General features: G+C 50.6%; 90 protein-coding genes (2 of these 90 only partly in view). 47 read left to right on the top strand and 43 right to left on the bottom strand.

From position 1 onward, the window contains the following. Both SD10_RS04065 and SD10_RS04060 read right to left on the bottom strand, forming a co-directional pair. On the bottom strand, positions 1-1,498 hold the 5' portion of the coding sequence (locus SD10_RS04065) for an SdrD B-like domain-containing protein (protein WP_046375806.1). 6,176 nt of this gene lie to the left of the window's left edge; only the first 1,498 of its 7,674 coding nucleotides appear in the window; it begins with the start codon at positions 1,496-1,498; its stop codon lies off the left edge, out of view. Between the two features lie 765 nt (positions 1,499-2,263). Then, entirely contained in the window at positions 2,264-3,019 is a 756-nt protein-coding gene (locus tag SD10_RS04060; protein WP_046375805.1) for an SDR family NAD(P)-dependent oxidoreductase, read from the bottom strand. A 210-nt stretch (positions 3,020-3,229) separates the two neighbouring features. On the opposite strand from SD10_RS04060, the gene SD10_RS04055 reads away from it, so the two are divergent. The 8 genes from SD10_RS04055 (at position 3,230) to SD10_RS04020 (ending at position 13,896) form a co-directional block, all read left to right on the top strand. Further along, positions 3,230-5,788: a DUF7133 domain-containing protein gene (locus SD10_RS04055; protein WP_046375804.1), complete on the top strand. Its 2,559-nt coding sequence runs from the start codon at positions 3,230-3,232 to the stop codon at positions 5,786-5,788. 26 nt (positions 5,789-5,814) lie between these two features. Then, positions 5,815-6,873, top strand: coding sequence for a sugar phosphate isomerase/epimerase family protein (locus SD10_RS04050; protein ID WP_046375803.1), 1,059 nt, complete (start codon positions 5,815-5,817; stop codon positions 6,871-6,873). Between the two features lie 178 nt (positions 6,874-7,051). Next, a complete protein-coding gene (locus tag SD10_RS04045; RefSeq protein ID WP_046375802.1) occupies positions 7,052-7,837 on the top strand; it encodes an SDR family NAD(P)-dependent oxidoreductase in 786 nt (261 codons plus the stop codon). 260 nt (positions 7,838-8,097) lie between these two features. Further along, positions 8,098-9,426: an MFS transporter gene (locus tag SD10_RS04040; RefSeq protein WP_046375801.1), complete on the top strand. Its 1,329-nt coding sequence runs from the start codon at positions 8,098-8,100 to the stop codon at positions 9,424-9,426. Positions 9,427-9,768: 342 nt separating this feature from the next. Continuing rightward, a complete protein-coding gene (locus tag SD10_RS04035) occupies positions 9,769-11,343 on the top strand; it encodes a sensor histidine kinase (protein WP_046375800.1) in 1,575 nt (524 codons plus the stop codon). Beyond that, a complete protein-coding gene (locus SD10_RS04030; protein WP_046375799.1) occupies positions 11,336-11,737 on the top strand; it encodes a response regulator in 402 nt (133 codons plus the stop codon). The genes SD10_RS04035 and SD10_RS04030 overlap by 8 nt, the downstream gene beginning before the upstream one ends. Before the next feature lie 92 nt (positions 11,738-11,829). Continuing rightward, positions 11,830-12,687, top strand: a complete 858-nt coding sequence (locus tag SD10_RS04025) for a chromate resistance protein ChrB domain-containing protein (protein ID WP_046375798.1) — start codon at positions 11,830-11,832, stop codon at positions 12,685-12,687. Between the two features lie 63 nt (positions 12,688-12,750). Then, positions 12,751-13,896, top strand: coding sequence for a chromate transporter (locus SD10_RS04020; protein WP_046375797.1), 1,146 nt, complete (start codon positions 12,751-12,753; stop codon positions 13,894-13,896). On the opposite strand, the gene SD10_RS04015 is transcribed toward SD10_RS04020, so the two are convergent. The 4 genes from SD10_RS04015 to SD10_RS30215 all read right to left on the bottom strand — a co-directional run bounded on the left by SD10_RS04015 (position 13,884) and on the right by SD10_RS30215 (position 14,809). Continuing rightward, positions 13,884-14,228 (bottom strand): cupin domain-containing protein, encoded by a 345-nt coding sequence (locus SD10_RS04015; RefSeq protein ID WP_046375796.1) that lies wholly within the window; start codon positions 14,226-14,228, stop codon positions 13,884-13,886. The genes SD10_RS04020 and SD10_RS04015 overlap by 13 nt on opposite strands. Continuing rightward, positions 14,215-14,388 (bottom strand): PIN domain-containing protein, encoded by a 174-nt coding sequence (locus tag SD10_RS30430; protein ID WP_394330468.1) that lies wholly within the window; start codon positions 14,386-14,388, stop codon positions 14,215-14,217. The genes SD10_RS04015 and SD10_RS30430 overlap by 14 nt, the downstream gene beginning before the upstream one ends. 41 nt (positions 14,389-14,429) lie before the next feature. Continuing rightward, positions 14,430-14,606 carry a PIN domain-containing protein gene (locus tag SD10_RS29325; protein ID WP_148562378.1) on the bottom strand — a complete coding sequence of 59 codons (177 nt, stop codon included), beginning with the start codon at positions 14,604-14,606 and terminating at the stop codon, positions 14,430-14,432. A gap of 80 nt (positions 14,607-14,686) precedes the next feature. Next, positions 14,687-14,809: a hypothetical protein gene (locus SD10_RS30215; RefSeq protein ID WP_262507383.1), complete on the bottom strand. Its 123-nt coding sequence runs from the start codon at positions 14,807-14,809 to the stop codon at positions 14,687-14,689. Positions 14,810-15,105: 296 nt separating this feature from the next. Here SD10_RS30215 and SD10_RS04000 point away from each other — a divergent pair, with 296 nt between their 5' ends. Beyond that, entirely contained in the window at positions 15,106-16,383 is a 1,278-nt protein-coding gene (locus tag SD10_RS04000; protein WP_046375795.1) for an MFS transporter, read from the top strand. A 506-nt stretch (positions 16,384-16,889) separates the two neighbouring features. Here the strand turns inward: SD10_RS04000 and SD10_RS03995 are convergent. Further along, positions 16,890-20,468: a ThuA domain-containing protein gene (locus tag SD10_RS03995; RefSeq protein WP_046375794.1), complete on the bottom strand. Its 3,579-nt coding sequence runs from the start codon at positions 20,466-20,468 to the stop codon at positions 16,890-16,892. A 229-nt stretch (positions 20,469-20,697) separates the two neighbouring features. Here SD10_RS03995 and SD10_RS03990 point away from each other — a divergent pair, with 229 nt between their 5' ends. Beyond that, a complete protein-coding gene (locus SD10_RS03990; RefSeq protein ID WP_046375793.1) occupies positions 20,698-22,125 on the top strand; it encodes a glycoside hydrolase family 125 protein in 1,428 nt (475 codons plus the stop codon). A gap of 218 nt (positions 22,126-22,343) precedes the next feature. Here the strand turns inward: SD10_RS03990 and SD10_RS03985 are convergent, their stop codons facing one another. Both SD10_RS03985 and treF read right to left on the bottom strand, forming a co-directional pair. After that, complete coding sequence (locus SD10_RS03985) at positions 22,344-22,961, bottom strand: Crp/Fnr family transcriptional regulator (RefSeq protein WP_046375792.1); 618 nt, start codon at positions 22,959-22,961, stop codon at positions 22,344-22,346. A gap of 136 nt (positions 22,962-23,097) precedes the next feature. Then, positions 23,098-24,705 carry an alpha,alpha-trehalase TreF gene (treF, locus tag SD10_RS03980; protein WP_046579014.1) on the bottom strand — a complete coding sequence of 536 codons (1,608 nt, stop codon included), beginning with the start codon at positions 24,703-24,705 and terminating at the stop codon, positions 23,098-23,100. A 225-nt stretch (positions 24,706-24,930) separates the two neighbouring features. On the opposite strand from treF, the gene SD10_RS03975 reads away from it, so the two are divergent. Continuing rightward, positions 24,931-25,458 carry a hypothetical protein gene (locus SD10_RS03975; RefSeq protein ID WP_046375791.1) on the top strand — a complete coding sequence of 176 codons (528 nt, stop codon included), beginning with the start codon at positions 24,931-24,933 and terminating at the stop codon, positions 25,456-25,458. 140 nt (positions 25,459-25,598) lie between these two features. Here the strand turns inward: SD10_RS03975 and SD10_RS03970 are convergent, their stop codons facing one another. Next, positions 25,599-25,997 (bottom strand): hypothetical protein, encoded by a 399-nt coding sequence (locus tag SD10_RS03970; RefSeq protein WP_046375790.1) that lies wholly within the window; start codon positions 25,995-25,997, stop codon positions 25,599-25,601. Between the two features lie 91 nt (positions 25,998-26,088). Beyond that, positions 26,089-27,024: a sugar phosphate isomerase/epimerase family protein gene (locus tag SD10_RS03965; RefSeq protein WP_046579013.1), complete on the bottom strand. Its 936-nt coding sequence runs from the start codon at positions 27,022-27,024 to the stop codon at positions 26,089-26,091. Positions 27,025-27,218: 194 nt separating this feature from the next. Between SD10_RS03965 and SD10_RS03960 the strand changes: the two genes are divergently transcribed. Beyond that, positions 27,219-28,688, top strand: a complete 1,470-nt coding sequence (locus SD10_RS03960; RefSeq protein ID WP_046375789.1) for a Gfo/Idh/MocA family protein — start codon at positions 27,219-27,221, stop codon at positions 28,686-28,688. A gap of 259 nt (positions 28,689-28,947) precedes the next feature. Here the strand turns inward: SD10_RS03960 and SD10_RS29850 are convergent, their stop codons facing one another. Beyond that, positions 28,948-29,154 (bottom strand): hypothetical protein, encoded by a 207-nt coding sequence (locus tag SD10_RS29850; RefSeq protein ID WP_179945487.1) that lies wholly within the window; start codon positions 29,152-29,154, stop codon positions 28,948-28,950. Between SD10_RS29850 and SD10_RS03955 the strand changes: the two genes are divergently transcribed. Beyond that, entirely contained in the window at positions 29,153-29,683 is a 531-nt protein-coding gene (locus SD10_RS03955) for a hypothetical protein (RefSeq protein WP_179945486.1), read from the top strand. The genes SD10_RS29850 and SD10_RS03955 overlap by 2 nt on opposite strands. Positions 29,684-29,700: 17 nt before the next feature. On the opposite strand, the gene SD10_RS03950 is transcribed toward SD10_RS03955, so the two are convergent. Next, positions 29,701-30,222 carry an RNA polymerase sigma factor gene (locus SD10_RS03950; protein WP_046375788.1) on the bottom strand — a complete coding sequence of 174 codons (522 nt, stop codon included), beginning with the start codon at positions 30,220-30,222 and terminating at the stop codon, positions 29,701-29,703. Between the two features lie 228 nt (positions 30,223-30,450). Between SD10_RS03950 and SD10_RS03945 the strand changes: the two genes are divergently transcribed. The 3 genes from SD10_RS03945 (at position 30,451) to SD10_RS03935 (ending at position 32,336) form a co-directional block, all read left to right on the top strand. Continuing rightward, positions 30,451-30,756, top strand: a complete 306-nt coding sequence (locus tag SD10_RS03945) for a (2Fe-2S) ferredoxin domain-containing protein (RefSeq protein WP_046375787.1) — start codon at positions 30,451-30,453, stop codon at positions 30,754-30,756. Between the two features lie 88 nt (positions 30,757-30,844). Next, positions 30,845-31,534: a YjjG family noncanonical pyrimidine nucleotidase gene (locus SD10_RS03940; protein WP_046375786.1), complete on the top strand. Its 690-nt coding sequence runs from the start codon at positions 30,845-30,847 to the stop codon at positions 31,532-31,534. A gap of 10 nt (positions 31,535-31,544) precedes the next feature. Beyond that, positions 31,545-32,336, top strand: coding sequence for a 3-hydroxyacyl-CoA dehydrogenase (locus tag SD10_RS03935; RefSeq protein ID WP_046375785.1), 792 nt, complete (start codon positions 31,545-31,547; stop codon positions 32,334-32,336). Between the two features lie 60 nt (positions 32,337-32,396). Here the strand turns inward: SD10_RS03935 and SD10_RS03930 are convergent, their stop codons facing one another. Then, positions 32,397-32,594: a hypothetical protein gene (locus tag SD10_RS03930; RefSeq protein ID WP_148562377.1), complete on the bottom strand. Its 198-nt coding sequence runs from the start codon at positions 32,592-32,594 to the stop codon at positions 32,397-32,399. Between the two features lie 176 nt (positions 32,595-32,770). On the opposite strand from SD10_RS03930, the gene SD10_RS03925 reads away from it, so the two are divergent. The 5 genes from SD10_RS03925 to SD10_RS03905 all read left to right on the top strand — a co-directional run bounded on the left by SD10_RS03925 (position 32,771) and on the right by SD10_RS03905 (position 42,558). Next, the gene (locus SD10_RS03925; RefSeq protein ID WP_046375783.1) at positions 32,771-36,016 is read left to right on the top strand and encodes a SusC/RagA family TonB-linked outer membrane protein; all 3,246 of its coding nucleotides are present in this window, start codon (positions 32,771-32,773) and stop codon (positions 36,014-36,016) included. 34 nt (positions 36,017-36,050) lie between these two features. Next, a complete protein-coding gene (locus SD10_RS03920; RefSeq protein ID WP_046375782.1) occupies positions 36,051-37,649 on the top strand; it encodes a SusD/RagB family nutrient-binding outer membrane lipoprotein in 1,599 nt (532 codons plus the stop codon). Between the two features lie 12 nt (positions 37,650-37,661). Further along, on the top strand, positions 37,662-38,288 hold the full coding sequence (locus tag SD10_RS03915) for a hypothetical protein (RefSeq protein ID WP_046375781.1): 627 nt from the start codon (positions 37,662-37,664) through the stop codon (positions 38,286-38,288). A 211-nt stretch (positions 38,289-38,499) separates the two neighbouring features. Further along, positions 38,500-41,331, top strand: a complete 2,832-nt coding sequence (locus SD10_RS03910; RefSeq protein ID WP_046375780.1) for a M14 family metallopeptidase — start codon at positions 38,500-38,502, stop codon at positions 41,329-41,331. Positions 41,332-42,276: 945 nt separating this feature from the next. After that, positions 42,277-42,558, top strand: coding sequence for a hypothetical protein (locus tag SD10_RS03905; RefSeq protein ID WP_046375779.1), 282 nt, complete (start codon positions 42,277-42,279; stop codon positions 42,556-42,558). 222 nt (positions 42,559-42,780) lie between these two features. Here the strand turns inward: SD10_RS03905 and SD10_RS03900 are convergent, their stop codons facing one another. The 15 genes from SD10_RS03900 to SD10_RS03830 form a co-directional block, all read right to left on the bottom strand. Further along, positions 42,781-44,190 (bottom strand): DUF418 domain-containing protein, encoded by a 1,410-nt coding sequence (locus SD10_RS03900; RefSeq protein ID WP_169750807.1) that lies wholly within the window; start codon positions 44,188-44,190, stop codon positions 42,781-42,783. Between the two features lie 27 nt (positions 44,191-44,217). Continuing rightward, the gene (locus SD10_RS03895; RefSeq protein ID WP_046375778.1) at positions 44,218-45,603 is read right to left on the bottom strand and encodes a DUF418 domain-containing protein; all 1,386 of its coding nucleotides are present in this window, start codon (positions 45,601-45,603) and stop codon (positions 44,218-44,220) included. A gap of 207 nt (positions 45,604-45,810) precedes the next feature. Then, on the bottom strand, positions 45,811-46,653 hold the full coding sequence (locus tag SD10_RS03890; protein WP_046375777.1) for a ThuA domain-containing protein: 843 nt from the start codon (positions 46,651-46,653) through the stop codon (positions 45,811-45,813). 42 nt (positions 46,654-46,695) lie between these two features. Beyond that, complete coding sequence (locus tag SD10_RS03885) at positions 46,696-48,528, bottom strand: ATP-binding protein (RefSeq protein ID WP_046375776.1); 1,833 nt, start codon at positions 48,526-48,528, stop codon at positions 46,696-46,698. 5 nt (positions 48,529-48,533) lie between these two features. After that, positions 48,534-49,658, bottom strand: a complete 1,125-nt coding sequence (locus tag SD10_RS03880; protein ID WP_046375775.1) for a sensor protein KdpD — start codon at positions 49,656-49,658, stop codon at positions 48,534-48,536. 35 nt (positions 49,659-49,693) lie between these two features. Then, complete coding sequence (locus tag SD10_RS03875; RefSeq protein ID WP_046375774.1) at positions 49,694-50,842, bottom strand: porin; 1,149 nt, start codon at positions 50,840-50,842, stop codon at positions 49,694-49,696. An 89-nt stretch (positions 50,843-50,931) separates the two neighbouring features. After that, positions 50,932-51,495, bottom strand: coding sequence for a K(+)-transporting ATPase subunit C (locus SD10_RS03870; RefSeq protein WP_046375773.1), 564 nt, complete (start codon positions 51,493-51,495; stop codon positions 50,932-50,934). A 16-nt stretch (positions 51,496-51,511) separates the two neighbouring features. Next, positions 51,512-53,596 carry a potassium-transporting ATPase subunit KdpB gene (gene kdpB, locus SD10_RS03865; RefSeq protein WP_046375772.1) on the bottom strand — a complete coding sequence of 695 codons (2,085 nt, stop codon included), beginning with the start codon at positions 53,594-53,596 and terminating at the stop codon, positions 51,512-51,514. Positions 53,597-53,667: 71 nt separating this feature from the next. After that, positions 53,668-55,374, bottom strand: coding sequence for a potassium-transporting ATPase subunit KdpA (kdpA, locus tag SD10_RS03860; protein WP_046375771.1), 1,707 nt, complete (start codon positions 55,372-55,374; stop codon positions 53,668-53,670). A 40-nt stretch (positions 55,375-55,414) separates the two neighbouring features. Further along, positions 55,415-55,495 carry a potassium-transporting ATPase subunit F gene (locus SD10_RS29025; RefSeq protein WP_082111508.1) on the bottom strand — a complete coding sequence of 27 codons (81 nt, stop codon included), beginning with the start codon at positions 55,493-55,495 and terminating at the stop codon, positions 55,415-55,417. A gap of 423 nt (positions 55,496-55,918) precedes the next feature. Further along, positions 55,919-57,886: a KUP/HAK/KT family potassium transporter gene (locus SD10_RS03855; RefSeq protein ID WP_046375770.1), complete on the bottom strand. Its 1,968-nt coding sequence runs from the start codon at positions 57,884-57,886 to the stop codon at positions 55,919-55,921. A gap of 201 nt (positions 57,887-58,087) precedes the next feature. After that, positions 58,088-59,521, bottom strand: a complete 1,434-nt coding sequence (locus SD10_RS03850) for a TolC family protein (RefSeq protein WP_046375769.1) — start codon at positions 59,519-59,521, stop codon at positions 58,088-58,090. After that, entirely contained in the window at positions 59,511-62,717 is a 3,207-nt protein-coding gene (locus SD10_RS03845) for an efflux RND transporter permease subunit (RefSeq protein WP_082111507.1), read from the bottom strand. The genes SD10_RS03850 and SD10_RS03845 overlap by 11 nt, the downstream gene beginning before the upstream one ends. Positions 62,718-62,742: 25 nt before the next feature. After that, positions 62,743-63,831, bottom strand: coding sequence for an efflux RND transporter periplasmic adaptor subunit (locus tag SD10_RS03840; protein WP_046375767.1), 1,089 nt, complete (start codon positions 63,829-63,831; stop codon positions 62,743-62,745). A 548-nt stretch (positions 63,832-64,379) separates the two neighbouring features. Further along, the gene (locus SD10_RS03830) at positions 64,380-65,741 is read right to left on the bottom strand and encodes a sigma-54-dependent transcriptional regulator (protein WP_046375765.1); all 1,362 of its coding nucleotides are present in this window, start codon (positions 65,739-65,741) and stop codon (positions 64,380-64,382) included. 259 nt (positions 65,742-66,000) lie between these two features. Between SD10_RS03830 and SD10_RS29020 the strand changes: the two genes are divergently transcribed. From SD10_RS29020 to SD10_RS03820, 3 genes are all read left to right on the top strand, one after another. Further along, a complete protein-coding gene (locus SD10_RS29020; RefSeq protein ID WP_148562536.1) occupies positions 66,001-66,342 on the top strand; it encodes a glycoside hydrolase family 97 C-terminal domain-containing protein in 342 nt (113 codons plus the stop codon). Between the two features lie 131 nt (positions 66,343-66,473). Further along, positions 66,474-66,929, top strand: a complete 456-nt coding sequence (locus tag SD10_RS03825) for a hypothetical protein (RefSeq protein ID WP_046375764.1) — start codon at positions 66,474-66,476, stop codon at positions 66,927-66,929. 276 nt (positions 66,930-67,205) lie between these two features. Further along, positions 67,206-67,751: a hypothetical protein gene (locus tag SD10_RS03820; RefSeq protein WP_046375763.1), complete on the top strand. Its 546-nt coding sequence runs from the start codon at positions 67,206-67,208 to the stop codon at positions 67,749-67,751. 328 nt (positions 67,752-68,079) lie between these two features. Here SD10_RS03820 and SD10_RS03815 read toward each other — a convergent pair whose 3' ends face one another. The 3 genes from SD10_RS03815 to SD10_RS03805 all read right to left on the bottom strand — a co-directional run bounded on the left by SD10_RS03815 (position 68,080) and on the right by SD10_RS03805 (position 72,281). Next, the gene (locus SD10_RS03815) at positions 68,080-69,255 is read right to left on the bottom strand and encodes a Gfo/Idh/MocA family protein (RefSeq protein ID WP_046375762.1); all 1,176 of its coding nucleotides are present in this window, start codon (positions 69,253-69,255) and stop codon (positions 68,080-68,082) included. Positions 69,256-69,324: 69 nt separating this feature from the next. After that, positions 69,325-70,749: a putative oxidoreductase C-terminal domain-containing protein gene (locus tag SD10_RS03810; protein WP_046375761.1), complete on the bottom strand. Its 1,425-nt coding sequence runs from the start codon at positions 70,747-70,749 to the stop codon at positions 69,325-69,327. A gap of 116 nt (positions 70,750-70,865) precedes the next feature. Next, positions 70,866-72,281 (bottom strand): Gfo/Idh/MocA family protein, encoded by a 1,416-nt coding sequence (locus SD10_RS03805; protein ID WP_046375760.1) that lies wholly within the window; start codon positions 72,279-72,281, stop codon positions 70,866-70,868. Positions 72,282-72,535: 254 nt separating this feature from the next. On the opposite strand from SD10_RS03805, the gene SD10_RS03800 reads away from it, so the two are divergent. The 6 genes from SD10_RS03800 (at position 72,536) to SD10_RS03775 (ending at position 81,687) form a co-directional block, all read left to right on the top strand. Continuing rightward, positions 72,536-73,888: an OmpA family protein gene (locus SD10_RS03800; protein ID WP_046375759.1), complete on the top strand. Its 1,353-nt coding sequence runs from the start codon at positions 72,536-72,538 to the stop codon at positions 73,886-73,888. Next, positions 73,888-74,268: an Rpn family recombination-promoting nuclease/putative transposase gene (locus SD10_RS03795; RefSeq protein ID WP_046375758.1), complete on the top strand. Its 381-nt coding sequence runs from the start codon at positions 73,888-73,890 to the stop codon at positions 74,266-74,268. Before SD10_RS03800 ends, SD10_RS03795 begins: the two co-directional genes overlap by 1 nt. Positions 74,269-74,424: 156 nt before the next feature. Continuing rightward, entirely contained in the window at positions 74,425-74,925 is a 501-nt protein-coding gene (locus tag SD10_RS03790) for an RpnC/YadD family protein (RefSeq protein WP_046375757.1), read from the top strand. A 181-nt stretch (positions 74,926-75,106) separates the two neighbouring features. Beyond that, on the top strand, positions 75,107-78,589 hold the full coding sequence (ileS, locus tag SD10_RS03785; protein ID WP_046375756.1) for an isoleucine--tRNA ligase: 3,483 nt from the start codon (positions 75,107-75,109) through the stop codon (positions 78,587-78,589). A gap of 269 nt (positions 78,590-78,858) precedes the next feature. After that, the gene (locus SD10_RS03780; RefSeq protein WP_227699136.1) at positions 78,859-79,257 is read left to right on the top strand and encodes a hypothetical protein; all 399 of its coding nucleotides are present in this window, start codon (positions 78,859-78,861) and stop codon (positions 79,255-79,257) included. Between the two features lie 105 nt (positions 79,258-79,362). Further along, positions 79,363-81,687 (top strand): metallophosphoesterase, encoded by a 2,325-nt coding sequence (locus SD10_RS03775; protein ID WP_046375754.1) that lies wholly within the window; start codon positions 79,363-79,365, stop codon positions 81,685-81,687. Positions 81,688-81,877: 190 nt separating this feature from the next. Here the strand turns inward: SD10_RS03775 and SD10_RS03770 are convergent, their stop codons facing one another. The 6 genes from SD10_RS03770 to SD10_RS03745 all read right to left on the bottom strand — a co-directional run bounded on the left by SD10_RS03770 (position 81,878) and on the right by SD10_RS03745 (position 91,119). Next, entirely contained in the window at positions 81,878-83,077 is a 1,200-nt protein-coding gene (locus SD10_RS03770) for an MFS transporter (RefSeq protein WP_046375753.1), read from the bottom strand. A 547-nt stretch (positions 83,078-83,624) separates the two neighbouring features. Further along, the gene (locus SD10_RS03765; protein WP_046375752.1) at positions 83,625-84,521 is read right to left on the bottom strand and encodes a 1,4-dihydroxy-2-naphthoate polyprenyltransferase; all 897 of its coding nucleotides are present in this window, start codon (positions 84,519-84,521) and stop codon (positions 83,625-83,627) included. Between the two features lie 87 nt (positions 84,522-84,608). Next, positions 84,609-85,229 (bottom strand): glutathione peroxidase, encoded by a 621-nt coding sequence (locus SD10_RS03760; RefSeq protein ID WP_046375751.1) that lies wholly within the window; start codon positions 85,227-85,229, stop codon positions 84,609-84,611. A gap of 66 nt (positions 85,230-85,295) precedes the next feature. Continuing rightward, positions 85,296-87,080: an arginine--tRNA ligase gene (gene argS / locus SD10_RS03755; protein ID WP_046375750.1), complete on the bottom strand. Its 1,785-nt coding sequence runs from the start codon at positions 87,078-87,080 to the stop codon at positions 85,296-85,298. 31 nt (positions 87,081-87,111) lie between these two features. Further along, positions 87,112-89,517: a penicillin acylase family protein gene (locus SD10_RS03750; protein ID WP_046375749.1), complete on the bottom strand. Its 2,406-nt coding sequence runs from the start codon at positions 89,515-89,517 to the stop codon at positions 87,112-87,114. Positions 89,518-89,580: 63 nt separating this feature from the next. After that, the gene (locus SD10_RS03745; protein WP_046375748.1) at positions 89,581-91,119 is read right to left on the bottom strand and encodes a serine hydrolase domain-containing protein; all 1,539 of its coding nucleotides are present in this window, start codon (positions 91,117-91,119) and stop codon (positions 89,581-89,583) included. Between the two features lie 140 nt (positions 91,120-91,259). On the opposite strand from SD10_RS03745, the gene SD10_RS03740 reads away from it, so the two are divergent. Continuing rightward, complete coding sequence (locus tag SD10_RS03740; RefSeq protein ID WP_046375747.1) at positions 91,260-91,811, top strand: hypothetical protein; 552 nt, start codon at positions 91,260-91,262, stop codon at positions 91,809-91,811. 69 nt (positions 91,812-91,880) lie between these two features. Here the strand turns inward: SD10_RS03740 and SD10_RS03735 are convergent, their stop codons facing one another. Further along, on the bottom strand, positions 91,881-92,468 hold the full coding sequence (locus SD10_RS03735; RefSeq protein WP_046375746.1) for a hypothetical protein: 588 nt from the start codon (positions 92,466-92,468) through the stop codon (positions 91,881-91,883). Positions 92,469-92,680: 212 nt separating this feature from the next. Here SD10_RS03735 and recQ point away from each other — a divergent pair, with 212 nt between their 5' ends. From recQ to SD10_RS03715, 4 genes are all read left to right on the top strand, one after another. Continuing rightward, a complete protein-coding gene (gene recQ / locus SD10_RS03730; RefSeq protein ID WP_046375745.1) occupies positions 92,681-94,804 on the top strand; it encodes a DNA helicase RecQ in 2,124 nt (707 codons plus the stop codon). 188 nt (positions 94,805-94,992) lie between these two features. Next, the gene (locus SD10_RS03725) at positions 94,993-96,045 is read left to right on the top strand and encodes a lytic transglycosylase domain-containing protein (RefSeq protein WP_046375744.1); all 1,053 of its coding nucleotides are present in this window, start codon (positions 94,993-94,995) and stop codon (positions 96,043-96,045) included. Between the two features lie 754 nt (positions 96,046-96,799). After that, positions 96,800-98,044 carry a lytic transglycosylase domain-containing protein gene (locus SD10_RS03720; RefSeq protein WP_227699135.1) on the top strand — a complete coding sequence of 415 codons (1,245 nt, stop codon included), beginning with the start codon at positions 96,800-96,802 and terminating at the stop codon, positions 98,042-98,044. A gap of 107 nt (positions 98,045-98,151) precedes the next feature. Next, on the top strand, positions 98,152-99,411 hold the full coding sequence (locus SD10_RS03715; protein ID WP_046375742.1) for a lytic transglycosylase domain-containing protein: 1,260 nt from the start codon (positions 98,152-98,154) through the stop codon (positions 99,409-99,411). Positions 99,412-99,463: 52 nt separating this feature from the next. On the opposite strand, the gene SD10_RS03710 is transcribed toward SD10_RS03715, so the two are convergent. The 3 genes from SD10_RS03710 to SD10_RS03700 all read right to left on the bottom strand — a co-directional run bounded on the left by SD10_RS03710 (position 99,464) and on the right by SD10_RS03700 (position 102,410). Continuing rightward, positions 99,464-100,780, bottom strand: coding sequence for a cryptochrome/photolyase family protein (locus SD10_RS03710; RefSeq protein ID WP_046375741.1), 1,317 nt, complete (start codon positions 100,778-100,780; stop codon positions 99,464-99,466). A gap of 143 nt (positions 100,781-100,923) precedes the next feature. Further along, entirely contained in the window at positions 100,924-101,271 is a 348-nt protein-coding gene (locus SD10_RS03705; RefSeq protein WP_046375740.1) for a hypothetical protein, read from the bottom strand. A 431-nt stretch (positions 101,272-101,702) separates the two neighbouring features. Continuing rightward, complete coding sequence (locus SD10_RS03700) at positions 101,703-102,410, bottom strand: GNAT family N-acetyltransferase (RefSeq protein ID WP_046375739.1); 708 nt, start codon at positions 102,408-102,410, stop codon at positions 101,703-101,705. 371 nt (positions 102,411-102,781) lie between these two features. On the opposite strand from SD10_RS03700, the gene SD10_RS03695 reads away from it, so the two are divergent. From SD10_RS03695 to SD10_RS03685, 3 genes are all read left to right on the top strand, one after another. Further along, positions 102,782-104,131, top strand: a complete 1,350-nt coding sequence (locus tag SD10_RS03695; RefSeq protein WP_227699134.1) for an MFS transporter — start codon at positions 102,782-102,784, stop codon at positions 104,129-104,131. A gap of 74 nt (positions 104,132-104,205) precedes the next feature. Further along, positions 104,206-105,003, top strand: coding sequence for an ion transporter (locus SD10_RS03690; RefSeq protein ID WP_046375738.1), 798 nt, complete (start codon positions 104,206-104,208; stop codon positions 105,001-105,003). A gap of 57 nt (positions 105,004-105,060) precedes the next feature. Further along, positions 105,061-107,022 carry a DNA polymerase III subunit gamma/tau gene (locus SD10_RS03685; RefSeq protein ID WP_046375737.1) on the top strand — a complete coding sequence of 654 codons (1,962 nt, stop codon included), beginning with the start codon at positions 105,061-105,063 and terminating at the stop codon, positions 107,020-107,022. Positions 107,023-107,071: 49 nt separating this feature from the next. On the opposite strand, the gene SD10_RS03680 is transcribed toward SD10_RS03685, so the two are convergent. Continuing rightward, positions 107,072-108,187, bottom strand: coding sequence for a tetratricopeptide repeat protein (locus tag SD10_RS03680; protein WP_052731060.1), 1,116 nt, complete (start codon positions 108,185-108,187; stop codon positions 107,072-107,074). Between the two features lie 100 nt (positions 108,188-108,287). On the opposite strand from SD10_RS03680, the gene SD10_RS03675 reads away from it, so the two are divergent. The 9 genes from SD10_RS03675 to SD10_RS03635 all read left to right on the top strand — a co-directional run. Continuing rightward, entirely contained in the window at positions 108,288-109,526 is a 1,239-nt protein-coding gene (locus tag SD10_RS03675) for a M16 family metallopeptidase (protein WP_046375736.1), read from the top strand. A 12-nt stretch (positions 109,527-109,538) separates the two neighbouring features. Then, complete coding sequence (locus tag SD10_RS03670; RefSeq protein WP_046375735.1) at positions 109,539-109,892, top strand: nucleotidyltransferase domain-containing protein; 354 nt, start codon at positions 109,539-109,541, stop codon at positions 109,890-109,892. Further along, complete coding sequence (locus tag SD10_RS03665) at positions 109,889-110,290, top strand: HEPN domain-containing protein (RefSeq protein ID WP_046375734.1); 402 nt, start codon at positions 109,889-109,891, stop codon at positions 110,288-110,290. Before SD10_RS03670 ends, SD10_RS03665 begins: the two co-directional genes overlap by 4 nt. Beyond that, positions 110,287-110,763, top strand: coding sequence for a 2-C-methyl-D-erythritol 2,4-cyclodiphosphate synthase (gene ispF, locus SD10_RS03660; RefSeq protein WP_046375733.1), 477 nt, complete (start codon positions 110,287-110,289; stop codon positions 110,761-110,763). Before SD10_RS03665 ends, ispF begins: the two co-directional genes overlap by 4 nt. 110 nt (positions 110,764-110,873) lie before the next feature. Continuing rightward, on the top strand, positions 110,874-112,004 hold the full coding sequence (locus SD10_RS03655; RefSeq protein WP_082111506.1) for an amidohydrolase family protein: 1,131 nt from the start codon (positions 110,874-110,876) through the stop codon (positions 112,002-112,004). A 73-nt stretch (positions 112,005-112,077) separates the two neighbouring features. Beyond that, positions 112,078-113,178, top strand: coding sequence for a mandelate racemase/muconate lactonizing enzyme family protein (locus SD10_RS03650; RefSeq protein ID WP_046375731.1), 1,101 nt, complete (start codon positions 112,078-112,080; stop codon positions 113,176-113,178). After that, positions 113,175-113,732 carry a GNAT family N-acetyltransferase gene (locus SD10_RS03645; protein WP_046375730.1) on the top strand — a complete coding sequence of 186 codons (558 nt, stop codon included), beginning with the start codon at positions 113,175-113,177 and terminating at the stop codon, positions 113,730-113,732. Before SD10_RS03650 ends, SD10_RS03645 begins: the two co-directional genes overlap by 4 nt. A gap of 79 nt (positions 113,733-113,811) precedes the next feature. Then, positions 113,812-114,858: an aminopeptidase gene (locus SD10_RS03640; protein ID WP_046375729.1), complete on the top strand. Its 1,047-nt coding sequence runs from the start codon at positions 113,812-113,814 to the stop codon at positions 114,856-114,858. Positions 114,859-114,888: 30 nt separating this feature from the next. Beyond that, positions 114,889-115,343, top strand: partial view of a DUF3108 domain-containing protein gene (locus SD10_RS03635; RefSeq protein ID WP_046375728.1) — the 5' portion only. The gene runs 334 nt beyond the window's last position; 455 of the gene's 789 nt are visible here — the first part of the coding sequence; the start codon lies at positions 114,889-114,891; its stop codon lies beyond the right edge, outside the window.

Below are 115,343 nucleotides of genomic sequence, written 5' to 3'. Positions count from 1 at the left end.
CATCAACATCAAACTCAATCCCGGCTAGAATTGGTTGAGGATAGCTGGAATTAAGGCTTGTAGTACCATCGTTTCGGGCATAGCGATTGGGTAAGGTTGCCGTTGCCGGAATCGTAGGCTGGATATTGGTCCAGGGAAACCAGCGATCCGCACGACTTACCCCCGTCTGGTCATTATCAGAAGCGCCTTTTCGGTATGTGAGCGGAAAAGACAGTACCTGTGTGAAACTGGCCGTAACTGGATTGAAGGCGAAGACGATCGCTTTCATTCCGCTCGTATCGCGGGTAATCAATGGCGTTGTCCCACCCGTCGATCCGGTTCCCGAATTTACTGTGGTGGTTACAGCTTCGTTGGTCGTCACGCCCCCCACATAAATCTGTCCCCGGTAGTACTTCAGGGCGAACGGCCGGAAAACACTACCGGTCGTTTGGGTAACCGTAGGCAGACTGTAACTGATTGACGTTCCTGCGGTTGGATTGGTCGAAGTCGGATTGACAATCTGAATTTTATAGAGCCTTCTGTCTCCCAGATTCATAGCGAATAATTGCGTGCCATCGTCTGACATTTCCAGGTCACCCAAACCGGCTTTACCTACCTGATCGAAGGTCGTAACATCATAATTCTGAGTAGTTGTCGCTGCCGGAAGGCCTCGGCTGCTATTACTACCAACGACACTATTGCCAAATGGGGTAACGGCCGTTACAGCAGTGGGTAATGTCGTAAATAAACTACTGGTATAGGTCGTCCCTGAACCAGGTTTTGTTATATATATAGCACCAGCGCCATTCGTTCCAAGCCCTGAATGCCGCTTGACAAAGGCCGATGTAAACACTACTTTGGACTGCCGCTGGTAAGCTACGCCATATACCGTGCCGATTTCGCTATTGAGCGCGATGGCCGATTCGGCAGGCGTATTGCCCGTACTGCTGTAGGGTAAGGTAACCAGAACACCCTGTCCACCGGAGGTGCCCCCACCCTCAGAATCACCATTTACATAACAGGGCACCAGGAAGTTAGGAGCAGCCTGGCAATAATCGCTGGGGTAGTTAATGCCCAGGTTGATATTCGTTGCCGGCGAGCTGGCAACAAACTGAACCGATGTTCCGCTGGCCGTTCCGCGTAAGCCATCGAAATAACCCGTTGGTAAATTGACAAATTCGACCCGATAGGGGCCAGCACCGCTTACGTTGGCGGTATAAGTGCCCGCGTTGGCTGTAGCCGTGCTGGACGTGGCCGATCCGACCAAAGCACCGGCACTGTTGTATACGTTGATGACCACACCCCCAACGCCAATCTCACCCAGGGCAGTAGCGGTGTAACTGCGGACGCCGTCTTCATTAAAGTCCCTGTAAACGGTACCCGATATTTGCGCCAGCGACGTTGTTGCCAGCGCCATGAACAAAACCAGTGGAATAACTAGTTGGTACAGCCGGGATGCCTTCTCCCCAATGACATGATTAACCAGTTCATGTTTTTTTACGTAAATGTCTTTTTCCATACGAGTAGTGGCCGAGCAGGTACCAATAGTTTTACTAGTTGTTCAAACGCCCAAAAATCCAGAGAGGGAAAATTCTCGCTGAAGATTGATAACGACTACTCTCCCAGACAAATGGGATGCCATTCTGATGAAGAATGTACTTACGGAAAAGACAGTGCTTGGTATATCGAATTAATTGGCGAATCGTTTCCTGAAGGTTCAAGCGATTAGAAAAACCCTGCCCCGACTAAGCCCGAAGAAGACTACACAAAAATATATATTATTGATTATCAATCATTTAATTACTAAAACAATATAATAGTTACTTTCTAAATGATAACTTAAGAGCATTCATTTGTACACTATATATACACTTAAATCACACAAATTATAAAACAATATTTTTTCAATTATTCTTTACGTTTCTTCTCAGCAACTGTATTGTACTATACGTTTTCCTATTTTCGTACGCTTACTTACCTAAAATTTATCCCCACGAATAGTGTGCCAAATTGATGTTTTACCCTATTTATATCGAATCAATAAATTCATGTAAAGAAATCTAATACACATAATACACTCATTTGTTAACATCTTAATTATAACCTTTCATATACTCGATATGAAGTAATAGAGCGTTTATACAACAAAATCAACACAACGTATCTTTGTTCTCTATAAACAAACGAACAACAGTGGTTAGGGCAGTTGGTACCACCGTAAGCGCAAACACTCACCCCAGAGCAGGTTCAGAACTGCTGGAGTGGGTGTTTGCGCTTACGGTGATCAATAGGTAGCCCGCCCACCCGACAAATCGAAAATAAAACCCGTATTGAAGCTCGCTTCTTCTGATAAAACCCAGGCGGCAAGGGCCGCCACTTCCTCCACGGTCCCTAGTCGCTTCATGGGTATTTTGGCCGTCATATAGGCCAGTTGTTCGGGGGCAGTATGCTCGTTCAAGGCCGTTTTGATCACCGCCGGAGCGATCCCATTTACGGTAATGCCCGTCTCGGCATATTCTTTTCCCACCCCTTTTACCAGCCCAATCACGCCCGCTTTCATGGATGAATAGCCCGCCATAAACGGGTTCCCTTCCTTACCGGCAATCGACGCCATATGAAGTATTCGCCCATAATTGGCTTTTTCCATAGCCTGGATGGCATACTTCGTCATCAGAAAAGCCCCCCGTAAATTGATCGCGTAGATGCGGTCGTATTCATCAACTGAATAGTCCGTAATTTTTGTGCTGGTTGGCCCGACGATTCCCGCCGAGTTAACCATAATATCCAGCCGCTGGTGGGTTTGCACTACCTGTTCGACGGCGTTTTTTACCGATGCTTCGTCCGAAATATCGACAACGTATCCGGTCACCTTATGCCCTTGGCTACCAAACTCAGCCACCGTGTGGTCGAGCAGTGCGCTGTTAATATCGAACAACGCAACCGTGGCTCCTTCCGAAGCAATGCGCCGGGCAATTCCTTTTCCAATGCCATCGGCACCACCGGTAATAATCGCGACCTGATCTGTGAATCGTGTTGACATGAATGAATGTGTTTCGTCAGTGTATCAATGTAGTTTTTAAACGATGAATAGGGCCTTATATACTGTTTTGTGTGTTCGTTTGACGGTTTGACGGGCCAGTTGTGAAATTTGCAGAAATAGTTGTAGTATTTGTCAAGCTTATTAAGCTTTTCATGCATAGTGATCGTTTGCGAAGAAGTACACTGAACGTTTGCAAGCCGCTTGTATGCCATGACTAAGCCCGTTTATTCCGTATGCTTACTGGGTGCTGCCCTTTTTTGCCTGGTAAGCTTCAAAGGTAAATTTGGTAGTTTGCTGGACGAAGGTCCTTCTCCTGCCCGAACGCCCACCGAAGAATTAGCGACCTTTCAGCTTGAGCCCGGCCTGAAGTTGCAGCTCGTTGCCGCAGAACCCATGGTGCAGGATCCTGTCGTCATTACCTTCGATGAAGATGGCCGACTGTGGGTTGTGGAGATGCGTGGGTTCATGCCAACCATCGACGGCGAAGGCGAAAATAAGCCCGTCGGCCGGATCTCCGTGCTGGAGGATACAAACGGCGATGGCCAGATGGACGTCAGCAAGGTCTACCTCGACAGCCTGGTGATGCCCCGCGCCCTGGCGCTGGTTCCCGGCGGGGCGCTGGTGGCCGAAAATGGTTCGTTGTGGATGACCAAAGACCTGAATGGCGACGGTAAAGCCGACTCGAAAACCCTCATCGACAAAGATTATGCGGGTAGCGGCCTTCCCGAGCATTCGGGCAATGGACTCTGGCGTAGCATGGACAACTGGCTCTACAACGCCAAGTCGCGTTTTCGCTACAAAGAAGTGAACGGAGCGTGGCAACGTGACAGTACGGAAGCTCGTGGCCAATGGGGCATCAGCCACGACGACCAGGGGCGGTTGTATTACAATTACAACTGGTCACAGTTACACGCCGATCTGGTGCCGCCCAATTACCTCTCCCGCAACAAACACCACACCCCCACGACAGGCATCGACTATGGCCTGACCATCGACCGGCGGGTTTACCCCATCCGGCCTAATCCGGCTGTCAACCGGGGGTACATACCCGGCACTTTGGATAAAGAAGGGCATTTGCTGGAATTTACGGCGGCCTGCTCGCCCCTCGTTTATCGGGGCATGGCCTTACCCAAACCTTTTTATGGCAATGTGTTCGTGTGCGAACCGGCCGGAAACTTGATCAAGCGAAATATATCCGAGAATAAAGAACTGCTCATTGCCGCCCACGACCCCCACCCCGGCAAGGAGTTTCTGGCATCGACCGACGAACGGTTCAGGCCCGTTCATCTGACAACAGGGCCTGACGGGGCGCTCTATGTGGCCGATATGTACAGAGGTCTTATCCAGCATAGCGCCTATGTAACGCCCTATTTGAAAGAACAGACGATTGCCCGCGGTTTGGTAAAACCCGTCAACTACGGTCGCATCTGGCGGATCGTTCCCGAGAACTGGCAGGCCTCGAAGCCGAAAAAACTGTCTACAGCCTCGTCAGCGGAGCTGGTTGCCGAACTCTCCAATCCCGACGGCTGGCACCGGGATATGGCCCAGCGACTGTTGATCGAGCGTAAGGATAAAAGTACCCGGCAGGCCCTGACGGATTTAGCGCAGAAAGGCACCGATCAGCTAGGTCGTTTCCACGCCTTATGGACGCTGGATGGCCTACAAATGAGCAGCCCGACGGTTCTCTTTGGCCTCCTGACGGACAACAACACCCTCGTCAGAACGACGGCTCTTCGGCTACTCGAACCCTTCGCCAAAACAGACAGAACAGTGCGCGCCAAACTGGGTGAGCAACTGGTGAAGGACTGGGAGAAAGCCCCGATTGAACAAGTGCTCCAAATGGCGTTTACGGCGGCCGTACTTGACCAGAATGCCGCACAGCCCTTGCTGGCGGGCATCGTAAACCGATATGGTGAATCGGCCCTGATTCGGGATGCCGCCCTCAGCAGCCTTCAGGACCGGGAGTTTGCTTTTTTGCAAAGCCTGACGAAATCACCCACCTGGCAAACGACTCAGCCTTCGAAAGAAATTTTTCTGGAAATGTTGACTACGTCCGTCATTCGCAAGCGGAATTCAGCCGAACTAACCGCTCTGCTGGCCATGCTGAACACGCCAAACGCAACCTTGACCTGGCAGGAAAAAGCGATCCTGACGGGCTTATCGATTCAGGGCAGTAACAGCAAGCTAAAACCGATCAGGCTGGCAGCAGCGCCCAAAATTATGACCCAGTCGGCGGGCAAGATCGACCCTACCCGGCTGGCTACCCTGGGCGCCATGTTCGAATGGCCGGGCCACGTTGCCAGCCGAGCCAACCTGCCCAAAAAGAGCCTGCTGAACGACGATGAGCAAAAATTGTTCGCAGCAGGACGTCAGCATTACCTCAGCACCTGCTCCGGCTGTCATGGTACAGACGGTGCCGGTTTAAAGCGATTTGCCCCGCCCCTCATCGGTTCTGACTGGGTTTTGGGCGACGAAAAACGCCTGTCGCTTATCATCCTGCACGGCATGGAAGGCCCGGTAGAAGTGGCCAAAAAAGTATATGATGCCCCGGACATTCTGCCGGTTATGCCGGCTCACTCGACCATGGACGATGGTTCGATTACGGCCATTCTGATGTACATCCGAAATGAGTGGGGCAACAACGCAGGTCCCATCGGGAAGCGCGTGGTGGGCATGACACGGGTTACCTCGCAGGGGCGGGTTGTTCCCTGGACCGCTAAAGAATTGAACAATTATATCTCTGAAGGCAAGGCTACCAGCGGAAAATAACCGGACAACCTAAGCCCCTTATAGGCATGAAAAGACGAGATTTTATCCAAAAAGCGTCACTCGGCGCGGCTGCCCTGTCGCTTCCGCAATTACCGACGTTTGCGAAAGACACGCGCATGGGCATTGTGGTGCATTCGTACTGGAGCCGCTGGAATTCAAAAACAGACAGCAAGAAGTATCCAGCGTTTACCAATGCCATTCAGTTGCTGGATCATTGCCACCAACTGGGAGCCGGGGGCGTGCAGGTGATCGTAAACGGCTGGTCAACGGATTTTGCCAAAAAGGTGCGTGATGAGCGCGAGAAATATGGCCTCTACCTGGAAGGCTCCATTGGCCTGCCCAAAAAAGCAGAGGACGTGTCTAAGTTTGAGCAGGACGTTGTCAATGCACGGGAAGCCGGAGCGCATGTGTTACGAACGGTTTGCTCAACCGGACGACGCTACGAAACCTACCACTCACCCGAAGCCTTCGAGGAGTTAAAGAAAACGGCATTGGCTTCTCTGCAGTTAGCCGAGCCCGTTCTGCGGAAGCATAAGGTCAAACTGGGCGTTGAAAACCACAAAGACTGGCGAGCGCCAGACCTAGTCAATCTATTGAAGCAGGTCAACAGCGAATGGATCGGCGTTACGCTCGATTTCGGTAATAGTATGGCCCTCCTTGAAGATCCGATGGAAGTTGTCCAGACGTTGTCGCCCTATGTCTTCAGCACGCACGTCAAAGACATGGCGGTTGAGGAATATCCCGATGGGTTTTTATTGTCGGAGGTGCCCATGGGGAAAGGTATTCTGAACCTGAAAAAGATGGTTGACCTCTGCAAACAGCATAACCCAGAAGGTACATTCAGTCTGGAAATGATCACGCGTGACCCGCTGGAAATTCCCTGTCTGACCAATACCTACTGGGAAACCATGGGCAGCGTACCGGGCTCTGACCTGGCGCGCATGCTCCGCACGGTCAGGCAGCACAAATACCCCGGCGGCCTTCCCCGCATGGGCAAACTGGATGCTGATGGCAAACTGGCCCTCGAAGAGGAAAATATTGTCGCCTGCATTCATTACAGCAAACAGTCTTTGGGGCTTACGTAAGGTTATCGGCCTAACTTCGCTGGCTCCGTGGTCCGTGAGGACACGGACCACCTGTGCGGCCGGTTACACTGGTCGTGTTGTCAGTTTCTTAAAACTGACAACACGACCACGGAGGTAGACTCGTTTATCTACGAATCCATTGAAACAACGTATCAATACAACCTACGAATACATAAAAATGAGTAAAGAACTTCTTCCGGGTATTAAGCAATTTGACCTCACTGGAAAGTCAGCCATCATTACGGGTGGCTCAAAGGGACTGGGTTTAGCGATGGCCGCCGGACTGGCTTCCGCAGGAGCCAGCGTCATGCTGGTAAACCGCAACGCCGAAGAAGGCGCAGCCGCTGCCCAGGAATTGAGTACGGACTATGGCGTTAAAGCCATTTCGTTTGCGGCCGACATTACCAAAGCTGACCAAACTGAAGCGATGGTCAACGCAGCGCTGGATGCATTCGGGAAAGTTGATTGTCTGATCAATAGCGCGGGCATCAACATTCGGGGGCCCATCGACGAACTGACGCTCGAGGATTTCAGCAAGGTCATGGATGTCAACGTCACCGGCACCTGGCTTTGCTGCCGGGCCGTTACGCCAGCCATGAAAAAAGCAGGCCGGGGCAGTATCATCAATCTGGCCAGTACACTTGGTCTGGTTGGCTTGTCGAACCGGACGCCCTATACATCCAGCAAAGGCGCAGTGGTGCAAATGACCCGTGCGCTGGCCCTGGAGCTGGCTCCATTCAACATTACGGTCAATGCCATTTGTCCCGGTCCGTTTCTGACCGAAATGAATCTACCTATTGCCGATACCGAAGAGGGCCTAAAATTTGTGGTGGGTGCTACGGCGCTGGGCCGATGGGGCCTGTTGCGCGAAATTCAGGGGGCCGCGATCTTCCTGGCCAGCGATGCCGCCACGTTTATGGTCGGCTCGATGCTCACCGTAGACGGCGGCTGGACAGCGAGGTAATTTGCGGTTTAGTTTGTGGTTTACAGTAAGTCCGTTCGAGACAACCACTTTACCCTAAACCACACACGTCTCCGTGGGCCGTGTCCTCACGGCCCACTTATCCGGATGGTTACGCTGTTACTGTCCGCACCGGCGGACCGCCCCGACAGAGCTATGAGGACACAGCCCTAGTAGTAGTCAAGTGGTTGTCTGGGCTGGGCTTACCAAAAACCACAAACCGAATACCGTAAACCCAAAACCACAAACCGAACACCCTCAACATGGAGCAAGCAATTGGCAGACGTAAAAAGACGCAGGTGCGCTACGGGATGTTAGCCCTTGTCTTTGTCAATGTGGTCATCAACTACCTGGATCGTAGTAATATTTCCGTAGCGGGCGCGGCCCTGAGCAAAGACATGAACCTGTCGTCGGAGGAGCTGGGGTTCATTTTTTCCGCTTTTGGCTGGACGTATGCGCTCCTTCAGATTCCGGGCGGATTAATTGCTGACCGGTTTGGTCCGCGCATCCTGTATGCCTTCTGTTTGATTACCTGGTCCATTGCCACCCTTTGTCAGGGATTTGTGAAAGGATTTGCCAGCCTGTTTTCGCTACGGCTGGCCACGGGTGCCTTCGAAGCACCCTCTTACCCCATTAATAACCGGATCGTAACGAGCTGGTTTCCCGAGCACGAACGAGCCTCGTCCATTGCCCTCTATGTATCGGGGCAATTCATTGGCCTTGCCTTTCTGACACCGGTGCTGGTCAATGTGCAGCATCTGGCCGGCTGGCAGGGGCTGTTCATTGGCACCGGAATCGTTGGGCTGCTCTGGGGTGTGATCTGGTATGTTTTTTACCGCGATCCGCTCGACCACCCAACCGTGAGTGAAGAAGAACTGACATACATAGAAGAAGGCGGTGGCCTGTTCAGAGGGCGGAAGCCAGGCACGAATCAGGCGGCTGTCTGGAAATGGGTTAATGTAAAACAGGTCTTCTCCACCCGAACGCTATGGGGCGTTTACATCGGGCAGTTTGCCGTCAATGCCACCCTTTGGTTTTTCCTTACCTGGTTTCCAACCTACCTGGTAAAATACCGGGGGCTGGACTTCATCAAATCGGGCTATCTGGCTTCGGTGCCTTTTTTAGCAGCCTGCGCGGGTCTGCTCCTGTCGGGCTTTGTTTCCGACCGGTTGGTGAAGCAGGGAAAATCGGTGACCATGGCTCGCAAAGCGCCCATCATTATTGGGCTGCTATTGTCTATCAGCATCATAGGTGCCAATTATACCGACGATACAGCGTTGATTATTTTCTTTATGGCGCTGGCGTTCTTTGGATCGGGCATGGCGCTGATCTCCTGGGTATTCGTGTCTATTCTATCCCCCAAAAACCTGATTGGCCTGACCGGGGGCGTTTTTAATTTCATGGGGAATCTGGCTTCCATTGTCGTACCCATTGTGATTGGCTTTCTGGCCAAAGACGGCGACTTCAAACCGGCCCTTGTGTTCATTGGCACCTTAGGTCTGATTGGCGCGTGTTCCTATATATTTCTGGTTGGCAAAATAGAACGGGCCATTACGCAGGATGCACCGGAAGGTATCGTTGTTGGGGAGTAAGCTGGCATCCGTATTAAACTAGTGTAAAAAAAAGATTATACATTCCTGTAAATCAGTAACTTGTCATAGTCCGGCTTCACCTAGCCTTGAAGCCGGACTTTTCTTAGCGGTGAAGTCATCTGCTTCACCCTGCCTTCTTTGAGTGCCCTAGCCAACACACTGAACGGGCATAGTTGTACAAGTTTCCCTGTTAAACGAAGGATCGGTACCTTACCATCACTGATTAATCACAGCAATAAACTTTGTCGCACTTACCTAGTTGTAAGCGCAGCAAAGATTTAACTCTTTTAAACCAGGGTATTACCGGCTTGTAACCGCTTTCCAGCATTTTAAAGTCGAAATATGGCTAATGAAATTAACGATCAGGATGAATCATCCCCTCGACTCGATCCAAGTCGTTACTGGAAAGATGCCGAGAAGGCATTACGTTCCTCTCAGGAACACTTCAGGATGTTCCTTACGACTATTTCCGATGCCGTCTATCGCATGAATGCCGATTGGAGCCAGATGCTCACGCTGGAAGGGCAGGAATTCCTGGCTACTACCGAAAAACCCAGCCAATACTGGTTTAAAAAGTACATTCCTCTGCAAGACCAACCCCAGGTTCAGGCCGCCATCGAGCAAGCCATTGAAACCAAGAGCATCTTTGAACTGGAACACCGGATCATTCTTGCTGATGGAACGATTGGCTGGACCTTATCACGGGCCATCCCGTTGCTCAATACCCAGTCTAAAATTGTCGAATGGGTTGGCGTTGCCAGCGACATCACACAACGAAAACAAGCCGAAGAATCCCTTAATCGGCTGCAAAAGCGTACGATCATTGCGGTTGAAGCGGCCGAGATGGCAACCTGGGAGTGGCACCTGGCGGCTAACCAAGTCTATTGGAATGAACAACATTTCAAATTGCTGGGTATGCCTCTACAGCCCGAACCGATGCAACCGGCAGACTTCCTGTCGCACATACATCCAGATGACCGCCAACGGGTAACCGATCAACTGACGCAGGCTATTGAGCAGCAGGGAATTTATGATACTGATTTTCGAATCATACGAGACGATGGCACTCTACGCTGGATGAGTGGCTATGGTCGCATTACCGAAGAAGTCGACGGACGGCCAAGCCGGATGAGCGGTGTCATGTTTGACATTACGGATCGAAAACAGGCGGAGGAAGAACTAAAAGAAGGCGCCCAACGAAAAGACGAGTTTATGGCCTTGCTGGCGCATGAACTACGCAACCCACTGGCCACCCTGTCTAACACGGTACAGATTCTGCAATTAACGAAGGGGACCAATGAAATGCTGCCGCTTGAATCGGCCCTAACGCTGATGAGCCGGGAAGTGAGCCATCTGGTTCGCCTGGTCGATGACTTGCTGGATGTGAGCCGGATTAACCAGGGCAAAACCCAATTGCGCCTAGCGAGTCTTGACCTAACGAGTCTGGTCAGGCAGGCTATCGAAGCAGCCCGGCCATTGGTGGAGACAGGGCAGCGCCAGTTCATGGCCAGCCTGCCCGGCGAGCCTCTTTATATGCAGGGCGACGACATTCGACTCACCCAAATGATTCGAGACTTACTAAGCAATGCGGCCAAATTCACCCATAACAACGGCCACGTTTGGTTGACTCTGGAACAAGTCGGCGGAGAAGCGTGCTTACGGATACGTGATGATGGCATCGGCATTGCCGCTGATCAATTAGATCGAATCTTTACCATGTTTGTACAGGTCGATACATCCTCTATCCGTTCGCAGGGGGGGCTGGGCCTGGGGCTTACGCTCGTCAAACAGTTTGCGGAACTGCACGGCGGGCGGGTTGAAGTCGCTAGTGCCGGGGTCGGTGCAGGTAGTGAATTTAGTATATATCTGCCGTTGAAACATCCCAACCACACAGTAACCCATAACGAATATGGTTAACGCAAAACCAGACAGTTGCCAAATACTGGTCGTAGATGATAACCCGGATGCCGCCTTTACACTGGTTATGCTGCTCAAGCTGAAAGGCTATGATGCCTGTAGCTACCCCAATGGCCGGGAGGGTATCGAGGCTACCGAACGCCTGCGGCCCGATGTGGTGCTGCTTGATCTGGCAATGCCCGAAATAGACGGTTATGAAACCTGCCGGACGATTCGAATGCAGCCATCCGAAAAGGAGATCGTGGTGATTGCATTAAGTGGCTACAATCAACCTGAAGACATACGACTGAGCTGGGAATCGGGCTTCGATGCCCATTTGGTGAAACCCGTGGACCTGGACATACTAACGCAACGGATAACGCCCCATCTGGCGCTGAAAAGAGTCAATGGATAAGGGTTGACTTTCGCATTTCCAATTTCCCGGCGCTCGTGGCCCACAATAAGCAGCTATGCCGATTACCGCTTATCTTTGTTCACTCTCTGCCCATGAACTGGATTACGCGCGAACGCCCCAAGATTGACCGGCTGGCCTGCCCGTGGCTGATCAAACGATTCATTGATCGGGATGCGGTCATTTATTTTGTCCCGGAGGGCCAGGTTCTTAGTCAGGCCCAGCCCCTGAACGCCATTCCGTTCGATGTGCCAGGTGTCGAATACACGCATTACGAAGACCGGTGCACGTTCGACTACTTCCTTCAAAAACATTCGCTCACCGATCCGGCTTTGCAGGCAATGGCTCCGATCATTCGCGGAGCCGATACCGATGATCATGCGCTGGCCGCCCAATCGGCGGGCTTGTGGGCCATTTCGGCAGGGTTGGCGTTCAACATCGCCAATGACCAGCAACTCCTGGATCAGGGCCTGATCATTTATGATGCCTTGTACAGTTGGGCCAAACACCTGCAGGCAGTTAAACACACCCAAAGTCCCACCGAGCGGTTGTTGCTTCAGGTGCTGCATTCCTACCTCCAACCAACGGGTAAACGAAAGCCGCCAACCTGGGTGCATGAGCTCAAAGAGCTGATTCAGGATCAGATCGACACGAACCTAACGCTTAGTTTAACGGAACTATCCGAAAGTCTGGACGTTAATCCGGCCTATGTTTCGCGCACCTTCGCCCGGTATTTCGACGACCTCTCGTTTGGCGAATACATCCGGAAGCTACGGATTGAGAAAGCCCTCCAGTTGCTGGAAACAACGGCTTACAGCCTCTCTGAAATCGCCTACCTGACCGGCTTTTCCGACCAAAGCCACTTTACCCGAATCTTCAAAAAGTTAATCGGGCAAAATCCGTCCGACTACCGCAAAAGCCGATTAAAAAGTAAAGCAGATACAAAAAGTTAAATCCATTCTATTTCCTTCTGACGGGACAGCTTATTCTTGTGCCTAAGTACAAGATCCCGACACATGAAATTACCTGCTTCTTATTCACTGGGTGAGCTGGTGCGTTATTTTCTTCGCCTGGGAACCCTGGGTTTTGGTGGTCCACCGGCGTTGGTGAGTGCCATGCACCGCGATCTGGTTGTGGATCGGCAGTGGATCACCGAGGCCGACTACCGGGAAGGAATGGCCTTGGCGCAACTGGCCCCCGGCCCGTTGGCCGCCCAACTGGCGATCTACCTGGGTTATGTTCATTATGGTATTTGGGGCGCAACGCTGGTGGGTATAGCCTTTGTTATGCCTTCCTTTATCATGGTGGTGGCCCTGGGCTGGGTCTATGTTCGCCTGGGTGGACTCCCCTGGATGCAGGCCATTTTTTACGGCATTGGCGCTGCCGTTATCGGCATCATTGCCATCGGTACGTACAAACTCACGACGAAAACCGTTGGCACCGATCAACTGGGCTGGGTTTTGTTTGGCCTATCGGCGGTGGCTACTGCCGTTATGGAATCGGAACTGCTGTGGCTGGTCTTGGGCTCGGGAGTCATTTACTGGCTGGTCAAAACACCGCCCCACTTTATTCGAACGGGCATTGGGAGCAGTTTCGCCCCCTTTCTTCCGCCGTTGGAAGGCCTTGCCTCAGACTCGATTCTGTGGAAGCTAGCTCTCTTTTTCGCCAAAGCCGGGACTTTTGTCTTTGGGAGTGGACTGGCCATTGTGCCGTTTCTCTATGGGGGCGTGGTGAAAGAATATGGCTGGTTAACAGAACAGCAATTTTTAGATGCCGTGGCGGTCGCCATGATAACGCCCGGTCCCGTGGTGATCACCGTGGCTTTTATTGGTTATCTGGTAGCCGGTTTTCCGGGTGCCTGCGTAGCGGCCTTAGCCACCTTTCTGCCCTGCTATTTATTGACCGTCCTACCGGCGCCTTATTTCAAGCGCTGGGGCAAGCATCCGGGCGTTAAATCGTTTGTGAATGGCATCACCATAGCCGCCGTTGGCGCAATTGCCGGGGCTGTTGTCGTGCTGGCGCGTCGACAACTGGTAGACCTTCCGGCTATTCTGATGGCGCTGGCTACTATGGGGCTGCTTTACCGCTTCAAGAAACTTCCTGAATTAAGCATCATTGGCGGAGCGGCCGTATTGGGTTTGCTCCTTCGCTATGTAGCCTGATAAAAAATGGCCAGCCAGACGGTTTCTTCGTCTTCTTTTGTCCACTCCACCCGGTGCTTGAGGTGGGCAGGCAGGTTGATGTGCATACCAGCAGATAGCTCAATCGGCTGGTCGACACCGTCGATTCGGAGCCGGGCTGCTCCCTTGGCGAGTAGCACCCACTCGTGTTGGTCCTGATCATACCAGAACCCATCGGGGGAGATGTGCCCTTTCGAGACGATACGTTCTACCCTAAAGCCTTTGCCCGTTATAACTTCGTCAACCAATTCTTCGGGTAGCGAACTTGGGATAGAAGCGAATAAATTATGGACAATGCCGTTAGGAAAACTCATGCGGATTTATACAGTCAAGCCCGTCTATATGCCGAAAATCTTTGGTGTTACGAGTCAATATCGTAAACCCATATACCAGCGCTGTAGCGGCAATGATAGCATTGCCAAGCTTTAGCTTTTTATCTCTTTTTCGTAAGTCAATCGTCTTATCAGCAACCACATCATTTACATAAAAGATGGTAGCCAACGCTAAAAAATCGTTTAGTTTTGCATTTCTACAGGGTCTTCGTCAAAACCCAGAACCTCGATTTTAACAACGATAGACGTATTGAATTCATCGTTAATGAGGCTATCCATAGCGATAGCAGCCGATAGCGGAATTTTATCACCTACGTAATCAATAACAGCATTGGCATCTAGGATATACTGTTTTCCCATTCTGTTCGTGCTTGTTCTGTGTAACGAAGCAGTTGATCAGCCGTTTCTTTAGAAATAGCTCCACTAAAATCAGATGGCTTCTACTTCGGATTTTCCAGCAACTTTAAATCCTGATGTTTTGCCGTGATGTTGTTCCACTCCTCAATCGGAATCACGATGGCCGTATGCCTACCCTGAGCATCTGAAATATACTGTATGTTCATGACATGCATTACCTTAGAGTGATAGTACACAAGATTGCTTTTCGGCAATACGGGCTGAGGTACTTCTGTAAAAATAAGCAATACACCCTTATAAAACCAATTTAACGGGGCGAAGTGTTCACTACAATTAACAGCGGACAATCTATCTATAAATAGGCTCGAAAGAATAGTTTAGACGTTATTCATTTACAATTCTCCACCATTTCCAGCCGGTTTTTGTTGCCCATTTGGGCTATTCAGCGATTATCGGTTCATGCTCTTGCGTATATCTGCGAGAAAAGACGCTTTAGGTGTTAATGGAAAAGACATTAGCCCCTACTCGCTGGTACCGCCTGATACCAATCGCCTTTATTACGTATAGCCTGGCCTATCTTGACCGGGCGAATTTTGGGTTTGGAGCCGCCAGCGGCATGGCAACGGACCTGAAGATTACCCCGTCCATGTCTTCCCTGCTGGGGTCGCTATTCTTCCTGGGTTATTTCTTTTTTCAGGTGCCCGGCGCTATCTATGCCGAGAACAGAAGTGCCAAGAAACTCATTTTCTGGTCGTTGATTCTGTGGGGTGGTCTGGCCATGGCAACGGGGATCATCAGCAATGTTAACCTATTGATTGTCATTCGCTTTATGCTTGGCGTTGTCGAGAGCGCCGTAATGCCATCAATGCTTCTCTTTTTGAGCAGGTGGTTTACCAAAGCCGAGCGGTCGCGGGCCAATACATTTTTGATTCTGGGCAACCCTGCCACTATTCTGTGGATGTCGGTGCTGTCTGGTTATTTGATTAAATCGGTTGGCTGGCGGTGGATGTTTATCCTGGAAGGACTTCCCGCCATTATCTGGGCGTTCTTCTGGTGGCGGCTCGTCGCCGACAAACCCAGCGATGCCAACTGGCTCACCGAATCAGAAAAACAGGATCTGGAAGCCGAATTGCAGAAGGAACAGCAGGGTATCAAACCCGTTAAAAATTACGCAGCAGCCTTTAAATCCAGAATCGTCATTTTGTTGAGCCTGCAATACGCCTTGTGGAGCATTGGCGTTTATGGTTTTGTGATGTGGCTTCCGTCCATTATCAACGCAGCCCCGAACATGGACATTGTTAAAACCGGCTGGCTGTCTTCGGTTCCCTATGTACTAGCCATTATCGGGATGTTAAGTGCGTCCTACTTCTCGGATAAAACCCTGAACCGAAAAATCTTTGTGTGGCCGTTTTTACTACTGGGCGCGGTTGCTTTCTACGGGTCGTATTTGATCGGTGCCACTAATTTCTGGCTATCGTTTGTGCTGCTGATCATTGCGGGCGGTGCTATGTATGCGCCCTATGGCCCCTTCTTCGCTATCATTCCCGACCTGCTACCCAAGAACGTAGCGGGTGGCGCAATGGCCCTCATCAACAGTTGCGGAGCGCTGGGCTCCTTCGCGGGTGCTTATCTGGTTGGCTATCTGAATGGCTCAACGGGCGGCTTCGGAGCCTCTTACATTTTTATGGCTGGATCGCTTCTGCTATCCGCCATCATCACCCTGATTGCCGTCAAAACGCCCGACAAGCAACCGAGTCCCGAAACGCTTGTTGTTCAGTAAGGTCGTTTTGCCAATCCTTTTTTAGTAGAACTGTGGTGTCAGCGGGGCCACTTCAAGGTAAGTGCCCACGGTCCGTGTCCTCACGGACCGCCGGACCGGATGGTCTGGCTGACACTGTGCCCTTGGTCCGTGAGGACACGGACCAAGGGCACAGTGTCAGTTTCTTAAAACTGACAAGAGCGGTTTCTTAAAACCGCACACGGCTTACTAATCAACGAGGTTTCTCAAAACCTTGCCGTGGCAGTTTTAAGAAACTGCCACCACAGTAAACGCCAAGTCCTGACCTTACATAGTTAGTAAGGTCAGGACTTGGCGTTTACTGTGGTGGCATCAGCCGGGTCGCCGATCGGCCACGGCTGTGGTGCGATTCTTAAAAACGGCGCGGGCAGTTCCACTGACTTCCCCTCAAGGAAGGTCTCCACGGTCCGTGTCCTCACGGACCGCTCTCTTCTATACCGTTGCAACTAGCCGGATGTGTGGTCCGTGTCCCCAGGGACCACGGGCTCTTACTGATTGAACTGAATACTGTTTAATTGAATAATGCTGTCATTAGGCTTATCACGTTTCACCACAATTATATACACATCGTGTTTGCCGGTGAAGGGCTTGTCGAGCGTACCCGTTACCTGGTTAGTCTTTTTCCAGTCGCCGGTTGCTTTGTAGGGTGCGCGACTCACTACCGGACCAGCGTAAGAATCCAGCCGCACCTCGATCTCGCCGTCTTTGTTGAGCGACGAATAGTCATAGGTTAACGACTTGATGGTAGTCATGTCAATGCCTTTCAGCAAGACATACGCCTTATGGCCACCCGCACTCAGGCGACTACCGAAGCGGGGGAAACCTACGTATGCATCGGCGTTTAACGTCTTCACCTTCGCACTGCGTAAGGTAACGACCTCCGTACTGGTGAGCGGCCCAACGGCTTTACTGCCATTGTCGGTGTAACTTGCCAGCAGGCTATACTGCCCACGGGCATCTTCGGGCTTGTGCTCATTTAAGGCGAGGCTCCCTTGCGCGGGTACGGCTTTCTGTTTGCGCGCATCCGTCAGCGAGAAAATGTACTTGACCATTTCCTGCGCATCCTGGGCCGGAATCTGCGGGTGAGCACTCATCAGATGGTCTTTGCTCCAGTTGCCTCCACCGCCTTCAATGATCTTCCGGGCCAGTCGTTCCACACTGCCGGATTCTCCTTTATACCGCCCGGCAACGGCCAGAAACGTTGGCCCAACAGACGGCTTGTCGATGGTATGGCAAGCCTTACAATCGCTGCTGGCGATCAGCGTTTTCCCCAGCGATCCACCACCCACCTGCGCTACTTCCTGGTGTCCCTGTTGTGGGGCAGCCATTGGCGCACCATTCGGCTGAGCACTGTATTCGTAATAAACCTTGATGCGCTTGGGATCAATTTTCTTGTCCTCTTTGTCGGTCACCTTCACCGTGTAAGTAAACGGCTTATTTTCCCAGTAGAATGATTTATTGTCGGGGGTGACAATGGCCAGCTCTGGCTTGGCATTCCCAACTTTCACAGTAACAGTATCCATACCCACTTGGCCCATCCGGTCCGTTACTTTCAGGATAGCGTTGTACACACCAGGCTGCGTGTAGGTATAGGTGGCCATTGGCTTGGTAGACCCAACCGTTTTGCCATCGAACAACCACTGGTAAGTGACCTGATCATCATCGTCCAGATCCGTGCCGCGTCCACTGAATTTAACCCGCAATGGGGCCTGTCCAACGGCTTCGTCCAGCTCGGGAGCACGGGGGTCAGAGGTGAGATACGAGCGGGCATCACGCTGAGCCACGGCTACCGAATCGACCACACCTGCTCGGGCGATAGGGGCTCGGTTGCCGGTATTGTATTCAATTTTCACCAGGCGGGCGTCGTCGTTATCGGCCCCGTAGACGGAACCGTATTCCAGCATATACATAACCCCATCTTTGCTGAATGCCAGGTCGATGGGCCGCCGGAAATCGCCACTGCCGGCCATGAACGGCTCATTCCGAATATAGTTATCGTCTTTATCGACGCGCACCGCCATCACCCAGTTACGCATCCAGTCGAAAATGAACAGCGCACCGTCGTAGTATTCCGGAAATTTGTTCTTCGATGGCGAGCTCTTGTCGTAGGTATAGAATGACCCAGCCATGGCGCTTCGGCCACCCAGGCCAAGCTCGGGGAAGTCTTTGGAAGCTGCATACGGATACCAGATCATGGCCGAATTAGTCGGCGGCAGATTTTTCAGGCCCGTGTTATTGACCGAGGTATTCATTGGTGCCTTGGGGTCAAATTTCGGTCCCGCCACGTTGGTGGCAAAATCGAGGTCGGGATACGGTTGGCTGTTTCCGATAAAGTAAGGCCAGCCAAAGTTGCCCGGCTTTTTGGCCTGATTGAACTCGTCATAGCCCCGTGGCCCGATGGTGCTGTCCTTGCCGGCATCCGGGCCAATTTCGCCCCAGTACAAGACCGACGATTTCGGATTCACCGCGATTCGGTACGGATTGCGCAAACCCATTGTGTAAATTTCGGGGCGGGTTTGCGCGCGGTCCGACGGTTCGGTGCCTTTCGGGAAAAGATTCCCGTCGGGAATGGTGTAGGTACCATCGGCCTGCGGACGAATACGCAGAATTTTGCCCCGCAAATCGTTGGTGTTGGCCGCCGAACGCTGGGCATCGAGGGTGAGGTGATCGGGTCGTTCGTCAATCGGAGAGTAACCGTTGGATGGGAACGGATTGGTGTTATCCCCCGTCGAAAGAAACAGATTACCTTCTTTATCCCATGCCAGCGAACCGCCGTGGTGCGCACTGGCCTCAAATTCACCGGGTACGTTCAGCACGACTTTTTCAGAAGCCAGATCGAGCGTGTTGTCGTCCTTGACCACAAAGCGCGACAGATGATACGTGGGGTCTTTGTCGGTATCCGGAGAATAATACACGTACAAAAAATGGTTGGTTGCAAAGTTGGGATCGACCGTTATGCCCTGCACGCCAAACCCTTGCTTGGTCGTTACCGGAAACTTGTGCATAACTTTGTACTTGTTCGTGCTGGCATTGTAGACCGTCAGATTCCCGCTCCGTTCGGTGAAGAAAACCCGTCCATCATCAGCTACGGCGAGTTCCATCGGTTCGTTCAGGTCATTGACCAGAACCGTCTTCACAAACCGGTTCTCTTCGGGCATCGTCACAGCGTAGGCTTTGCTATAATCGAGGGGTTTGTTGCTCCCCATGACCCAGGTAAGCGCCCCCAGCAAATGCTGAACAAACAGCGGCTCGCTGAAGCTGGCATCTTCATGACCGCCACCCGTGTAATACGCCCGCCCGCCATCGAACTCGTGGTACCAGGCAATCGGGTGGTTGCTTCCGTTGATGCCACCATCGTAGGTATTTTCGTCCAGATTGGCGACCACCGTCAGGTCGGTATACAAGGACCGGTAATTGTACCATTCGTCCGTGCGCTCCCAGTGATCGGGCAGATGGGCCGTGGAAGAATGTTTTTTATCGATCACGTCAACAGTCGCCTTCCGTACATTGGATTGGCTCGGGTGGCTGGCAAAATACCCGCCTACCAGTTTATTGTACCAGGGCCAGTCATATTCGGTATCGGCCGCGGCATGAATACCCATGTAGCCACCCCCCGCCTGAATATACCGCTCGAAAGCAGCCTGCTGCTTCTGGTTCAGAATGTTGCCGGTTGTACTCAGAAACACAACGGCCTGGTAATGCCGCAGGCTATCATCGTTAAAGTAATCCGCATTTTTTGTCGTATCCACCCTGAACGTGTGCTCGCGGCCAAGTTTTTGCAGAGCCGCAATGCCAAAGGGAATAGAAGTATGTTTCCAGCCCTTGGTTTTCGAGAAAACAAGAATACGCTTTGGTTCCGACTGGAGGGTCCCGGACCCGATCTGCGTAGGACTGGCGTTCGTTGCTTCACCCGCCGATGCTGATCGGGAAACGGCTGTGGGCGTTGTTGTCACGACGGTCGTTTGGGTACTGGCTTTTTGTGTATTCAGGCAGGCATACAGCCCGACAGAGGCTCCGGCTGCGCCCAGTAAACGGAGTGTGTACGTAATAGAGGTTGACCAAATCATAAGGAAAAGATTGAGCGTTAGGTAATACTATAAGATTTGATCATACATAAACTACCTACGTTTTTTTTGCATTCTGGCGTCTCTAAAATGAGAAATTTACGGACGAATAATCGGGAAGCGCTGATTTAACCGTATTATGTACACTATTAAGCCATGAAGGCCTGTAGAAAACCGATTTTTTAATTTTTCTTTATGTTCTTCGTGCCTTCATTTTACGAACCTATTTCCAATGAATCGTCGTCAGTTTATCCAACAGTCAGCCGGAGCAAGTGCAGGACTGCTGGCTGGTCAATCGTTATGGGCGGCCCCCGCAGCCGCCTTCCCCGTTGTTCGGACGGCAGCCGCAAAACGCAATTTTACCAGCTCGGCCGTTGAGCAGACCATCGAGCGAATGCACAAAACTATCAAAGACCCGGAGTTGGCCTGGCTCTTCGAAAATTGCTTTCCCAATACGCTCGATACCACTGTTCAGGTTGGTACCGCCAACGGCCAACCCGATACGTTTGTCATTACGGGTGACATCGACGCCATGTGGCTGCGCGACAGTACCGCACAGGTCTGGCCTTATTTGCCCCTCATCAAGCAGGATCAGCCCTTGCGGCAACTCATTGCGGGGGTTATTCGTCGACAAAGTTTGTGCATTCGTCGGGACCCCTATGCCAATGCATTCTACGCCGACGCCAACAAGGAAGGTGAATGGAAAAAGGATGTTACCGACATGAAGCCGGGCCTTCACGAACGGAAATGGGAACTCGATTCGCTTTGCTATCCTATACGGCTGGGCTATCATTACTGGAAAACCACGGGCGATACCAGCCCGTTTGACGCCGACTGGCTACAGGCCATGCAGCTGGTGCTGAAAACCTGCCGCGAGCAGCAACGCAAAGCTAGCCACGGTCCTTACCACTTTAGCCGGAACACGGCCTGGTCGACGGATACGGTGCCGGGCGATGGCTATGGCAATCCAACCCGGCCCATTGGCCTGATCAACAGCACGTTTCGCCCGTCCGACGACGCTACGGTTTTTCCATTTTACGTACCATCGAACTGGTTTGCGGTTGTATCGCTCCGGCAACTGGCAACCATGGTCGAGCAGATTCGCCCCACGCCTGCCCTCTCCACCGACTGCCGGGCATTGGCCGATGAAGTGGAACGGGCGCTGAAACAGTACGCCATCTACACCCATCCCAAATACGGCAAAATCTACGCACTCGAAGTAGACGGCTACGGGAACCATCTCCTTCAGGACGACGCCAATGTGCCCAATCTGCTGGCGCTCCCCTATCTGGGTGCGCTGTCGGCCAGCGACCCAGTGTACCGGAATACCCGTCGGTTTGTGCTCAGTCCAGACAACCCTTATTTTTTCAAAGGCAAAGCCGCCGAAGGCGTTGGCAGTCCGCACACGCTGGTGAACAACATCTGGACGATGAGTTTAACCATGCGCGCGCTTACCTCCACCGACGACCAGGAGATTTTGTCGCAGTTGCGTTTTCTAAAGACGACCCATGCCGGAACGGGCTTTATGCACGAATCATTTAATCAGGACGACCCCACCAAATTCACCAGAAAATGGTTTGCCTGGGCCAATACGCTTTTTGGTGAGCTTATCCTGAAAGTGGCCAACGAACGGCCGCATCTGTTAAGCAAGCCGGTATAAGTCATCAGATGGCTACCATTGACAAAGCGGGGACACATGGCTGCTTGATTAGCCGCGTTATCCGCTTCGTCGACGGTAGCCGTGTGGCTTCCTGGGTCGATTTAGTATTCACATTTCCAGTTAGCGGTAAATAAAATCTGAAGAATTACTTTCCTGCCTGGCATTCTATCCCCTATCCCCACGACAATAAATCGTCTGTAAAGCTCAGCTAAAGCACCTTAAGCTTTCTTAAGGCCTGTGACATCGGTAGCCATGTCTTTCCTGACTTTGCTTAAAAATTCGGGCGTAATGCCTAAATAGGAGGCAATCTGCGTATTAGGCAACCGTAGGGCTAGTGTAGGGTACTGCTCCAGAAAAGCCAGGTAGCGCTCCTGAGCCGTTGAGCTGATCGTTTGCAACACCCGATTTTGCAACTCAACGTACTTGTCTTCAATAATGACTTTAAAAATTCGGTCGAGCTTTGGAATGTTTTTGTAGAGAAAGTATAAATCCTGTTGTTCGATTTGCAGTACGGTAGACGGCTCAATGGCCTCAATAAATAATTGGCTCGGCTTACCGGAGTGAAAGCTACCGATGTCGGCAATCCACCGGTCTGCCGGGCGGTCATTTTCTGCCGCGAACTGAAGATTATGTTCGACTCCTTTTGCGTCTACTCCAAACAGGCGAAAACATCCTTTCACAACAAACGAGTAGTGTTTGCAGGGAAATCCTTCCTGCAAAATAGCTTGTCGGCGTCTGATCTGCCGTTGAGTCACCCTACCGTCAAATAACTGTTTTTCAACTTCTTTCAGAGGAATATAGCTCTCAAAATGATCAAGCAATGGTTGTAGAAACATTCGGCGACGGATGATTTATGTCAAATCTAAAAAGTTTACCAGATCGAAACTTGTGTTTCACCTATTCATCTAAGGAAATGCGTGTTCGGTGAGCGCAAGAAGCATGATTAGCTTTATTCAGGAAGCCGTTGCCACCTCAACGTTCGGTCAGTAACTTCAGCAGGACACCGTTTGTCCAGCCGAAACCGTCCTGATTCGGGTACTCGCCCCCTTTTGCCCCGGCCGTACTGATCACGTCGTATTTTTCGACCATTTTTCCGCTGGCCTTGTACACCCGCAGGTTCTCGTTTACCCAATTCGTTTTCACCTTATTGGCCAGCGGGAGCTGGTTGTAATTGCGCAGGCCCTGAATGGCTAACCACTGCAACGGAGCCCAGCCATTAGGCGCGTCCCATTGCTCACCCGTACGGACCAGCGTGGTTGTCAAGCCACCGGGTTTCAAGAACGACTGCTCCAGCTTTTGAGCCACGGCCACCGCCTGACCAGTTGTAGCAATCCGGACAAAAAGTGGATAAACAGCCGCCAGCGAATAAACCGAAGCTGGTTTTTTGGCAACAAAATCATAATCAAAGAAGAACGCCCGCTTCGCATCCCAGCAGTAGCGTAAAAGGGCTTCACGCCGTTGCTGGGCCAGTTTTAAATACCTTTTCGACTGAACCTGGTCCCCTTTCAAGCGGTAGCCGTCGGCCAGCGTCTGTTCAAGATTGACGAGCAGGGAATTTAAATCAACCGGAATAAAGTCCGTTGTATGAATGGTTTTTAAATTTTTCCTATCCCGAAACCACCGGCTGCTGAAATCCCAGCCTGATTCGGCTCCGGCGCGAATGTGCTGGTAAAGCAATTGAGGATCTTTGGCCCGGCGGGCCAGCAGCACGTCTTCCCGATACGATTCCGGGCGCGGGGTTTGCTTGTCATCATAATACCGATTCAGATAAACGTTTTCGGCCAGGCGCACTACCCGCCGGTGGGTCGGTTGCTGGGTCGTCAACCGGTCTTTGCCATCCATCCAGAAATCGTACTCTTGCTGTAGCTGAGGCAGGTAATTTAGCAGGATGCGACGCCCCTGCACTTCCGTCAGCAGATTGACCATGAGCGAGAAAAACGGCGGCTGCGACCGGCCCAGGAAATAGGTTCGATTGCCGTTGGGAATAAAGCCAAACGTTCGGATGAGGTAGGCAAAATTATCGACCATATTCCGAATCAGGAGCGTTTTTCCGGACGCTTTCAGGCCCTGCATCGTGAAGTAGCTATCCCAGTAATAAATTTCGCCGAAACGGCCGCCCGGTACAACATACGGATTGGGCAAGGGAATCAGTGATCCAGCCAGCACATCGGCCTTGGCATGAGCCGTGGCAGGGCGGGTAAGTACAGGCCATAAATCAACGATGTGCTGCTGAGCCGACTGACCCACCTTACTGGTGTACCCCGACGCGGGCTTGATGGGCAGCGTAAAGTGCTGCAGAACAAAGGCGTTCAGGTTGAAATCACTCCGTTTCTGGGCGGTTTCGTAGTTGGCTAAAATAGTAGCGGCTGGAAATTTGGGGGTACAATCCGCAAACGTTTTGGAATCCGGGAATACGGATTTTAACTGAACGGCTTCAAATAATTTTCCATATTGTTCGTCGGGGCCGGGTAGTGTTTTACTGGTCGGGCTCGCTTTCTGGAGGGACGTTTGGGCCCAGCCTGACGTTAGGCTAATTAAGAATAGGGCCAGAGTCAAACGCCTTGTTATGGATTGCTTCATGGTGTCATTTTTTAACCTGATAAACCAGAAGGCAGGGTATAAGTTAAGTATCGTGACAAATAACCAGAGGCAACAAATTTTCAAAACCCCTTGCTGCATAGGCAGGCCCATTGGCATGAGTCAGAGCTGTTTCAGCAAACAGGTGTAAGCAATTAGTGCAAAAGTCATTCGGTAGAAATACACCTAACCTGTATTTTTACAGCGTAACGTTACCCATTTGTTGCCATGAACCGTTTCTTTTGTTGCTTTCTCTTTTTAACAGCCCTCTACTCCCCGCTTTTCGGCCAGCAGGCCTATGATGTTGAACCGGGCAAGCCCGCCCAGCTCAACGGAATCGACTATGGTTTCGAGATTAGAAACGAACGCCGTATCGACATCAGTGGCGAGTCGTATATGCGTTATGAGTTGACCATATACGCGACCAACAAAAGCAACTGTACCAAAATAATGTTGCCAAAGCAGGCACTTTTGGGGCAGGATGACCAAAACGAACTGGCAAATTTCGATTGCCTGAATGCCACCGGAAAGCGGCTAACGTCTAAAAATGGGAAGGTGATGGCGCGTCCTTTTGTTGTGCCTTACCGGCAGCGCGTTAAAACCGCAGAAGGGAAAGAAGTGGTAACAACCACCAATATTCAGGCTGGCCATATGCTGCGAAATGGCGAAACGGTCAATAACTCATTTATTGTGATCGTTCCCAACAATGAGCGCCCCATTATGAAGGTTCGTATACTAGAAATACCTGATTTATAAGGGGGTAAATAGACCATACTTTTTGTCATGCAGACGAAGCCGGGCGCCCGGCTTCGTCTGCATGACAAAAATTTTAGAGAACCGAGTAGCTCAACTGAAAACCCGACATCAGGACTAAACGAATCGGGTTTCCGCCTGCCTTATCGGGTTGCCTGCCAGGTACCGGAGCCTTGCCCATCAGCTGACGTCCAGGTTCCTTTCAGGGCTGGGTTCGCGTATTTCCCGCTGAAGCTCACATCGTTACCATCGGCGGAGTAGCTTGCCTTGAGCTGCCCATTCTCCCAGCTAATGGTTTTTAAATCAATGGGATAACGATTGCCATCATCGGCCAGCATGATGACTTGCCCGGTCAGCTTTTTGTTACTGTCTTCATTGATGACCAGTTCAAACTTTCCAGACGACGCTCCGTCGAACGTGCCGGCCCATTTCCCCGCAACACTCGGTAACGGATCGCTGGTTGCCGTCGAACTTTGGGCACTTGCTGCCTGAAACGCTATAGCAACGAAAGCAATAGCGGCTAATAAAATCCTGATAGTCATGGTGTAAGGTGGTTTATCGGTTTAGGGCGTAATTTAAATAAAAGAGGCAACTTCATCCGGAATGTTGCACGAGCTTTCTACATCTGGTTCCTCAGGCCAGTGGAATCTGGCTTTCCGTTGCTTTCCGGATCACAAACTGGCGGGCTTCATCGTACTCTTCGGCGGTGCGTAAATGCTCCAGCATCAGCGGAACTTCCTGTGGCAGCGACGTAACATTGCGGAGATAAGCCGCATAATCCAGATTACCCCGACCCGGCATGGTTTCCATAAAATGGCCGTCTTTGGGCGCAATATCTTTGGCATGCGCCGACACAATCCAGCGGCCCAGCTTTCGAAAAACCTCGTCCATCAGGGCTGCATTGCTAAAAAATCGCGAGGGGCTGTTAATGATATTCGCCATGTCAACATGAGCGCCAAACGCAGGACGGTCAATGGCTTTGATAAACTTAAGGTACGAGTCGGGGCCGTCGGGTAAACTCCAGCCCATCATTTCGAGCGCAAACTTGGCCTGTTTGGGTTTTACGGCATCAATCACCTTTCGGCAATTTTCGACCGTGGCCTCAAAATAATCGGTACTGATGTCCCGCGCATCGGGGCCGTCCCAGTGAGTGGTACTGTAGGAACCACCGATATTGACACAAACCCGGGCGCCAACGGCTTCGGCCAGGGCCAGCCGATCCGTTACATAAGCCAGATTTTTACGACGCTTTTCGGCATCCTGATCCAGCATATTCACCCAGGCACCGACTTCGGCAATGATCACATTCTGGTCGGTAAATGCCTTGCGGATAGCCGAGAGTTTAGCGGTATCTTTCAGGTCAACCGCCGGAACATAGGCCGCGCTGTACTGTAGGCGTCGGTGTTCTCGGGCGAGTTCATTGGGGTCATCACTTTTTAGGAAAACAGGCCCACCCAACCGAAGTGGCTTCGGCGCAGCTTTGCCGAATGAAGTAACGGGCGTGACCAGCGTACTACCGGCCAAAACGGCTGATGACTGTAAAAAACGGCGACGGGAGAGGGAGTTCATAAGCATGCATAGACAAATCAGGCTCCTTTAAAAGACAAAAATCAGCCCACTTACTTATGCCTGATAAGCCATACCAGCGAAAGCCCTATACACCGAAAAAAACCAGTTTTGTCAATTTGCAGCAAATCCACGATGCCGGGTAAAACTCCCGTCCGGAGCGCTTTATTATCCATACCCGCAAACACGCATTTCTTATGCAAGCCAATAGACGAACCTTTATAAAAAGCTTGTCGGCCGCATCGGCAGTAATCGCCACGGAAGGTATTGCCAGGCCATTTGGTGCCCCCGCCTACATCCCGAATCTGATGAAGGTTAGCCCGAACGACAAAATTCGCTTTGCCACCATTGGCATGGGCGTTCAGGGTAATTTCGACACGCAGGCTGCCTTGCGCAATCCGGACGTAGAACTGGTGGGTGTTGCCGACCTGTACAACGGCCGGCTCGAACACGCCAAAACGGCTTACGGCAAAGACAAGGAACTGTTCACGACCCGCGACTACCGCGAAGTGCTGGCTCGGCCGGATGTCGACGCCGTACTCGTCGTAACGCCGGATCACTGGCACGATCACATTACCATTGCAGCTCTCAATGCCGGGAAGCACGTGTATTGCGAGAAGCCGATGGTGCAGCACCTGAACGAAGGGAAAGCCGTTATCAATGCCTGGAAAAAGTCGGGCAAAACGATGCAGGTAGGTAGTCAGCGCATCAGTAGCGCGGCTTTCCAGGAAGCCAAGCGACTGGTCGAAGCAGGTGATATTGGCCAGATCAACTACATCGAATCCAACAACGACCGCTTCAACGCCATTGGCGCGTGGCAATACTCTATTCCACCCGATGCCTCCCCCCAAACCCTCGACTGGGATCGGTTTTTGGGCGACGCGCCCAAGCGGCCATTTGATGAAAAACGGTTCTTTCGGTGGAGAAACTACAAAGATTACGGCACGGGCGTAGCAGGCGACCTATTTATTCACCTGATTACCGGCGTCCATTTCGTCACGAACACGATGGGGCCAACCCGCATCTACTCGTCGGGGAATCTGGCCTATTGGAAAGATGGCCGCGACGTTCCCGATATCATGGCCTGCATCATGGATTACCCCAAAACAGATCAGCATGAAGCCTTTCAGATGGTGCTCCGGGTTAATTTTGCCAATGCCGGAAAGATCAACGATGTAACCCGGATTATTGGCAACGAAGGGCAGATCGAGTTCTCGGAAAACAACCTGATCATGACCAAGAAGAAACTTCCCGTTGCACCCGGCTATGGCGGCTACGATAGCTTCTTTACGTTCACGGAGCCGGTTCAGCAGGAGTTTGTCAAGAAATATGATGCAACTTACCCACCCGAAACACGCAAGTCGGAACCGGTGAAGGAAGTGAAATTTGAAGCCCCCAAGAACGACGATGCCCACGCCAAGCACTTCGGCGATTTCTTCGATAATGTCCGCAAAGGGAGTCAGGGAACGGTGGAGGACCCCGTATTTGGTTTCCGGGCAGCCGCGCCGGTTTTGGCCTGCAACGAAAGCTACTTTGAGCAAAAGATAGTGCATTGGGACCCGGTTACCATGACGCAGCAAAACCCAACCGGCAAATCAGGAACCAGCACCGCACCGGCAAAGAAAAAGACGCTGGCTTCGACAAAAACCTCGTCCAAGAAGTCCTAGTACGGTAAGGCTAACTCCCCCTCGAAATTGCCTGATCAGGCAATTTCGAGGTTTTTAGTTGAAAACTGTATTTTTCATTCTCGCCGGGTTAAAACGGCAGCGGCCGACCGCCCGGCGAGAATGAAAAATACGTTATTACTGAGCTTAATCATTAAACCTGACTCGTGAGGTTTGAGAACCTGACTTGACTAAAAAATTGAGCTACAACAAGCAGCTTTTTTGTCATCCCGACAAAAAATAAGTTAAGTGCCCAGTTCCGTTAACATTCCATCAACTCCTCCGTAACGTACGTGAAAATCTCTTCCTCCCAATCAGCTTCCTCCCACCAAACCGTCTCGAAGAGGTTATTCTGGCGTGTAGCTTTGGTTGCTTTTTTACTTTGGGTCACGGTCGATGTACTTGTGCCGAGACAGCACAGCATTCGACAGTTTGACGCAAAAGAAGTTGCCCGGTTGGAAACAGCCATGTGGCGATCCTATTATGATAGAAATCCGGCGTTGTTATTCTGGCAGTTGGCGGGTGGGTTGCGGCAACAGTTTCATGCCCCTTTCTGGCGATCCTTTGGTCTGGCGTTCTTAGCCACTAAAGCTGCCTTTGTTTTCAAGAAGGGCCATTCCCGGGCAGATTACCAGCAAGCGATGCCTGCCCTGGTTACGTATTATGAAGCCATTCAGAAACTGACCGTAGAACGTTTCGATGTGCAGAAGGTAGCCGCTCTGGAGTTGGAGTGGTGGATTGTTCATCGCCAGCGGGATCGCTACTCCTACGCTGACTTATCTATTGCCTTGGAGAAAACATCAGCAGCCTTATACAATCAACCTGTTTCATCCTTCTCCGCCTATGCCACCCTCCGGGCAAATGCCATGCGCCTGTGCGATGAAACCGGCCATACGCCCGGCGGCACGACGGAGACTAGCTGGCAGCAAATTGAACAGGAATTGGATCTGGCATGGAGCACGTTGCACACCGTCGTTCGGCCGGCTAACGGCAGCTAACTGACCTATAGGCACGGCTACGACCGTAGTTGTTGCATGGCCAGACGCAATTGTTGGCGGGCCGTTTCAATCGGTATTCCAATGGTTTGAGCGGCCTCTTCGGGTGTGCATTTTTTAAAGAGTACAGAATCAAGCAGCTCTTTCAATTGAGTATGAGTTGAGGTTGTGGAGAAACTATTAACCGGAGCGATACTACTGGTCGAGGGCATAACCTTCCCAGTAGAGGTTAATTGAAATACATGGGACGGCACTTTATTGCGCGATTGCAGCGCTTCAGCTATAATTTTTCGGGTAATGGTTAATAACCAGGCGAATACCGGCTGCTTCCCGGGTTTAAATTTACTTAATTCCACATGAACCGTTTCGAATGTCTTTTCCAGCAATGCTACAGCTTCGTCTTCATTTGGAACGGTTTTGGTGATGACTCCGAACAGGGCGGGGGCGTACCGATCATACAGGCCATGAAAAGTAAATTTATTTATAGGATTCTGCCCGCTGGGCAAGTCGAGTTCCTGGGGCACCTCTGTTACACGACTCATAAATGGGTAGTACTAATTTTTCAGTAAGGTAATATAGGGGCCAATCATCTGCTTATCAGACAATAGGTGGGGCTAGGTACGTTTATACACACAACAACGCATTGTTCCTTTTTTGGTTAATTAATTTTTTATTCGGTGGGTAAACCCGTCGATCTACGAATCTGTCTGCGCAAAGAAATGGCCGTTGCCGGGCTTCTTGTTACCTTTGGATACTGATTCAAAAAACTTATGAAATACAAAAAGCACGTTTTTATTTGCAATAACCAGAAGGTTGCCCCCAAAAAGTCGTGTGGCGAAGCCCATGGGAATGAACTGGTCGATGCCTTCAAAGCGGCCCTTGCCGAACGCGGCCTGTTAAAAGAAATGCGCGCCCAGCGCACCGGTTGCCTCGACGCCTGTGCCTTCGGGCCAGCCCTGGTCGTTTATCCGGAAGGCACCTATTACGGCAATGTTCAACTGTCCGACGTCGCCGAAATCGTCGATAGCCATCTGGTGAATAACCAGCCCGTAGAACGACTTGTGCTCAATGTCTAGCACTTTCGGTGTATGGGTTACGGTAGTGGTTGCGGGCCAACGCATGGCTCCACCGATACCGTAACCCATACACCGTAAACCCATTACCATGTACAAACACCTCTTTTTCGACCTCGACCATACACTTTGGGACTTCGACCGAAATTCGTCTGAGTGTATTGCCGAGTTGTTTGAAACACATCGGCTGGCCGATCTGGGCATTGCCTCAGCCGCCGAATTCAGTCGACATTTCATCGCGATAAACAAGCAGCTCTGGGCCGATTACGACAAAAACCTGATCGAGCATGGCTACATTCGGAAGCACCGATTTCCGATGGTTTTTCGGGCGCTGGGCGTCGATGAGTCAGCGGTTCAGACCGACCTGAACGCCGAGTATCTGCGGATGTTGCCTTGCAAGCCCCATTTACTGGAATCGGCCAAAGAGGTGCTGGATTACCTGCAGGGACGCTACATCATGCACATCATCACAAACGGGTTTGCCGAAATTCAGGCGGTGAAGATGAATAGCTCCGACATTGCACATTATTTTACGCATGTCGTTACGAGCGAAAATGCCAACGCCAAAAAGCCCGATCCACTCGTTTTTCAGTATGCCCTGGAGATAAGCGGTACGACGGCGGCAAACAGTCTGATGATTGGAGACAATTACGAAGCCGACATTATGGGCGCGAAAGGCGTTGGTCTGGACACTGTTTTTTATAACCCCGAAAATCAATCTGTCAGTGACCCACCAACCTACGACATTCGCCACTTGAAAGAATTAATGGCCATTTTATAATTGACATGCTATGCAACTGACTAAGGCAACGGCCCTTGTTACCGGAGGAGCTTCGGGGCTTGGCGAGGCAACAACGCGCCTACTGGCAGCCAATGGAGCCAATGTAGTTATTCTGGACCTGAACGACACGCTGGGTAATGCGCTGGCCGACGAATTAGGCGCATCTGTCCGATTCCATAAGACCAATGTGACCGACGAAACCGATGTGCAGGCTGCTATTAACCTGGCCATCGAAACGTTCGGTAGTTTGCAGATCGCCATCAATTGCGCGGGTGTTGCCGAAGCCCGAAAAACACTCGGCAAGGTCGATGGTGTTTACGGCGCCCATTCCCTGTCCGTCTTCCAGAAAGTGATTTCCATCAACCTGATTGGCACATTCAACGTTATTCGGCTGGCGGCTTTGGCCATGGAGAAAAATGAGCCCAATCATAGCGAGGGGTTCGAAGGCGAACGGGGCGTTATTATCAATACGGCTTCGGTAGCGGCCTACGACGGACAAATCGGGCAAGCCGCTTACGCGGCTTCGAAAGGGGGTATTGTGGGCATGACGCTTCCTATCGCCCGCGATCTGGCCCGCTCCGGAATCCGCGTCATGACTATTGCACCGGGACTTTTCGAAACACCGTTACTCGCTAGTTTGCCGGAAGAGGCCCGGCTTTCCTTAGGTCAGCAGGTGCCCTTCCCTTCCCGGCTTGGTCGGCCAGGCGAGTATGCGCTGCTGGTGAAAAGCATTATCGAAAACCCCATGCTGAACGGCGAAGTAATTCGGTTGGATGGCGCCATCCGGATGGGACCGAAATAGAGTAATCTGACTTAGTATACACAAAAGCCGCCGGGAATGTCCCTGGCGGCTTTTGTGTGTTCAGTGATAAGCGCTTGTTGTATCATCGAAGTCAACCAGCCTCAGAGGATGCAGCGCTTTGCCTGTATACGACCGAACACATATCGGCCATTGCCCCATGATAGCCATGGTTGGTGTCTTCTTAAATGCCTTGCCGACATCCTGTTGCTCATTGGGCCTGAGCCGCTGCCGTTTTCGAACCGCTTCACTGACCATCACAAGCAAGAATCAATTCTTTATCATGCTATTTTTAGCAAGTAAAAAATATAATATGTAATTATAATAATTTAGTAAAATTTTATTCTGCATTATGACCTATAAATAAAACACAATAAATTATAATTGCCCTTTAATCTTTACAATCGCTTTTCTTATACTACTCTCTTTATACTTGTATGAAAGAACGTTTATTTGCTCTTCTCTTTTTACTTCCTCTTCTTTCCTTCGGCCAGCAGCGGGTTGTTCGGGGTAAGGTAAGCGATGCCGCCGGAAAGGAATCGCTACCCGGCACGACGGTAACGGTGAAAGGTGGTACGGTTGGAACAGTCACCGATGCCCAAGGAACGTATCAGCTACCCATTACTGACAAATCAACGACACTGGTTTTCTCTTCGGTTGGCTTCCAACTGAAGGAAGTCGTTGTCGGCAATCAGGAAATAATTAACGTGGCGCTGGAGGCCGATACCAAGCAACTCAGCGAAGTGGTCGTTACGGCAGCCGGCATCAAACGCGACAAGAATGCCCTTGGCTATTCCGTCAGCACGCTGGATGCCAACAAACTCGCCCAACGTTCTGAACCCGACCCGCTTCGGGCGCTCACCGGCAAAGTAGCCGGGGTAAACGTACAGGGATCGGGTGGGGCGGCCGGAGGAGCCACGAACATTACCATTCGGGGAAACTCGTCACTGGGCAATAACAACCAGCCGCTGTTCGTGGTCGATGGGGTTCCTTTTGATAACTCCAGTTTTGGTAGTACCGATGGTACCGTTGGGGGATCGACCATAACTAACCGGGCGTTTGACCTGGACCCGAACAATATTCTGACCATGACTGTCCTGAAAGGGGCCGCAGCAGCCGCTCTTTATGGCTCACGAGCCGCCAACGGGGCCATTATTGTGACCACCAAGGCCGGAAAAAGCCAGAGCAAGAAAGGGCTGGAAATCACATACAGCACCGGCTATTCCACAGAGACCGTTGCTGGACTGCCCGATTACCAGACCAAGTACGGTCAGGGAACGAATTTTGATTACCGGAGTGGTGTCTTCGGTTCCTGGGGACCACCCTACGCTGGGTACACGAGCCTGATTCCAACCCGGGCAACCATTCCGCATCCGCTCACGACCAATAACCGGTATCCATCGACGGTGTTTCCGGAGTTTTACCAGGCCGATGGCATTACGCCTATTCAGATACCCTATCAATCTTACGCTCAATCCAACGCTAAAAACTTCTTCCGCACGGGCAGCGTTTTCGAGAATGCCCTGTCGGTCTCGAATGCCAGTTCGAAAGGTAATTTTACGGTTGGCCTGTCCCGTACGGCAAACCAGGGCGTTGTGCGCGAGAACCAGATTACCCGCACAGGCGTGAACATCGGCGGAAATGCTCAGTTGGATAACAAATTCTACGTAAGTGGCGCGTTGAATTACGTCAATACAGATCAGGTTTCACCGCAGGTGACCGCAGCCAATGGCAGTGGTAGTTCCATCATGGACATTCTGATGTTTGTACCGACCAGTTATGACCTGACTGGTTTTCCCAACACAAATCCACTGAACGGCAACAACGTGTATGACCGGGTTGGTACCGACAATCCCTACTGGTCGGTGGTGAACAGCCCCACCATAAGCAAAGTAGATCGGTACTATGGGAACGTCGTTGTTGGTGTTGATCCGCTTCCCTGGCTGAATGTGCAGAACACGGTTGGGTTCAACGCCTATACCGACCGACGCATCGTCGTGAATGGAAAAGGGGGCGATTATTTCCCCAACGGCAACATCACCACCGATAATATTTACCGGCAGGAACTGGATAACACGCTGCTGCTAACGGCCACCAAACCCATTACGGAAAACATCGGCCTGAAAGTGATCCTAGGAAACAACGTTAACCAACGGCTCACCGAACGCCAGGTTGTGTTTGGCGACGGCATCATTTTCCGGGGCATCAACTCCCTGAATAACACCAGCGTTACCATACCCCGTGTGTTGCCCAACAACCGGAATAACTTTAAACAGCGGTACTTCGCCTTCTTCACCGACATTTCACTGGATTATAAAAACTTCGCGTTTTTGAACCTGGTTGCCCGCAACGATGTCTCGTCTACGCTACCGGCCAGCAACCGGAGTTACCTGTATGGGGGCGCCAGTGCGTCGCTAATTTTCACCGAAGCCCTCAAGCTATCGAAAGGGGTGCTGTCGTTCGGTAAAATCCGGGCGGGTTACACGCGGGTAGGCAACGAAGCTACGCCCTATCAGACCCAAACAGTTTACATCGCCAACCCCGTGCTAGGCGCGGGTTCCACTACAGGCGCCATCTCGTCGCCGTTTCTTGGCCAGAGCACCTTAACCGAGTCGGATCTGCTCGCCAACGCCAGCCTGAAACCAGAGTTTATCACCGAACTCGAATTAGGGACCGAGTTGCAGTTTTTCAACAACCGGATCGGCCTGGACATTACGTACTATAAAAAACTCAGTACGTCGCAGATTTTTACGGTCAATGCCGTCCCCTCGTCGGGTTATAGTCAAAAGGTGATCAACCTCGGGCGTTCCTCCAATGAAGGTATCGAAATTGGCCTGAATGCCTCGCCAGTGAAACTTAAAAACGGATTCAGCTGGGATATTTCGTCGGCCTTCACCCTGAACCGGAACATCGTTCTGGACATTGGTACACTGAAGGAACTGCCCTATGGTGGCTTCTCCGATTTAGGAAGCGTTCACATTGCCGGGCAGCCCTACGGTCAGATTCGCGGCTCGACCTATGCGAAAGATGAAGTTGGCAATATTCTGGTGAACCCGAACACGGGCAAACCCATTCTGAGCGGTAAAACCTCCGCCATTGGAAATCCTAACCCTGATTTTATTCTGGGCATCACCAATACCTTCAGCTACAAAGGCATTACGCTCAGCGCGTTATTCGATTGGAAGCAGGGGGGCGATATGTATTCCTTTACAGCCTACGAACTGCTGAGCCGGGGCGTGACTAAAGACACCGAAGAACGGGAAGCGATTCTGGTAGGCCCAGGCGTGTTGGGCGATGTAAATACACTGAAACCCCTGCTCGATGGCGAAGGCAAGAAAATCCCAAACAATATTGGCATTGGCGTTGCCGATTACTACTTCACGGGTGGTTTTGGACCGGGTGGTGCGGGAGAGACCAACATCTTCGATGCCACCGTTTTCCGGCTTCGGGAGGTTTCGTTGGGCTATCAGTTCCCAAAGAAATGGCTATCAAAAACACCGTTCGGATCGGCGTTCCTGTCCTTCAGTGGTCGTAACCTGTGGTATCTGGCTCCTAACTTCCCCAAGCACCTGAACTTCGATCCCGAGGTTAGTTCGCTGGGCGCGGGCAATTCGCAGGGTTTCGATTTTATCGGCATTCCAACGACGCGCCGACTGGGTGTCAATCTCCGGTTTAGCTTCTGATTAGTCCCTTATCATTTCCATTCGAACTCATCTTATGCGATTTATCATCCATATACGACGTCTTTCTTTGGTGGGCCTGCTGTTCATTGGCTGGTCATGCAAAGACTTTGTTGATATCAACGCCGACCCAAACAATCCCGTAACGCCAACTTTAGAATTGTTACTGCCCGCCACCCAGGTGTCGATGGCGGGTAGCCTGCGGGATGTGAATCAGGGCACCTCCATCCTGATGCAACAGTTGTACTCCAGCAACACGAGCCGCAATTTTCAGGACGGCACCGACTACCAGCAATCCTGGAATGCCCTGTATACGCAGGTCCTGAATGACATCGAAATCGTTATTCGGGAAGGCACCCGCCTGCAACGGTGGGATTATGTTGCTATTGCCAAACTGGAGAAAGCCTACATCTATAGCCTCATGGTGGATTTGTGGGGCGACATTCCGTACACGGATGCCACAAAAGGCAATGGCGTTTCTGACCCGGCCTTCGAGAGTGGCTCGGCCATTTACGATAAGTTGTTTCTGCTGATCGACGACGGTCTGGCCGATGCCGCCAAAGGCAACTTTGCGATCCAGCCAACCACCGCCGACATCATTTACAAGGGTGACAAAGCGGCCTGGATCCGCATGGGGAATACCCTGAAACTGAAATTATTCAATCAGATTCGGCTTGTTCAACCCGACAAAGCGAAGGCGGGTATCAGTGCCTTACTCAGCGCCAACGCGCCCCTGATTACGACTAATGCGCAGGATTTCTCGTTTCGCTTTGGCACCACCGAAACCCCGGCCAACCGCCATCCCTGGCACCGAACGGAATACCAGGCAGGCAAAAGCTACTACCTAAGTCAGGGATTCATTGAGCGGTTATTCAACACTGACGATCCCCGGATTCGGTACTACTTCTACCGGCAGACATCGAACTACACGGTTGGTTTCACGCCAACCGGAAATGGCTACTTTGGCCGTTACACGGGCGATGCCAGTGCGTCGCCCAACGATAACGCCCTGAAAGCCACAGTAGGCGTTTATCCGGCGGGTGGTTTGTACGACAACAGCCCAATCAATAATGTGCCTGCTACGAATGTCTTCATCACCAACACCGGGGCAACGTCGGCCCCCAAAGTGGTTACGAACTCAGACGGCACCGGGGCGGGTGTGTTTCCGTTTATAACCAACGCCATGGTGAAGTTCATGCTGGCCGAAGCAGCCCTCACCCTCGGCACGACCGGCGACCCTAAACAATTGTTTCAGGATGGCATTACGGCGCATCTGAACAGCGTCAATACGATCTCCACAACGTCGGGCAATTCGGCACCGCCCATGGCAGCGGCTACAATCAGTGCGTTTGTTGCCAACCGGGCGGCTCAATACGATGCCGCTGATGCAGCGGGGAAATTAAGCGCCGTGATGACCCAAAAATACATCGCCCTTTACGGCAATGGCATCGAAGCCTACACGGACTACCGCCGGACAGGCTTACCCGTATTACCTGCACCCATTGCCCCATTGAATACATTCCCGCTACGGCTTTCTTATTCCATTACGGAATTAGCAACGAACGCGACCATTTCGGACAAAGCCGATCAATTGCAGGCCGCTCAACAAACGACACCTGTTTTCTGGGATAAATAATCTGACGGAACCATGAAAAAGATATTTTTATACGCTTCTCTCCTGCTGCTGGTCGGACTCGATGCCTGCAAAACAGAGGATTATGTTTGGGAAAACTGGGCCTACACGGCCGTTCCGCTGGTTGCGGTCAATATCGACAAGTCGGCACTACCGACCATCGCGACAGCCAACACCTCGTTTTTTGATCTGGGCGCGGCCAACCTGGGCAGTCAGGTCTTTGAATATACGCTGAAATGGGAAGGCTTCGGGAAGGCCGAAGTAAGGTCAATCGATGTCTATCTGGGCTTTACCAAAGCAGCCGCCAGCGGTAATCCGGCCTACCCGATCGTTGTTTCGCAGCCGGGTGGTCTTTACCCCAGCGTGACCCAGTTTCCGCTTCCGAGCCGGGTTGGGGCAAGCGATAGATTATACGAAACGGTAACGCAGTTCCCTAAAACGTTTACCGTAACGGCAGCCCAACTAGCGGCCTTCACAGGCACCAACCTTAGCACCGTTGCGCAGAACGACTATTTCATCTTCAAATTTATCCTGAACCTGGCCGATGGCCGTCAGATTGCCGGTTTCCAGGAAAACGTATGCGATGAAGCCCGCGGTGAAGTCGGCGACTGCCGGGTTGGCGTGCGTTTTCGCAAGAAGTGATTTATTTACTTACCTCCGGGGCCCGTGCGGTCGGCGTTCCGATTCTCACGGACCACATTCGCATCAGCAAACCATCCGGTCAGGCGGTCCATGAAAATCGGAACGCCGACCGCACGGGCCACGGAGGGAGCGCTGACCGCATAAGCCACAAAAGTTTTACACATAACTCATTACCTTACAACTCCTTTTATTAACCTACTTTCCCTCAACAATGCGCTATTTTTCCAGTCTACTTTTCGGTACGCTGCTGCTTAGTCTCACATCGGCCTGGGCACAAACGATTCCGTCGCCCAAAGAGCATTTTGGCTTTACCATCGGCGATGATTATCAACTCGCTACCTACACGCAAACGGAGGCCTATTTCAAAAAAATAGCCGCAGCCTCCGACCGGGTAAAACTGGTCGATATTGGTCTGACCGAAGAAGGTCGCCACCAATACATGCTGATTGTCTCCTCCCCGGCAAACCTCAAAAAATTAGACCGCTATAAAGAGATTTCCCAGAAGCTGGCCCGCGCCGAAAACCTCACCGACGAGCAGGCCCACGCCCTGGCCGACGAAGGCAAGGCGATTGTCTGGATCGACGGAGGTTTACATGCCACCGAGACCGTCGGGACGCACCAGCTCATCGAAACGATTTATCAGTTGGTTAGCCGCAAAGACCCGGAAACCTTACGCATTCTGGATCAGGATGTCATTCTGCTGACCCATGCCAATCCTGATGGGCAGGAAATCGTAACCAATTGGTACATGCGGGAGGCTACACCCGAAAAACGTTCGCTGGATAATGTTCCCCGCCTGTACCAGAAATACGTCGGGCACGACAACAACCGCGATTTCTTCATGCTGAACATGAAGGAAACCCAGAACATTGCCCGCCAGTTGTTCGTCGAATGGATTCCGCAAATCATGTACAATCACCACCAGAGCGGCCCTGCGGGGTCGGTGTTGGCGGGCCCGCCGTATCGTGATCCGTTCAACTATGTGTTCGATCCCATGATGGTGACAGGCATCGACGCCCTGGGCGCTGCCATGATCAACCGGTTGAACAGCGAGAACAAACCCGGCTTCACGCGGTTGGGCGGCTCTGTCTTCTCGACCTGGTACAACGGTGGTTTGCGGACCACAACGCACTTCCACAACATGATTGGCCTGCTGACTGAAATCATTGGCGGACCAACGCCCGAAAGCATCCCGCTGGTTCCCAAGCGCCTGATTCCGAATGGCAATACGCCCTTCCCGGTTACGCCACAAAAATGGCATTTCAAGCAATCCATCGATTATTCCGTGTCGCTCAACTACGCGGTGCTGGATTATGCCGCTCGCCAGCACGACCAGTTACTGTACAACATCTACCGCATGGGCAAAAACTCCATCGAGCGGGGGAGTAAAGACTACTGGGCCCTGTCGCCGAAGCGAATCGATGCCATCGACGAAGCCTATAAAAACGACCCGAAGAAAGTGGTGCCGCCCACCAACGCAGCGCTGGCGCAGTATGGCTTTATTCCCAAAGGCGGGGGTATGCCGATCAAATACTATGACACCATCATGAAAGCGCCCGTTTTGCGCGATCCGCGTGGGTTTATCATTCCAGCCAATCAACCGGATTTCGCCACCGCCGTTAAGTTTGTCAACGCGCTGATCAGAACGGGTATTCAGGTTCAGAAAGCCACCGCCAACTTTAGCGTAGCGGGCAAAAAATACCCGGCAGGTTCGTATGTGGTGAAGGCCGATCAGGCTTTCCGGCCACACCTGATTGACATGTTCGAGCCACAGGATCACCCCAACGATTTTCAGTATCCGGGTGGCCCGCCGGTTCGTCCGTACGATGCCGCTGGCTGGACACTTGCCTACCTGATGAATGTCAAATTTGACCGTGTTCTGGATGGTTTCGATGGTCCCTTTCAGAAACTACCCTACGGCGAACTCCAGTCGCCGGAAGGTCATATTACGGGCAATGCGGGGGCGGGCTATCTGTTGAGCGCCAAATCGAACAATTCCTTTATCGCGGTAAACGACCTGCTCGCGTCGGGCGTTGAGGTCTATCGCCTGCCTAACGGCATTGGCGAGAAATCGGCGGTTGAAGCGGGTGCTTTCTTTGTTCCGGCATCGGCGAAAGCAAAATCACTGCTGGATAAATCGGCAAAAGACCTTGGCATCGACGTAACCGCCCTGTCGAAACGGCCGGGTACAACGCTATCGAAAGTAGCCCCCATGCGCATTGCCCTGTGGGACACCTATGGCGGCTCGATGCCGTCGGGCTGGATTCGCTGGATGATGGAGCAGTATCACTTCCCCATGAAGGTAGTCTATCCATCAGACATCGACGCGGGCGACCTGCGGAAAAAATTCGACGTTATCGTTTTTGTGACCCGCGCGATTCCACCCGTTGGCGGCAAAGATGAAGACATTTTCAGCCTGTTCGGCTCGGAGCCAAAGGTTGAAAATACGCCCGCTGAATACCGTCCATGGATGGGTAAAATCACAGCCGCGAAATCAGTTCCACAGTTGAAAACATTCCTGGAAACAGGCGGAACCGTAGTAACCATTGGGAGCAGTACCAACCTGGCCTACCACCTGGGCTTACCAGTCAAAAATGCGCTTACCGAGATGACCACCAGTGGCGTCGAAAAGCCGTTGCCTGGTGAGAAATATTACATTCCAGGTAGTGTGCTCCGCGTAAATCTGGACTCGACCCAGCACGCAACCTGGGGCATGTCGAACAAGACCGATGTGTATTTCGACGCCAGCCCGGTGTTCAAAATAGCCCCCGATGCGATTGCCAAAGGACTGGTAAAACCACTGGCCTGGTTCGACAGCGGCAAACCACTGCGCAGTGGCTGGGCCTGGGGACAATCGTATTTGCAGGATGGCGTGGCTGCTTTCGTCGCCCCGGTTGGCACAGGCAAACTCTACGCATTCGGCCCCGAGATCACGTTCCGGGCGCAATCGCATGGTACGTTCAAGCTTCTCTTCAATCAGTTATACAGCACCGGTTCGGCTAATCAGTCGGGTGTCGATGCCGTAGCAGGCAGCGGGCAATAAATGATAGCGAACAGCTCAACTGGCTGAACCGCTTAACACATTAGAGGGGGACTTTGCTCATAGTGAGCCGAAGTCTCCCTCTGACTTTTTAGGAGATTTTAGTTACTAACTGATAAACCTATATGCATAACCGTTGCACTTTCCCCAACTCGTTTTACAAGTAAGATAGACTCGAATAAGATCACTTAATGTACCGTTAAATACCCATATCTGGCGATTGACGTTTCTGAGCCGCCCGCGAAAATACATACGACTTAGTGCTCAATTGATTTTTATAATAAACCCTCATCTTTTAGTCGTTATTTATACATCTAATTAATTATCCGGGCACTTACATAAAAAAATCAGCTATATATTAAAAAAAAATTCTGCATTTATCGACAAAAAAACAGGAGCCTATAATTAAAAGTAGCCAATAAATAGTTTACTAATTTCACTTGTTCTTACCAGTACGTTTGCCTTCCCGTTTACTTATTTCTTCTATTAACTAGTCCCTTTTTTCAGCAATTTATTCAACCTAAATGCCTGAAAAAGTGAGTTATACAGGCTGAGACTTACGGATAAATACCGATAAATATTTTATTCAATAATTGTCCCTTATTTATTGACAAGCTTGCATTAATAAGCATCATTTGTCGAACCGTCTTAAAGGAAATGAACAGGCTATAAGAGTAAATTTATATACATTAAACGGAACAAGTAAATAATATTAGACTATACAGCTTATATTGCGAACAAATTGTTTGCACAATTCACTATTATATCCATTATTAAGGATCGTAACTACTTAATGAACATGAACCACCATCTTTTATTACCTATTTTTTCCAATTCACAAACACATTTATTTACTGTACATATAGAGTAAACCTGTACACTTTTTCATCGAGTCCCCGTTTGCCAAACGGAAAACAATCAATTTCTTCTTTATCCATTCTTGAAGTGATGAACGTACAGCAGTTAAACGAATTAACATTTTCTGAGCAGTTAGTACTAATCCCCATCAAAGGGCGCTTTATCGCTGAACGGCAGGGCAGCGACCGCCACGTTAAGCTTTATTATTGGGGCAACCATTTTATTGAGATTTATTACAGATGGCCGCTCAATCGCGGATTGGGTGCACACTGGGAGCCTTATCAGGTGAGCGCTTTTGTCGATAACGCGGGTTGTGCAGACCGGCTCACTCCTTATGTCGAACAACTGACGTTGTGCGATCTGCAAAAATAAAAATAAACAACAGCGCAGGTTTTACGGCAATACACCCCGTAAAACCTGCATGCAAAGAGACCATTACATGTTTCTTTTATCTGGCGTTGTGTGTAGTCGAGTAACGTTAGGTTGACCTTTGACAAAGCTGTGATCCATAATAACCTGATTGTCAGCATTACCAGCTTTGTCAAAGGTTTTTGCGGCATGCCACTTTTTACTCATAAAACGGGAGGGTACCCATTAAACAGTAGCTAATGTCCGGCGCATGGGCTGCATTTTCCAGTAGGTGAGCGAACGCCAGAGCCATTCAAACGGACCAAACAGAAAGTACTGCAACCAGATTGGCGACACGATCAGCTGAAAAATCCACACGCCGACAACTACGTAATACAGCTCATAATGAGCTAGTTTCCCGTAATACCCTAACCCATAGCCGTGAAAAAACAGTGTGCAGATAATCGACTGCATCAGGTAATTAGTGAAAGCCATTTGCCCTACAGCCGTAAGCGCCCGCATGAGCCAGGGCACTACCTGCGACCGGTAAACGAGCAATAGTAAACTGGCGTGCCCAAGGGCCAGCAAAACCCGCCGGATATCGTAAAGTTGAAACGGCAGCGTTCGGTAGTTATCGACCATCTGTCCGGTATGTTGTACCCAGTCGATCTGGGATACGACGGCGTAAAACCAACTGATGGGCAATCCCAGGCCATAGCCTACAAGCAGCGTAACCGCATAGGTCGAGGTAGGGAGCTTGTTGGAGAAAAACCCCCACTGAAGAAGCGCCATGCCGATAAACATCATTAGCAGCATATCCCAACTGCCATAATACGTGTAGAATGTTTCGGAATTACTGTTTTCAGGGAGTAAATGGGCGAAGACCGTACCGTAGTCGCTTCGCATTTCTTTACGTTCTTTTGCATCTTTTTTAGGATTCGGCGCGAAGTTCTTCTCAAACTTCTCCCAGGCAGCCTTTGCTTCTTTCTGTTTTTCCGTGGGCTTTTTATGCGCTTTTTCCAGGTTAACGGCTTCCAGATAACCCGCCCGATTCCCACGTAAATTACTGTACCACAACTCGGGGCGAATGCTGTTGATGCCCATGCACACCACGGCCAGCCCAATTAGCCAGACGGCTTTGGTCTGGCGGAAGGGATACAGCAGCATGCCACAAAGGCCGTAGAAGAACAGAATATCGCCCCGCCACAAGAGGACGTACGCATTGATGACGCCGAACAAAACCAGCCACAGCAGTCGTCGATAATAGTACTCGGCAACGGTCGGGCCGTTTTCCAGTTCTCGTTTATTTTGTGTAAACAGCACCATTCCAGCGCCGAAAAGCATGGAAAACAAACCGCGCATCGTCCCTTCAAAAGCCGTTCCTACAATGGCGAACGTGTAAAAATCAGGCCCCGTTGGATTGCGGAGGATCGCGTTGAAACCAGAACCCAGAAAACCAAAGCCGGGTATGTTCATCATTAAAATACCCAACAGTGCCATTCCCCTGATCAGGTCGATGGTTTGAATACGGTCCGCTTTGGCAACTGGCTGCGGGGCCAGTTCGTGAACAACACCCTGAGCATCGGACGGCCGGGTAGCGGCCAGCCCAGCTATGGCGGCATCAGCCGATATGGGTAAAATTGGATTCGTTTCCATGAACTAAGGAGTTTAGGTTGTACAAGACTAGGCAAGGATAGCGGCTGTAGCCGTGGGTTGGGGGTTCGATCGTAACCGCATCGCTTGCCACGCACCGTAGGTTAGCGAACGCCAGAGCCACTCCAGCGGCCCAAATCGGAAGTAGGTCAGCCAGACAGTACTAAAGACGGTCTGTATGAGCCAGACCTCGGCAACGACAAAATAGAGTTGATACAGTTTCAGATCGCCATAATAACCCAGGCCATACCCATAAAAGAACAGCGTGCACAACACCGATTGCATCAGGTAATTGGTAAAGGCCATCTGCCCAACCGAGCGGACGGCTTTCCAGAGCCAACTGGCGATGCCGAGCCGGTACAACAGCAACACCAAACTGGCCCAGCCGATGGCCGAAAAAGCTCGTTCGAACGGCATCAGAAAATCGGAAACCGGGAGGCTGTTGCGGCTAACATAGCGGGTAAAATCAACGACCGCCATCTCGTAAGTAGGCAATGAAAACCAGGCCATTACCTGCCCAATCAGCAAGCCACCCGTGGCCAGCAGCGCGTAATCTTTTGTGGAAAGCTGGTTCGAGAAGAAACCCCATTTGAACAGCGCCATTCCCAGCAACATCATCGACGTAATATCCCACAACCCGATCTGATAGAAAAAGGGAGCCTCCATCCGCTTGATTTTAGGCGCCTGATGGTTCCAGACGCTTGCATAGTCGGAGCGCATCGCCAGCACATCCGCTTTGTCTTTTTTCCGATCATACTGGCTCTCCTTCACCATACCTTCCCAGGCCGACTTATCGTCCTTTTGTTCGTCGGTGAGCTTTCCCTTTTTGTTCTTTTTTTCGAGGGCCGTAACCTGCTGAAATTTCGCATACGCCTGCTTCTGTTCCGTAAATTTCCAGTACACCTTACCACTGTAAATCAGGCCCGTAAAAACGGCACATAACAGCAAAGCGCGGGGCGACAACCGATTGAACGGAAACAGGAAAATACCTACAATGCCGTAGTGAAACAGAATGTCGTAATGCCACAGCAAGCCCCAGGCATTGATCAGTCCGAAAACGATGAGCCATAGCTGACGCCGGATCAACAACTCGGGGGCGGCCATGCCCGAACCTGTCCGGCTCTTGGCCAGAAACAAAAGAATGCCTGCGCCAAACAGCATGGAAAATAGCGCCCGCATCTTGTTTTCAAACAGCACATGCACCAGCGTCATCAGCCAGTAGTTGCCCCCGTGCGGATTTCGGACAAGTTGCTGAAGGCTGGCTTCGGTGAGGCCGAACCCCTGAATGTTCATGAGCAGAATGCCAAGAAGGGCAACACCCCGCAACACATCCAGCGATTGAATACGCTCCGTCTGCGCAACCGGGCGAACATCTGCAACGTACCCACCCGTTGCAGGAGAGACTAAAGTTTCCATTAAAATACTACGGTTTAGATAGACCTACCAGCACAATAGACAATTGACTGTCAATGCAATATGAATAAATAATCCATAGGCTGGCCACTGGCTTTACTAAACGGAAGCGAAACGTGAGGGCCCCATAATTGTCAGGTTAAGCTCGTGGTGCTGTCAGCACACAGGTGGGCCTTGAGGACACGGCCCACGGAGTTGAGCTAAACTTACTTACCGAATGGGAGTATCCCGGGAATCTGCGTAGGCTTTGCTGAAATCAATTTTCGTGACCTGTCCGGCTACGTACCGAATTCCCTGAAAAATATGTCGGATGAAGGTCGTATCGGTTTCATAATCGGTTTTAGCGTGGCCCAGGGTCGTGCACCAGGTATAGCCCCCATCGAAATTGTAGTACCAGGCTGAGGGGTAAAGTTTGGTATAGGAGCCCCCAAAGGCTTTTACTTTTTCGGGCTCGTCCTGATTGAGGGTCGTCAAGTCATTGGCCATAATGACCGTTGGGCCGGGCGACATGTCTTTGGTGAAATAGAATTCATCCTCCTTTTGCCACAATTTGGGTAGGCCCTGCATGGACGGATTTTTCGTATCGATCACCTCAATGGTAAATTTCTGAAATTTCGGATGCCAGGCGAAGGTGCCACCAATCATCCGTTTGAACCAGTCCCAGTTGCGCTCGGTGCCCATAACGGAGTGAATACCGACAAAGCCGCCCCCTGCTTCAATGTATCGCCGAAAAGCCAGCCGCTGGGCATCCGTATCGAACACATCGTTGTTGGTGCTTGGAAACAGCAGGAGTGTATATTGCTTTAGATTAGCTTCCGTGAAAACCGTGGGCTGGTCGGATACATCGACCGAGAAGCCATTCTGCCGGCCAAGATTTTGAATGCACTGAACGGCGTTTGGAATATTATCATGTACATACCCCTTCCCGTTTTTGGTGTACACCAGCACCTTAACTTTTTTCCAGTTAACCGCTGTGTTCTGACACCAGGCCATACGCATACTAAGCAACAGCAGTACGATACCAACAAGTCCTACGGTACTGATTCGATTCATCGTTTGTGTGTAGTTAATGAATCTATAAGTACCAAAGCCAGTTTATCTACGCGTGTTCGTCGGTTCGGCGTCGATGGGGAGCCGAAAAAAGAAAGCGGCACCGTCCGTTACGGACGTATCTAGCCCAATTTGCCCATTCATGCTCTGAATAAATTCGCTCGAAATAGCCAGCCCAAGCCCCGTGCCACTCGTCGACGCTTCGTTGACCTGCCCATTTACATTGGGCGCTTTGAAATAGCGGTCGAAAACCCGGTTCTGGTGCTCCGGTCGAATGCCCGAACCATAATCGCGCACCCGAAACTCAACAAACGTGTTGGCCTTGCGCGCCGATACCTCAATCACCCCGTCGGCAGGGCTGTGCCGAATGGCGTTTGACAGAAAATTGACCAACACCCAGGAGGCTTTATCGGGGTCGGCCAGCACAATGGGTAGCCCGGCGGGTGCGGTCACGGCCAGTGTAATATGTTTATTTTCGGAGGCTACCTTCAGCGCATTGGTGGCATAATTGACAATGTCGGCAGGCGCAACGGCCTGTATGTTCAACTGAATCTGACCCGATTCAACCTGCGCCATGTTAAGAAGTTCGCCAGTGAGGTTAAGCAGCCGGTTTATGTCGTCACCAACATTGGCAACGAGCGCCTTCTGTTCCTCATTCAAGGCACCTACCCGACTGTCCTCCAGCAATTTAAGACTCATCTTACTGCTCGACAGGGGCGTTTTCAGTTCGTGCGAGATGGTAGCGATGAAGTTAGTTTTTGCCAGGTCCAGCTCTTTGTAGGGCGTTATGTTTTCGAGTACCATCACATATCCCGCCAGTTGGGGCTGATCTTCGCCCGTAGGCGTCACTTCCACCGTATGCGTCCGTCGGTTAAAATAACTTTCTTTCCCCTCCCCTTCTGGAGCGGCCCCGTTTAAGCCGGAACCCTCCGGACCGGGATCATAGATTTTGAGGAAACCATTGCGTTCGGGCTCGGCTTTGTTCCCCGACATCACATCCTGAATCAACGTCCGCATCAGGTCATTCGACGCAGCCACGTCGGGGGCATATTGACCAATCAACTGCGCTTCCTCGACGCCCAGCAGGCGGCAGGCCACCGGGTTGGCAAACAGAATCCGCTTGGTTTCGTCCATCCCCACAATGCCTTCGCTCATGATCTGAATGAGCGTATCAATCCGGCGTTTTTCAAACAGTACCCTGGCCAGACTGGAGTGTTCGTATTCGTCCAGCTTCTGCGCCATTAAGTTGAACGAGCGGGCCAACTCACCAAATTCATCGTTGGATTCAATGTGCAGGCGCTCTTCAAAGTTGCGTTTGGCCACCTGCTTGATCCCGCGCGTTAGCTCCCGAACCGGATTGGCCACGTAACCGGGGAAATTAATGATAAACGAAAACAGGATCAGGAAGCACAACGTCCCAACGGCCAGCAACCACAACAGGGCGTCTTTGGCCGTTTGTTTGGCAATTTCATTTTTTCGGATGATGGCCTGCCGGTTCAGGTCATCGAGCCCAAATAAGTGCTGCCGAATGTGCGAAACGATAACCGGGTCCAACGTGCCGGTTCGTATCCGGTTAAACTCCCGGCGCAGGCCACTGGTCAATTCCAGTTCGCCAACTTCGGTAATGTTAGCCTCCTGCTTTTTTAGGTTTTGTTCAAACTCAGACAGTCCATCGGGGTCGCGTTCAACCGGGTCCGTAATCATCGCCAAGGCCTTCTGCATATTGCTGGCGTACTGGAGCGAAATATAATTATCCTTCAGTATGGCCTGCGAATCGTTGGAAAGCTCGTTCAGATAGTACGCGCCTAAGCCACCAAGCGCCACAATAATGGCGAACATAAAGGCCAGGGCAGCCGCTATTTTGCTTTTAATGCTCATGGCTACTACGAGAGTATGATTAGGTCGGTATCGGAGCCCGACAGTTTAGTGAGAAGCTGGTTAAAGGCGTTCGTTTGTAGAATAATCTGGAGCAGCGTCAGGTGTGGTTTACCAATGCAAACCGTTGTTACGTTTCGTTTCTCTACTTCAGCCATGATGCTATTGACGATGTTACTGCTTTTCACCTGGATAACCTCAGCCCCGAGTTCCGTGGCTACTTTTAGGTTGTTGATCAAATGGCGTTGCACATCGAGCTTGATGCGATCCGAACGTTCGTCCGGGGTTTGCACATACAGCACAAACCAGCGCGAGTTATAGTAAGCGGCCAGTCGCGCTGTTTTGCGAATCACCCGGCGGGCAATTTCATGATTGGAGCTGATGGCGGCCAGAAAACGATCGGGCTTGGCCTTCACACTCGACGGCAGCGACGTTTCTATTTTCCGTTCAACGGCCGTGGCCACCTCGCGCAGTGCCAGTTCGCGCAGTTGCAGAATCCGCTCGGGCTGAAAAAAGTTGTTAAGCGCCGTTTCAACCTTTGTTCGTTCGTATATTTTCCCGTCTTTAAGCCGCGTAATCAGCTCGTCGGCGGTCAGATCGATGTTCACTACTTCATCGGCCATTTGCAGCACCCGATCCGGCACCCGTTCGGTCACATCGATACCCGTAATGGTGCGCACCGATGCATGCAAACTCTCAATATGCTGAATATTGACGGCACTGACAACGTTGATACCAGCATCCAAAATCTCGACAACGTCCTGCCATCTTTTTTCATTCTTCGAGCCGGGGATGTTGGTGTGCGCCAATTCATCCACAATCACCAACTCGGGGTGCAGGTTGAGAACGGCCTGCACATCCATCTCCTCCAGTTCCCGCCCGCGATAAAACAAGGTGCGCCGGGGAATGATCGGAAGCCCATCGATCAGCGCGTGGGTTTCGGCCCGTTTGTGGGTTTCGACAAACCCGATCTTGACGTCGATGCCCGCGCGGAGCAGGGCATGCGCTTCCTGCAACATACGGTACGATTTGCCCACGCCCGCACTCATGCCAATATAAATCTTGAACTTCCCCCGCCGTGACTGGCGGAGGAGATTTAGAAAATGCGCTGCGTTCTGGTCGTTGGGGCTCATCGGGTTGGCACCGTTGTCGAATTGACGAAAATGGTTTAAAAACTAACCGCTAAACTCGTTGTCAAAGCTGTATTTGTTTTGCTCAGATTGGTTTTCGAGTCAAAGATAGCATCTTGACTATCATACACTTTCCCCTCCACTCTGAACAGGGCATTGGGCAGAATAGCATAATCGATGTTGAGCGAATACCCCCAGGTTTTGAATCCGTTGGGCGTTCCGGTAGCAATAATCACCCCATTCTTGTCATCGTAATACTCAACCCGTCCCGCCAGCTTAACCGCGTCGCTTACCGAATACCGGACAATGGCCACCGGCGAATACCAGACATAACTCCCGGACCCGACCCGCCGATCACCCGCACCGATGGGCTTCCGATCGGCGCCAAGGTCGAAACCAAGAATGGCGCTCACCCGCCGATTGGGATTGATGATGGCGTAGAAATTGTTAAAAAAGCGCGTCTGCTTCAACGAATCAGGCCGGTCGCTGCCCAGAAACGAACTCCAGTTCAGGACCAGATTGGCGTTGGGTTTATACTGGACCTGTGTGCTGAGCGACGGCCCCGAATAACCCGGCAGTTTGGCAATCCGCTGCCAGCCATTCAGTACGGATCCCAGCAAGGTCCATTTGCCATTCGGGGTATTGTAGGTCAGCTTGGCGCCCGACAGGTAGTACGGTGAATTCTCAGCCAGTATACTTCGGGTCAATGTCCAGCAATCTTTCGAGATGGCGCTTTCGAAGCCAATATGGGACGGAAAAATACCCGCATCCAGCCACAAGTCCTTTGTTTTACTCAACTTTACACCCGCATTAGCTTCATAAATATTCCTTACCAGCGGTTGCTCGGCGGCATAATTATACTGCGCATAGGTGCCCACCTGAATGGCGAGATTAGCCCGGACCCGGTCGCTGGTGTAGGCACCTTTAATAAACGCCAGGTTCACGTTCACTTCCCGATTCCGTTTGTGGTTGTATAAAAATCCGGGCCGCTCCTGACTGGTTTTGGGGGCCGTAAAATCGTGTGCGTAATAGGCTTCGACATAGCCGGAAACGGTTAGTCCGGCGTTGGCTGTCGTGGTGGCAGCCGTCGGCGCTGGAGCCGACGACGTAGTTGAATCCGTCGTTTGCGCTACAGCAATTGAGAAACTGGCTATTAAAACGGCTACTGTGGTAATAAACTTTTTCATACTTGTTGTTGAGGCCGACTAACCGTCCATCCACCCGGATGAGCGATTCGTCGGCCTTATCAGGAATGGATCGAATCAGGCGTTCAGCGTTACTTAAGTTGGTCCAGCGCAACGTTCAGGGCCAGTACATTCACGGTCGACGGACCGAACAAACCCATCAATGGGCCTTTCGTGTGTTCATCAACCAGTTGTGTTAGCCGTTCCGTGGAGATACCCCGAATTTTAGCTACCCGTGCCACCTGAATTTTGGCCGCTACAGGCGACAAGTCCGGATCGAGCCCTGAACCCGATGCAGTAACTAACTCAGCGGGAATATCCTCTTTCCGAACGCTGGGATTATGCACCAGAAAGGTGTCGATACGCGCCTGAACCGTTTTCAGGTAATCGGGGTTCGAAGGGCCTTTGTTGGACCCCGCCGAACCAGACGCATTGTAGTCTACGGCCGACGGACGACCATTGAAATAACGATCTTCGGTAAACTTTTGACCAACTAAGGCATAACCAACTATTTTTCCGTTGGCCGTTACGGTTTCCCCTTTCCCTTCTCCCGGTGCAAACCGGGCAACGCCCGCTACCACAAGCGGATAAACAATGGACAGAATGACCAGCAGAACGAGCGTCAGGCGAATGGCTGGAGCGATGTGATTTTTCATGATGTTAGTTTTTATATTAGACAAACAGGCCCACGACCAGGTCGATCAGTTTGATGCCAACGAATGGAGCGACGATGCCGCCGAGGCCGTAAATGAACAGGTTGCGCCGAAGCAGCGCCGATGCGCCAATGGGTTTGTACTCAACCCCGCGCAGGGCCAGCGGAATCAGCATTGGGATAATAATGGCGTTGAAAATAACCGCCGACAGAATGGCCGACTCCGAACTGTGCAGTTTCATGACATTGATCGCTTCCAGCGCCGGAATCGATACAACAAACAGCGCCGGCACGATGGCAAAATACTTGGCCACGTCGTTGGCAATCGAAAAGGTGGTCAGCGTACCCCGCGTAATGAGCAACTGCTTCCCAATTTCAACGACTTCGATCAGCTTGGTCGGGTCGTTATCCAAGTCCACCATGTTACCGGCTTCTTTGGCTGCCTGGGTGCCGGAGTTCATCGCCACACCCACATCGGCCTGGGCCAGCGCCGGGGCATCGTTGGTTCCGTCGCCCATCATCGCTACCAGTTTACCACCGGTTTGCTCATGGCGGATGTAATTCATTTTATCTTCCGGCTTGGCTTCCGCGATGTAATCATCGACGCCCGCCTTCTCCGCAATAAACTTGGCTGTCAGGGGGTTATCGCCCGTGACCATCACGGTTTTAACGCCCATTTTCCGTAACCGGTCGAACCGTTCCGAAATACCCGGCTTGATAACGTCCTGCAGTTCGACAACCCCCTGCACCTGCTCGTTCTCGATCACGACCAGGGGTGTTCCGCCATTACCGGCAATTTTTTTCGCCTGATTTTCGGTTTCGACCGGAAACGTATTGCCCGCCCGCGTGACGATGTTTCGAATCGAATCCGTAGCCCCTTTCCGAATCCGTAGCGGAGCGCCATTCGGACCGCTGGGCATGTCGATACCCGACGAACGTGTTTCGGCAGTAAACTTGATCAGCGTAGCGCCATCGGTCGACAGTAGCGAAGTCACGTCGGGCCCCCAGTTACCACTGCGGGCCAGTTCGACAATCGACTTGCCTTCCGGGGTTTCATCGGCCAGCGAACTAAGCGCCGAGGCCCGAATCATATCCGATTCGGGAATACCGGGCGCCGGATAGAAATTCGTTGCTTTCCGGTTACCAATGGTGATGGTGCCGGTTTTATCCAGCAGCAGGGTATCAATATCACCCGCCGTTTCGACAGCCCTACCCGATTTAGCAATCACGTTGGCCCGCAGGGCGCGATCCATACCCGCAATTCCGATAGCCGAAAGCAACCCGCCAATGGTCGTTGGAATCAGGCAGACGAAGAGCGAAATCAGTGCTGCAATGGTGATGGGCGTATTGGCATAATCGGCAAAGGGTTTCAGGGCCACGCAGACGATAATAAAGATCAGGGTAAACCCCGCCAGCAGAATCGTCAGGGCAATTTCGTTGGGCGTTTTCTGCCGGGTTGCCCCTTCAACCAGGGCAATCATTTTGTCCAGAAACGATTCGCCGGGCTGGGTGGTCACCTGCACTTTAATGCGGTCCGACAATACTTTGGTACCGCCCGTCACCGATGATTTGTCGCCACCGGCTTCCCGAATGACCGGGGCCGATTCGCCCGTAATGGCCGACTCATCGATGGTGGCGAGCCCTTCGATGATTTCCCCATCGGACGGGATAATGTCGCCCGTTTCGCAGAGAAACACGTCGCCTTTGACGAGTTGTGCCGACGAGATCATCTGTACTTCGTTGGTGTACAGGTTGCCCACTGACCGGATGACTTTGGCGGGTGTTTCCTGCCGCGTTTTCCGGAGCGATTCGGCCTGTGCTTTCCCCCGTGCTTCGGCAATGGCCTCGGCAAAGTTGGCAAACAGAATGGTGAGCAGCAGAATAAACGTAATCGACACATTGTAGGCCAGTGACCCCTGTGTGGTATCGCCCGTAATGGCGATGTAGGCCGTTACCAGCACCATCACGACGGTGCCGATTTCGACGGTGAACATAACCGGATTCTTGATCAGAATAGCCGGACTAAGTTTGACAAATGACTCCCGTACGGCCGTGCTGATCAGATCGCGCTGGAACAGTGAAGGAGATGAATTTTGCTTTGCCATTTTTGGTATTTATATAATTAGTTAGTGATGCATCAGGCATTTATCTTGCTGATATATCTAAACTGAAGTGCTTATTTCAGACTGAAATACTCCGCCAGTGGACCCAGTGCCAGCGCCGGGAAAAACGATAGGGCCGTGATAATGAGGATTACGGCGAAGGTCATCAAGCCGAAGGTACCCGTATCCGTTGGTAGCGTTCCCGACGATTCTGGTACGTATTTCTTCTGAGCGAGAAGCCCAGCAATGGCCACCGGTCCAATGATTGGAATAAACCGGCCCAGAATCAGCACGATACCCGTTGCGTAATTCCAGAAAAAGTTATTGTCGCCCAGCCCTTCAAAACCGGAGCCGTTGTTGGCGTTGGCCGATGTGAACTCGTACAGTATCTCGGTGAAACCATGGTTGGCGGGGTTGTTTAACCAGGCCGACGGTTTCACGTTCCAACTGGCGATGTCGGGATAATTGACCAGGAACCAGGCCGCCAGGGCCGTTCCGCCTTTCACCAGCAACGTACTCAGCAGCGCCACGATGGAGGCAATTTTGATTTCGCGAGCCTCTACTTTCCGACCGAAAAATTCCGGCGTCCGCCCAACCATTAGCCCCGAAATGAAGACGGCAATAATCAGGTAGTAATAGTAGTTCATGAAACCAACGCCACAGCCACCGTAGAAGGCATTGGTCATCATGCCGAGCAGTTCCATCGTACCCGAAAGGGCCATCGACGAATCGTGCATGGAGTTGACCGAACCGGTCGAAATGATGGTCGTTACGATACTCCAATAGGCCGAAGCCAGCGGACCGAAACGCACTTCTTTCCCTTCCATGGCACCCGTTGGCTGACTAACGCCCAAATGAGCGATGGCTGGATTTCCGTGCACTTCGGTGATCAGCGTCGGAATGAGTAAACAGAGCATACCGAGGGTCATTACGCTATAAACCACCCACGTGAACCGCCGACGATTGATCAGAAATCCGAGCGCAAACAGCATAGAAATGGGCAACAGAACCTGCGAAACCATTTCGAGTATGTTGGTGAAGTAGTTCGGGTTTTCGAGCGGATGGGCCGAGTTAACGCCAAAATAGCCACCACCGTTGGTACCCACGTGTTTGATGGCAATCAGACCAGCCGCCGGTCCGCGTGATACCGCAACGGTATCGCCCTGCATGGTAATGACGCTGTCTTTGCCATCGAAGCTGGCCGGTGTCCCATTGAAGGCCAGAAGAATGGCCACAACAAATGAAATCGGCAGCAGAACACGAGTAATCGACTTCACGAAAAATACGTAAAAGTTACCCACCGTGTCGACAACTTTCGGCAAAAACGACCGGACAATGAGCATCAGCGAGGCCATACCAGTGGCGGCTGACGTGAACATCAGGAAGTTGATGACCAGCAATTGGGTCAAATACGTTAGGCCCGACTCACCGGAATAGTGTTGCAGGTCGCAGTTTACCATGAAGCTGATGGCGGTGTTAAACGCCAGATCGGGCGTCATAGACGGGTTTCCGTCGGGATTAAGCGGCAGAACGCCCTGCAAAACCAGCAGCGTAAAGGCGAAAGCCAGCCATACGGCGTTGATCGTCAGCAGGGCAACCAGGTTTTCTTTCCAGCTCATTTCGCGGGCAGGATCAATTCCTCCCAATCTGTAGATGAACCGTTCAAGTGGTCCGTTGGCAGACTCTGGTTTAAAGACGTTGGCAATGTATTTGCCCAGGGGAATGGCCAGCAGTACGGTTAATCCGTACATGACCACGACACCCGTTAATTCAGTTGACATGTGAATGTGTGTTGCTCCTGCCTGTGGCGGGACGTTCAGGTTAAAATTTTTCCGGTTTAATCAGCACATACAGCATGTATGCGAAGACCAGCAGTGCGATGATAAATAAGCCTAGCAGCATGATAAGAGAGGGAAAGAGCAAATGAGCGACCGGTAGCGTGTGCGGGATTCACTCATCCGTTCGTTTGTCGTTAAATGTGTTCGAACCAGTCGATGGCTTTGTAAAAGAGCGCGAAGCAGACTAACGCTGATACGACGAGAAGCAGGACAGTACTCATTGTAATTGGGATATGATGTTAAACAGTCAATGGGGCTATGCCAAGAAATGGCCCAAAAAAATAGACCACTCAGCTCCTTCAAGCTAACTATTTATTTTTCAGATACTTATATCTACTAATACGTTAAACTAACTGCAATAAAAAAAGCCGGCCCTACCATTTTGGTAGGGTCGGCTTTTCATTTTGATAGGGTGTACTTCCTACGTCTTCCGTGTCTGGGTCCTCACAGACATGGGAAGCCTACTCACACACGCGTAGAAAATAGCTTACGCTTCGGATGAGTGGGTTTTCGATTTCACCCGTGTCAAGCGGAGGTTGGCGGGCCGCGTCAGCACCAGTGGCACGTCTTCAATAACCACATTACTAGTATCCAGGCCATAGGCCGCCTGGGGTGGCAAAGCGATCCGTTTCAGTAACAGATACCCCTTCATAATCAGTTTCGACATGATGGGCAAGTCGTTCTCATAGGACAGAAAAGATCGGAACAGAACAAACCGGAAATCGCCCGGTACGCGGTGGACATTCAATGACTGATAGCGGCTTTCGATGGTTACCTCCTTGTTTTTGACCATATCTTCCACCACCATCCGAAACAGCAGGTTTAGCCGGGGCTGCACCCGGAAACCCAGGTAAAAGGTGATGAAATAGACATCTTCATGCGCCAGCGTATCCACTTTGTAGCGCATCACATACGGCTCATCTTCGACGCACAAGTGAAGAAACCAGTAAATATCAGCCCGTTTAGGAGCCCGGTTCAGGATCGAATAAAGCGTTTCTGATTCTATTTTGTGGGTATCTTCAGCGGTTGTCAGATACACCAGGTGCGTGGCAAATTTAGGTATATCGTTATCATTACTTAACTGTTTGAGCAGCGGCAAATTGCCGGGTAAAGAGTCGTAGTGAATGAGCTGTGCCTTGATGGACTCGCCCCGATACCAGAAAACCATCATACCCATCAGAATGAGACCCATCGTTACCGAAATCCAGCCACCCTCTTCAAACTTCACCAGATTCGCTGCTAAAAATGTGCTTTCGACCGTCAGGAACAAGCCCGTAATAGCGATAACGAGCACCATGTTTACCCGTTTCACCCGCAGATAAGCACTCATCAATACCGTACTCATGAGCATGGTCAGGGTAACGGCCAGCCCAAAAGCTGCTTCCATATTGGCCGACTCGCGGAAGTGCAGAACCATCAGAATACACCCGGTCATCAACCCCCAGTTTACGAAGGGCACATAGGGTTGCCCACGAAAGTCGGAGGGATAAACGACGAGTTGGCGGGGCCATAAGTTCAGCCGCATGGCTTCGCCCACGAGCGTAAATGAACCACTAATGAGCGCCTGCGAAGCAATGATGGTCGCCAGTGTAGCCAGTATGATACTAAACACCACCAGAGGGGCCGGAACGATGGAATAAAAAGGACTGGTTTCGCCTAACCGCTGACCAAGGTGCTGCATCATCCAGGCCGACTGCCCGGCATAAGAGAGTAAAAGCATTAGTTTGACATAGCCCCAGCTAACCCGAATATTTCCCCGCCCACAATGGCCCATATCGGAGTAAAGTGCTTCGGCTCCGGTTGTGCAGAGAAAGACGCCCCCCAAGAGCCAGAATCCGCCCGGATACTCGGCCAACAGCCGAAATGCCCAGACTGGATTCAGCGCTTTCAACACCGGCAGATGGCCCCAGAGCGCCCAGAAGCCAATGGCTCCAATGAAGGTGAACCAAGCCAACATAATGGGTCCAAAGAGTTTTCCCAGCAGCTGTGTTCCAAATTGCTGACTGACAAAGAGCGCAACCAGAATGGCAATGACTATTGGGACCGTGTCGAGATGCGGGTAGAAGATGAGTAGGCCTTCAATAGCCGACGAGACCGAAATGGGTGGCGTAATCAACCCATCAGCCAGCAGGAATGAGCCGCCAATGACGGCCGGATACATCAGCCATCGGCCCGTAAACCGGCGGACAAGCGTATAGAGGGAGAAAATTCCCCCCTCGCCTTTGTTATCCGCCCGGAGCGTAATTACCACATATTTGATTGTTGTCTGCAAGGTCAGCGTCCAGATCACACAAGACAGCGTACCCACAACCAGCGTTTCGCTCAGTTCTTTGCCGCGCACAACAGCCGCTAGCGTATACAGGGGCGATGTACCAATATCGCCGAACACGATACCAATAGCGACCAATAACCCCTGGGCGGACACTTTATTCAGCGAGGAATGTGATGTAGACATGAATTGTCGATAATGTATGATCAGTTGCCATCAAAACTACACGGCACCCAGGTTGTTCCAGCTTATTTGACACATTATTTTCCTGTAACAAATAGATACATCAATAGCCGATTTATAAAAAAATCCCTGTAGCTGAGAAAACACAGCTACAGGGAGTCATAATCTAATTTAATGAAGGCAGGTGCGCTTACAAAGCACAGGTTATCTCCAGCCTCCACCAAGTGCCCGATACGTATTGATTACGGCATGCATCTGCTGCATTCGGGTTTCAATGAGTTCCATTCTAGCTTCCAGTACATCACGCTGGGTTAGCAATACTTCCATATAGTCGGCTCTGGCAGAGGTAAATAATCGAAGCGATATATTCGTTGACTGGGTCAGTGCCTGCACCTGGTTATTTTTCGCGTCGTACTTTTTGCCTAGGTTGTTAATATTCGATAGCTGATTTGCCACCTCAATGTAGGCGTTCAACACCGTTTTCTCGTAGTTATAAACGGTCTGAATCTGCTTGGCATTGGCGCTCTTATAGGTGGCCGTAATGGAATTCTTGTTGACGATGGGACCAACCAAATCACCCGCCAGCGATGCGATGATCGACTGAGGAGTCGACAAGATATACAATGGATTGTAGGCCATTACCCCAAAGAACGCTCTCAGGTTCAGCGAAGGGTAGAAGTTTGCTTTTGCCACCGTTACGTCGAGCTTGGCCGCTTGCAGGTTCCACTCAGCCTGTCTGATGTCGGGCCGATTGGCTAACAGTTGCGATGGGATACCGGCCTCAATCGTCGGCAAAACCATGTCGCTGAAACTCTGCGAATTCCGCTGGATATGCTGTGGGTAACGCCCCGCCAGAAAATTGATGTGGTTTTCTGTTTCGACGATCCTCTGCTGAATTTCGTACTGAAGACTCTGCGTTTTGAATACCTCAGCCTCGAACCGACGTACCGCCAGTTCGGTCACTTTGGCCGCTTCTTTTTCCTGCTTCGTGATATTCAGAGCATTGTTGAGAATGACAAGGTTGCGCTGAATGATATCCAGTTGGGTATCCAGGGCTAGCAGCTCGTAATATGAGTTGGAGATTTCAGCGACCAGGTTCGTTACCTGGAAATTTTTCCCTTCAACAGAACCCAGGTAGCTAGCAACGGCTGACTTTTTAGCGTTTCGCAGTTTGCGCCAGATATCCACTTCCCAACTGGCTGTTGCCCCAAAGTATAGATTCGGTAAAATCTCGGGTGTTTCTACCCCCGGCCGTATTTCAGTAGCGGCATCGGCTGCCCCCTGACTGGTGTAGCGGGGCACTTTATCGATTCCGGCCCCTCCACCCAGGCCAACAAATGGCCGGTAGGCCCCGCTCCGGGCGAATACTTCGTTGTTGGCAATCTGAATTTCCTGCAACGTAACGTTCAGGTCCTGGTTGTTATATAGGGCGGTATCAATCAGGGCCGCCAGGTAGGGGTCAACGAAGTAATCCCGCCACCGGCTCTTTCCCGTATTTGTTGTGTCCTGCGAGCTGTTGTAACTCGCAGGAACGGCTTTGTTTTCTGTTTTCTGAACCAGGCGTGGTACAGTACAGGCAGCATTGATCAGCGCAAAAGACGCTATCCCTAACCAACTGACTATTCGTTTATTTCTCATTGACTTCACTTTCTTCGTGTTGTGGAAATGCATCTACTGAATGAACCAGGTTTTCGGTTAATGAGCCCTCTTCCTCGTCTCTGATCATCTTCCGACCATCGGCCATATTCGCGAAAATGTAGTACAAGCCGGGGATAACAATGACTCCGAAGAAGGTTCCGAATAACATGCCACCCATGGCCGAAGCACCGATCGTACGGTTACCGATGGCACCGGCACCTTTAGCAACGATGAGGGGAATCAAACCCGCCACGAAGGCGAACGAAGTCATCAGAATCGGGCGGAAACGAACTTTGGCTCCTTCGATGGCCGCATTCAGAATGGTCTCACCCTGCTGTCGTTTCTGCACGGCAAACTCTACAATCAGTACAGCGTTTTTACCCAGCAGACCCACCAGCATGATCAGGCCGATCTGCGCGTAAATGTTGTTTTCCAGTCCCATCGCTTTCAGCAAAAAGAACGAACCGAATATCCCGACCGGCAACGAGGTCAATACCGCCAGCGGAATAATGAAGCTTTCGTATTGGGCAGCCAGTACCAAATACACGAACGATACCACGATCAGGAAGACGATCAGGGTCTCGTTACCCCGCATCGACTCATCGTATGACAGACCTTCGAAGGCGATATCATAGCCTTTCGGCAAGGTTTTGGCGGCCACTTCCCGGATGGCGGCAATGGCATCGGCTGTGGTGAAGCCTTTGGCGGGCTGCCCCTGAATAGCCGACGAGTTGTAGAGGTTGAACCGGGTAATCTCGTTCGGTCCCTGGCCTTTTTTCAGCTTCATGAAGGCCGAGTAAGGCACCATTTCACCCGCATCGTTTTTGACGAACAGTTTCAAAATATCCGATGGCAGTCTTCTGTAGGCAGGGTCAGACTGGACGTAGACCTTGAAGAACTGGTTGAACTTGATAAACCCTTGCTCGTAGGTACTACCGATCATGATGTTGAGGTTATCCATCGCTTTGCCAATGGATACGCCTTTCTGCATGGCCAGGTTGTTGTCGATCTCCAGTTCGTACTGTGGGTAGTTAGCAGCAAAGAAGGTAAACAAGCCCATCAGCTCTTTCCGCTTGCCCAGATCTTCCATGAATTTCTTGTTGACCAGGTCAAACTCCCGATAATCGGTGTCGGTGTTTTTATCCAGCAGACGCATGGAGAAACCGCCCGACGTACCGAAACCAGGGATGGCTGGCGGTTCGAAGAACTCGATGGTCGCCCCGAGGTTCCTGGATTTACCTTCCAGTTCTTCCATGATTTCTTTCACGTTCTTGTCCCGATCGCCCCAAGGCTTCAGGTTGATCAGACAGGTACCCGCGTTAGATCCCCGGCCTTCTGTCATGATCTCGTAACCAGCCAGCGACGATACCGACTCGATACCCGGCACCTCTTCGCAGATTTTCTGGAGCGACTGAGAAACCTGGTTGGTTTTTTCCAGTGTAGTACCCGGAGGGGTCTGGATGATGGCGTAAATCGTACTCTGGTCTTCGTTCGGGATAAAGCCCGCGGGCAGAATCTCATTCTCGTAGGCAATGCCTACGCAGAAAACGGCTAATACAAGGACCGTGACAACGCGTCGGTTAACGATCAGCCGCAACAGCCCCACGTAGCGGCCGGTCATCTTGTCGAAGCCGCGGTTGAAACTATCGATCATCCGGGTCAGGATGTTTTTCTTCCGCTCGTGTCCGTGGTGATTTTTCAGCAGCATGGCGCACAATACGGGAGTCAGCGTCAGAGCGATCAGGGCCGAAATCACAATGGAGCTGGCCATCGTAATCGAGAATTGCCGATAGAAGGTACCGACCGGTCCTGTCATGAAGGAGATCGGCAGGAATACCGATACCATCACCAGGGTAATGGCGATGATGGCGCCACTGATCTCACCCAGCACCTGCCTGACCGCGCCGAAGGGCGATAGATGCGGCTTTTCCTCCATCTTGGCGTGCACCGCTTCCACCACCACAATGGCATCATCGACCACAATACCGATGGCCAGTACCAGGGCGAAAAGGGTAATCAGGTTGATGGAGAGGCCAAACGCCTGAATCACGAAGAACGCGCCGATCAGCGACACGGGAACCGCCAGGATTGGAATGAGCGTCGACCGCCAGTCGCCCAGGAAGATGAATACCACGAGGGCCACCAGAATGAACGCGTCCCGCAATGTATCGATTACCTGCTCGATCGACGCATCCAGGAAGTTCGAAACGTCGTAGCTGATTTTGTAATCTACGCCCGGCGGGAAGGACTCTTTCATTACTTCGAGTTTCTTCTTCACCTGCTCGATCACGTCGCTGGCGTTACTGCCATAGTTCTGGCGCAACACGATAGCGGCCGACGGATGACCATCCAGATTGGAATAGATGTTTACGAATTCGCTACCTAGCTCAACCCGGCCAATGTCCCGCAGGTGAATACTTTCGCCCTGTGCGTTGGCCCGAATAATAATGCCTTCGTACTCTTTGGGATCGCTATACCGGCCCTTATACGTCAGTACGTATTCCAGCGACTGAGCAGCAATCCCGGAGCTTTGACCAAGTCGGCCCGGGCGTCCGATGATGCTCTGCTCACCCATCGCCTTCATCACTTCCTCTACGGAAATGTTGTAGGCCCGCATGCGGTCGGGGTTCAGCCAGACACGCATCGCGTAACGCCGGCTACCCAGGATCTGCGCTCGGGCTACCCCTTTGGTCCGCTGGATTTCGGGGATCATCTTCACCGTAGCGTAGTTGAAGAGAAACTTCTCGTCAATCCCTTTCTCTTTAGCGTAGAGGTTGACGTACATCAGCATACTGGGCTGGATGGGCGTGATGATAACCCCTTCCCGCTGAACCAGTTCAGGGAGCAGCGGCATAACCTGGTCAACCCTTGTTTTGACCCTGATAACGGCGTCGTTCGGGTCTGTTCCCGGTTCGAAAATAATCCGGAGGGTCGCTTCACCGGCGCTGGTGGCATCGGTGGCAATGTAACGCATGTCCTGAACCCCGTTGATGGCCTGTTCGAGCGTAATCAGCGTGGATTTAACCAGAACGTCGGCACTGGATCCAGGGTAATCGATGAATATGTTGACAGTGGTAGGTGCAATATCGGGGAACTGCGAAATCGGTAACTGCTTAATTGCCAGTACGCCAATAAAGACTATCATGATGGATATCACGATAGCTAATACCGGTCTACGGATGAATTGAGTGAACATATCTCCTGTTTTTTAGACGGTTTAATTATTCGGCGTACAAGCCCAAATTCGAGATAACCGCGGCAGGCTGCACGAATTTGTATTTTATCTTTTCGTTCTCCTTAACCTGGCGTAAGCCTTCCAGGAGAATCTTATCATCTTTATTCAGACCCGACCGAACGGCAAAAATGTGTGGCATCTCAGCCCCTATCGTGATCTCCCGCGACCGAACTTTATTATCCTTATCGATCACATACACATACTTCTTTTCCAGAACTTCGTAGGTGGCTTTCTGCGGAATGATCAGTGCATTTCGGAGGGGCAGCGTCATCTGAATATTACCAGTTTCGCCATGCCGTAACAGCCCGTTTGGATTGGGGAAGGTGGCCCGGAAAGCGATGTTACCCGTCTCGTTGTTGAAATCAGCTTCGATCGTCTGAACCACGCCGGAGTATTTATAAACCTGTTGATTGGCCATCAGTAAGTTTACGCTGTTCAGGTTTTCCTCCTGCGCGTGGGTTTTAAAGTTCAGGTACTCGGCTTCCGGCACGTTGAAGTACACCCACATTTTACTGTTGTCGGAGAGCGTAGTCAGCAAATCACCTTCGTTCACCAGGCTTCCCAGCCGCACCTGAAAGTGGTCCATAATGCCGTCGAAAGGCGCTCTGACTTCCGTAAAGCCCAGGTGTACTTTGGCCAGCGACACTTCGGCTTTGGCCTTGTCGAGTTTGGCTTTAGCCAGGGCTAATTCGTTTTTCGAAACGATGTTGCTGTCGGCCAGCGATTTGGTATTTGTGTATTCGACGCCGACAAAATTGGCTTCGGCTTCGGCTCTCTGTAGTTCAGCCTGGTATTGGATCGGCAGAATCTGAAACATGACTTGCCCCTTCCGGACCATCTGACCTTCATCCACGAAGATTTTCTGCAGATAGCCTTTTTCCAGCGCTCTTAATTCGATATGTTGAATGGAGCGGATCTGAGCCACGTACTGGTTGGTGATCGTTGTATCCGTCTGCAAAGGACTACTTACCGAGTAACTGACTTCCTCTTCTTTCTCCTCTTCCTTATGGGAGCAGCTTGTATAGAATAATAAGGTGCAAAAGCTCATCAGCATGAGCGAGGCAATTCGTTTCATAACAATCTTATTTTGACACGACACTAATTTGACAATTTATAAAGGAAGACATGGGAAATCGTAGTGAGAACGGTTGAAGCGGTCCGCTCCCCGCTCACACCCAGCGGTGCAATAAGAGAGAGCTTCATTCGGTAAATGACTCGCTGATTAGTCTTACTATACAGTATACACTTGTTAAACACCAGTGAAAAAGCCAGAAGCATCCCAAAGTCACAAAGCAAGATTGGGAGGATAGTCTGGTGTTGCATAGCGTTTGTCGGTGTTGCTTCGACACAAAACAAGCGCGGAGACATTAAAATGAAGTGAGAAGGAAATTAAAAATATTAGAAAAATTTTAAATCTCACGCAAAGAAATTTATCCAGCGAGAGTTCTATATTAGAAAAGTATAATTAAATATTTTAATGAGGCAACTCAGTTTAGCCTGCCATCTGTTTTGTACAACAGAGTGGATAAAATTAGCCCCGCTCTAGCCTTTAATAATTTTAATCTCGACGCCTGAACAAATAGCAAAACAAGCTGCTATTTTCAGAAAGATAAGGCCTCAAAACTACCCAAAATCCCCAAGGCCTGCCTCCTGAAGCTTTCGGTAAAGAGTAGTCAGACCAATACCCAACAACCGCGCGGTTTCGGTTTTATTGCCGTTTGTCTGACGCAGTACCCGCCGGATGTGCTGCTGTTCGACGGTTGCCAAATCCAGGGCGGCTGGGTCACTTGACAAGCTGGTTTCCTGCATCTCATAAGGCAGCAGATCGGGTGTCAGTTCAATGGGACCCTGACCGGGCGAATCGGCCAGGATAACCGCCCGCTCGATCACGTTTTTTAACTCCCGGATATTGCCCTTCCAGCCGTGGCTTTGTAATTTCTGCACAAACGTTGAGTGGAGTCGAACGTCACGTTTGCCAATTTTGGCCGCTTCCTGCCGGGCAAACTGACCCGCCAAATCCGCAACATCGTCGCGCCGTTCGCGCAGGGGCGGCAACTCGATCTGAAAAACGGAAAGCCGGTAATACAAATCCAGCCGGAAACGGCCGGCATTGGCTTCCACTTCCAGCCCCCGGTTGGTGGCCGCAATCACCCGAACATCGGTTTTGGTGGGTTTGGTATCCCCCACGCGCAGAAACTCGTGGGTTTCGAGTACGCGCAACAGTTTCGCTTGTAAATCGAGAGGCATTTCGCCGATCTCATCCAGAAAAATAGTGCCTTTATTTGCTTCCGCGAACAAGCCTTTCTGGTCGCGGTTGGCCCCGGTAAAGGCCCCGCTCCGATGGCCAAACAGTTCGCTTTCCAGAATATCTTTTCCCAACGCTCCGCAGTTGATCGCCACAAAAGGCCCAACACGACGAGGGCTCGCCTGGTGAATGGCCTGGGCAAATACCTCTTTGCCCGTACCGGTTTCGCCCGTCAGGAGCACAGTGGTATCGGTTACGGCTACTTTGCGCGCCAGCTCAATGGCTTGCTGGATGGGTCTCGATCGGCCAATAATCCGCTCAAAACCATAGCGTTGACTAACCTGCTGCTCAAGCTGTTTGATTCTGAATTGCAGGTTGGCTTTCTCCACCGCCCGGCTCACTAACGGGATAATCCGGTCATTGTCATCGCCCTTGGTAATGTAGTCGAAGGCCCCATTTTTGATCGCCTTTACCCCATCCGAAATGGTCCCATAAGCCGTCAGGACAATGACTTCGGTAGCTGGGTAGAGTTCTTTTATCTGAGTCGATAATTCGATCCCGTTTTTGTCGGGCAGCTTTACATCACTGATTACCAATTGAACTTCCTCGTGTTCGAGAACTTTCAGTCCGGCGCGGGCATTTTCAGCCTCCAGCACCGCATAGCCTTCGAGTTGTAGAATTCGGGCCAGGAGTTGACGCAGCCGGGCTTCGTCGTCAATGAGTAGAATGGTAGCAGCCAAGGGGTAGCAGGATTTTAGAGAGCTAACAGCAAAGCTTGTGGTAAAAATTCAGTGAGACGTACCTACGGGCCGCGTTCGGCTTCAGCCCGTAACTGAATGCCTATGAATACGGGCTGAAGCCGAACGCGGCCCGTAGGTACAATTAATCAATTTGACTTACATTTGAGTAAATGCCTGTGTTCATGGCTCTGTAAACAGCCTTATCCGCCTACCGATCTACTCCAACTCACTATGCCTTTTTTTACCAAACATCGCCTGACTGTTCTTCTCAGTTTTTTCTGGGTTAACGCCCTTACCCAGCAATCCGTTTCCAAAAGTAGGAGTCATCACCGATGAAAACAGCCGCGATCTGCTACTGGACCTGTCGTTTCTGAAGCCCGGCAAAACCTACGAAGCCACCCTCTACCGTGACGCCCCCACCGGCGACTGGGTCACCAACCCGGAAGCGTACGTCATCGAAAAGAAACCCGTTACGGCCAAGACGAAATTAATGCTTCATCTGGCCAAAGGGGCGGCTGCGCTGTGCAGATTATGGGGCGGTAAAATGAGTATATTTAGAAGTGGCTTAACCGATAAGACTAGGTTCATCATTTTAAGCTAAAAAAAATTTTTCAGCTTAAAATGAATACAGGAAGCATGGCAAAACTTTCGTATGTTTAGGGATAAAGATTTTTTCTTAGTCAGAGAACTTAACGTCAATGTAATTTCTAAAAGGAAATATTGACATCATATATGGATATTAATAAATATATTGATGAAATAATACTGCATTCGCACTTTTGGAATTGGGCTCCTGACTGGCAAGTTGTCAAAGAAGTATACGAAGCTTTTCCTAATTCATATTCTGTTTTATCACCTTTTGCGTACTCATATTTGGAAGAACTAATTAGATCAATAACAAGCGAGTATGGAATAGAAATCTTGAATAAGGATGGTACACCTCAAAGACGAAAAGTTGGTACCAAGCTAATAGAGTTGGCAATTGAAGAGAATAAGCATAAAAGCCAAGAGCTATTAACCCTTTTAGAAGAATTGAAACTATATTTTTTAACTTCTAAAATAACTGACAATGGCAATAATAGGAACAGTGTTGTGCATGGATATATGCACCCAAAATTTTGGAGTGATGAATCATTTGAAAAATTAATTTATGACATTGCAAGACTTTCAAAATTTGCAGGATTTTAAGACTTCTACAACTGTTATCTAGTATTTTACCATGAAGCTTCCGAACTGGAAACTTTGCTTAATTCATCCTGCTGACAAACGCAACTCTCACATAATTCCAAAGTTTATGTGCAAGGGGCTTTTTGAGTTTATAGAACCAAGACACGCAATTTTAATTAACAGAAAGGAAAAGGGAGAAAAATACAAGACATACCCAAAGAAAATTTCATTCTATGTACATCATGCGAGAAGAGGATAGAAATCTTAGAAACGCATTTTGCAAGATTTCTTGAGGAAATGCATGCCTACAAAGATTTACCGAAAAAATTTAATATTAAAAAAATTGAAACACAATATTATATTGAGTGCAATGATATCCATCCAATCTTGTTTAAATTATTTCTTTATGCTTTAGTTTGGCGTGCTTCCATTTCCTCCCTATCTGAGTATTTGTCTTTCAATTTAAATAAACCTGACGAAGAAAGAATAAGACAATTCTTAGACTTAAACTTGACTATTACTAAAACATCACTTTTTGAAGCATTAAATAATATTATCGATGTTCTTTTATACCACAGTTGTCTTATTAAACCGAAAGAAAAATCAACTTCTTCGAGAGGTATATTTTCTATCTTTTCGATGAGTGACACTGCTCATCTTTTGATGTTAATTGACTTTGTCATATTCTTTTACACTGACGAAAAATCAATAGGTTATGTGCTTGAAAGATTCAGCAACAAACAAAATGAGAAAGTAATTGTGACACTAGGTGAGACAGCCGCTTGGTTGGATTTAAACCGACTTTATCTTTCCAAGATGCTAAATGTAGGAAACGCTAGCTAATATTTCATTTGTAATAACATGACTGGCGAAATAAACTTCGGCTGAAAATCTTACACTAACTTTAGCTTCTGCTAATATTCCGCTATTGAACATTAGTCCTTGACTTCAGGGCTAGTTTTCAAATTAGCACATGTTTCAAACCGCCAATTCGCTACTGCTATCGCACAGCCCTAAGCCTTCACCCGCTATACTTGCAGATATTAACATTTAAAGACTTTCCCAGCTCTATATCTTCACCTATTTGGGAAAGCAATGCGTCAGACCAACCTTCCTAAGAAAAGGTTACGCGACCTGACGCTTTGGTTGAGATAAGATACTGACGAAATCGTTACTTCTTAAAGTTCACAACCTGCGCCTGTTTCTGAGCCTTTAGCGCCAGTTCCATCGCCAGGAAGCAATGCTCCTGCGGCATGGCGGTTTCGGTGCGGTTGATTACATCGTTCACCAGTTGCTCGCCGTAGGGCAGCGGCTCTTTGCTGCAGTCGATGTAACGGGTTTCCTTGTTGTCGGTGATGAACAGGTGGTTACCGCCGTCGCGTCCGCCGGGGTCTATGTTCTTGCGTAGTTCCATAAAACCCTCGGTGCCCAGAATGGTCAGGCGGCCGTCGCCCCAGCTTTTCAGACCGTCGGGCGTGAACCAGTCGACGCGGATGTAGCCCATACCGCCGTCGCCCCGGAGCATCACATCGCCGAAATCTTCAAACTTTGGGTATTGCGGAAAGTGGACATTGCCCACCTGCGCGGCTACAATATCCGCTTTCCTGGAGCCCGTGAAGAACAGAAACTGGTCGAACTGGTGCGAGGCAATGTCGCAGATGATGCCCCCAAACTGTTTTTTATCGAAGAACCAGTCCGGCCGGGATTTAGGCGTCATGCGGTGCGGCCCCAGCCCAATGGTCTGGATCACATTGCCGATGGCCCCGGCTTTTACCAGTTCGCCCGCCTTCACGGTCGCCCTGTTTTCGAGCCGTTCGCTGTACATGATCGAGTAAATCCGCTTTGTTTCTTTCTGCACTTTGCGCACCTCGGCGAGTTGTTCGAGGGTGGTTATGCCGGGTTTGTCGGTCATAAAATCCTTACCGGCTTTCATGACGCGGATACCCAGCGGAGCCCGTTCGGCCGGGATACCGGAGGTGAGCACCAGTTGAATAGACTTATCATCCAGAATTTCGGTATCTGATTTGACCTGCTTTGCCTGCGGGAATCGCTTGGCAAAAGGTGCGGCCAGTTCCGGCTCTTTGGCGTAGAACGAAACGAATTCGCCCCCACCCCGCAGCACAGCCTCTACCTGGCTGTTGATGTGCCCGTGGTTGATGCCAATGACGGCAAAGCGAATGCGGGAGGCTCCTACAGGCACAGCGTCGCTGCCTAAAGTCCCGCTGCGCAAAATGGCCGGAGCGCCAATAGTCTCAATAGGCAATGTGGGTAGCACAACCAGGCCTGCGGCTGTGGCGATGGTTTCTTTAATAAAATTACGCCGATTGGCAGCTTGTGGTGAGTTCATAATAAGTGAAAGAGTGAGTGAGCGAATGAGTGAATGAGTGAAAAGGCAGCGCGTTAGCCCCTCTTTCACTCATTCACTCTTTCGCTCTTTAGATTTCTTCGCCAGTTCCAGTGCCTGCGTGGTTGTGTAGTATTTAGCGATCATGTTGGGGACTTCCCAGGTGGGCATCTTGCCTGCTTTCAGGTAGTCGAAGTATTTCTGAGCCACCCGACCGAAATGGGCTTCGTGGCCTTCTTTGTATTTCTCAGGAATAACCACCTCCCATCCCGAGGCAATCTTCTTTACCTCAACGCCCGGAAATTCCTGCTGGATTTTGGGTAAAGCGGCTTTTAGGGCCGCGTCCATATCCTTGCTGTCAGCAATGGGCTCGATGTATAACGTTGGCTTATACTGCTGCTCGGCCCCCTGCCGGATGATCAGGTTCGCCTTGGTGCCGCGCATGATGGAGTAATGCGTATCGCCCGCGCCTTCCGGTGCTTTGTAGGCCCAGGTAACGGATACCTTGGCATGGACACCTCGAAGCTGGTAATTGATTTCGCCGTTGCTGTACACCCGCAGGATGCTGTCTTTCACGACGTCTTTTTTGAGGTAATCGGGAAAGGCGTTCTGTTTGGTAATGGCTTTGAACTGACTCAGACTCATGTCGGTAGTCCAGCGCCGGGCCGACGTCAGGCTGATGTCTTTCTGGTAGTCGATGACCTGCTCGGGAAAGCATTCCCACTGCACCAGATCGACCAGGTGCGTGGTTACGTCCACGATTCCTTCACCCTGCTGGGCCACATCCATAAACCAGGCCGGACGCGTCAGAATACTCCCCGATACGTTCTTATAGAAATGATGCACACTCTCTTTGGTGACAGCGGGCTTGTCGGGTGTACCTTTTTCGAGCGTACCGAAGACCTCGGGTTGTTGCGAAAAAGCCCGCTGCAGCATGGTCGAAATTTCGTACCGCTCGGTCATGATATCGTAGAGGAGCACCTTGTTTTTCTCGGCCGTAGTGAACGATTCCTTTAGCTTATCGAAGTTCGACGCACTAATGACCATCGGCTTATCGGCCAGCACATTGAAACCTGCGCCAACGGTTTTCTGGATATAGTCGGTTTTTAGCCGGTTATTCCCCGACATCACGACGACATTACCCGCTTTATCCGCGAGCATTTTATCCAGAAAGTCAGCGCCTTTATAGACCTCTTCCTTCCAGTGCGTCGGGTTCTCGGCGCGGGTGTTGTAGCCTTCAATTTTGTCGAGATGCAGTTGCAGGTCAGACGGTCCCGCACCGGCGGACCGGTCGCTACGGCTATCAGGTGCATAGACATGCACCGTCGAATCGACACCTTCGTACATAGTTTTCTGCACCAGGGCCGCATGGAAATGGCCGGGGTCGAGGGTTATCAGGCGAAAGTCGGCCATCGGTTTCTCACTTTTTTCGGACGACTGACAGGCAGCAACTAAAGCAGCCAGCAACAGGCCGCTAACGGTGGGGGTTAACTTCATTAAAGTTGGTTTGTAAGTTGTTTAAGGTTTACGGTATTCGGTTTACGGTTGGCTGGCGCGTTCATGTATGCACTAGCCAACCGTAAACCGAATACCGTAAACCAAGTACCGAAATTTTACTTCGCCGAGGCCATCAGTTTAATGGCATAAGGTGCCCGTTGGGTGCGGGACAGAAGTTTGTTGGCCTCGGGGTCGTTTTTGAATTGTTCTTTCTTGGGGTCCCAGTAAAGTTTCCGATTCAGTTTCATGGCCGCGTGGTGCAGCAGGCAGGCCGAACACGAACGGTGGCCTACTTCGGCTGGAGCAATTGGTTCTTTACGGCTGACGATGCTTTCTAACCAGTTGCCATGGTGCTCTTTGCTAACCGTCAGATGGGTTTCGTTAGGGCCAATCACCGACGTGATAATTTTCGGGTCGCTGGCGTCAAGCTTCTTGGCGGCATTCTGTTTGGCAATCGGGTCGCTGGCCGTCACGGCCGCATCGCCCCGCGATACGAAAATCCAGCCTTCCGTTCCCTCAAACTTAATTCCGTTGGGAATCTCATTGCTCACAATCATGTGGACGCCATTTTCGTATAGCGCTTCAGTCCTGAATATACCGTGAACGTCCCACAGCCCGTGCTTCGGGAAATCGGCTTTACCCCATATTTCGACCGGGCCGGTATATTCGGTATTCATGGCCCAGTGCGCCGAATCGACATGGTGAGCGCCCCAACCGGTAATCATGCCGGCTCCGAACTGCTCACATCGGAGCCAGCCCGGCCGGTCGAAGTCGGCCTGCGGATGCACCCGCTTTTCGGTATAATACACCTCAGGCGTGGTGCCCAGCCACATATCGTAGTTCAGGTTTTTCGGAACGGGCATTGGGGGTTCTTCGTCGCCCGACGGATCACCGGGAAGACCGACATACACCGTTTTTAGTTGGCCAATTCGGCCGTTGCGCACCAGTTCGGCGGCATACCGGAATTGCTCCGACGAACGCTGCTGGCTCCCGACCTGCACAATCTGGCCCGACTTTTTCACGGCATCGGCCATCATGCGCCCTTCGGCAATGGTAAGCGAAGCCGGTTTCTGCATGTATACATCCTTCTTTGCCCGCACGGCGTCGATCACAATGGGCGCGTGCCAGTGGTCGGGCGTACTGACCAGCACGGCGTCGATGTCTTTATTGAGCAGCAATTCCCGGTAGTCGGTGTATACCCGAACGCCGTCATAATCCTTTCCGGTTTTCTTGGCATAAACGCCATTGACCAGTTGTTTGGCGGCTTCGGCGCGTTTACTATCCAGGTCACAAACCGCCATGATCAGCGCGTTGTCGTACTGCCAGACACCCGGCATGTCGTGCCCGCGCGAAATGCGGCCCGTACCGATGGCCGCCACGTTAATCCGGTTACTTGGCGCGTTCTTTCCAAATACCGAGGCCGGTACGATGGTTGGAAATCCACTGATGATAGCCGATGAGGCCAGGGTTCCTTTGGCTGTCAGATCGAGAAACTTTCTTCGGGAGACGAGCGATTTTTTATCGGATGCCATAAGCAGCAGGGGTTCAGAACAGTATCATGTTATGTAGTAAGATTGAGTCGTGTATTTTTTACTATCCCGGCCTTGTTTCGCTGCCTGATTTCCGGAAGCAAAAGTTTTACGCCACTCTCTGTAACTATCTTCCTACTTTGCCCGTCTTATAGCCACAGCAAACAGAAGGGCCATCACAACCGTTGGCAACACATGCCCTCCTTACACAGCCCATTCTTTTTGATTAACTTGTAACTCTTTACTTACCAAAACTTATGCGGCAACGCTACCTTATCTTCCTCTTTCTGGCCGGGCTAAGCTCATCCTGTACATTCGGCACCTATCCATCAGGTTACCCGTCGGGTGGCGGGCAGCAATACCCATCTGGCGGCCAGCAGGCTCCAGACGATACGTATCCCAACGCTGGCAATCAACGAGGCACAGGCCGCCCTGCCGACCCCGGCGTAACGGTGAACAGCATTCGACTAACACAGGATTATACGATTCTAAACCTGACGTTTACCGATAAAAGCCAGCCTCGTTACAATCAAAACCGGCAGTTGATGAGCACAGAAACCATTGCCTTTGACCCGACCGGGTATTTAATTGCAGCTAACGGTGCACGACGATTTACGTTTGTAAAAGCAGAAGGTATCCCCACAAAAAGAGAACAGATCGACCCGGCTACCGGCAAAAAAATACTCATTGGTCGAAATACTTTTCCGGGTGATCAAGTCACGTTCTCCTTGTATTTCGAGCGATTAGACAAGGGATTAGAAAATTTCGATCTGTTCGAGTGCCAGAATGACCACCTTATTTGCTGGAACATTTACAATTTGCGCGTTGATAACCCGGCCGACGAAGTCGTCTATACACCGGCACCAGCGCCAACACCCGTTCCTAAAGTACCAAAGAAGTCGACAACCCTACCCCCCGCTCCCTCAGGCGAATCAGGGGGTGAGATGGAGACGCCAAAACCCAAGCCAGCACCGGCTCCTGTACCCACCCTGGTGGCGGTATCGGGTGTGGTAAGCGACGCAAAAACTAAGCGACCCGTAACGGCCACCATCGACTATCAACTTTCGGCTAGCAAGAAAGCAATTGACTCCGTTCAAAGCTTTGCCTCGACGGGTGCCTACCGCATGAGCCTTGTGAAGGGCCAGGTCTACACCTACATAGCCTCCGCCCGCGGGTATCAGTCGAGCAGTGGCGTTTTAGACCTTAGCAAAGTAGCGGGCGGTCAAAAACTTACGCGCGACATTACCCTGACGCCCCTGGCCGTCGGCGACAAGGTGACGCTGAAGAATATTTATTTCGAGATGTCGAAGTCAGACCTGTTGTCGGCGTCATTTGCGGAGTTGAACAAACTGGTGGCCATGATGCAGGACAACCCCAACATGAGCATCCGGCTCGAAGGCCATACCGACATCATCGGCGACCATGACAAGAACCTGCAACTCTCCCGCGACCGGGTCATTGCCTGCCAGCGCTATCTGGTGCAGCAGGGCATCGACATCGACCGAATTCAGACCATCGGCTACGGCGACACGCGCCCTATTTTAACTAAGGGCACCGACGAAGAACGGAAAGTGAACCGCCGGGTTGAGTTCGTGATCCTAACAATTTAATGGCTGCACAACCTGATAACCCGCACGACAGGTTTTTTAAAGAAACATTTTCGCAACCAGAAATCCTGATCGACTTTTTAAACACCTTCGCACCAGAATCGGTCCGCGACCGTATCGACTATACAACGTTAACCCGCGAAGTCGATACGTTTACCGATGAGCAACTGGCCGAACATTTTGCAGACCTTGTTTTCTCGGTGACGTATGGCGATCAGGCCGTTCGGCTGGTGCTTTTGCTGGAACATAAAAGTTATACTGAAGAGTACCCGCATTTCCAGATCAATCGGTATTTGCTTAATCTCTGGGAGAGTCAGCTTAAACAAAAACAACCGCTGACGCCCGGCCTTCCCGTTCTGGTGTATCATGGCAATCGGCGCTAGAAACAGCGGAGTGTACCCGACTACTTCGCCCTACTCCATGAAACGCTGGCACCTTATTTACCCGCATTCGACTATCTGCTGATCGACCTGTCGGCACTTTCCGACGAACGGCTGCCTGTCTTACGGTCAGATTATGCCCGGTTTACTGCCATTTTATTGCAAAACAGCCGCCGGAAACGGGAGCTGACTCGCCTGCTGGACACGTTTGCCGATGTGGTCCAGCGATTGGTCGAAACACCGTCCGGTCAGCGTTTTATCACCACCGGCTTTCTCTATTTATCGTATACCACCAACTTGACCAAAATTGAACTATTTGGTATTTTTAGCCGTATTTCGACAAAAACCAACTCTTCTACCATGACAGTCGCCGAAGAATTAATCCAGGAAGGACGCGAGCTGGAGCGTCGCCAGAACAAGACGGTAGCCGAAGAATTAATCCAGGAAGGACGTGAACTGGAGCGTCGACAGCACAAGACGATAGCTGAAGAATTAATACAGCAGGGACGCGAACTGGAGCGTCGCCAAAATGAGATCAAGTTTATTACCGCTATGCTGAAGTTGAACCACGATGCCGCTGCAATTGCCTCGGCGACCGAGCTGCCGCTGGATGAAGTAAAGGCTATTATAGACGAAATTAACCGCCCCAATACCCCATAAGGTTTGCACTGGTTTATCCATATCCCTAAAGCGAACCACGACGGTTCGCTTTTTTGTTGGCTATCAACAGCGCTTTGCTTCCGGGAGGTAGCCAGCCTATGCCATCTATTTCCCTATCTTTGCACTTATTTTTTAACCGCACAATTGGCTTTAGTTGTCAAATACAGACCAATTGGCGCGTATGATCCTCTCAGACGTGAAGTATCAGCAATATGAGTCCCTCGATTACGCGACGATCGCGGCCGAGGTTTTAACATACTGGAACCAGAATCAGGTTTTCGAACAGTCCATCGCTCTCCGCGAAGGAAAGCCCGTGTTTACCTTTTACGAAGGCCCGCCTTCAGCCAATGGAGCCCCCGGCATTCACCACGTAATGGCCCGGACGATAAAGGATATTTTCTGTCGCTACAAAACGCTGAAAGGGTTTCAGGTCGACCGGAAAGGCGGCTGGGATACGCACGGCCTGCCGATCGAGTTACAGGTCGAGAAAGAGCTGGGTATCAACAAAGATGCGATTGGAAAACCTGAGTCGGAAGGCGGCATCAGCGTTGAAGACTATAACCGGAAATGCCGCGAAACGGTCATGCGTTTCACCGATCAGTGGAACGACCTGACCCAGAAAATGGGGTATTGGGTCGACCTTGACAATCCGTACGTTACCTATAAAAACGAATACATTGAGTCGGTCTGGTACCTGCTCAAGCAATTATATGACCAGGAGGTGGATGGCAAAAAAATGCTCTACAAGGGCTACACCATCCAGCCCTATTCGCCAAAAGCCGGTACGGGCCTGAGTTCGCACGAACTAAACATGCCTGGTACTTACAAGGATGTTCGTGACACAACCATCGTAGCGCAGTTTAAGGTGAAGCCCAGCGGCAAATCGGGCTTTCTCTTCTTCGACTCGGCCGATGCCGACGTGTACATTCTGGCCTGGACCACTACGCCCTGGACTCTGCCGGCCAACTCGGCCCTGACCGTAGGCGCGAACATCGATTATGTGCTGGTAAAAACGTTCAATCCCTACACGCATCTGATGGTGCATGTGGTCATGGCTAAAAACCTGGTTGGGCGCTGGCTGAATGAGAAAGGACAGGTCGATGCCGTTGATCACCCCGCCTTTGACGCCTATTTGCCTACGGATAAAATTGCCCCGTGGACGATTGTTTCCGAGTTTAAAGGCGAGCATCTGGAAGGCGTTGAGTACGAACAGTTAATGCCCTATGTTCAGCCAGACGGGCCTGCGTTCCGCGTTATCCTGGGCGATTTCGTCACGACCGAAGACGGTACGGGTATCGTTCATACGTCGCCAACATTCGGGGCCGATGACTTTCGGGTAGCCCAGGCAGCGGGAATTCCGCCCATCATGGTGAAGGACGATACCGGAAAAGACGTGCCCATTGTGGATAAACACGGCCAGTTTGTAGCTGAAATCACAGATTACGCCGGTCGGTATGTCAAGGAAGAATATTACTCCGACGAAGAACGCGATGACCCGGATTTCAAGCCGACGGATGTGCTCATTGCCATCAAGCTGAAAGAGGAAAACAAAGCGTTTCGGGTCGAAAAATACGAACACCCTTACCCGCACTGCTGGCGGACCGATAAACCTATTTTGTACTATCCGCTGGATAGCTGGTTTATCCGGACAACAGCGAAGAAGGATCAGCTCGTCGAACTGAACAAAACCATCAACTGGCAACCCGAAAGTACAGGAACCGGGCGCTTTGGCAACTGGCTCGAAAACCTGGTCGACTGGAACCTTAGCCGAAGCCGGTTCTGGGGAACACCCTTGCCCATCTGGCGCAGCGAAAGCGGAGAAGAGGTTTGTATCGGGTCGGTAGCGGAACTTGTCGAAATGAGCGAAAAGGCGAATGAGCGAATGAGCGAGTGGGTTCGGGAAGGGAAGGCCGACTATCAGTCTTATATCGACAAAAACAAGGCGTTTTTAGAGGCCCATGCAGATGGCACCTATGATTTACACCGTCCTTATGCAGACGAAATTTATTTCGTCTCGGAAAGCGGGCAGGTGATGCAGCGCGAGTCTGACCTGATCGACGTTTGGTTCGATTCGGGGGCGATGCCGTATGCACAGTGGCACTATCCATTTGAAAACAAGGACGTATTTCAAAAGGCATTTCCGGCTGACTTTATCTCAGAAGGCGTCGACCAGACGCGCGGCTGGTTCTTTACGCTCCATGCCATTGCCGTCATGCTGTTTGATTCGGTCGCCTTCAAAAATGTCGTTTCGACGGGCCTTGTGCTGGACAAAAACGGCAACAAAATGTCGAAGCGGCTGGGCAATGCCGTCGATCCCTTCGAGACATTGGGTAAATACGGGGCCGATGCCACACGCTGGTACATGATCACCAATGCAGAACCCTGGGATAACCTGAAGTTCAACACCGATGGCATTGGCGAGGTACAACGGAAGTTGTTCGGCACCTTGTCGAATACCTACAACTTCTTTGCGCTGTATGCCAACCTGGATCAGTTTTCGTTTTCGGGCCGCACGGTTCCCGTGGCCGAACGCCCAGAACTCGACCGGTGGATTTTGTCCAAACTCCAGTCGTTGATTCTGGAAGTCGAGCAGCAGTTTGACAATTATAACCCAACCAAAGCAGGCCGGGCTGTTCAGGAATTTGTAAACGATCAGTTATCCAACTGGTATGTTCGGTTATCACGCCGACGCTTCTGGACCGGGGCCGCGCCCGACGGCGAGTTGACCACCGACAAACGGGCGGCTTACGAAACACTGCATGAATGCCTGACAACGGTCTCGCAATTGATATCGCCCAATGCGCCTTTCTACGCCGACTGGCTATATCGCAACTTAACCGAGACGGGTACATCCGTACATTTAACGGATTTTCCGCTGGGCGACCAAACCTTAATCGACACCGAACTGGAACGGTCAATGGAACTGGCTCAGCAGGTTTCTTCGCTGGTCCACTCCTTACGCAAAGGGCATAAACTGAAAGTTCGTCAGCCATTGAGCCGTGTACTGGTTCCGGTGCTGAATACCGATACACGCCGTCAGATTGAGCACGTAAGCCCGATCATCATGTCGGAGGTGAACGTTAAAGCCGTCGAGTTCGTAGACGATGCCAGTGGTATTCTGAAGAAGAAAGTCAAACCGAACTTCAAAGCTCTTGGCCCGAAATTCGGCAAACAGATGAAAGACGTGGCAGCCGCCATCACGGCCATGACCGAAAGCGACCTGAAGTCGCTGGAACAAAATGGCGAACAATCCTTCATAATTCAGAACGCACCACTCGTCATCTCTCTGGCTGATGTCGAAATTATAACCGAAGACATTCCCGGCTGGCTCGTTGCTAGTGAAAGCGGTATTACCGTAGCCCTGGATGTAACATTGACCGACGAATTACGCGGGGAAGGCATTGCCCGTGACTTTGTGAACCGGATTCAGAACCTCCGCAAAGACCGGGATTTCTCGGTAACGGACAAGATTCAGATTGTGCTGGAACGGACCGATGAGGTACTCGCTCAGGCTATCGAAACCAACAGCGATTATATTCAGCAGGAAGTACAGGCAATCTCGCTCAAGTTAGTCAACGACTTGAACGGGTCGGCTACCAAATCGTCCGTAGCTGAAATAGAGATGGACGAGTTTCAATTACGCCTTACAGTAGATCGAGCGTAACAACTGATCTTGGCACATAACACAAAAGTCACTCCAATCAGGGGTGACTTTTGTGTTATATATAGCTGACTAACAGCTTAATGCTCAGGAAAACCATTCGTTAACAAGAGCTACTTGTTAACATTTTTCCATTTTTGTTAATAGTATACAAAAATATACAGTACAACGGCATGAATCTTGTAGATAAACCTATAAGCGCTAGTTGTACACTACTGCTTCTTTGACATAAACCTGGTTCAACGTTTATTTTCCTTTAAACCTCTACAGCTTTGGTTGATTATCTACGCACTGCATTACACTCATTCGTCAATAATTATCAGGCCGTTATGTGGCGGTTGCGGGAGTGTTCACTTAACGATGAACAATTAGGTATGGCCGTTGGGCTGAGTGGCAATGCCATTCGAAACCGACGCTCCAAACCGGACCTCTGGAAGCTATCCGATGTTGAGCGTTTAGCGACCTACTTTGCTTTACCAGTCACGGCCTGCGTCCAGTTAAACCAGGTTCTCACGGAGTTACCAACGAGCCTGAAAAACCTGCCGCCCGATGAACGCAGACGCATCGAACGAAAGCTACTCTTTAAAATAGCTCAGTTAGAGTCGTATAATCAGAGCGATTGGCCAATTCGGTATCTGCTTCGTATGCATCAGTCGTTGGTTCGCAACTAAGATTACAGATAAGTGGTTTAGTACACCGATCGTCGAATAGTTAGTTACAAAATAGGAGGTTTTATGCTGGATACGTAGATTTACGGTGACGTTAATACCCACCGTATGAAAATTAGACTATTCTTAGCGTTAATCTTTTCCTACTTTGTTAACCAACCGGCGTTTGCTCAGTCACCAAAACTTGTTCGGGGTCCCTATCTACAGGTAGTTACGCCAACCTCGGTTATTGTCCGCTGGCGCACCGACCTGCCTACTATTGGCCGGGTCTGGTTTGGCACTTCGTCAGACCAACTGACGAAAGACATGCGCGAATCGCAACCAACGCTTGAACATACGCTGACGATCGCAGGGCTACAACCCGCCAGCCGGTATGCCTATGCCATTGGGTACGACGATACCCAACTCACAAATGGGTCTGATTACTACGTCAAAACAGCCGTGCCCGCCGGAGACACTCGCCCCCTTCGTTTCTGGGTACTTGGCGATTTTGGTAGCGGCACCGATAATCAACGCAACGTTTATCAGGCTTATCAGAAGGCAACCGCCAACCGTCCGGCTGACCTATGGCTGTGGCTGGGTGACAATGCCTATTCGTATGGACTGGAAGACGAATACCAACAAGTGGTTTTCCCTCTTTACGCCCCCAGCCTGCGCAATACACCGCTGTTTATAACACCCGGCAACCACGATTATGCCGACAGTGAAACCAATTTCAACATCGCTTACTATAAGCTGTTTTCGTTTCCCGAGAAAGGCGAATCGGGTGGGCTTCCGTCCAATTCAAAATCCTACTACTCAGCCGACTATGGCAATGTGCATTTGATTTCGCTTGACTCGCAGGGCAGGCAAGACGGCCAATACCGGCTGTATGACACCACCTCGGCCCAGGTACAGTGGCTGAAGCGCGATCTGGCGGCCAATAAACTGCCGTGGACAATCGTGATTTTTCATCACCCGCCCTATAGCAAAGGCGGCCACAACTCCGACACGGAGTTATCTATGAAGCTGATTCGGGAGAATTTAACCCCAATACTGGAGCGTTTTGGGGTAGATCTGGTTCTGAATGGGCACAGCCACGGCTACGAACGAACCTATCGGCTGAAAGGGCTGCGTGGCCTGGCCCACACATTCAACTCAGCCAGCCATATTGCCGAGAATACATCGGCCCGATATGATGGGTCGCCCAACTCCTGCCCCATTCTGACAAAAGGCCAGGGCACAATTTATGTTGTGAATGGATCTGGCGGGCAACTAGGCGGCCAATCGCCCGACTTTCCGCACCCGGCTACCGTTTACAATAACACCACACTGGGCGGCTCTATGCTGCTGGACGTAAACGACAACCGACTGGATGCCCAGTTTGTCATGTCCGACGGTTCTGTACTGGACAAGTTTACAATCATGAAAAACGTGAACAAAACAGCCTCACTTACGGCCGAGTTTGCCGATACGCTCCAATTCACAGCCTCCTGGATAGGGGACTACCGCTGGCCGGGCGGACAAACCAGCCGAACGATCCGCTACGCAGCCAGTCAGTCAGGGACAATTCCGGTTGTGGTTACAGATTCCCGGCAGTGTCTGACCGACCAGTTTACCGTTTCGGTGCAACAACCCCCTAAGCTGACCACTAAAGTAGCAGAATCGACAGCGGTTTGTGTTGGGAGCACGATTGCCGTTACGGCAACCCCCGAAAACACGACCAAGGCGGCTAGCTGGCAATACGATGTCCTTCTGTCCGATGCTTCCGGCAATTTCCAGCCCGAACGAATTGTTGGTTCAGGCCCCTTAACCACCCTGAAAGCCACCATTCCGAACACGCTACCACTCGGAACGGGTTACCGGTTGCAGGTACGGCCACGGGGTATTGCCTACGCACAACTGGTGGCCAGTGAAGGGTTTACGGTTAAGCCCTTGCCAACAGCCACGTTAACAGGGTCGACAACGGTATTGCAGGGACAGCCAATTTCGCTCACGCTAAATTTTACGGGCGATGGCCCCTGGCGCGGCCGTTTATCCGATGGCACTACCTTTTCGGGCAGCGCGAATCCAACGATCCTGACCATCCAGGCAACAAGATCGATGGTTTATTCACTAGCCAGCGTTGAGAACAGTTGTGGGGCAGGGCGTGTGTCGGGGCAGGCATCCATACTGGTCTTGCTGCCCACGGCTGAAGAAGAGTTCGCTGGAGGCCAAGTAAAGGTGTTCCCGAATCCGACCCACGAGGTCGTGTATGTGGAATTGACTACGACTCAGAAAAGAGAAGTCAGTCTGACGATGCACGATGCACAGGGTCGCTCAGTATATCAGAAGCAGTTTGGCCAGGTCAGCGCCGTTTCAGAAACCATTTCGATGCCGAATGCTCCTGGAACGTATTTACTTACCATTCAGGCTGGTAAAAATACGATAATGCGAAAAGTAGTAAGGGAATAAATGATGGTTCGCGTAGTGTAGATCAATCGATGATCGCCCTATGAGGCTGTAAAAGGCTTAAGAAGCGGCCTAATACAACTAAAATCGATAGCTTCCAGCCCGATACTAACAACTGATGAAGTCAAATCACTTCTTTCGTGATCTATCCAAATGAGTAAGTCAACGTAGAATCAATTCAGATTTTGAGTGCCTAGTTCGTTTTTCCATATACTTGATAACCTAGTGCCACTACTACCAATAGCAAAACGATGAAGCCTAAAGCTATAGATAGCGAAAAATGGTAGGCAATAAAACCTAGTAGAGCCGGACCCGCTAATAAACCAGTATAGCCGATGGTCGTAATAGCCGGTATACTCACCGTTGGTGAAATACCAGGCAATCGGCCAGCTGCGCTGAAAAATATGGGCACAATGTTGGCGGCTCCCAGGCCCAGCAGCACAAAGCCCACTAAAGTTCCAAATACCCAAGGACTCAAAACCGCGAAGGCTAAACCGACAGCCCCTAATAAACTGCCACCCACTACGACCGTTTTGCCATTCAATCGTGTCACGAGTTTGTCCCCGGCCAACCGCATAGTTGCCATAGCAACTGAAAAGGCCGCATAACCTGACCCTGCAAACTCAGGGTCAATTCCTTTGCTATCCCGTAAGAAAATAGCGCTCCAGTCAAGAATAGCCCCTTCGGCTAAAAAAACGGCCAAACACATCAACCCTAAAAATATAACACTGCTGTGCAACCAAGTGAACCGCTGCTTGCCTGCCGTTGGCTTCTTCTCTACAGTAGCAAACTGAGCCATAATCTGTTGCTCAACATCAACAGAGAATAGTTGTTTGTATTGAGTTAAGCTAATGATGACCATCAGCAGGGAAATACTGCCAATTGCATAGACAGGATTGAGCCCTAACTTAATCAGAAAGCCTAATCCTAACGAACCGAATAGGCCTCCCACGCTAAAAAGGCCATGCAAGGATGACATAATGGGTTTCCCATACAGATTTTGCACTTGTACGCCGTGGGCATTCATGGCTACATCAATGGCTCCGATGGCTGAACCGAACATAAAGAGCGTTATGGCCATAGCCGTTGTTGAGAGCAGGAGCAACAGCAGCGGTATGGTAAGGGCCATAACCAAGGCAGCACAAACCATGACTAGACGGCTCCCGAAACGGCTCACCAGCCACCCTGAGGTCGGCATCATGAGCATGGCCCCCGCGCCCAGAAGCAGCAATAACAAGCCTAAATGAGCATCATTCAAGGCTAATCGATCTTTAGCAAGAGGAACCATTGGTGCCCAACTGGCCATACCTAAGCCGCAAACGAAGAATATTAATTGAGTAGCCAAACGGGCCTTTAACACGTTTGCGGTTGATGTTGCTAGGTTTACATTCATAAAATAAGAAGGTTATTCTTATGAGGTGTAGATGAGCATTAAAATGATTCTGAGCCACACAGAATGTGTTGTATAATCTGGGGCTATATAATGCAAACCGGGGCCAGGATGAAAACTGGATGTCAGCACACTCAATACTTGGAATAGCTAAGCTCACCTTGATTATTTGACCGCCCGGCGGCTTGGTGCGTACGCTGCCCTAAAATGGATAAAATACGCATGTAGTGCTCAACCTACTCATCCGCCAGTAAAGTAAAGGGCCGTTTTCTCTACTATAACGCTAAATCACCGCATAAACGACCTATTTCCAGTTTGGTCCCATTTTGCCTTAAAGACCGATGTCTTTTCTTACTTCTAAAAAAACAGTGGGTTGCCTCGAAGGTAAAAAGCTAATGGTTAAATCATCATCGAGTTTCCTATCTAAGGATTGAGAACTAGGGTTCACTGCTCAACTTAACACGGTGAGTAAGCTGATAAATGAGGTCATTGCACTTATGTCCACCTGAAGTGAAAGCACAACGTTACCCTTTTAACTGGTACATTAAGTCTATAACACCTGTCCTAATCCAAACAAGATAACAAATAATAACGTGGTCAGGGCCAGTTGACCAAGCCGGGCGTTAAGCTCTGCCGGGCGTTTGTGCGTCGCAATGGCGCGACCATTCAGGATAAATAACGGGAAGGACAGTACATAGAGATAACCAACGGCGGTGGCATCGGTCAGGAACGAATACGCAACCGCGCAAACCATACCGGTGATGAGCAAGCCCCAATGGTAACGAATGGCCAATGGCAAACCCAGTCGCGCCGGAATGGAGCGTTTTCCGGTCATGGTATCGGTTTCAATATCCCGAATATTATTGACGTTCAGAACGCCCGTAGCAAACAGGCCAACGCTTGTGGCGGGCAAGAGCAATAATGGGTTGAAAGATAGCGTGTAGAGAAAATATGTTCCCAGGACACCGACCCACCCAAAGAAAATAAGCACCGCAATATCACCAAAGCCCGCGTACCCGTAAGGACGTTTGCCGTTTGTGTAGCCAATGGCAGCCGCGATGCTGAGTAATCCCAGCATAAAAAAGAACCAGAAGATTTTGGGTTCTACGTTATAAAAAGCCACTGCCAGCAATCCCACTCCACAAACCAGCGCCAGCACCGACATCAGAATAATCCCCCGCAACATGGCCTCTTTGGTAATATCGCCAGTAGCAACGGCTCGCCGGGGACCTACGCGCAGTTCGGTATCTTTGCCCGAAACGGCATCGCCATAATCATTGGCGAAGTTGGACAGAATCTGGAGGAAAATAGTTGTCAGGGTGGCCAGGACAGCAATTTGCCAGTTAAAATGGCGGTTGGCGAGAGCCAGGAAACTTCCGAGAATAATACTGGCTAAGGCCAGCGGTAGTGTACGTGGCCGTGCAGCCGCAATCCAGCTCTTTGTCATGAGTGAAAAGAGCGAAAGAGTGAAAGAGCGAAAGAGCAAAAAACCATACGTGGCTGTTCGCTCTTTCGCTCTTTCACTCTTTCGCCTTTAAATGCCTACTGCTTTTTTAAATTCTTCATCGCCAGGCTTTACTTTCGACGCGAAGAAGTGCGTCAGTTCGCCTTTCTCGTTGATGACATATTTGCAGAAATTCCAGGTTGGCACTTTGTCGTTCCAGCCATTCATCGACTTGTCGGTCAGCCATTTGTAGAGCGGAGCCTGGTCAGCGCCCAGTACAGACACTTTCTCGAACATCGGGAACGTTACACCGTAGTTCTTCTGGCAGAAGCTAGCGATCTCTTCGCTGCTACCAGGCTCCTGGCTACCAAAATTATTAGCGGGGAAACCGAGTACCACTATTTTGTCGCCATGCTCTTTGTAGAATTTCTCCCAATCGGCATACTGCGGAGTGAAACCACATTTCGACGCTACGTTCAGAATAACGACTTTCTTGCCTTTAAACCCGCTTAATGATACCGGTTTACCGTCCAGGGATTTAACCGTAAAATCGTACAAACTTTTGGTAGGAGCGCTGGCATTAGCAGGCGCAGCGACAGCTTCTTTTTTGTCGCTGAAAATTCCTTTAACGAGAGTAGATAAAGACATAAAACTAGTGAGGGTCGCAACGAGCACGACACCAATTAAAGTAAAAACAAGATTCTTTTTCATGGTTAGTATGACATTTAGTAGACTTTGGTGAAGGTAAATTAAAAGCACTGAAACATAAGCAACTAGCTACATTCTTTCGGGAACATCTATGCCCAATAAACCCATTGCCTTTCGAATAGTTTCACCAACCGTTTTCGACAAAATAAGGCGGCCATGAAGCTTCACAGCATCCGTCTCCTGAAGGATCGAAAGTTTATCGTAAAACTGGTTAAACGTCTTGGCCAGCTCATAAGCATACTGGGCAACATAAGAGGGCGCAAAGTCCGTTCCGGCCTCGCTAACCCGTTGCGGATACTGGCTGAGCAAAAATACAAGTTGCTGTTCAACATCGTCTAACTGCGTAGCCAAAACGGTTCCCTGGGCTACTATATTCCTCTCTCTAGCTTTCCGAAGAATAGATTGAATCCGAGCATAAACATATTGAATATACGGTCCCGTATTGCCATGCAAATCTACTGATTCGGCCGGGTTGAACTGCATTCGTTTCTGCGGGTCAACTTTCAGCAAATAGTACTTCAAAGCACCTAGGCCAAGCATCTGAAACAGCGCTTTTTTCTCGGCTTCATCAAATTCGTCGAGTTTGCCTTTGGCGGCTTCATCAGCGGCTGTCGATGCAGCATCCGTTGTTTCCTGAATCAAGTCATCGGCATCGACAACGGTCCCTTCCCGCGATTTCATTTTGCCCGTTGGCAAATCGACCATCCCGTAGGACAGGTGATAGAGTTCGCTGGCGTAGGGTCTCCCTAACCGGCGCAGAATAGCGAACAGCACATTAAAGTGATAATCCTGCTCATTGCCAACTACCCAAATCTGACGATCGCTACGAAAATCCTGAAACTTCAGATCGGTCGTACCCAAATCCTGAGTCATGTAGACCGATGTACCATCGGAACGCAGCACCAGTTTCTGGTCCAGGCCTTCTTCTGTTAGATCGATCCAAACAGAGTTGTCTTCTTTACGATAAAAAACACCCTTCTGGATTCCTTCTTCGACGATTTCTTTGCCAAGCAGGTAGGTGTTCGATTCATAATACGTCTTGTCAAAAGTAACGCCAATGGTTTTGTAGGTTGTATCGAAACCGGCGTAGACCCAGTCATTTAGCTTGCGCCAGAGGGCAACGGTTTCGGGGTCGCCCTGCTCCCAGAGCCGCAACATCTGCTGAACTTCCAGCATCAGTGGAGCGCGTTTTTCAGCTTCTTCCTTGGCAGTTCCCTGGCTCACCATCTCCTCGATTTGGGCTTTATATGCCTTATCGAACAGCACATAATATTTACCAATCAGGTGGTCACCTTTCATCCCCGCCGAATCGGGCGTCTCTCCGTTGCCGAACAGCCTGTAGGCCAGCATAGACTTACAGATGTGAACGCCCCGGTCGTTGACGATACAGGTCTTCACGACATCATAGCCGCTGGCAGCCAGAATCCGGCTAACCGAATCGCCCAGGAAGTTATTCCGTAAATGCCCGAGGTGGAGCGGTTTGTTGGTATTGGGCGACGAGAACTCAACCATCACCGATTGTCCTTTTTTCGGCAATGTGCCAAACGACGGGTTAGCGGCTATATCATTAAGCACGTTAAGCCAGGCAGCATCGGCAATACTAATGTTTAGAAAGCCCTGTACCACATTGAACGCACTCACGACAGCGCTGTTGGCGAGTAGCCAGTTGCCGATGACCTGTCCGATTTGAGCGGGTGCCTGCCGAAGAACTTTTGTGTAAGGAAACGTAACGAAAGTGTACTGCCCTTCAAACTCTTTTTTGGTCGGCGTAAGTTGAACAACACCGGCGGTACCGGGATAAAGTTCGGCGATTGACCGTAAAATATCGGCTTCTACTATTGACTGAATATCCATTACCCGCAAAAGTACGAAATGTAGCGCTACGTTAGGGCTTGAGTACCGTCGTGCCTTCAGCCACCGTCTGGATTTTTTTCTTCGAGAAGAAGACCGGGAAATAGCCGTTCTCAGCCCAGAGTGGGAATAGATCGCTATAGTGTGGGCTAGCCGGATCGCCCGATTGGCCGGGACTATTGATTCCCAGCGTTTTGTCCCAGTCTTCTGTATCGACCAGGATGCGAAACGACGCGCCATGCGTTTGATTCAGGGTATTGGCCGTAGCATTGACAGTTTCACCGTAGCCGCCCCGCGCCACCGGGCCCAGGTTGATCTTCTTGCGCATGGCCTCGTCAACCAGATTACTGAGTGGATGCGTCAGGGTGATATGTTTGTTCTTGCGCTGCCCATACACCCAATCGTCCATGTCGGAGCCGAGTCGGGTGGTGAGTTCAGCCACGGCCCGATCGAGGCAGGTCAACAGTAGACTATCGCGGGCGGCTGTTGGAATCAGCAAGGCATCCATGACGCGTTTGGTCGGCAAACTCTTCAAATAGGGTCGGGCATTGGCAGGCACTTTAGCGAGATAGACTGCCTGCTTCAACTGTTCCTCCCAGGTTACATAAATCGAAGCAGGAACTGAGTTGGGGGTGAGTTTATAATCCCACCGGCGGAGGTAGCTCAATGCCTGTTCGGTACGATCATTAGGCGAGGCCAGATTCTGGAGCAAGGGCACCAGCGTTCGGGCCGGAATAGCGAGGTAATCGGCCTGCAGGGCCATAAAATCGACCAAATTTTTGCGGCTTCCATCGTTCAGCACTTCCTCGATTCGGTGTGCCCGCGAGGGACTGGCCCAGGTCCAGCCAATAGCGCTTCGGTTGGGAAAGTTAACCGGTGTCAGGTTGTTGTTGGCCGTTACCACGTACCCTTCAGGCGGGTTAAGCTTGTTAGGCAATTTGTCGATTGGCAGAAAACCAGCCCACTCAAACCGACCATCGCCAGGCACCGGCAACAGACCCGTATAACTCTTACCCTGGCTAGACTTCCGAATGGGCGATAGGCCCACGGCCTGCCAGCCGATCGTTCCCGTTTTATCCGCCCAGATCATGTTTTCGCCCGGCACCCGGCTAAACAGACAGGCCTGCCTGAACTCGGCCCAGTTTCGCGCCTGATTCATCCGCAAACTAGCCAGGTAAGGTGCCGAACCGATCTCAAGCCCACCCGTCCGAATCGCGTAAGCTTTGTGGTGCTGGATGTCCTCAAACACAACAGGCCCATGCCGGGTGTATTTTAACGTGGCCTTCACCGATTGGCCGCCCTTCACCGGTATGGTTTCGGTTAGAATTCTCATGGCTTCCCATTGGCTCGTTGACCCTTTCCCCCGGTACCGATACTGATTCGGGTTAGCGGGGTTGGTCTCATAGACGTATAAATCCTCATTGTCGGTTTCAAAAATGGTTAGTCCCCAGGCCCCATACTCATTATGCCCGACCGAAACCCCCGGCAGCGTTGGCTCCCCCGCTCCAACCACATTCCAGTTGGGAGCATGTAGGTGAACCCAATAGCGCAGGGATGGCGTTGACTGAGCCCGGTGGGGGTCGTTGGCTAGCATCGGGTATCCACTGGCCGATTTAGCGCCCGATAGTACCCAGTTGTTGGAGCCATTGTATTTCTTTTCGGCCTCGAAACCGGCATCGCCCCCTAAAAAAGGCCCCGGCTTGGGCAAGCGGGCTTCATCTTCGTCGGCTTTGGTCGCCTGCCCTTCAAATTTTAACGGCAGACGAAATGCCTCGTATAATTCCAGAATAGGTTGAAAAAGCTCATCCCCGTTCACGTGCAGGGTAAGGTCCGGCTCGGTCGGCGTTGCGGCCGGATGAAACCATTGCAATTCGCGAAGCTTGTCAGGCCCGATCAATTTGACCAGCCTACCATAATTTAATTCTTCCCGAACATTATACATCAGGCCCTGATGGCGGCTAATAACAATCTCGGGTGTCCACAGGCCAGGTTTTGTTTTGAGTACCTGAAATTCGAACGGGAGCTTTTCGGGGGTTTTCAGGATTTGGGTAATGTATGCATTGATCCCGGCCACAAAGGCCCCAATAATTTGCGGCCCGCGCGGATGATAGTGCCGCAACTCTTTTGTAATGTCTCCTCTATACCGAAACAAACGGGTACCAATATCACGCTTAACTTCCTGTTGACCAAGCATTTCGGCCACCGTACCTGTAGCCTGCCGACGCCAAATCTCTAACTGAAATAGCCGGTCCTGAGCTGCAGAATAGCCCTGTGCGAAGAAGAGATCATGTTCGTTTTTAGCAAAAATGTGATTGACTCCCCACCGATCGCGGATGATCTCGACGGGTTGCTGAAGCCCGGTTGTCTGGATCGTTTGACCAGACTGGGCATGACAGCAAAAGGGCAGGAGGCTGATGATCAGAATAAGTAATTGGCGCATAGGCTGAGTTTATACCCTGAACATACTAACTTTTCTTCGTCTATTTATCCATTTTCCCGTTTATCAGTGCGGTTCAGAGTGTTCAAGCGTTAAGGTAGCCGACGCCAACCGACCACCACTCAGCTGCCTTGCCGATGTATAGGCTCGAAAAACAAAAGGAACGATATCGACGCCATTATCGGTAGGAAATAAACCTGTCTGGCTGTTCAGATTATTGACAAAAAGAGCAACAGTCAGGTTGTTGGGCAATTTCATCCAGATTGTCCGCAACCCAATGTACGGTACACTGCTGTCATAATACCACCAGCCATCATGGTAGGCGATATCACCAAAACTGGTAGCGGCCCGAAAGCACCCCAGATTATTGAGTAACAAGGTATCTTTATACGCTGTGGGCAGCACTGCCTGACTCGTTGAGGACAAAACCGTAGCGTATAGTTTACCGGCTTCGCGTGGCGTCAGATACCACCCATAAGCGCCCAGCGTAGCATAAAAATTTCCAGGGTTCCACCCTTTACGACCCGCTATGTACGGGTATGTATAGCAATAAGTTGGATCATTGACTGGATACGTCGGAACAGCGCCCTGGATGTCTGCTTTTGCGAGGACATTACTCTGAACATAAGCTAGATAGCGTTGCTGTGTCTGCTGGTCATCGACCGCGTCATCTCCGGTAAACACATACCCGGCCATGGCCGGTATCAGTACCCGCATCAGACCGATATTCGCATTCTGATAACAGTATTTTCCCCGGTTAGCGGCTTGTACACCATTCGCGATAAGCTGTTTCAGACCGGAATAGATATTTTCGCTGTAAGCGCCATTCAGGCAATTGTTTCCCAAACCGATGATGCCACTCCGGTGATTGAATAAATCATAAAAAGTTAGCTGATCGATAGTAGGCCCTTTAGTCCAGGATGGAGGCAGATAAGGGCTGATTTTATCGGTTGTTCGAATGCCTTTCTGAGCGGCCAATTGAGCAAAAGCCATGGCCGCTATCGTCTTGCTCATACTGGCAATATGCATTTTCGTATCGATGGTATATGGTTTCTGGCCTTCCGCATCAACCGACCTCGACTTAAGACCACCCGCCCCCGATGCCTTCAGTTCATCATGCTCATAAATGACGAAGCCATACCCAATATCGCGGTTCTGAAGAAGACTGGTCAGGGTCTGTGCAAACGCATCGGTCAATTTAACTTGCACCAGAAATGTAACAGCCGAACTGTATGCCGTGCCCGTTGCGGTGGTCAGGTAAGCACGGGCAAAATAGGTTGCGTTGTTTTCCAGGCCCGTCAGCGAATCGTTCAGGCTGAAAGGCAGCGAAGATATCGTTAAGGAGCGGGTTGTTTTGCTATCGGCAAGCGTTGGCAATGCATTTGTTTTCGACCAAACGAACCCTGCTGTAAGTGCCTGCCCCGTTGGTGCAGCCACCAGAGTAGCCGAAAGTAAAGCGGATGCATTGGCACGGGTAATGACGGTGGGCACTGACCCAAAACTTACGACATCGTCAGTGGGTGGGGTTGGCTCCTGATTATGTTTGCAACCATACAGCACGGCCAGTATAAAAAAGCACAGTTTACCGAGTGTAGACTTATTCATAACGTTGACCTATTGGTATTTCCGGTAAAGAACGTGCACTATTGATCTTGTATAATCCACTAATTTATTCACCGGAAGGCTTGGTTTGTCTGTTGTCCATATATGAACTTTAGCCAGCAAATTCTGATCCCGGCTCAACTATGTTCTTTTCCTTTGCGCGTAAAGTAACAAAGTCATTTCTGAACAAACTCCTGGTTATTTGTCAGCTAATTATGCTGACTGGCTGCATGAATGTATCGATACAGAGCAATGTAAAACCAGACGACAAACCCGAGTTCAAGAGGATTCTCGTTGTGTCGAACCTACAGCATATGGTACCAACCTACCTGGCCCGTTTTCAAACCGCCTTCCCATCTGGTTATCAGGTATGCACGGTATCCAATAGCTCCATTGACTTTGATAACCCGGAAGAAGCCATTGACAAAAAACGACAAGCCTGCCAGAGCGAGGTTAGTTTGAGCATCGACTTCAATCGTAATTACACCTCTGGTTACGGTAAATACATCACCTCGAATAATGAACTTCTGCTGGTTATGACTAATCTGGCAACCAACAAACCTTTTTGGAAAGCCATTGTTACGACGGGTGGCCTCAATGAAGTGCCTCCCCGGGAGATTGTTCAGCAACTCATCAAAGACGGAATTATTGTCGGTGCGGTACCGCTCGAGAAATCGTACCAGTCTGATTATTAACACAAAAAAGAACGGGATAGACACCGGCTCGGTAAGCAGCATCTACCCCGTTCGTCGGGCTTCGTTACCTTATCCTTTTACATTACTCAAATACGTCTTGTTACCGTTTTTATTGATGTAGTATTTACCACCACGTGGGCCCGTCATTACTTTCTCGCCATTGGGGCCTTTCTGAGATGGGTCAACCGGCGCTTTATAATCAGCAGGGGTCGCCTTTTCTTCTTTCATCTGCCCCGTCGAGCTTTTTGACTTGCTCATTTTGTCATCCTTCAGCCCGGCATTGTCGGCCATCTTATCGGCTTTTTTCTCTGTCTTTTCCGCTGCGGCTGCTGTCCCGTCGGCGGCCGCTTTTTTGGCTGCCTTAGCCGCTCTGGCAGCGGCCATGCGATCGTTCATGGCGGCTTGTTTAGCGGCATCGGTCGTTGCCCCAGCATCTGCTTTTGTCTCTTTGGCGGCTGCCTTCGTCTCCTTCTTGGCTTCTTTAGCAGCATCCTTGGCCGCTTTGGTTTCCGCTTTGGCGGCTGCTTTAGCCGATGCATCGGCCGCGTTCATTTCTTTTTTTGCTTTTTCCTTCGACCCTTTGGTATCCTGAGCAACACCATCTAAGGCGACGAACAGACTTAGCGACAGGCATAGAACTAACAGTTTCTTTTTCATTGTTATTCGATTGGGGTTTAAGTAAGAACAACCAATTTTCGCTCTTGAGACGGAAAGATGCGGATAAAATCACGAATCCGTCAACGAAAACGACTTAAATTTTTCTTAAATTTGGAATAAAGATAGTTGTCTGTTAATCAGCACCAATAGACCACTCACATAGACTATCTGCGCCTGATTAGGGCGATTAAAACCTGTTCTTCAACAAGTCAATGACGGTTTCAACACCCAATACGCAGCAACCTGCCGATTACCTCAAACGTTATTATGGCTATGACCGCTTCCGGCCCATGCAGGAGGCTATCATTCAATCCATTTTGAGTGGTCGGGATACGGTCGTACTCATGCCCACGGGAGGAGGCAAGTCCGTTTGCTTTCAGATTCCAGCCCTGATGCTACCCGGCCTGACAATCGTTGTGTCGCCCCTGATTGCGCTGATGAAAGACCAGGTGGGCGCGCTGCACATGAACGGTATCCAGGCCGCTTATTATAATAGTACCCAAACCAGCAAGGAGCAGCGTGAAATTGAAGACGATTGCATCAACGGCAAACTCAAACTCCTGTACGTCTCGCCGGAGAAGCTCCTGACCGAATCGTTTTTCCAATTTCTGGGCTTGACCAGACTATCCTTGTTTGCGATTGACGAAGCACACTGTATTTCCTCCTGGGGACATGATTTCCGCCCGGAATACACGCAGTTGCATGTGCTGAAGGAGCAATTTCCGAAGGTGCCCACCATTGCGCTGACCGCCACAGCCGATAAACTCACCCGGCAGGACATAGCGACCCGGCTTGGCATGAACGATCCGGCCATATTCGTGGATTCCTTTAACCGGACCAACCTGAGCCTACAGGTGCTCCCCGGTCAGAACCGCATTCAGCAGATCATTAGGCTGTTGCAACAGAAGCCCGACACCTCGGGCATTATTTACTGCTTAAGCCGTAAATCGACCGAGTCGCTGGCAGCTAAGTTGCAGGAAAAAGGATTCAATGCCGCTTTTTACCATGCGAAAATGGACCCAGCCGATCGCTCAAAAACGCAGGAAGCGTTCCTGCGCGACGATGTACGAATTATGTGTGCAACCATTGCCTTTGGTATGGGAATCGACAAGTCGAACGTGCGCTGGGTGATTCATTATAATATGCCCAAAAACATCGAGAGCTTTTACCAGGAAATCGGGCGGGCCGGACGCGATGGCGCTTCTGCCCAAACCGTTTTGTTCTACAGCTTTGCTGATGTGGCTACTTACAAAGAGATGCTGGCCGAGAATAGCCCGGCAAATCTGGGTCTACAACTGGCCAAACTGGAGCGCATGCAGCAATACGCCGACGCCCACACCTGCCGCCGTCAGATTCTGCTCTCCTACTTTTCGGAAGAACTCGCCGAACCCTGCGGCAATTGCGACGTCTGCCGCGACCCTCGCGTTACGTTCGATGGTACTATTCTGGCTCAGAAGGCCCTGTCGGCTATTATTCGGACGGGGGAGCGAGTTCCAATGAATTTGCTGATTGATATTTTGCGGGGTTCCCGGAGTCAGCAGGTACTGCAAGGCGGCTACGACCAGGTAAAAACGTATGGCGCGGGCCGCGATCTTCGTTTTGAAGACTGGCGAAACTACATCCATCAATTGATCAATATTGGCGTCATTGAAATCGCTTACGACCAACACTACGCCCTGCGCCGGGGTATGCTGGCTGATCAGGTGCTGTATGGCGGGCGAAAAGTGGACCTTGTTCGTCCAGACGATGCACCGAAGCCTGTTGTCGAGAAAGTTAAAACCAAAACAGAAACCCAGCGCGATACACTGTTCGAACGGTTGCGGGTGCTGCGGAAGGAACTCGCCGACGAACAGAACGTACCGCCTTACGTTATTTTTACCGATACGACGCTCGAAGACATGGCCCGCCAGCGGCCCGTTACGCCCGATGCGTTGCGCAACGTAAGTGGAGTTGGCGAACGGAAGCTCCAGTTGTTTGGCAAGCGTTTTCTGGATGAGATTGTCGGCTACGTACGTGGGCGGGTAGATGCGGGCGAAAAGCCAAAAGGATCAACGCAACTGATAACCCTCGACTTGTACAATAGCGGGTTGTCGATTGGCGAGATCGCGGCTCAGCGACAACTCACTACAGGCTCCGTTGCGGGTCATCTGGTGCAGCTATCAAAGTCTGGTTACGATATTGATTTAGTGGCTCTGATTGACCCCCTCGAACGGCGCGAAATCGAAAAAGCGATTGCCACGGTGGGCATGCCAGAAGGGGGGTTAAAGGCGGTTTTCGATCATTTGGGGGGTCGTTACGATTATGGCAAGTTGACCCTCGTGGCAGGCCTATTATAGAAATAAAATCCTGTTTTTGGGCGGGCCGTTGGATAATTCTTAGGCGATAATTTGGTATGTAGACCGCAATCAACTAGATTCGTACTCTATGATTGGATAAACCCGCTACTTCGGTACGGGTTTTCTTGTCTATATGTGCCACAACAACTACTATAGTTTTGATAAAAGAAGTAAGTTTTTCATTGCTCATGGCCGCGGTAAAACCGGTCCTCGCGATCCCCTTTTTTGGGGCCGATACGAGCCGATTAACGCTGTCGTCGAACGGATTGAACAACCCACAACTTTTGGTCGTCGACTCAACAAATCACCAATTTCCTATTTATTTCTGCGGAGAAGAGGTTCCGGTAAATGAGAAACACGTCTCGCGCCGATGGTTTCAGACTCTTCGGATGTATGGCGCCCAACAGGAATTTCTGCTCGACCTCCGGATGCGAGCCTCTACGTTCTTTCCCATTATCGACCCTATTCTGCGGAAATACAAAATTCCCCGCGATTTCCGCTTCATGCCGCTGGCGGAAAGTGCGCTCGATAACAGCAGCGTATCCTACAAAGGCGCGTCGGGCTATTGGCAACTGATGCCTGGTACGGCCCGCGAACTGGGCCTGGAAGTAAATGGCAAAGTAGATGAACGTTATAATCTACAAAAAGCAACAGTAGCTGTTTGTCGACATCTGCACCAGTTATACCGGGAACTTGGCTCCTGGACACTCGTGGCAGCTGCCTACAATGGCGGTATCACGCACGTTCGTAACAAAATGGAACAACAGGGCCAATCGAACTATTACCGCCTACGCCTGCACCGCGAAACAAGCCACTACCTGTTCCGGATTCTGGCCTTCAAAGAATTGCTCAGTAACCCGCGCCAGTATGCCCTGATGCTCCGTGGCTCAACGATGGCCGAACTCATGAAGCCATTGCCAAGCTGGCATAAACCACTGGCCTTACCGAAGAAAATTAAAGATTCGCCAACAATCGAGCTGATCGACGAAGATAACTCGACTTGGGGACCCCGCCCAAATACGGCGCTGACCAGAACGTTATCGGACACCGAACAACTCATTGCTCAGGCCGCTTCGAATACCTCTACGGTTCCTGTCTCGGACCTGGAAACTCAGGGCCAGCATTTGCCCATCAAGAAATTAATGATGGGGTTGATGGTACTTCGGTTTCGTCGGCCGCGCTTCCTGAAGCGTAAAATAGAAGGAGGCATCCGTCCTCTTCATTTTTGGGACTGGTTGTAAGCAATAGCCTACTAAACAGAAGAAGTCGCTATCCTAATGGCGACTTCTTCTGTTTAGTAGGCTAATCTAATAGAGCAAGCTGGCACAAAACTTGCTGACCAGCCAACAAAACAAGGTTACTTTCTAACATGATATCATATCATCAGGTTTACAAAAGAATCCCAAAACCAATTTCACACTATAACTTATTTAAGAAAATAGATTATTAACTACTAAGTGTTGTCGAAATAAATAACTATAATACTGTTTAGTAGGTAGTTATCAACTTATACAAGCTATTAGCACCTACTCATTCTCCTTTTGTTACAACAATCAATCAGGCATTACCGTACGTTAATCGCGACAAAAAGAAGGGCTAACTACTTCATTTAGCACATCATTTGTCTGGGAATTTTTGTTTGGCAAACTCTTCCGCTACAAGCTTGAGCATGCTTTGGCCAGCGAATTTGTCCAATCAGAAAGAAAACTCCGTAATTACTATGCATTCATTTCTATATATCGTCAGCCACCGAGCTGTCGGCCAGACTCCGCATTTGGCTACTTGCCCACTTGTTCACCACCCTATTACGCCCGCCAGATTCTAAGTTGGCATCCTCACACTAAGCATTGATAATTAATCGGTTATCTACCGTCCGTGTCAGATAACGTGACTTGCTGGCAGTTGAAAATACAGGCTTAATAAAAATATTAATGTTACAGTTGACACTCTACTAGGTCTAAAGAATATATAATGCTAAAACGTGTACTTACCTTTTTGAAAAATCTGTTATCCTTGCTTGCGTTGGTAGTGGTACTAATTGTGGGAAGTGCTTTTTCCCCCAATGCTTCGCTGAACAGGCCGACCCATTCGTCTTTTTCAAGCCTTTCGCCCACGCTGACCGTTGACCCAACGCTGTTTAAAGGCCTTCCTCCCGTCTATTTTTGTGGTGAATCTGTACCCGTCCACGAAGAAGTAGTAGCCCGTCGACTGGTTTCAGCATTGGTGCGCAATACGGCCAGGAATCAGGCATTGCTACGCATCCGACAGCGAGCAGCCGTCTTTTTTCCTGTTATTGAACCAATTCTGGCTCGGCACGGTATACCGCTGGATTTTAAATACCTACCCTTAGTAGAGAGTGCCTTGCAGGGGTTTGCGGTATCGCCCAAGGGAGCTGCTGGTTATTGGCAATTTATGCCTGCCACCGCCCGGGAGTTGGGATTGAACATAGGACACGGCACCGACGAACGACAACATTTGGTCAAATCAACCAATGCAGCCTGCCGTTATTTGCGGTATCTGTATAACCGCCTGGGTTCCTGGACACTGGCGGCTGCCGCCTACAACAATGGCATTGGCGCATTACTCATCAATATTCGGCGGCAGCAACAACGGGACTATTATTACCTTCGCCTGAATGCCGAAACAGGCAAATACCTGTACCGGATTCTGGCGTTTAAAGAACTGTTCTCCAATTATCGCTCGTACAAAAATCTGATTCCAGGCCAGATGTTGGCTACACTTGACGAGCCGCTGGGTGCCATGCCCGGCGCTGAGGCCGATGATGATGAAGTATTGCTCCCGGAAGTTATCATGAATGAAGCCACCCAAGAGGCCGTCAACATATCCGTAAAAGAGGCATTATCTGCAACAAGTGGCCGAACCGCCGACATTCCGTTACCTAATGCAGCCGACGTATTCAGGGGTGGCATTAAGGCACGTTTGAGAGAAACGTCGGGTTTAGAACGTGGCCAGATTTGGGTGTTCAACCTCACCCGTGATGGTATGGCGGGTGATCGGCAAGTGGAAGAAGGCGACATGCTGTATGCCGTTATCGAAGATATTGATACAAAAGCCAACAAGGTTTACCTGCGTTCAGAAAAACTGTATTCGGCCAGCGACAAGCAAACGTATTCACTGGCGCTATCGGCAGTAGATGCCTCCACGGGCCGTCTTGGCATTCAATTATCAGACTTATCCCAAATAAAGTCAGGCTGGATACTGACCTGGAAATCACTTTAATATCTATAGATAGCTTGTCAACGCTGGTTAAGTCACTGAATTATCCAGTAACGAACTAAACCAGGGCATGGCATCGTTTTCCAATGGTCTAACCAACGTTATTTGTTTTGATACGATTTACCCATAAGGTTGTTCTGCTGATTGTCATTCCATTGCTTTTTACATCAATGGTACTGGCCCAGAAAAAGACAACTCCCGTAAAAGGCAAATCGAGCCGATTCTATCCGGCTGCCCTCCGATCAGGTATAGGTCCCGGTCGATTGCATTTCTGTGGAGAAATGGTTCCGATCGAACAAGGTAATGTATCGGCCAAACTGGCCTTTGCGCTGGCCAGCAGTTCAGGCTACGAACGGCACCTGAATGGATTAAAAGCGCGCTCGGCTCCTTTTTTTGCGGTGATTGAGCCAATCCTGCAAAAGCATAATATTCCCAACGATTTCAAATACCTTCCTCTGATCGAGAGCGCCTGGAATGCCCATGCCGTATCCTCTGCCGGAGCCGTTGGTTACTGGCAGTTTATGGACGAGACAGCCCAGGACATGGGGCTATCTATCCAACCAGGCAATGATGAGCGCTCCAACCTGCTTAAATCAACCGAAGCTGCCTGCAAATATTTAAAGTTTCTCTATTCCAGACTGGGATCATGGACACTTGTAGCGGCTGCTTACAACGGCGGGGTGGGTATGGTGCAGCGTAAAATTAATAAGTCCGGTCACCGCGATTATTATGCGATGGCCATGAACCCCGAAACGGGCTACTACCTATACCGGATTCTGGCCATGAAAGAGCTATTCACCAACCCATCCTATGGCCTTGGCTCTGTAGAAATTATGCTCGTATCGTCGGGAGAGGCCTATGAACTGGAACGCGAGCAGGCCCGGCGCATGGGTTGGCTTCAGGACCAGGAGCCCGAACAGGCCGGCGTTCCCATTGAATCGCTGGACGACCCTGCTGACATAGCCAATAACCTACCCCGAGCTACCCGAAATGAAGCTATAGTGATGGATAGTTTACTAACCGAACTGCTCAAAAATAAACCCGCGGCTCCACCTATTTTCATAGGCGACGTTGTTGCCCGGCTCGTCCGGGCGGGGCAGCCTAAAGTGGGACAAAGCTGGACCTTTGCACTTTCGGAAGACGTTCAGATCGAACAGAACGACCTGAAAGCGGGCGATATGCTATATGCCGTTGTGGATGATGTCGATGCCCGGGGCAACCTGTTTTTTCGGGCAACCAAAGCCGTTTCAGCCCAAACCAGCACCACCGTTCCGCTGACGCTCATTGCCATGAACACGGCCACTGGGCTGGCGGGTGTTCCCCGGCCAAAAGTACTAAAGCCGGGTTGGGTTGTTCAATGGAAACTTTGAACTGTTGAAATAGACGTTACCAGAGTCTAATCCAGACAGACCAGAAAAGCCGCTACTTCACCTTTTTGAGCGCTTTCCGATAAGTATCAACCGCTCGCTGGCGGGCCATCGTATGCTCAACCATTGGCTTCGGATAGGTCGGTTTGTCCACCTCCGGCACCCAATGACGAATGTATACGCCTTTGGCATCAAACTTACCGGCTTGCAGTGTGGGGTTGAAAACCCGGAAATAAGGAGCGGCATCAGTGCCAGACCCAGCCGCCCACTGCCAGCCACCATTGTTGGCAGAGAGATCATAATCCCGGAGTTTTTTGCCGAAATAAGCTTCCCCCCATCGCCAGTCGATAAGCAGGTGTTTGCACAGAAAGCTGGCCGTAATCATCCGAACGCGGTTGTGCATCCAGCCGATGGTATTCAACTGGCGCATGCCCGCGTCGACAATGGGATAACCCGTTTCGCCACGGCACCATTTATCAAACTCCGCTTCGTTGTTGCGCCATTCGATCTGGTCGTATTCCCGCCGGAAGGAGTTCTTTTCAACATGGGGAAAATGATCCAGCACCTGAAAGTAAAAGTCCCGCCAGCAAAGCTCGTTCAGAAACGTTTGATCATCAGCTTCTTTTGCCTGACGAGCCAGGTCTCGGACACTGACTGTCCCGAAGCGAAGGTGTATACTTAACTCACTTGTGCTATGGGGCAGCGCAGGAATATCACGCGTTTTCTTGTAGTTATCGAGTAGCACCCGAGATACCGTTCGTGGAGGAAAGGGGTCGCCTACCGGTAGAAAACCCATCTCTTTCAAAGTAGGAGCAGGTAGCGGTTGGGTTTTCCAGTACTGACCAACGTACTTTTCTGTCGGGTAGGCTTTCAGATAAAAATCCGTTAGTTTTTCGCGCCAGTTGCGACTATAGGGTGTAAAAACGGTGTAAGGTGTTTTTTTTCCGCTCAGTACCTCATCGCGTTCAAAAAGAGTCTGGTCTTTACTGGTGTGAAAACCGATGCTGTGTTCAGCCAATAGATCGCCAATGGCTTTATCGCGCTCTTTGGCGTAGCCCTCGTAGTCGTGATTGGTAAATACATCGGCTATGGTATACTGAGTAATCAGTTCTTTCCAGATATCAACCGGTGTTCCATACCGGACAACAAGGGTTGATCCCAGTTGAGCCAGTTCATCGCGTAGCCGATCAATTTCCTGAACAAGAAACTCTACCCGCCGGTCGCAGCGGTCGTCTAGCGCATCCAGAATTTTGCGGTCAAAAATAAAAATGGGAAGAACAGGGCGACCACTTTTCAAGGCATGATACAGGGCCGCGTTATCGTGCAAGCGTAAATCGCGCCGGAGCCAGACTAGGGAGAGCGATTCAGACATAGTATAGATGAGTAGGTTGTAAGAAAACAGTTAAACAAAAATCGCTCTGTCGAATGATAGTGTTTAGATCTAAACACTATCATTCGACAGAGCGAAAGTAAAAATACTCGTAATAACGGGTAGGTCAGTTACCGGTCACGGCATTAATCTGGCTGGAAACGCAGCCGAACCGTATGCAATTCACCGGCATCGCTACCGTATCCGTTTATTTTCTTGCCAGTCAACTGGCGAATCAATGTATTGTTGAGTTGTTCATTCTGACTGAATACTTCCAGTTGACAAAGCTCACTGGCGGCATTCACTTTAAACTGAATGACCACGACACCAGCCTGCTGAGTTGGCTTAAGGGCATCCGGGTAGGAAACGTACTTCGCCAGTTGGTTTTCCAGCGTTGCCTTAGCGGCCTTGGGTTTACTTGTTTTAATGGGCGCAGCGTAGGCTTGCGTTGCCAGGAAGCCTACCAGCATGAGAAGAGCAAAATTCTTTTTCATGACTTCAATGTGATTAAATGATTAAACAAACTACCCTCGTCCCAACGCCATAAATCATGGAAGCGACTAATGTTACCCTAATATTACGCTAATATTATCCAAATATTACCAAATATATCCGAGGCAAGCGCATTGTGATGCATATCGCGTTCACTTCATTCTGCTAATTCAGTATTTTATTACGCTAAATAACCATTATTAGCATAAAATATTGTTTTATTCAATTAAATCATTTATATCCAATACATTATTTGATCGACCAATATTAACCAAATATTATCAAATTGTTAAGTTTTGATTTTTTAGATAACATACCGCGAATAAGTTGTCTAGTTGAGCCGTATTTCCGGTGAAAACCTACTTCTGGACGGTCCATAAAACAGAAAAGTCCCGAAGCAACTTCGGGACTTTTCTGTTTTATGGACTATTGCTCAAGCCGTTTCCAGCTCGTGTTCACGGCGTAACCGCGTCCGTTCAGACGGGCTGATCCGCATCAGAATACGCTTCTTGATACGCATCCAGCGCTCATACAGACTCGACTCTTTGAGGAAATTCCACTTTTCGTCCTTCAGCTCCTTCTTATGTTCTTCAGGATCGTATTGCATGCCCGTGCACAAGCAGTGTTTGCGGTTGGTCCGGGTCAGGATGTCGAAATTAGCGCAAGTTTGGCAACCCTTCCAGAAGGCATCATCGGCGGGTAGTTCGCTGAGCGTTACCGGCTGATAACCCAAATCGGAATTGATTTTCATTACCGCCAGGCTTGTTGTAATACCTATGATCTTGGCAGTAGGGAACATAGCCCGCGACAACTCAAATGCTTTTGCTTTGATTCGCGTAGCAATGCCACTTTTTCGGTAATCGGGATGCACGATCAACCCGGAGTTAGCCACAAATTTACCGTGCTCCCAGGTTTCGATGTAGCAAAAGCCTACCCATTCGCCCGAAAGCGTCATGGCCACAATAGCTTTTCCTTCGAGCATTTTTTCCATCACATAAATGGGAGAGCGCTTGGCAATACCGGTTCCCCGAGCTTTTGCACTTTCTTCCATTTCCCGGCAGATGGTTTCGGCCAGGCGCAAATGATCTTCATTCGCGACTTGAACGATATATAGATCGTTGACTACTTCTGGTTTGATCATTGTCGTTTATTGGGCGGTTGTAAAGCCGCAGAAACGGAGACAGCGTAATCCGAGCTGATTTGTTAGGTGAATAAAACGAGAAAATTGGCGGAAATAGTTTACCACATAGGCAAACAAAATAATATAGTCCTTTCGGACCTAAACCGAAATGGCGTAGTGTGGAAGAAAGTCGGTAAATAAACGAGCTTTGCCATCGGTTTTGCGCTGAAAACGCGGACAATGTTAGAGAGATTATCCGGTTCTTGCAATAGACTAACGGTTTTTTTGCAGGATAGTTCGACAACAGCCGAAACATATTTATTAATCGTTAAGTCCTACATATCTGGTTGCCTATAGTTTAAGACTATAGGCTTACATACTCAACCCGATCTGTGCTGACGACCCTTCCTCCAACGACCTATCCACTGACGCTAAGCCGAAGTCGGTTGTTACGGTATTTTGTCTTTTTTTACCTATATGTCATGCAGGGGATTCCGGCGGGTTTTTCGCTTACGGCGTTAACCAACTACCTCGCGGCAGAAGGCATTAAACCTAAAGTCATCGGGTCATTTGCTGCCATTGCCGGATTACCCTGGGCCTTTCAGTTTATCTGGGGGCCGCTCATCGACCGCTACCAGAATTCGGCTATGGGGCGTAGAAAACCCTGGGTGATCGGCACCCAATGCCTGGCAGGTTTAGCATCACTGGGCTTATTATTCGTGCAGGATCCGGCCAAACATGTGATCACACTGGCGTGGTTCTTCTTCACGCACAGCGTTTTTGCCGCCATTCAGGATGCGAGTGTCGATGCTATGGCCATTTCGGTTATTCCAGAAGACGAACGTGGGCGCGTCAATGCCTTCATGCGGGCGGGTTTCCTGATTGGCACCGGCGTTGGGGCTGCCGTATTCTCGCAACTTCTGCGGACATACGGCTTTTTTAATGCGGCCTTGGTTCAATCGCTCTTACTGCTAGCCCTGACCGCCTTAACGTTCTTTATTCGCGAACGCCCTGACGACCAGCTTCTGCCTTCGGTCAAACGCCAGCCGTTAGCCCCCCGCTCAGTGAGTACCGATGGCCCACTAGAGCGGCCTGAGCATGATTTTCGGTGGCTCTTTACCGAGTTATTCAAGGGATTGTTCGCTCGGCGAAGTCTACTCCTTTTTGGCTCGGTGGTAGCGGCTTATGTGAGCATTAGTTTGTTCATGCGCGGGTATAACTACCACTTGATTCATACGCTTGGCTGGACCGACACCTCCGTTTCGGGTTTAACAGGTACGTATGGAATGCTGGTAGCCACTGCAGTGGCGCTGGCAGGGGGCTACGTTGCCGACCGCATCAGCCCACGCCTACTTCTGGTCATTGTGCTGGCGATGGTAGCGGTTTATCTGCTGGTATTCAACTCCCTGTCGGCCCAGTGGGTTCAGCGCGAAGTAGCCCAGACGGGTTTGGTTGCGCTTTATTTCATGGACCCCAGCATTAGTATCGCGGCCATGCCGGTGCTTATGGCCATTTGTCGACCCGGCGTCGAAGGGTCTCAGTTCACTACCTATATGGCGTTTATCAACCTTTGCGATATTGCCGGATCGTATCTCGCCGGTCATGCCCAGGAGTATGTGTCAGTGCCCACCATTGGTCTGTTTGCGGGTGGACTGGCGGTTGTCGCAATGCTTACGGCCCTGTTTACCATCCGGCATTATCGGACAGTGGATCAAGCTCATGATTCCGTAGCCACTCATTAGCAGCAACTTATTTTTTTCGGAAAGCAAATACGTATTTGCTTAGTAGCTTGCAGAACCACCGACCGATCTTCTTCATGCTACATCTCCGTAAACTTGTCTATCGTACACTCGAAATTTCAGCCGGGAAACGGCGGGGCATGAGCCTCGTCTTTAATCTGCTGCTGATTACGATTATTACGCTGAATGCCATTGCTATTGTCCTGCATACCGTGGAGGAATACAACGAGCAGTTCGCGCGATTGTTCATTGATTTCGAGTTGTTCTCGGTGATCTTTTTCACCATCGAATACCTGCTCCGTCTCTGGGTTTGTGTTGAGAATGACAAGTATAGCCACTGGTTTTGGGGGCGCCTGCGGTACATGTTCTCCACCAGCGCCATCATCGACTTTCTGGCCATTTTTCCGTTCTACTTCTCGCTGTTCGCCACGGACCTGGCCATCGTCCGAATTTTACGCCTGTTCCGTATTTTCCGACTGTTTCGCATTTCCCGTTATTCGCACGCGTTCCGGTTGATTCAAAACGTGGTGGCCGAAAAGAAAGAAGAGCTGATTCTGAGCACGATGCTTGTCGTTTTCATGCTCATTATCGTGTCGAGCGTCATGTACTATGTGGAACATCCGGCTCAGCCCGATAAATTTTCGAGTATTCCGGCCACGATGTGGTGGGGCGTTACAGCCATGACGACTGTGGGTTACGGTGACATTCACCCTATTACACCTTTAGGAAAAATGTTGGGTGGCATTACGGCTATAGTCGGCATTGGCTTGTTTGCCCTGCCAACGGGTATTCTGGTATCTGGCTTTAACGAGCACATCCGCGACCGTAAAAAACCCAGCCGGAACGTGTGTCCTCACTGTGGTCGGGAGATTTGATGCCGAACAGACGCGATCCTTCGTTTGAAATGCGCCCCGGCCTTGCTAACTTTGAGTATGGAAAATTTCGTGGTCTCGGCCCGCAAGTACCGCCCTGCTACTTTCGACACGGTTGTGGGGCAAGAGCATATTACCACCACACTTAAGAATGCCATCAAGACCAATCACTTAGCGTCGGCCTTCCTGTTTTGCGGGCCACGTGGGGTTGGCAAAACGACTTGTGCCCGAATTCTGGCTAAGACCATTAACTGCCAGAACCTGACTGTAGAAGGAGAAGCCTGCGATACCTGCGAATCGTGCGTGAGCTTCAATCAAAATGCGTCCTTCAATATTCATGAACTGGATGCCGCTTCGAACAACTCCGTTGAAGACATCCGGAATCTGATCGATCAGGTTCGGTATCCGCCCCAGTCGGGCAAATACAAGATCTATATTATTGACGAGGTTCATATGCTCTCGTCGGCGGCCTTCAATGCGTTCCTGAAAACACTGGAGGAGCCTCCCTCCTACGCCATTTTTATTCTGGCAACGACCGAGAAACACAAAATCCTGCCGACGATTTTGTCCCGTTGCCAGATTTTTGATTTCAACCGGATTCAGCCACAGCACATTGCTGGCCATCTTGCCGGTATTGCGGCCAAAGAAGGCATCACTGCCGAACCCGAAGCGCTTGACCTGATTGCCCAGAAAGCCGATGGTGGCCTGCGGGATGCGCTGTCTATGTTTGACCTGAACGTGACCTTCGCGGCCGACCGTATCATTCGGTACAAGGAAGTACTGGACAACCTGCACATCCTCGACTACGATTATTATTTCAAATTAACGGATCTCTTGCTGGCCGGCAATCTGCCACAAAGCCTGCTGACGGTCGACGAAATTCTGCGAAAGGGTTTCGATGGACATCAGTTTGTCGTTGGACTGTGTCGCCATTTTCGCGATTTGATGGTTTGTAAAGATGCGGCAACGGTGCAGTTGCTGCAAGTAACCGAGAACGTCCGTCGACAATACCTCGACCAGGCCGTTCGGGCACCCATGTCGTTTTTGCTTTCGGCCCTCAGCCTGGGCGGGCAGTGCGACATGAATTACAAACAGGCTAAAGATCAGCGGTTGCATACGGAACTCTGGCTGATGAAGTTAGCAAACTTACGTAACCTGCTTAACTGGGATACGTTACCTGAGCTTACGCTTCCGCCAAACAGCAACGCTGCCTCCGAACGTTTTCCTGCCGAGCTACCGGTAGACGAAAAAAAAAACGGCAAACCAACACCCGGCCCCTCGCAGCAGTCAGCGAGTAACGGCCATCAGTTAACCGAAAGCCACCCCATTACGAGCGAGCCCGCCAATGCCTACCACGCCAATAACGGTACAAACGGGGCTTTATCAACGGGAACAGGTCAGCAAAACGGCCAGCCAGTAAGGCCAAATGAAGTGGCGACGGCACTGGTAGACGTAAAGCCGATAGTAGCGCCAGCCACTGTAGTTACGCCAACGGTGGCCATCAAACCCGAAGCGCAAACCAGACCACAGATAGCTCCGCCACCCCGCCCGGCTACCAGCCGATTGCGATCTACGGTAGCGCTGACGGCCGGGCCGGTAGTGCCTTCAGCCGATTCGGATATTGAAGTAGTATCAACCGCTCCTACCCGGCCAGATAAACCGTTCACGTTTGATGAACTGATAGACGTTTGGCGCGCTTTCTCCAAAATTCGCCAACAGCAGAACGACTCCACCACTGAACAGTTGGTCCTTAATCGGGACCTGGTTCTCGATGGAACAGTGATTCACCTGACCCTCGACAACACTCTACAGGTAGGGTATTTGACCGACGTAAAACCTGATCTGATGGGCTATTTGCGTACCGAGCTACAGAACAGCCAGATTCAGCTGGAGCACAAAGTCATGGTTCAGGAAACTAAAAAGATGATTTACAGCTCGCAGGATAAGTTCAACTTCCTCGCCGAGAAAAATCCGGCCCTGCATGAACTACGCAAAGTGCTGAATTTAGAGGTGGACTATTAAAGATGTATAATGTATTTTGTGACATACACCATACAGCCTATATCATACATCACTTAAACCCTTTTGCTTCGCGGATCAGTGATTTATATTGGCCTACGGCGAGGGCTTTTCTGTAATTTATCCTTGCCCGATTGGGGTCATTGGCGCGGGCGGCAATACGCGCCAGACCTGCATAGGCAAAGGCGTGATATTCTTTTGTATAGGGGTCATTGAAGGGTAATCGAAGGGCGGTTTGGTAGGCTTCTGCCGCTTCCTTATCATCTTTGTCGGCATACTCAGCCAGCATTCCCGTAAAGGTGTGAACGGCCATTGGCACCAGTTTATTTGGCATCTGCTTCAACCGTTGCACATAGGGCCGGGCTTCGGCATAGCGGCCCGCCAACAGGAGCGCTTCGGCACAGGTCATGCCGAAAAGTGGATTTCTCGGGTATTTATCCGCCAGGTATTTCGCATAAACAACGGCTTTGACTGGGTCCATCTCGTGCTTCAGTAGAATATGCGCCAGGTAGTAATTGGCGACGGGCCGCATGAAAAGTCCTTTTTTAGTCGCAGTGTCCATTTGTTTCAGCCCCTTCGGCATGTCGCCATCTTCAAAAAAAAGCATGAACGGCTTCACAATCGAGTGGTCCATCGGATAGCGTTCGATGTAGTAATTGTATAGGCCAGTTGTGAAATAAAAATCGGGATTCTTCCCCATCAGCACGAAGCCATCCCGCAGGTAATTGTAGGCCTTTTTCGACTCACCAACGGCTTTTAAAGACTCGCCTTTGTTGTTGTAGAGCGAGGCCAGATAACTATGGGCTGTCAACGCAAAAAACACCGCTTCCGGGTCATCTTCTTTTTTTTCAAGCATCTTTTTGGCCAGCGCGAGCCCCTGATCTACGGCCTGCACAAACTGCGCCGTCGCGGCCTTATTTTCGTGTAAAGGCAAATATTGAAGCTCCAGTTGAGTGGCCCGCAAAATGGGGCCAATTGGGTGCTGCGGATATTGCGCCTGAAGTTGCCGTATCTGAGTGTCGGCATCAGAGAATTCCAGATTGTAAATATCGTCCAGGGTTGTCAGAACGGTTTGTTGAACAGTGGGGTCTGTGAGTACCTGCCCCGGAGCCAGGAGCGGCAAAAACAGGCAGCTTAAAACCAGAAACGTATTTTTGAGAATGGACAAAGTAGTCGTCGAAATTACATCGTTTGATTCTATACGACCAGAACCTTACTTTTGTTCAATGCGTAGTATAGTATGAAGGCTATACGCAACTGCTTTTTCCATGATTGCTTACGAAAAATTTGTCTTAGACAACGGCTTACAGGTATTCGTCCACGAAGACGCATCGACACCGATGGCCGCTGTTAATATTCTGTACAATGTTGGTTCGCGCGATGAAGATCCAACCAAAACGGGCTTTGCTCACTTGTTTGAGCATTTGATGTTTGGCGGATCGCAACATATTGCCAGTTACGACGAACCGCTGCAAAAGGTTGGTGGCGAAAACAACGCCTTTACCAGCCCCGACATTACCAACTATTACATTACTCTTCCGGCGGCTAACCTGGAGACGGCTTTCTGGCTGGAATCGGACCGGATGCTGAGCCTCTCGTTCGATCCACAGGTGCTGGATGTCCAGCAAAAAGTGGTCATTGAAGAGTTTAAACAACGCTATCTGAATCAGCCCTACGGCGATGTCTGGCTTAAGCTTCGCCCCCTGGCCTACCAGCAACATCCGTACCGCTGGGCAACGATTGGCAAAGACATTAGCCACATCGAAAATGCGACACTGGAGGATGTAAGGTCGTTTTTCTTTAAATACTATCTGCCCAACAATGCGATTCTGGTGGTGGCGGGCAACGTCACCGTTGAGCAGGTGAAGCAATTGTGCGCCAAGTGGTTCGCCCCGATTCAGGCGGGTGCCCCCTACGTGCGCCAGCTCCCAACCGAACCGAAGCAGACCCAGGCCAGAAAGATTGAAACGTCGGCAAAAGTACCGTTGGACAGCCTGTACAAAGCTTATCACATGCCGGGTCGTTTCGACGCTAACTTCCAGACCACTGATCTGCTGGGCGACATGTTGGGACGCAGCAAATCGTCCCGTCTTTATCAGCAACTGCTGCGCACAAATCCGTTGTTCAGTAGCGTAAACGCCTACATTACCGCGTCCATCGACCCTGGCTTGCTGGTGGTTCAGGGAAATCTGAATAAGGGTATTTCGCTGGAAGAAGCCGATGCCGCCGTGGAGTCGATTGTCCAGGAATTCATTGACCAGACTGTACCTGACGAAGAACTGGCGAAAGTAAAAAATCAGGCGGAAGCCACACTGGCATTCTCAGAAGTTGAATTATTGAACCGGGCCATGAACCTCGCGTACGCGGCCAATGCAGGTAACCCGGACCTGGTTAATCAGGAAGCCGCCCAGATTCAGGCCGTTACTCCCGCCGGTATTCAGACAATGGCCCGGCAGGTATTGCGGAAAGACAACTGCTCGACCCTGTACTACCGGCAGACGGATTAACCTATACCCCTTATGCAAACGACCTACCAGCCTAAAGCCCTTTCCGGTGATCAACTTCAGGCTTTATCACAGGAAGTAAAGCAGGCGCTCACCGAGCTATATGGTGAGCGCCTTGACCGGGTCATCTTATATGGTTCGTATGCAAGAGGTGATTTCCATGCCGAATCAGATGTGGACTATCTGGTCTTATTGCGAGATGAGCAGGTTAAGGCCGGAAAGGAAGTTAGAATGATGGCCCCCAGCATTGGGGCTTTGGCCTTACAATATGATGTAGAGGTATCTGTTTTTCCGACAAGCCTGTCCAATTACTTATCAGGACATATACCTCTTTACGAATCAATCCAACAAGAAGGCATCTGCGCATGAGCGACTTGAAAAGAGTTAGCGCTTACTTACAGAAAGCGGGAGAAGACCTGGAAGAAGCACAAGTTCTTCTTAAAGCCAACTTTCCTGATGGAACCTGTAACCGAGCTTATTACTCTTTGTTTCATAGCATTATGGCTCTCTTACAGGCTACCAGTGATAGCACTCCTAAAACGCACACAGGTGCCCATACGGAGTTTAGAAAACAGTTTATAAAGACAGGATTGTTTGCCGAATCGTTCAGCGTAATTATTTCGGAGTTATTCAATTTACGGCAGGGTGGAGATTACGAAATTGATTTCGACATTTCCATTGAGGACGCCAGTGCAGCCGTGAATCATGCCTCCGAATTTCTCCATCAGGTTGACGCTTACCTTCGTGAAAATGGATTTACCGCATGAAAATACGAGTTGGACAAGGTTATGATGTTCACCGCCTTGAAGAAGGGCGAGCGTTCTGGCTGGGTGGTATTCAAATTCCAAGTACATTCGGGCCGGTTGGTCACTCCGACGCCGATGTGGTCTGCCATGTGCTGTGCGATGCGCTGCTGGGAGCTGCCAACATGCGCAACATTGGCTATCACTTTTCAGACAAAGATCCGCGCTGGAAAGGCGTCGACAGCAAGCTACTTCTGGCCGAAGTGCTCCGCATGGTGCGGGGGGCAGGCTACGAAATCTCGAATGTAGACGTAACGGTGGTGTTGCAGGAGCCTAAGCTCAATCCGCACATACCCGCGATGAAAACCTGCCTGGCCGAAGTGATGGCCATTCCAGAAGAGGATATCTCCCTTAAAGCCACAACCTCCGAGCACATTGGCTTTGTGGGGCGGGGCGAAGGCATCGCAGCGCATTGTGTAGCGCTGATTTACCGTTAACTTGTCATGCTGACGAAGGAAGCATCTTCGCACAAGACATTTTTGTTGGTCTCAACTAAACCTGCTGTTAGCGAAGATGCTTCCTTCGTCAGCATGACAAAGAACAACCCGTGAAGCATCTGGCTTATGTTTTCGCATTGCTGTTACCAGGTATAGTGGCCTGTGGTCAATCCACCAAGTCAAATCAGCCGCCCGAACCATTGGGTTTTGAAGAATATGATCCCGTTTCGACGCTCAAGGTGCCGGAACACAAATTGACCCGTTCCAAGTATCCATTTATCGACGTTCATAATCACCAGTGGGATATGGACAAGGCGAATTTAACGGGCCTGCTTGCTCAAATGGATAGCCTGAATATGGGCATTATGGTCAATTTGAGCGGTCGTGGCTGGGGAAGTGTTCAGGAAGGCACGCAGTTTTTCGATAAATCTTTGGCCAATGCAGCCAAGTCGGCCCCGAAGCGACTGGCCTTATTTACCAATCTCAATTTCGATGAGGTTGGTCGGAAAGGCTGGACGGAAGATGCGGTTAAGTTGCTGGAGGAAGATGTAAAAAAAGGAGCGCGGGGACTAAAGATTTTTAAAAATCTGGGCCTTAATACCAAAGATGAATCGGGGCAGCGCATTCGAGTCGATGATCCACGTCTGGACCCCATCTGGGCAAAATGTGGCGAACTGGGGGTTCCGGTCCTGATTCACACGGCTGACCCTAAGTCATTCTGGGACCCTATGGACCGCTACAACGAACGCTGGCTCGAACTCAAATTACATGGTGGTCGCAAACGGGCCGCCAATGATCCGGTTCCCTGGGAGCAACTCATCGCCGAGCAGCATAACGTATTCCGCAAGCATCCCAAAACGACATTTATTGCCGCCCACATGGGTTGGTATCCTAACGACTTGATCAAGCTCGACAGCCTGATGACTGTTTTCCCGAACATGAATGTAGAAATCGGGGCGGTTATTGCCGAACTAGGCCGTCAGCCAAGAGCCAGCCGCAAGTTTTTTGAGAAGTACCAGGACCGGATTCTATTCGGTAAAGACAGCTGGGTACCCTCTGAATACGCTACCTACTTCCGCGTGCTCGAAACCGACGACGAGTACTTCCCCTACCACAAAAAATACCACGCCTTCTGGCGGATGTATGGTATGGGTTTACCCGACCCAATCCTGAAAAAAGTGTACTACAAAAATGCACTCCGATTAATCCCAGGTCTGGACAAGAGTCAGTTCCCGGAATAGTTGTATACCCGGCAGTATCCTGCTGTCGGGGTTAATAAGCCACCGACAGCAGGATACTGCCGGGTACAATCCAATGAAAATCACGCAAGTCACCCTTTACCGCTACGACATTCCGCTCAAGGCACCCATTTCTATCTCGCTCGGAACGATTGACAACGCCCGGAATATCCTGGTCGAAATTCAAACCGATGAAAGCATTACGGGCTGGGGAGAAGGCTCCCCTTTCTGGATGATCGTTGGTGAAACTCAGGCATCCTCCCTGGCCGCGGCCAATGACATGGCACGGCTCCTGATCGGGCGTGATCCACTCGATATTGAAGGGTGTCTGATGGCCCTGATCCGGTATCTGCCCGGTCACCCGACTACCCGTTCCGCCTTCGACATGGCGCTTTACGATCTGGCCGCCAAAGCCGCCCGGATGCCGCTCTACCAGTTTCTGGGTGGGGCGAAACGCGCGCTGGTCACAGACGAAACCATTTACATCAACTCTCCCGAGCGAATGGTGGAGGATGCTTTGCGGATTCAGGAAAAAGGAGCCGAAGCCATTAAGGTGAAACTGGGCACGAATCTGTACGACGATATCGACCGGATAGCGGCCATTCGAAAAGCGATTGGCGATAAAACGCCGATCCGCACCGACGCAAACCAGGGCTGGGACGTTGTCACCGCTTCGGGCGTACTACGAGCCATCGGCGATTGGAACGTACAATATTGCGAGCAGCCCATCAAACGGCATGATATTGCAGGTTTACGCCAGATTCGCCGGAACGCGACCGTGCCCATTATGGCCGATGAGAGCCTGTTCGACGCTACGGATGCCATTCGATTAGTGCGCGAGGAAGCCGTCGATTACTTCAACATCAAGCTCTCTAAAAGTGGTGGTATTTTTGACGCCCTCAAGATCAACGCCATTGCCGAAGCCGCTGGCATTCCCTGCATGATCGGTTGTATGTCGGAGTCGCGATTAGCCCTTACGGCGAACGCCCATTTTGCGGCTTCCCGGCAAAACATACGCTTCTGCGATCTGGATGGCTGTTTTGAGCATGCCGAAGACCCGGTTTATGGAGGCATTACCTATCAGGGGTACCAAATCGAACTGCCCGACGCACCGGGTATCGGAGCAGAAGTCGACGCGGCCTTTCTGTCAAAAGCGGAGCGTACTACTATCGTATGACGATTACCACCGTTCAGTCTGAAGCTGATGTACAGGGAATTCTTGCCCTGCAACAAGCCAATCTTCGTAAAAATGTTTCTGTTGACGTGCAGCTCAATCAGGGCTTTGTCACGGTTGAGCACGACCCGGCCGTTCTGACCCGCATGAATCAGGCCGCCCCAAGCATTATTGCCAAAGAGGATGACCGGGTGGTAGGCTACGCCCTGACAATGCTGCCCGAGTTTGGTGCCGATGTACCGGAGCTATTGCCTCTTTTCGCATTGATAGATTCACTTAGCTATGCGGACAAGCCTCTGTCAAGCTATGCCTATTACGTGATGGGGCAGGTTTGTGTAGCCGATGGATACCGGGGACAGCAGGTGTTTGACCGGATGTTTAGGCACCATCAGGAGGTTTATGGCGACCGATTCAGGCTATTGATAACGGATATTTCGGCCAACAATAGCCGCTCGCTGCGTGCTCATACACGCGTGGGCTTTCAGGAGCTGCACTCGTTCTACGATCCGGCTATTGGCGAGACTTGGGTGGTCGTTTTGTGGGACTGGCAGAAGTAAGCCGCTCGTGGTTTACCGCTATGAAGCCTAGTCTATTTGCCCAACAGTTCCCTACTTTTGTGTTGAATATTTCCAACCAATGGTCAAAAAAATTGCTCTTGTTCTCATAGGGGTTCTGATCGGCTTAGTTGTCTGGCAATGGGAGTTGGTCAGTTATGGATGGATGCAGGCAAAGGGCCAGGTACGGATTTTGTGGAACACAAAACCCGTTAGCGCAGTGCTGGCAGATCCGGCCTACCCAGACTCATTAAAGAAAAAAATAGAACTAATCCAGGAAATAAAGCGTTTTGCTTTAGATTCGCTCGGTTTGGATCAGTCGGGCAGTTACGAGTCAATTTACGATCAGCAGGGAAAGCCAATTTTATGGGTCGTCACGGCCGCACAACCATATCAACTCGTGGCCAGGCAGTGGCATTTCCCAATCATTGGTACTTTTTCATACAAAGGTTTTTTTGAAAAAGACCGTGCCGATTCGGCCCAGGCTGAGTTGAAACGGGAAGGTTTGGATACACGTATTGGCGAAGTATCAGCCTGGTCGACTCTGGGATTTTTGAATGATCCAATTCTGTCCAGTTTTTTGGATCGGCCCGAAGGAAGCCTGGCTGAGTTAATCATTCATGAGCTGACTCACGGTACATTGTTTGTGAAGAACAGCTTAGAATACAACGAAAACCTGGCTGATTTTGTGGGTGAATATGGGGCGCTCCGGTTTCTGGCTCAAAAGTATGGTATGAATTCGATACCATACCGGGATTATCTGGCGACGAAAGTGTTCTATGAGCGGTACGATGAACATATTCTGAAGGGCACCCGAGTGCTTGATAGTTTGTATCGAACGTTTAAACCCAGCACCCAAACGGTGGTCAAAGATTCGTTGAAGTGGCAAACCATCCGGCAAATCGTTGTGTCGTCCGATACGATCAACGATCAACGAAGTACGAAAGGTGTACGATCAATAAAAAAGCGGTCACTCGGAAAACTAAACCTACCGAATAATGCGTATTTCATTGGTTACCTTACCTATCGAAAACAGCAGAATCGTTTTCGGCAGGAATTTGACAGCCGGTTTGGGGGAAATTTCAAGCGGTATTTAACCTACCTCAAGCAAACCTATCCATCGTTCTAAACGAAGCCCAGCGTGCGGGCAGTTGTTCGTATGAAGAAGTTATTAATTGGCATTGGCATCTTATCCATTCTGAGCACAGCTTTTGTCGCCATGAACGCCTACAGGCGGGTTACAAATACCAGCTTCGGGCCAGGTGAACATCTTGAATACCGGGTCCACTATGGCTTTTTGAACGCAGCCGAAGCGGTGGTCGATGTCAGCCCGTCGCTCTACAAAGTAAACGAGCGCCCCTGCTACCGGGTTAATGTCGATGCCCGCACACTGGGGGCTTTTGACCTCGTAACGCGCATTCGTGATACGTGGCGGTCCTACATCGATACATCGGCAATTCTGCCGCAGAAGTTTTACACCAATCTTCAGGAAAATAGCTACCGTAAGGAAGAAAACATTACGTTCAACCACGAAGCGAATACCGTAAAAGCCGAAGAGCGTACGGAGAAAGATGTGTTTAAAGTGCCCGATAATGTACACGATCTCATTAGCGG

Origin of the sequence: Spirosoma radiotolerans (genome assembly GCF_000974425.1) — a bacterium.
Taxonomy (GTDB): Bacteria; Bacteroidota; Bacteroidia; order Cytophagales; family Spirosomataceae; genus Spirosoma; species Spirosoma radiotolerans.
The sequence above is the reverse complement of the archived record's forward strand: the minus strand, read 5'-3'. Positions and strand labels throughout refer to the sequence as shown.

Bases quoted from the DNA above. Each gene is read 5' to 3' on its own strand.
- SD10_RS04060 (WP_046375805.1), bottom strand. From the start codon at position 3,019: ATGTCAACACGATTCACAGATCAGGTCGCGATTATTACCGGTGGTGCC.
- SD10_RS04055 (WP_046375804.1), top strand. From the start codon at position 3,230: ATGACTAAGCCCGTTTATTCCGTATGCTTACTGGGTGCTGCCCTTTTT.
- SD10_RS04050 (WP_046375803.1), top strand. From the start codon at position 5,815: ATGAAAAGACGAGATTTTATCCAAAAAGCGTCACTCGGCGCGGCTGCC.
- SD10_RS04045 (WP_046375802.1), top strand. From the start codon at position 7,052: ATGAGTAAAGAACTTCTTCCGGGTATTAAGCAATTTGACCTCACTGGA.
- SD10_RS04040 (WP_046375801.1), top strand. From the start codon at position 8,098: ATGGAGCAAGCAATTGGCAGACGTAAAAAGACGCAGGTGCGCTACGGG.
- SD10_RS04035 (WP_046375800.1), top strand. From the start codon at position 9,769: ATGGCTAATGAAATTAACGATCAGGATGAATCATCCCCTCGACTCGAT.
- SD10_RS04030 (WP_046375799.1), top strand. From the start codon at position 11,336: ATGGTTAACGCAAAACCAGACAGTTGCCAAATACTGGTCGTAGATGAT.
- SD10_RS04025 (WP_046375798.1), top strand. From the start codon at position 11,830: ATGAACTGGATTACGCGCGAACGCCCCAAGATTGACCGGCTGGCCTGC.
- SD10_RS04020 (WP_046375797.1), top strand. From the start codon at position 12,751: ATGAAATTACCTGCTTCTTATTCACTGGGTGAGCTGGTGCGTTATTTT.
- SD10_RS04015 (WP_046375796.1), bottom strand. From the start codon at position 14,228: ATGAGTTTTCCTAACGGCATTGTCCATAATTTATTCGCTTCTATCCCA.
- SD10_RS29325 (WP_148562378.1), bottom strand. From the start codon at position 14,606: ATGGGAAAACAGTATATCCTAGATGCCAATGCTGTTATTGATTACGTA.
- SD10_RS30215 (WP_262507383.1), bottom strand. From the start codon at position 14,809: ATGAACATACAGTATATTTCAGATGCTCAGGGTAGGCATACGGCCATC.
- SD10_RS04000 (WP_046375795.1), top strand. From the start codon at position 15,106: ATGGAAAAGACATTAGCCCCTACTCGCTGGTACCGCCTGATACCAATC.
- SD10_RS03995 (WP_046375794.1), bottom strand. From the start codon at position 20,468: ATGATTTGGTCAACCTCTATTACGTACACACTCCGTTTACTGGGCGCA.
- SD10_RS03990 (WP_046375793.1), top strand. From the start codon at position 20,698: ATGAATCGTCGTCAGTTTATCCAACAGTCAGCCGGAGCAAGTGCAGGA.
- SD10_RS03985 (WP_046375792.1), bottom strand. From the start codon at position 22,961: ATGTTTCTACAACCATTGCTTGATCATTTTGAGAGCTATATTCCTCTG.
- treF (WP_046579014.1), bottom strand. From the start codon at position 24,705: ATGAAGCAATCCATAACAAGGCGTTTGACTCTGGCCCTATTCTTAATT.
- SD10_RS03975 (WP_046375791.1), top strand. From the start codon at position 24,931: ATGAACCGTTTCTTTTGTTGCTTTCTCTTTTTAACAGCCCTCTACTCC.
- SD10_RS03970 (WP_046375790.1), bottom strand. From the start codon at position 25,997: ATGACTATCAGGATTTTATTAGCCGCTATTGCTTTCGTTGCTATAGCG.
- SD10_RS03965 (WP_046579013.1), bottom strand. From the start codon at position 27,024: ATGAACTCCCTCTCCCGTCGCCGTTTTTTACAGTCATCAGCCGTTTTG.
- SD10_RS03960 (WP_046375789.1), top strand. From the start codon at position 27,219: ATGCAAGCCAATAGACGAACCTTTATAAAAAGCTTGTCGGCCGCATCG.
- SD10_RS03955 (WP_179945486.1), top strand. From the start codon at position 29,153: ATGTGGCGATCCTATTATGATAGAAATCCGGCGTTGTTATTCTGGCAG.
- SD10_RS29850 (WP_179945487.1), bottom strand. From the start codon at position 29,154: ATGGCTGTTTCCAACCGGGCAACTTCTTTTGCGTCAAACTGTCGAATG.
- SD10_RS03950 (WP_046375788.1), bottom strand. From the start codon at position 30,222: ATGAGTCGTGTAACAGAGGTGCCCCAGGAACTCGACTTGCCCAGCGGG.
- SD10_RS03945 (WP_046375787.1), top strand. From the start codon at position 30,451: ATGAAATACAAAAAGCACGTTTTTATTTGCAATAACCAGAAGGTTGCC.
- SD10_RS03940 (WP_046375786.1), top strand. From the start codon at position 30,845: ATGTACAAACACCTCTTTTTCGACCTCGACCATACACTTTGGGACTTC.
- SD10_RS03935 (WP_046375785.1), top strand. From the start codon at position 31,545: ATGCAACTGACTAAGGCAACGGCCCTTGTTACCGGAGGAGCTTCGGGG.
- SD10_RS03925 (WP_046375783.1), top strand. From the start codon at position 32,771: ATGAAAGAACGTTTATTTGCTCTTCTCTTTTTACTTCCTCTTCTTTCC.
- SD10_RS03920 (WP_046375782.1), top strand. From the start codon at position 36,051: ATGCGATTTATCATCCATATACGACGTCTTTCTTTGGTGGGCCTGCTG.
- SD10_RS03915 (WP_046375781.1), top strand. From the start codon at position 37,662: ATGAAAAAGATATTTTTATACGCTTCTCTCCTGCTGCTGGTCGGACTC.
- SD10_RS03910 (WP_046375780.1), top strand. From the start codon at position 38,500: ATGCGCTATTTTTCCAGTCTACTTTTCGGTACGCTGCTGCTTAGTCTC.
- SD10_RS03905 (WP_046375779.1), top strand. From the start codon at position 42,277: ATGAACGTACAGCAGTTAAACGAATTAACATTTTCTGAGCAGTTAGTA.
- SD10_RS03900 (WP_169750807.1), bottom strand. From the start codon at position 44,190: ATGGAAACGAATCCAATTTTACCCATATCGGCTGATGCCGCCATAGCT.
- SD10_RS03895 (WP_046375778.1), bottom strand. From the start codon at position 45,603: ATGGAAACTTTAGTCTCTCCTGCAACGGGTGGGTACGTTGCAGATGTT.
- SD10_RS03890 (WP_046375777.1), bottom strand. From the start codon at position 46,653: ATGAATCGAATCAGTACCGTAGGACTTGTTGGTATCGTACTGCTGTTG.
- SD10_RS03885 (WP_046375776.1), bottom strand. From the start codon at position 48,528: ATGAGCATTAAAAGCAAAATAGCGGCTGCCCTGGCCTTTATGTTCGCC.
- SD10_RS03880 (WP_046375775.1), bottom strand. From the start codon at position 49,658: ATGAGCCCCAACGACCAGAACGCAGCGCATTTTCTAAATCTCCTCCGC.
- SD10_RS03875 (WP_046375774.1), bottom strand. From the start codon at position 50,842: ATGAAAAAGTTTATTACCACAGTAGCCGTTTTAATAGCCAGTTTCTCA.
- SD10_RS03870 (WP_046375773.1), bottom strand. From the start codon at position 51,495: ATGAAAAATCACATCGCTCCAGCCATTCGCCTGACGCTCGTTCTGCTG.
- kdpB (WP_046375772.1), bottom strand. From the start codon at position 53,596: ATGGCAAAGCAAAATTCATCTCCTTCACTGTTCCAGCGCGATCTGATC.
- kdpA (WP_046375771.1), bottom strand. From the start codon at position 55,374: ATGTCAACTGAATTAACGGGTGTCGTGGTCATGTACGGATTAACCGTA.
- SD10_RS29025 (WP_082111508.1), bottom strand. From the start codon at position 55,495: ATGCTGCTAGGCTTATTTATCATCGCACTGCTGGTCTTCGCATACATG.
- SD10_RS03855 (WP_046375770.1), bottom strand. From the start codon at position 57,886: ATGTCTACATCACATTCCTCGCTGAATAAAGTGTCCGCCCAGGGGTTA.
- SD10_RS03850 (WP_046375769.1), bottom strand. From the start codon at position 59,521: ATGAGAAATAAACGAATAGTCAGTTGGTTAGGGATAGCGTCTTTTGCG.
- SD10_RS03845 (WP_082111507.1), bottom strand. From the start codon at position 62,717: ATGTTCACTCAATTCATCCGTAGACCGGTATTAGCTATCGTGATATCC.
- SD10_RS03840 (WP_046375767.1), bottom strand. From the start codon at position 63,831: ATGAAACGAATTGCCTCGCTCATGCTGATGAGCTTTTGCACCTTATTA.
- SD10_RS03825 (WP_046375764.1), top strand. From the start codon at position 66,474: ATGGATATTAATAAATATATTGATGAAATAATACTGCATTCGCACTTT.
- SD10_RS03820 (WP_046375763.1), top strand. From the start codon at position 67,206: ATGCATGCCTACAAAGATTTACCGAAAAAATTTAATATTAAAAAAATT.
- SD10_RS03815 (WP_046375762.1), bottom strand. From the start codon at position 69,255: ATGAACTCACCACAAGCTGCCAATCGGCGTAATTTTATTAAAGAAACC.
- SD10_RS03810 (WP_046375761.1), bottom strand. From the start codon at position 70,749: ATGAAGTTAACCCCCACCGTTAGCGGCCTGTTGCTGGCTGCTTTAGTT.
- SD10_RS03805 (WP_046375760.1), bottom strand. From the start codon at position 72,281: ATGGCATCCGATAAAAAATCGCTCGTCTCCCGAAGAAAGTTTCTCGAT.
- SD10_RS03800 (WP_046375759.1), top strand. From the start codon at position 72,536: ATGCGGCAACGCTACCTTATCTTCCTCTTTCTGGCCGGGCTAAGCTCA.
- SD10_RS03795 (WP_046375758.1), top strand. From the start codon at position 73,888: ATGGCTGCACAACCTGATAACCCGCACGACAGGTTTTTTAAAGAAACA.
- ileS (WP_046375756.1), top strand. From the start codon at position 75,107: ATGATCCTCTCAGACGTGAAGTATCAGCAATATGAGTCCCTCGATTAC.
- SD10_RS03775 (WP_046375754.1), top strand. From the start codon at position 79,363: ATGAAAATTAGACTATTCTTAGCGTTAATCTTTTCCTACTTTGTTAAC.
- SD10_RS03770 (WP_046375753.1), bottom strand. From the start codon at position 83,077: ATGAATGTAAACCTAGCAACATCAACCGCAAACGTGTTAAAGGCCCGT.
- SD10_RS03765 (WP_046375752.1), bottom strand. From the start codon at position 84,521: ATGACAAAGAGCTGGATTGCGGCTGCACGGCCACGTACACTACCGCTG.
- SD10_RS03760 (WP_046375751.1), bottom strand. From the start codon at position 85,229: ATGAAAAAGAATCTTGTTTTTACTTTAATTGGTGTCGTGCTCGTTGCG.
- argS (WP_046375750.1), bottom strand. From the start codon at position 87,080: ATGGATATTCAGTCAATAGTAGAAGCCGATATTTTACGGTCAATCGCC.
- SD10_RS03750 (WP_046375749.1), bottom strand. From the start codon at position 89,517: ATGCGCCAATTACTTATTCTGATCATCAGCCTCCTGCCCTTTTGCTGT.
- SD10_RS03745 (WP_046375748.1), bottom strand. From the start codon at position 91,119: ATGAATAAGTCTACACTCGGTAAACTGTGCTTTTTTATACTGGCCGTG.
- SD10_RS03740 (WP_046375747.1), top strand. From the start codon at position 91,260: ATGTTCTTTTCCTTTGCGCGTAAAGTAACAAAGTCATTTCTGAACAAA.
- SD10_RS03735 (WP_046375746.1), bottom strand. From the start codon at position 92,468: ATGAAAAAGAAACTGTTAGTTCTATGCCTGTCGCTAAGTCTGTTCGTC.
- recQ (WP_046375745.1), top strand. From the start codon at position 92,681: ATGACGGTTTCAACACCCAATACGCAGCAACCTGCCGATTACCTCAAA.
- SD10_RS03725 (WP_046375744.1), top strand. From the start codon at position 94,993: ATGGCCGCGGTAAAACCGGTCCTCGCGATCCCCTTTTTTGGGGCCGAT.
- SD10_RS03710 (WP_046375741.1), bottom strand. From the start codon at position 100,780: ATGTCTGAATCGCTCTCCCTAGTCTGGCTCCGGCGCGATTTACGCTTG.
- SD10_RS03705 (WP_046375740.1), bottom strand. From the start codon at position 101,271: ATGAAAAAGAATTTTGCTCTTCTCATGCTGGTAGGCTTCCTGGCAACG.
- SD10_RS03700 (WP_046375739.1), bottom strand. From the start codon at position 102,410: ATGATCAAACCAGAAGTAGTCAACGATCTATATATCGTTCAAGTCGCG.
- SD10_RS03690 (WP_046375738.1), top strand. From the start codon at position 104,206: ATGCTACATCTCCGTAAACTTGTCTATCGTACACTCGAAATTTCAGCC.
- SD10_RS03685 (WP_046375737.1), top strand. From the start codon at position 105,061: ATGGAAAATTTCGTGGTCTCGGCCCGCAAGTACCGCCCTGCTACTTTC.
- SD10_RS03675 (WP_046375736.1), top strand. From the start codon at position 108,288: ATGATTGCTTACGAAAAATTTGTCTTAGACAACGGCTTACAGGTATTC.
- SD10_RS03670 (WP_046375735.1), top strand. From the start codon at position 109,539: ATGCAAACGACCTACCAGCCTAAAGCCCTTTCCGGTGATCAACTTCAG.
- SD10_RS03665 (WP_046375734.1), top strand. From the start codon at position 109,889: ATGAGCGACTTGAAAAGAGTTAGCGCTTACTTACAGAAAGCGGGAGAA.
- ispF (WP_046375733.1), top strand. From the start codon at position 110,287: ATGAAAATACGAGTTGGACAAGGTTATGATGTTCACCGCCTTGAAGAA.
- SD10_RS03650 (WP_046375731.1), top strand. From the start codon at position 112,078: ATGAAAATCACGCAAGTCACCCTTTACCGCTACGACATTCCGCTCAAG.
- SD10_RS03645 (WP_046375730.1), top strand. From the start codon at position 113,175: ATGACGATTACCACCGTTCAGTCTGAAGCTGATGTACAGGGAATTCTT.
- SD10_RS03640 (WP_046375729.1), top strand. From the start codon at position 113,812: ATGGTCAAAAAAATTGCTCTTGTTCTCATAGGGGTTCTGATCGGCTTA.